Annotated in this window: 106 protein-coding genes (2 of these 106 cut by a window edge); 85 read left to right on the top strand and 21 right to left on the bottom strand. The window is 39.7% G+C overall.

What is annotated here, in order from left to right:
- The 8 genes from I585_RS14540 to I585_RS14505 all read left to right on the top strand — a co-directional run.
- A protein-coding gene (locus I585_RS14540; RefSeq protein ID WP_010741418.1) for an ammonium transporter crosses the window boundary here: on the top strand, positions 1-283 show its 3' portion. The gene continues 926 nt to the left of window position 1, outside the view; only the last 283 of its 1,209 coding nucleotides appear in the window; the start codon falls outside the window, past its left edge; the stop codon is at positions 281-283.
- Positions 284-302: 19 nt separating this feature from the next.
- Positions 303-1,730 carry an amino acid permease gene (locus tag I585_RS14535; RefSeq protein WP_010741417.1) on the top strand — a complete coding sequence of 476 codons (1,428 nt, stop codon included), beginning with the start codon at positions 303-305 and terminating at the stop codon, positions 1,728-1,730.
- 22 nt (positions 1,731-1,752) lie between these two features.
- Positions 1,753-2,679: a glutaminase A gene (glsA, locus tag I585_RS14530; RefSeq protein ID WP_010741416.1), complete on the top strand. Its 927-nt coding sequence runs from the start codon at positions 1,753-1,755 to the stop codon at positions 2,677-2,679.
- A 98-nt stretch (positions 2,680-2,777) separates the two neighbouring features.
- A complete protein-coding gene (locus I585_RS14525; RefSeq protein WP_010741415.1) occupies positions 2,778-3,014 on the top strand; it encodes a hypothetical protein in 237 nt (78 codons plus the stop codon).
- Positions 3,015-3,338: 324 nt separating this feature from the next.
- Positions 3,339-4,172 carry a BglG family transcription antiterminator LicT gene (gene licT, locus I585_RS14520; protein ID WP_010741414.1) on the top strand — a complete coding sequence of 278 codons (834 nt, stop codon included), beginning with the start codon at positions 3,339-3,341 and terminating at the stop codon, positions 4,170-4,172.
- 443 nt (positions 4,173-4,615) lie between these two features.
- Positions 4,616-6,463: a beta-glucoside-specific PTS transporter subunit IIABC gene (locus I585_RS14515; protein ID WP_010741413.1), complete on the top strand. Its 1,848-nt coding sequence runs from the start codon at positions 4,616-4,618 to the stop codon at positions 6,461-6,463.
- A 27-nt stretch (positions 6,464-6,490) separates the two neighbouring features.
- Complete coding sequence (locus I585_RS14510) at positions 6,491-7,900, top strand: glycoside hydrolase family 1 protein (protein WP_010741412.1); 1,410 nt, start codon at positions 6,491-6,493, stop codon at positions 7,898-7,900.
- 139 nt (positions 7,901-8,039) lie between these two features.
- Positions 8,040-9,188, top strand: a complete 1,149-nt coding sequence (locus I585_RS14505; RefSeq protein WP_010741411.1) for a cation:proton antiporter — start codon at positions 8,040-8,042, stop codon at positions 9,186-9,188.
- Between the two features lie 45 nt (positions 9,189-9,233).
- Here the strand turns inward: I585_RS14505 and I585_RS14500 are convergent, their stop codons facing one another.
- Entirely contained in the window at positions 9,234-9,833 is a 600-nt protein-coding gene (locus tag I585_RS14500) for a YczE/YyaS/YitT family protein (protein ID WP_010741410.1), read from the bottom strand.
- A 92-nt stretch (positions 9,834-9,925) separates the two neighbouring features.
- Here I585_RS14500 and I585_RS14495 point away from each other — a divergent pair, with 92 nt between their 5' ends.
- The 7 genes from I585_RS14495 to I585_RS14465 all read left to right on the top strand — a co-directional run bounded on the left by I585_RS14495 (position 9,926) and on the right by I585_RS14465 (position 17,565).
- Positions 9,926-10,594 carry a cyclic nucleotide-binding domain-containing protein gene (locus I585_RS14495; protein WP_010741409.1) on the top strand — a complete coding sequence of 223 codons (669 nt, stop codon included), beginning with the start codon at positions 9,926-9,928 and terminating at the stop codon, positions 10,592-10,594.
- Between the two features lie 63 nt (positions 10,595-10,657).
- Positions 10,658-11,128 (top strand): MarR family winged helix-turn-helix transcriptional regulator, encoded by a 471-nt coding sequence (locus tag I585_RS14490; protein WP_010741408.1) that lies wholly within the window; start codon positions 10,658-10,660, stop codon positions 11,126-11,128.
- A gap of 4 nt (positions 11,129-11,132) precedes the next feature.
- Entirely contained in the window at positions 11,133-11,843 is a 711-nt protein-coding gene (locus tag I585_RS14485) for a B3/B4 domain-containing protein (protein ID WP_010741407.1), read from the top strand.
- A 172-nt stretch (positions 11,844-12,015) separates the two neighbouring features.
- Complete coding sequence (locus I585_RS14480) at positions 12,016-12,987, top strand: AraC family transcriptional regulator (RefSeq protein ID WP_010741406.1); 972 nt, start codon at positions 12,016-12,018, stop codon at positions 12,985-12,987.
- 162 nt (positions 12,988-13,149) lie between these two features.
- Positions 13,150-14,466 (top strand): MFS transporter, encoded by a 1,317-nt coding sequence (locus I585_RS14475; protein ID WP_010741405.1) that lies wholly within the window; start codon positions 13,150-13,152, stop codon positions 14,464-14,466.
- A gap of 27 nt (positions 14,467-14,493) precedes the next feature.
- Positions 14,494-16,083 carry an alpha-L-rhamnosidase-related protein gene (locus tag I585_RS14470; RefSeq protein WP_010741404.1) on the top strand — a complete coding sequence of 530 codons (1,590 nt, stop codon included), beginning with the start codon at positions 14,494-14,496 and terminating at the stop codon, positions 16,081-16,083.
- 117 nt (positions 16,084-16,200) lie between these two features.
- The gene (locus I585_RS14465; protein ID WP_010741402.1) at positions 16,201-17,565 is read left to right on the top strand and encodes an MFS transporter; all 1,365 of its coding nucleotides are present in this window, start codon (positions 16,201-16,203) and stop codon (positions 17,563-17,565) included.
- Positions 17,566-17,629: 64 nt separating this feature from the next.
- On the opposite strand, the gene I585_RS14460 is transcribed toward I585_RS14465, so the two are convergent.
- Entirely contained in the window at positions 17,630-18,463 is an 834-nt protein-coding gene (locus I585_RS14460) for a Cof-type HAD-IIB family hydrolase (protein ID WP_010741401.1), read from the bottom strand.
- A 515-nt stretch (positions 18,464-18,978) separates the two neighbouring features.
- Here I585_RS14460 and I585_RS14455 point away from each other — a divergent pair.
- From I585_RS14455 to I585_RS23860, 6 genes are all read left to right on the top strand, one after another.
- Entirely contained in the window at positions 18,979-19,878 is a 900-nt protein-coding gene (locus I585_RS14455) for an AcpB/EbpR/MafR family transcriptional regulator (RefSeq protein ID WP_010741400.1), read from the top strand.
- 98 nt (positions 19,879-19,976) lie between these two features.
- Positions 19,977-21,203, top strand: coding sequence for an IS21 family transposase (gene istA / locus I585_RS14450; protein WP_010741239.1), 1,227 nt, complete (start codon positions 19,977-19,979; stop codon positions 21,201-21,203).
- A gap of 10 nt (positions 21,204-21,213) precedes the next feature.
- On the top strand, positions 21,214-21,975 hold the full coding sequence (gene istB, locus I585_RS14445; RefSeq protein ID WP_003129321.1) for an IS21-like element helper ATPase IstB: 762 nt from the start codon (positions 21,214-21,216) through the stop codon (positions 21,973-21,975).
- Between the two features lie 3,978 nt (positions 21,976-25,953).
- Complete coding sequence (locus I585_RS23870) at positions 25,954-26,079, top strand: hypothetical protein (protein ID WP_276327155.1); 126 nt, start codon at positions 25,954-25,956, stop codon at positions 26,077-26,079.
- Positions 26,080-26,286, top strand: coding sequence for a hypothetical protein (locus I585_RS23865; RefSeq protein ID WP_034710210.1), 207 nt, complete (start codon positions 26,080-26,082; stop codon positions 26,284-26,286). It abuts the gene before it with no gap.
- Between the two features lie 482 nt (positions 26,287-26,768).
- Positions 26,769-27,044, top strand: coding sequence for a hypothetical protein (locus tag I585_RS23860; protein ID WP_174302249.1), 276 nt, complete (start codon positions 26,769-26,771; stop codon positions 27,042-27,044).
- A gap of 446 nt (positions 27,045-27,490) precedes the next feature.
- On the opposite strand, the gene I585_RS14435 is transcribed toward I585_RS23860, so the two are convergent.
- Positions 27,491-28,429 carry a hypothetical protein gene (locus I585_RS14435; RefSeq protein WP_010742524.1) on the bottom strand — a complete coding sequence of 313 codons (939 nt, stop codon included), beginning with the start codon at positions 28,427-28,429 and terminating at the stop codon, positions 27,491-27,493.
- A gap of 217 nt (positions 28,430-28,646) precedes the next feature.
- On the opposite strand from I585_RS14435, the gene glf reads away from it, so the two are divergent.
- Entirely contained in the window at positions 28,647-29,762 is a 1,116-nt protein-coding gene (glf, locus tag I585_RS14430) for a UDP-galactopyranose mutase (RefSeq protein ID WP_010742523.1), read from the top strand.
- A 119-nt stretch (positions 29,763-29,881) separates the two neighbouring features.
- On the opposite strand, the gene I585_RS14425 is transcribed toward glf, so the two are convergent.
- Positions 29,882-30,373, bottom strand: a complete 492-nt coding sequence (locus I585_RS14425) for a GNAT family N-acetyltransferase (RefSeq protein ID WP_010742522.1) — start codon at positions 30,371-30,373, stop codon at positions 29,882-29,884.
- Positions 30,374-30,794: 421 nt separating this feature from the next.
- Between I585_RS14425 and I585_RS14420 the strand changes: the two genes are divergently transcribed.
- Positions 30,795-31,373, top strand: a complete 579-nt coding sequence (locus I585_RS14420) for a lytic polysaccharide monooxygenase (RefSeq protein ID WP_010742521.1) — start codon at positions 30,795-30,797, stop codon at positions 31,371-31,373.
- Between the two features lie 40 nt (positions 31,374-31,413).
- Here the strand turns inward: I585_RS14420 and I585_RS14415 are convergent, their stop codons facing one another.
- The 4 genes from I585_RS14415 to I585_RS14395 form a co-directional block, all read right to left on the bottom strand.
- Positions 31,414-32,169, bottom strand: a complete 756-nt coding sequence (locus I585_RS14415) for a LytR/AlgR family response regulator transcription factor (protein ID WP_010742520.1) — start codon at positions 32,167-32,169, stop codon at positions 31,414-31,416.
- Positions 32,166-32,960 (bottom strand): sensor histidine kinase, encoded by a 795-nt coding sequence (locus I585_RS23700; protein ID WP_244266000.1) that lies wholly within the window; start codon positions 32,958-32,960, stop codon positions 32,166-32,168. The genes I585_RS14415 and I585_RS23700 overlap by 4 nt, the downstream gene beginning before the upstream one ends.
- 659 nt (positions 32,961-33,619) lie before the next feature.
- A complete protein-coding gene (locus tag I585_RS14400) occupies positions 33,620-34,228 on the bottom strand; it encodes an accessory gene regulator AgrB (RefSeq protein ID WP_010742517.1) in 609 nt (202 codons plus the stop codon).
- Positions 34,229-34,323: 95 nt separating this feature from the next.
- A complete protein-coding gene (locus I585_RS14395) occupies positions 34,324-34,683 on the bottom strand; it encodes a LytTR family DNA-binding domain-containing protein (RefSeq protein ID WP_010742516.1) in 360 nt (119 codons plus the stop codon).
- 392 nt (positions 34,684-35,075) lie between these two features.
- On the opposite strand from I585_RS14395, the gene I585_RS14390 reads away from it, so the two are divergent.
- The 20 genes from I585_RS14390 (at position 35,076) to I585_RS14295 (ending at position 56,605) form a co-directional block, all read left to right on the top strand.
- Complete coding sequence (locus tag I585_RS14390) at positions 35,076-36,257, top strand: NlpC/P60 family protein (protein ID WP_010742515.1); 1,182 nt, start codon at positions 35,076-35,078, stop codon at positions 36,255-36,257.
- 84 nt (positions 36,258-36,341) lie between these two features.
- Positions 36,342-36,797: a hypothetical protein gene (locus I585_RS14385; RefSeq protein WP_010742514.1), complete on the top strand. Its 456-nt coding sequence runs from the start codon at positions 36,342-36,344 to the stop codon at positions 36,795-36,797.
- Positions 36,798-37,159: 362 nt separating this feature from the next.
- Positions 37,160-38,053: an Rgg family transcriptional regulator gene (locus I585_RS14380; RefSeq protein ID WP_010742513.1), complete on the top strand. Its 894-nt coding sequence runs from the start codon at positions 37,160-37,162 to the stop codon at positions 38,051-38,053.
- 295 nt (positions 38,054-38,348) lie between these two features.
- Complete coding sequence (locus I585_RS14375; RefSeq protein ID WP_010742512.1) at positions 38,349-38,645, top strand: WXG100 family type VII secretion target; 297 nt, start codon at positions 38,349-38,351, stop codon at positions 38,643-38,645.
- 57 nt (positions 38,646-38,702) lie between these two features.
- Positions 38,703-42,083, top strand: a complete 3,381-nt coding sequence (esaA, locus tag I585_RS14370; protein WP_010742511.1) for a type VII secretion protein EsaA — start codon at positions 38,703-38,705, stop codon at positions 42,081-42,083.
- Entirely contained in the window at positions 42,076-42,558 is a 483-nt protein-coding gene (gene essA, locus I585_RS22690; protein ID WP_010742510.1) for a type VII secretion protein EssA, read from the top strand. The genes esaA and essA overlap by 8 nt, the downstream gene beginning before the upstream one ends.
- Before the next feature lie 10 nt (positions 42,559-42,568).
- Positions 42,569-42,841: an EsaB/YukD family protein gene (locus tag I585_RS14360; RefSeq protein ID WP_010742509.1), complete on the top strand. Its 273-nt coding sequence runs from the start codon at positions 42,569-42,571 to the stop codon at positions 42,839-42,841.
- Positions 42,825-43,997 (top strand): type VII secretion protein EssB, encoded by a 1,173-nt coding sequence (essB, locus tag I585_RS14355; protein ID WP_010742508.1) that lies wholly within the window; start codon positions 42,825-42,827, stop codon positions 43,995-43,997. Before I585_RS14360 ends, essB begins: the two co-directional genes overlap by 17 nt.
- The gene (gene essC / locus I585_RS14350) at positions 43,981-48,432 is read left to right on the top strand and encodes a type VII secretion protein EssC (protein ID WP_034709234.1); all 4,452 of its coding nucleotides are present in this window, start codon (positions 43,981-43,983) and stop codon (positions 48,430-48,432) included. Before essB ends, essC begins: the two co-directional genes overlap by 17 nt.
- A gap of 27 nt (positions 48,433-48,459) precedes the next feature.
- Complete coding sequence (locus I585_RS14345; RefSeq protein ID WP_244265999.1) at positions 48,460-49,584, top strand: DUF4352 domain-containing protein; 1,125 nt, start codon at positions 48,460-48,462, stop codon at positions 49,582-49,584.
- Positions 49,585-49,846: 262 nt separating this feature from the next.
- Positions 49,847-50,806 carry an IS30 family transposase gene (locus I585_RS14340; protein ID WP_002330482.1) on the top strand — a complete coding sequence of 320 codons (960 nt, stop codon included), beginning with the start codon at positions 49,847-49,849 and terminating at the stop codon, positions 50,804-50,806.
- Complete coding sequence (locus tag I585_RS23855) at positions 50,803-51,636, top strand: DUF6232 family protein (RefSeq protein WP_010742504.1); 834 nt, start codon at positions 50,803-50,805, stop codon at positions 51,634-51,636. The genes I585_RS14340 and I585_RS23855 overlap by 4 nt, the downstream gene beginning before the upstream one ends.
- A gap of 20 nt (positions 51,637-51,656) precedes the next feature.
- On the top strand, positions 51,657-52,094 hold the full coding sequence (locus I585_RS14330) for a YwqH-like family protein (protein ID WP_010742503.1): 438 nt from the start codon (positions 51,657-51,659) through the stop codon (positions 52,092-52,094).
- 10 nt (positions 52,095-52,104) lie between these two features.
- Positions 52,105-52,383: a hypothetical protein gene (locus tag I585_RS14325; protein WP_010742502.1), complete on the top strand. Its 279-nt coding sequence runs from the start codon at positions 52,105-52,107 to the stop codon at positions 52,381-52,383.
- A 7-nt stretch (positions 52,384-52,390) separates the two neighbouring features.
- Complete coding sequence (locus I585_RS14320) at positions 52,391-53,074, top strand: DUF4176 domain-containing protein (protein WP_010742501.1); 684 nt, start codon at positions 52,391-52,393, stop codon at positions 53,072-53,074.
- Positions 53,064-54,605, top strand: a complete 1,542-nt coding sequence (locus tag I585_RS22940) for a T7SS effector LXG polymorphic toxin (protein WP_010742500.1) — start codon at positions 53,064-53,066, stop codon at positions 54,603-54,605. Before I585_RS14320 ends, I585_RS22940 begins: the two co-directional genes overlap by 11 nt.
- Positions 54,602-55,303, top strand: coding sequence for a hypothetical protein (locus I585_RS14310; protein WP_010742499.1), 702 nt, complete (start codon positions 54,602-54,604; stop codon positions 55,301-55,303). Before I585_RS22940 ends, I585_RS14310 begins: the two co-directional genes overlap by 4 nt.
- On the top strand, positions 55,300-55,728 hold the full coding sequence (locus tag I585_RS14305; RefSeq protein ID WP_010742498.1) for a hypothetical protein: 429 nt from the start codon (positions 55,300-55,302) through the stop codon (positions 55,726-55,728). Before I585_RS14310 ends, I585_RS14305 begins: the two co-directional genes overlap by 4 nt.
- Before the next feature lie 9 nt (positions 55,729-55,737).
- Positions 55,738-56,202: a DUF5085 family protein gene (locus I585_RS14300; RefSeq protein WP_010742497.1), complete on the top strand. Its 465-nt coding sequence runs from the start codon at positions 55,738-55,740 to the stop codon at positions 56,200-56,202.
- Positions 56,203-56,230: 28 nt separating this feature from the next.
- Positions 56,231-56,605: a hypothetical protein gene (locus I585_RS14295; RefSeq protein WP_010742496.1), complete on the top strand. Its 375-nt coding sequence runs from the start codon at positions 56,231-56,233 to the stop codon at positions 56,603-56,605.
- Between the two features lie 361 nt (positions 56,606-56,966).
- Here the strand turns inward: I585_RS14295 and I585_RS14290 are convergent, their stop codons facing one another.
- The 6 genes from I585_RS14290 to I585_RS14265 all read right to left on the bottom strand — a co-directional run bounded on the left by I585_RS14290 (position 56,967) and on the right by I585_RS14265 (position 66,720).
- The gene (locus I585_RS14290) at positions 56,967-58,502 is read right to left on the bottom strand and encodes a glycoside hydrolase family 43 protein (RefSeq protein WP_010742495.1); all 1,536 of its coding nucleotides are present in this window, start codon (positions 58,500-58,502) and stop codon (positions 56,967-56,969) included.
- Between the two features lie 14 nt (positions 58,503-58,516).
- Positions 58,517-59,176: a beta-phosphoglucomutase gene (pgmB, locus tag I585_RS14285; protein WP_010742494.1), complete on the bottom strand. Its 660-nt coding sequence runs from the start codon at positions 59,174-59,176 to the stop codon at positions 58,517-58,519.
- Positions 59,169-61,994: an alpha-L-rhamnosidase gene (locus I585_RS14280; RefSeq protein WP_010742493.1), complete on the bottom strand. Its 2,826-nt coding sequence runs from the start codon at positions 61,992-61,994 to the stop codon at positions 59,169-59,171. The genes pgmB and I585_RS14280 overlap by 8 nt, the downstream gene beginning before the upstream one ends.
- Before the next feature lie 19 nt (positions 61,995-62,013).
- Entirely contained in the window at positions 62,014-63,699 is a 1,686-nt protein-coding gene (locus I585_RS14275) for a glycoside hydrolase family 3 protein (protein ID WP_010742492.1), read from the bottom strand.
- 312 nt (positions 63,700-64,011) lie between these two features.
- On the bottom strand, positions 64,012-65,430 hold the full coding sequence (locus tag I585_RS14270; protein ID WP_010742491.1) for a glycoside hydrolase family 1 protein: 1,419 nt from the start codon (positions 65,428-65,430) through the stop codon (positions 64,012-64,014).
- Positions 65,431-65,433: 3 nt separating this feature from the next.
- Positions 65,434-66,720 carry a PTS sugar transporter subunit IIC gene (locus I585_RS14265; RefSeq protein ID WP_010742490.1) on the bottom strand — a complete coding sequence of 429 codons (1,287 nt, stop codon included), beginning with the start codon at positions 66,718-66,720 and terminating at the stop codon, positions 65,434-65,436.
- A 141-nt stretch (positions 66,721-66,861) separates the two neighbouring features.
- On the opposite strand from I585_RS14265, the gene I585_RS14260 reads away from it, so the two are divergent.
- Together I585_RS14260 and I585_RS14255 are read left to right on the top strand one after the other, a co-directional pair.
- Positions 66,862-67,665 carry a MurR/RpiR family transcriptional regulator gene (locus I585_RS14260; protein ID WP_010742489.1) on the top strand — a complete coding sequence of 268 codons (804 nt, stop codon included), beginning with the start codon at positions 66,862-66,864 and terminating at the stop codon, positions 67,663-67,665.
- A 35-nt stretch (positions 67,666-67,700) separates the two neighbouring features.
- Positions 67,701-68,717 (top strand): AraC family transcriptional regulator, encoded by a 1,017-nt coding sequence (locus I585_RS14255; protein ID WP_010742488.1) that lies wholly within the window; start codon positions 67,701-67,703, stop codon positions 68,715-68,717.
- 22 nt (positions 68,718-68,739) lie between these two features.
- On the opposite strand, the gene I585_RS14250 is transcribed toward I585_RS14255, so the two are convergent.
- Positions 68,740-69,702 carry an AraC family transcriptional regulator gene (locus tag I585_RS14250; protein WP_010742487.1) on the bottom strand — a complete coding sequence of 321 codons (963 nt, stop codon included), beginning with the start codon at positions 69,700-69,702 and terminating at the stop codon, positions 68,740-68,742.
- A gap of 115 nt (positions 69,703-69,817) precedes the next feature.
- Between I585_RS14250 and I585_RS14245 the strand changes: the two genes are divergently transcribed.
- The 19 genes from I585_RS14245 to I585_RS14145 all read left to right on the top strand — a co-directional run bounded on the left by I585_RS14245 (position 69,818) and on the right by I585_RS14145 (position 90,632).
- Positions 69,818-72,208, top strand: a complete 2,391-nt coding sequence (locus tag I585_RS14245) for a DUF4982 domain-containing protein (protein WP_010742486.1) — start codon at positions 69,818-69,820, stop codon at positions 72,206-72,208.
- A 138-nt stretch (positions 72,209-72,346) separates the two neighbouring features.
- Positions 72,347-73,564, top strand: a complete 1,218-nt coding sequence (locus I585_RS14240) for an MFS transporter (RefSeq protein WP_010742485.1) — start codon at positions 72,347-72,349, stop codon at positions 73,562-73,564.
- A 213-nt stretch (positions 73,565-73,777) separates the two neighbouring features.
- A complete protein-coding gene (gene cysK, locus I585_RS14235) occupies positions 73,778-74,707 on the top strand; it encodes a cysteine synthase A (RefSeq protein ID WP_010742484.1) in 930 nt (309 codons plus the stop codon).
- A 208-nt stretch (positions 74,708-74,915) separates the two neighbouring features.
- Entirely contained in the window at positions 74,916-76,130 is a 1,215-nt protein-coding gene (locus I585_RS14230) for an MFS transporter (protein ID WP_010742483.1), read from the top strand.
- A 168-nt stretch (positions 76,131-76,298) separates the two neighbouring features.
- Complete coding sequence (locus I585_RS14225) at positions 76,299-77,762, top strand: DNA-3-methyladenine glycosylase 2 family protein (protein ID WP_010742482.1); 1,464 nt, start codon at positions 76,299-76,301, stop codon at positions 77,760-77,762.
- 1 nt (position 77,763) lies between these two features.
- Positions 77,764-78,303 (top strand): methylated-DNA--[protein]-cysteine S-methyltransferase, encoded by a 540-nt coding sequence (locus I585_RS14220; protein WP_010742481.1) that lies wholly within the window; start codon positions 77,764-77,766, stop codon positions 78,301-78,303.
- A 22-nt stretch (positions 78,304-78,325) separates the two neighbouring features.
- Positions 78,326-79,156, top strand: coding sequence for an isocitrate lyase/PEP mutase family protein (locus I585_RS14215; protein WP_010742480.1), 831 nt, complete (start codon positions 78,326-78,328; stop codon positions 79,154-79,156).
- 190 nt (positions 79,157-79,346) lie between these two features.
- On the top strand, positions 79,347-80,792 hold the full coding sequence (locus I585_RS14210) for a M81 family metallopeptidase (RefSeq protein ID WP_010742479.1): 1,446 nt from the start codon (positions 79,347-79,349) through the stop codon (positions 80,790-80,792).
- 201 nt (positions 80,793-80,993) lie between these two features.
- Positions 80,994-81,782 carry a MurR/RpiR family transcriptional regulator gene (locus I585_RS14205; RefSeq protein ID WP_010742478.1) on the top strand — a complete coding sequence of 263 codons (789 nt, stop codon included), beginning with the start codon at positions 80,994-80,996 and terminating at the stop codon, positions 81,780-81,782.
- A 107-nt stretch (positions 81,783-81,889) separates the two neighbouring features.
- Complete coding sequence (locus I585_RS14200; RefSeq protein ID WP_010742477.1) at positions 81,890-83,344, top strand: glycoside hydrolase family 1 protein; 1,455 nt, start codon at positions 81,890-81,892, stop codon at positions 83,342-83,344.
- A gap of 61 nt (positions 83,345-83,405) precedes the next feature.
- Positions 83,406-83,849: a PTS sugar transporter subunit IIA gene (locus tag I585_RS14195; protein ID WP_010742476.1), complete on the top strand. Its 444-nt coding sequence runs from the start codon at positions 83,406-83,408 to the stop codon at positions 83,847-83,849.
- A gap of 11 nt (positions 83,850-83,860) precedes the next feature.
- Positions 83,861-84,691 (top strand): PRD domain-containing protein, encoded by an 831-nt coding sequence (locus I585_RS14190; RefSeq protein WP_010742475.1) that lies wholly within the window; start codon positions 83,861-83,863, stop codon positions 84,689-84,691.
- Between the two features lie 156 nt (positions 84,692-84,847).
- Positions 84,848-86,275 carry a PTS transporter subunit EIIC gene (locus tag I585_RS14185; protein ID WP_010742474.1) on the top strand — a complete coding sequence of 476 codons (1,428 nt, stop codon included), beginning with the start codon at positions 84,848-84,850 and terminating at the stop codon, positions 86,273-86,275.
- A gap of 926 nt (positions 86,276-87,201) precedes the next feature.
- Positions 87,202-87,660 (top strand): hypothetical protein, encoded by a 459-nt coding sequence (locus I585_RS14170; protein ID WP_010742472.1) that lies wholly within the window; start codon positions 87,202-87,204, stop codon positions 87,658-87,660.
- 21 nt (positions 87,661-87,681) lie between these two features.
- Entirely contained in the window at positions 87,682-88,257 is a 576-nt protein-coding gene (locus tag I585_RS14165) for a 5-bromo-4-chloroindolyl phosphate hydrolysis family protein (RefSeq protein ID WP_010742471.1), read from the top strand.
- Entirely contained in the window at positions 88,250-89,059 is an 810-nt protein-coding gene (locus I585_RS14160) for a hypothetical protein (protein ID WP_010742470.1), read from the top strand. The genes I585_RS14165 and I585_RS14160 overlap by 8 nt, the downstream gene beginning before the upstream one ends.
- A gap of 15 nt (positions 89,060-89,074) precedes the next feature.
- Entirely contained in the window at positions 89,075-89,446 is a 372-nt protein-coding gene (locus I585_RS14155) for a hypothetical protein (RefSeq protein ID WP_010742469.1), read from the top strand.
- 27 nt (positions 89,447-89,473) lie between these two features.
- Positions 89,474-90,163: an enhanced serine sensitivity protein SseB C-terminal domain-containing protein gene (locus I585_RS14150; RefSeq protein ID WP_010742468.1), complete on the top strand. Its 690-nt coding sequence runs from the start codon at positions 89,474-89,476 to the stop codon at positions 90,161-90,163.
- Between the two features lie 130 nt (positions 90,164-90,293).
- A complete protein-coding gene (locus I585_RS14145; RefSeq protein WP_010742467.1) occupies positions 90,294-90,632 on the top strand; it encodes a type 2 periplasmic-binding domain-containing protein in 339 nt (112 codons plus the stop codon).
- Between the two features lie 132 nt (positions 90,633-90,764).
- On the opposite strand, the gene I585_RS14140 is transcribed toward I585_RS14145, so the two are convergent.
- Positions 90,765-91,322 carry a sugar O-acetyltransferase gene (locus I585_RS14140; protein WP_010742466.1) on the bottom strand — a complete coding sequence of 186 codons (558 nt, stop codon included), beginning with the start codon at positions 91,320-91,322 and terminating at the stop codon, positions 90,765-90,767.
- 324 nt (positions 91,323-91,646) lie between these two features.
- Here I585_RS14140 and I585_RS14135 point away from each other — a divergent pair, with 324 nt between their 5' ends.
- From I585_RS14135 to I585_RS14115, 5 genes are all read left to right on the top strand, one after another.
- Complete coding sequence (locus I585_RS14135; RefSeq protein ID WP_010742465.1) at positions 91,647-92,444, top strand: MurR/RpiR family transcriptional regulator; 798 nt, start codon at positions 91,647-91,649, stop codon at positions 92,442-92,444.
- A gap of 113 nt (positions 92,445-92,557) precedes the next feature.
- Positions 92,558-93,922 carry a glycoside hydrolase family 1 protein gene (locus I585_RS14130; RefSeq protein WP_010742464.1) on the top strand — a complete coding sequence of 455 codons (1,365 nt, stop codon included), beginning with the start codon at positions 92,558-92,560 and terminating at the stop codon, positions 93,920-93,922.
- Between the two features lie 12 nt (positions 93,923-93,934).
- Positions 93,935-94,180: a hypothetical protein gene (locus I585_RS14125; protein ID WP_034709033.1), complete on the top strand. Its 246-nt coding sequence runs from the start codon at positions 93,935-93,937 to the stop codon at positions 94,178-94,180.
- Positions 94,181-94,327: 147 nt separating this feature from the next.
- Complete coding sequence (locus I585_RS14120) at positions 94,328-95,647, top strand: IS1380 family transposase (RefSeq protein ID WP_016249953.1); 1,320 nt, start codon at positions 94,328-94,330, stop codon at positions 95,645-95,647.
- Positions 95,648-95,799: 152 nt separating this feature from the next.
- Complete coding sequence (locus I585_RS14115) at positions 95,800-96,930, top strand: PTS sugar transporter subunit IIC (RefSeq protein ID WP_081631785.1); 1,131 nt, start codon at positions 95,800-95,802, stop codon at positions 96,928-96,930.
- A gap of 302 nt (positions 96,931-97,232) precedes the next feature.
- On the opposite strand, the gene istB (I585_RS14110) is transcribed toward I585_RS14115, so the two are convergent.
- Both istB (I585_RS14110) and istA (I585_RS14105) read right to left on the bottom strand, forming a co-directional pair.
- The gene (istB, locus tag I585_RS14110) at positions 97,233-97,994 is read right to left on the bottom strand and encodes an IS21-like element helper ATPase IstB (RefSeq protein WP_003129321.1); all 762 of its coding nucleotides are present in this window, start codon (positions 97,992-97,994) and stop codon (positions 97,233-97,235) included.
- 10 nt (positions 97,995-98,004) lie between these two features.
- Positions 98,005-99,231 (bottom strand): IS21 family transposase, encoded by a 1,227-nt coding sequence (istA, locus tag I585_RS14105; protein WP_010741239.1) that lies wholly within the window; start codon positions 99,229-99,231, stop codon positions 98,005-98,007.
- 247 nt (positions 99,232-99,478) lie between these two features.
- Here istA (I585_RS14105) and I585_RS23695 point away from each other — a divergent pair, with 247 nt between their 5' ends.
- From I585_RS23695 to I585_RS14095, 3 genes are all read left to right on the top strand, one after another.
- Positions 99,479-99,793, top strand: a complete 315-nt coding sequence (locus I585_RS23695; protein WP_010742459.1) for a hypothetical protein — start codon at positions 99,479-99,481, stop codon at positions 99,791-99,793.
- A gap of 30 nt (positions 99,794-99,823) precedes the next feature.
- Positions 99,824-100,000 (top strand): hypothetical protein, encoded by a 177-nt coding sequence (locus tag I585_RS23435; protein ID WP_016249952.1) that lies wholly within the window; start codon positions 99,824-99,826, stop codon positions 99,998-100,000.
- Between the two features lie 286 nt (positions 100,001-100,286).
- Positions 100,287-100,613, top strand: coding sequence for a hypothetical protein (locus I585_RS14095; protein ID WP_010742457.1), 327 nt, complete (start codon positions 100,287-100,289; stop codon positions 100,611-100,613).
- A gap of 447 nt (positions 100,614-101,060) precedes the next feature.
- Here the strand turns inward: I585_RS14095 and I585_RS14090 are convergent, their stop codons facing one another.
- The 3 genes from I585_RS14090 to I585_RS14075 form a co-directional block, all read right to left on the bottom strand.
- Positions 101,061-101,306: a hypothetical protein gene (locus I585_RS14090; RefSeq protein ID WP_010742456.1), complete on the bottom strand. Its 246-nt coding sequence runs from the start codon at positions 101,304-101,306 to the stop codon at positions 101,061-101,063.
- A gap of 91 nt (positions 101,307-101,397) precedes the next feature.
- Positions 101,398-101,595, bottom strand: a complete 198-nt coding sequence (locus I585_RS14085) for a hypothetical protein (RefSeq protein WP_010742455.1) — start codon at positions 101,593-101,595, stop codon at positions 101,398-101,400.
- A 691-nt stretch (positions 101,596-102,286) separates the two neighbouring features.
- On the bottom strand, positions 102,287-103,225 hold the full coding sequence (locus I585_RS14075; RefSeq protein WP_010742453.1) for a Rossmann-fold NAD(P)-binding domain-containing protein: 939 nt from the start codon (positions 103,223-103,225) through the stop codon (positions 102,287-102,289).
- 456 nt (positions 103,226-103,681) lie between these two features.
- On the opposite strand from I585_RS14075, the gene I585_RS23240 reads away from it, so the two are divergent.
- From I585_RS23240 to I585_RS14015, 13 genes are all read left to right on the top strand, one after another.
- Positions 103,682-103,858 carry a hypothetical protein gene (locus tag I585_RS23240; RefSeq protein WP_010742452.1) on the top strand — a complete coding sequence of 59 codons (177 nt, stop codon included), beginning with the start codon at positions 103,682-103,684 and terminating at the stop codon, positions 103,856-103,858.
- A gap of 140 nt (positions 103,859-103,998) precedes the next feature.
- Entirely contained in the window at positions 103,999-105,351 is a 1,353-nt protein-coding gene (locus I585_RS14070) for a C39 family peptidase (protein WP_010742451.1), read from the top strand.
- Positions 105,352-105,422: 71 nt separating this feature from the next.
- Complete coding sequence (locus tag I585_RS14065) at positions 105,423-105,686, top strand: AbrB/MazE/SpoVT family DNA-binding domain-containing protein (protein WP_010742450.1); 264 nt, start codon at positions 105,423-105,425, stop codon at positions 105,684-105,686.
- A complete protein-coding gene (locus I585_RS14060; RefSeq protein ID WP_010742449.1) occupies positions 105,680-106,027 on the top strand; it encodes a type II toxin-antitoxin system PemK/MazF family toxin in 348 nt (115 codons plus the stop codon). Before I585_RS14065 ends, I585_RS14060 begins: the two co-directional genes overlap by 7 nt.
- 15 nt (positions 106,028-106,042) lie before the next feature.
- Complete coding sequence (locus I585_RS14055) at positions 106,043-106,756, top strand: hypothetical protein (RefSeq protein ID WP_010742448.1); 714 nt, start codon at positions 106,043-106,045, stop codon at positions 106,754-106,756.
- A 180-nt stretch (positions 106,757-106,936) separates the two neighbouring features.
- A complete protein-coding gene (locus I585_RS14050) occupies positions 106,937-110,203 on the top strand; it encodes a SpaA isopeptide-forming pilin-related protein (protein ID WP_010742447.1) in 3,267 nt (1,088 codons plus the stop codon).
- 60 nt (positions 110,204-110,263) lie between these two features.
- Positions 110,264-110,971 (top strand): class A sortase, encoded by a 708-nt coding sequence (locus tag I585_RS22680; RefSeq protein ID WP_010742446.1) that lies wholly within the window; start codon positions 110,264-110,266, stop codon positions 110,969-110,971.
- 22 nt (positions 110,972-110,993) lie between these two features.
- A complete protein-coding gene (locus I585_RS14040; protein ID WP_010742445.1) occupies positions 110,994-111,407 on the top strand; it encodes a hypothetical protein in 414 nt (137 codons plus the stop codon).
- Positions 111,408-111,432: 25 nt separating this feature from the next.
- On the top strand, positions 111,433-111,660 hold the full coding sequence (locus I585_RS14035; protein ID WP_010742444.1) for a hypothetical protein: 228 nt from the start codon (positions 111,433-111,435) through the stop codon (positions 111,658-111,660).
- A gap of 17 nt (positions 111,661-111,677) precedes the next feature.
- Positions 111,678-112,457: a VirB6/TrbL-like conjugal transfer protein, CD1112 family gene (locus I585_RS14030; protein WP_010742443.1), complete on the top strand. Its 780-nt coding sequence runs from the start codon at positions 111,678-111,680 to the stop codon at positions 112,455-112,457.
- Between the two features lie 3 nt (positions 112,458-112,460).
- Positions 112,461-112,832, top strand: a complete 372-nt coding sequence (locus tag I585_RS14025) for a hypothetical protein (protein ID WP_010742442.1) — start codon at positions 112,461-112,463, stop codon at positions 112,830-112,832.
- Positions 112,777-115,170, top strand: coding sequence for a VirB4-like conjugal transfer ATPase, CD1110 family (locus I585_RS14020; RefSeq protein WP_010742441.1), 2,394 nt, complete (start codon positions 112,777-112,779; stop codon positions 115,168-115,170). The genes I585_RS14025 and I585_RS14020 overlap by 56 nt, the downstream gene beginning before the upstream one ends.
- Positions 115,171-115,182: 12 nt before the next feature.
- A protein-coding gene (locus I585_RS14015; protein WP_010742440.1) for a phage tail tip lysozyme crosses the window boundary here: on the top strand, positions 115,183-115,343 show its start. It continues 2,611 nt past the right edge of the window; only the first 161 of its 2,772 coding nucleotides appear in the window; its start codon is at positions 115,183-115,185; its stop codon lies off the right edge, out of view.

The raw sequence follows: 115,343 nt of genomic DNA, 5'->3' as shown, positions 1-115,343 counted from the left end.
AAAGCAATGGGACGATGCGCTGGATGTCTGGGGCGTCCATGGAATGGGCGGCTTTACGGGGACCATTCTGATTGGAATCTTTGCTGCCAACAGCCATTTATTGACAGAATCGAAGAGCTGGTTTTTATTAGGTGTTCAAATTCTGGGCGTGATAATCGTAGCGATCTATGCTTATGTACTGACCACTTTGATTTTAAAAGGGATCATGCATTTTACCCAAATAACGACGACAAAAGAGGAACAGGAAAAAGGCCTCGATTATACCTTTTTCACAAAAAAATAAATAGAAAAGAGGAAGATTCATGCAACAGAGCAAAACGAAAATTCCTGCGAAGAAATTGACGTTCTTTGGCTTTTTAGCCATGACGATCTCGATGGTGGTTTCATTATACGAGTATCCAACATTTGCGACATCTGGTTTTAGTTTAGTATTTTTTCTATTATTAGGCGGGTTATTATGGTTCATTCCGGTAGCATTATGCGCGGCGGAAATGGCAACAGTGAAAGGCTGGGAAAAAGGCGGCGTCTACACGTGGGTGAGTCGTACGCTAGGCAAACGTTTCGGCTTTGCGGCGATCTTTTTCCAATGGTTTGAGATCACGGTCGGTTATTTGACCATGTTGTACTTTTTGACTGGCGCGTTGTCTTACGCAACTGGAATCAGTGCCATTCAAAATAATAAGTTTTTAAAATTAGCTATTTTACTGATCATTTTTTGGGCGATTTTATTGTCGCAATTAAAAGGGACAAAATACACCTCTTTGATTGCTCGGATTGGATTCGTCGCTGGGATTTTGATCCCTGCCTTAGTTTTATTCGGCCTAGGGATTCACTACGTTGCTTCGGGTGCTCCTTTGCAAACGACCTTATCCATGAAGACGTTGATTCCTGATTTTTCTAAATTGCCGACATTGGTCGTGTTTGTGTCATTTATTTTGGCCTACATGGGGGTAGAAACCTCCGCTAGTCATGCCAATGAAATGGAAAATCCGAAGAAAAATTACCCGTTGGCAATGTTTGTGCTCGTAATCTTGGCAATCATTTTAGACACGTTCGGCGGATTGACTGTGGCAACGACGGTTCCTCAACATGGATTGTCGTTGAATACAGGTGTGATTCAATCCTTGGAATTCTTATTACGAAATATCGATCCACATATTGCTTGGATCGCAAAGGTATTAGCGATATTAGTTTGTTTGGGTGTCATCGGAGAAATCTCATCTTGGGTCACTTCACCATCAAAAGCACTTCATATCGCAGCGGAGGAAGGGCTGCTTCCAGCATACTTTGCTAAGGAAAATACCCATGGTGTTCCTGCACACTTAATGATCGCTAATGGGATCGTGGCTACGATCTGGGCAACGGTCTTTACTTTGAGCGGCGGCGGAAACAACTTATCCTTCCTTGCGGCGATGTCTTTGACGGTCGTGATTTATTTGATGCTGTATTTCTTGTTTTTCGCGGGGTATTTAAAGCTGGTCTTTTCAGATACGCAGCTTGAAAGAGCGTATCAAGTGCCAGGCGGAAAAATAGTTAAAATAATCATCGCTTGTTTAGGGCTTTTGACATCACTCTTTGCTTTTTGCATTTCTTTCGTTCCGCCTGCAAGCATCGCAGCGGGGCAGCATGGTGTTTATGAAGCAATTCTAGTCGTGTCCTATTTAGTTGTTTTAGTTGTCCCATTTGCGATTTACGCTTGTCGGCACAAATTTCAGCATGGGGAAAAATAAAAGATGAAAGTTGGTTTTTCAAATGAATAAAACAGAATTAACACAATTAATCAGTAAAAATTTTGATTATTATCAAACAGGCCACGTGGCCGATTATATTCCTGCATTAGCGAAGGTCGATCCGAAACAATTGGGCATGGCGATATATGATTTGCAGGAAAATCACTTGATTGAAGCAGGCGACGCGAATGTTCGTTTTGCGGTCGAAAGCATGTCCAAGGTTCCTGTTTTATTACTTGCGATCAAGGATAACGGAATAGATCATGTCTTTCAAAAAATTAACACAGAACCAACTGGTTTTGCCTTCAACTCCATCATGAATATGGAAATCAATCATCGCAAACATCCGATGAATCCTTTTGTGAATGCTGGGGCAATTGCGACGACTTCGTTAATTAACGGAAAGAACGCGGAAGAAAAATTCGATCGTATATTGGCATTTATGAAGGAAATTTGTGATGATCCCGCAATCACACTAAACGAAGAAATCTACCAATCAGAATCACGAACAGGTGATATCAACCGATCATTGGCCTATTACATGAAAGGAAATCAAATGATCGAAGGAGATGTTCCAGCGATTTTGGATACGTACTTCAAACAATGCTCCGTGAATGTCACGGCAGTCGGTATAGCAAAATTAGCGGCCGTTTTAGCCAATAAAGGAATTGCTCCTTGGAATGGTCAACGGATCGTTTCAGAAAAAAGCGCCACGATCGTTAAATCGATCATGACCATCGCAGGATTGTATGATGAATCTGGCGAGTTTTCAGTACATGTAGGTGTCCCCGCAAAAAGCGGAGTCGGCGGCGGTTTGCTGGCAGCTGTTCCTAATCGTTACGGCATGGGTGTTTTCAGTCCAGCATTGGATTCCTTCGGCAATAGCGCGGCGGGTATTCAGTTATTGACGGATGTCATTCAAGAATTAGATGCCGATATTTTTGAATAGACCAAGGGCAGGAATGGAGAGACGATAAGCTCTTCATTTCTGTTTTTTCAAGTAGAAGTTAGACAGATTCACGGAAAAATACAGAGAAGGCGCATAGAATGAACGATACAGAGATAAAGAAACTGAACATTGGTGATACGATTACGGCTACAACAGTTGATGAGTGTGTTAAAACTGGAGTCATTACATCCTTTGGCGAGCATGTGGTCATTATTTCTTGCGGCGTGTATCACTATATGATTAGGAAAAGTGAATTACAAGAGCAGGGGTATCAGATGCCGGCATTTAAAAAGAAGGTCCAATATTCAATAAAAAATCTGGCGAAGAGGGCATAACCCTCTTTTTTGCTTTATTCAAATTAGTGGCGTTTCAGATTTCTCCGCGTAACGAGAAATCTGATGCAAATCGCAGTTAAAACGATGCCAGCTGAAATTGCGGACCAGCTTTCTATGAGAAATGGATTAAAAAATATATTGACAGAACTCAAGGAGCATGATAACCTTTCCATAAGTTCTTGATGTTATTACTTCGGGTAAGCATGCGAGGATAAAAAATGAAAATTGTTGGATGTTATCACTTTATGTGAGCAGGACCTATTTACCGCACAATCGTAGTGTATGTAAATGGGCTTTTTTTGTGGCTAGCGAGGGAATTATTTTATGATCATAAAACGAGTGTTAAATAATAATACAGTCATTTCTTCTAACAGCAAGGGTGTCGATGTGTTGTTGATGGGTAAAGGCGTTGCTTTTGGAAAGAAAAAGGGACAGCCGGTCGACATGGAACAGATCGAAAAGACTTTTTTGCTGAAGGATAAAGAGACGCAAAGTAAATTTACAGAACTGTTGATCAATGTACCAATGGAGTATATTTTGGTCTCTGAGAAGATCATCAATTTTGGAAAAATCAAACTGGGCAAGAATTTGAATGAAATCATTTACGTCAATTTGACCGACCATATCCATTCAGCGATTGAGCGGTATCAGGAAGATATTATTTTGAAGAATCCATTGCGTTGGGATATCGCCCGCTTCTATCCAGATGAATACGCGGTTGGAGAGAAAGCAATTGAGATTGTGCGAAATGATCTAGGCGTGACCTTTGAGATCGATGAAGCGGCGTTTATTGCGATTCATTTCGTGAATGCCGAGATGGATCGATCATCGGATTTCGCTTATGAAATTGCTGAGATCACTAAAAAAATTGAAACAATCATTAAAAACCATTACCGTACGGAATTTGATGAAAATTCGCTGGATTACTATCGTTTCATCACACACGTGAAGTTCTTTGCCCAGCGTTTGCTGGCGGGGGATCATTACGATGATGAAGACGAGGAATTATTGAATACATTGAAGCATAAATATGAAGGCGAATACGCCAGTGCATTGGAGATCAAAGAGTATGTGCAAAAGGACTTTGAGTATGAATTAAGCTCAACCGAATTGCTTTACTTAACGGCACATATTCGTCGTATCACGAAAAATTTGTAACTAGGATTGTTATCCCACCGGAGCATGACCTAGAGCTTGTCGAACAAGGCAGCTTTAGGTCTTTTTTTGCCAGTTCCACTCTTCGCAGTTTATTTAGTAAATTCACAAATTATGGATTTGCATGAAAATATCGATCAATAACCTTAGTGGAATGGTACGCGCAACGAAAATCAAACTCATTTTTCACGAACTTGGAAAAATGAATTCCTTAATTGAGAGATAGCTGCCAGTTCCACTCTTCGCAGTTTATTTAGTAAATTCACAAATTATGGATTTGCATGAAAATATCGATCAATAACCTTAGTGGAATGGTACGCGCAACGAAAAACAAACTCATTTTTCGCGAACTTGGAAAAATGAATTAATCAAGATGAACTAGCTGCGTTTGTCACGCAGCGATAGGTAAACAGATCCGTTACTACATTTAGAAAAGAGGAGAAAAAATGAAGTATCAACAAACTGCAAAAGAAATTTACACTGCCGTTGGCGGCAGCGAAAATATTCAAACGGCGACTCACTGTATTACGCGCTTACGTTTGACGCTAAAAAATCAGAATCAGGTGAATGATGAAGAAGTCAAAGCAATCCCTGGTGTGATGGGCGTGATGAAAAAGGCGGGGCAATATCATATTATTTTGGGAAATGACGTAGCGAATTACTATCGGGCATTTACCAAATTAGGGAATTTTAGTGCTGAACCGGTTGCGTCGACTGAGAAGAAAAATGTCTTTGAAATCTTAATAGACGTGATATCAGGCTGTATGTCCCCGTTGATTCCGGCCTTGCTTGGCGGCGGAATGGTCAAAGTTTTGTTGATTATTCTGCCTTTGATCGGAGTATTGAGTGAGACTTCTTCGACCTATGCAGTTCTGTCGTTTTTCGGAGATGCACCATTTTACTTTATGCCGGTGATGCTGGCCTTTACTGCCGCGCAAAAATTTGGCGTAACACCGATGCTGGCGGTCGCTGTGGGCGGCATCATGCTGCATCCAAACTTTGCAGCGATGGTTGCAGCAGGTGATCCAGTCAGTATCTTTGGTTTGCCGATCACTTTGGCCAGCTATGGGTCATCGGTTATTCCGATTTTGATCATGGTTTGGTTGATGAAATACATTGAGGCGTTTTTCAATCGGATCATCCCAGCAGTTATGAAGAATCTCTTGCAGCCTTTAGCTGTTCTATTGTTGTCAGGTGTCATCGCACTGGTTGTTGTTGGTCCGTTAGGCACGTTTGCGGGTCAAGGCTTATCAGCAGCAGTGATTTGGATTCAGGCGAAAGCTGGCTGGTTGGCACTTGGTTTGATGTCGGCTTTGATGCCGCTGATCGTTATGACAGGGATGCATTGGGCATTTGCACCGATTTTCTTGATTGCTTCGGCAGCGACACCAGATGTCTTGATCTTGCCGGCAATGCTGGCGGCGAATATTGCACAAGGTGCGGCAGCGCTGGCAGTTTCTATGAAAGCTAAAGATAAAAATTTAAAGCAAATCGCTTTTGGGGCAGGGATTTCTGCTCTGTTAGCAGGTGTTACTGAGCCGGCATTATACGGAGTGACATTGAAGTACAAAAAACCATTGTATGCGGCCATGATTTCTGGTGGTTTATGCGGGATCTTCATGGGGATCACAGGGGTGGAATCTTATGCCTTTGCGGTACCTTCACTTGTCGCGCTGCCACAATTTATTAACGGCAGTATCGATGGAAACTTTATTAATGCGTGTATCGTAGCTGCGGCTTCGATCGTGATCACCTTTGCGTTGACGTGGTTCTTTGGTATTGAAGAAGAGGTTACGACAGCGGATGCTGTTTTGGAGGTTGTCGAAAGCGGCAGCAGCGATCCGAAAAAAGTGTTGGCACCTGTAAAAGGAAAAGTCATTCCATTGGAGAAAGTGAATGATTCGGCTTTTTCTAGCAAGGTGATGGGACAGGGAATCGCGATCATCCCTGAAGAAAACACGATCGTCGCGCCATTTGACGGCACCGTGTCGGCACTTTTCCCAACGAAACACGCGATTGGGCTGACTAGTGAAGCTGGAATGGAGCTTTTGGTCCATGTGGGGATTGATACAGTGGAATTGAATGGCAAATATTTCGACAGTCTTGTCGCAGTTGGCGACACAGTTAAAGCAGGGCAGCCATTATTGACCGTTGATTTCGCTGGGGTAAAAGCCGCTGGTTATGATACGGTGATCCCAATCGTAGTCACTAATAGTGATACCTTTATCGATGTTGTACCAAAAGATGAGATGAAAACAGCAGATTATGAGGACGCGGTTTTATACGTTATCTAAAGTAAATGGTTGAGTGGAGGAGAAAACATGAGTAAATTTCCAAATGATTTTTTGTGGGGCGGAGCAGTCGCCGCAAATCAATGCGAGGGTGCCTATTTAGAAGATGGAAAGGGGCTGACGGTGCAGGATGTAACGCGCAAAGGCTGGCATGAAGCACCTACTGAGGAGCCGCTGGAAGATAATTTGAAGTTAGTCGGCATTGATTTTTACCATCGCTATAAAGAGGATATTCGGCTGTTCGCAGAGATGGGCTTCAAGGTTTTTCGCTTATCGATTGCTTGGGCCCGAATCTTTCCAAAAGGGGATGAACAGGAGCCTAATGAAGCCGGCTTAGCCTTTTACGATGCGGTTTTTGACGAGTGTTTAAAATATGGTATCGAACCGTTAGTCACACTGTCTCATTATGAAACGCCGCTGCACTTGACGCGGACCTATGACGGTTGGCGCAATCGTAAAATGATCGATTTCTTTGAGCATTATGTTCGAACCGTTTTTGATCGCTACAAAGGGAAAGTCAAATACTGGCTGACCTTCAACGAAATCAATTCGATCACTCATGTACCTTTTCTTAGCGGCGGGATCAACACACCAAAGGAAGAACTGACACAACAGGATATCTATCAAGCCATCCATCATGAATTAGTTGCCAGCAGTCGGGCGGTTCAAGCGTGTCATGAGTTGATTCCAGAGGCGCAAATCGGCTGTATGATTTTAGGTGTGCCGGTCTATCCGCTGACTCCGAAACCAGAGGATGTGCTGCAATCGCTAGCAACGGAGCGGGAGAACTTTTTCTTTTCGGATGTACAGGTCCGCGGTTATTATCCGAGCTATTCGAAGCGAATGTTTAAGGAAAATAAAATTGAACTGGATATTCGGCCGCAGGATTTGGAGGACTTGAAGCATACGGTCGACTTTGTTTCCTTTAGTTATTACATGAGTATTTGCGAATCGGCCGATCCAACCAAAGAAGCTGGTGAGGGCAATATTATCGGCGGAATTCCCAATCCTTATTTGAAGGCTAGTGAATGGGGGTGGCAGATAGATCCCGAAGGTTTGCGGTATTACTTGAACATCCTTTATGATCGTTATCAAAAACCCGTGTTCATCGTAGAAAACGGCCTAGGAGCCGTGGACGAGCTCGTGACTTTGGAAAATGGCGAAAAAACCGTCATTGACGACTATCGGATCGACTACATGAACGATCATTTGGTCCAAGTAGAGGAAGCGATTGAAGATGGTGTGCCGGTGATGGGCTACACTTCTTGGGGCTGTATCGATTTAGTCAGCTTTACCACGGCGGAGATCAAAAAAAGGTACGGCATGATTTATGTGGACCGCAACACTGACGGGACAGGTACGTTAGCGCGCTATAAAAAGAAAAGCTTTGCTTGGTACAAAGAAGTCATTTCCTCAAATGGCGACTCATTAGTGAAATAATTAAGCAAAATAGTCGGAGTATCAGTAATGGTACTCCGACTATTTTGCTATTCTCATTTTTCAGATAGACTCCCTTTTTGGAAACGGATACAATTGCATTAATACTAGCTTTTCAGTTTGTAATGGTGGGGGCGAAGAGATGGAATTTATTGGTGTTTTGTGTCTGATTTTAGTGAGTGTTACCGTAGCAAGTCATTTTTCACGGAGAATGGGCATACCAGCGGTGATCGGGCAGCTGCTCGTGGGAATCCTGCTGGGAAATGGCGGACTGAGGATCGTCCATCCGGATATTCTGGTGAAGGATTTCTCTGAGATCGGGGTCATTTTACTGATGTTTCTGGCAGGCATTGAAAGCAATCTGCCGCTGTTGCGAAAATACTTTCGACCGGGTGTGTATGTTGCTTTACTGGGGATTTTTTTTCCGCTCTTATTGGGAACCGGAAGCGGCAATCTCTTTCATGTTCCGCTGAATCAGTCCTTTTTCTTTGGTTTGATCCTAGCGGCAACGTCGGTCAGTATCTCGGTGGAGGTCCTAAAAGAACTGAAAGTAGTCAACACCAAGGAGGGTTCGACGATCCTCGGCGCGGCAGTCGTGGATGACATTTTGGTCGTCCTGATCGTCAGCCTATGTATGCCGCTATTAGGTGTGAAAAGCGGCAGTGACCGGTCTTTGGGATTCATGCTGATCGCGCAAGTCTTATTCTTCGTAGCGGTCTTCTTCCTGATTCGCTGGGGCGCACCCTATTTGATGGGCTTGAGCAAAAAGATATTTGCCCAGTCTTCAGTCATTATTGTCTCACTGACGCTGTGTTTGAGCATGTCCTACCTGGCTGATTTTATTGGGCTAAGTTCGGTGATCGGAGCCTTTTCTACTGGAATCGCGATTGGTCAGACGAATGTTTGGAAGGATGTACGCTACAATATCGAGGCGATCGGCTACGCTGTATTCATCCCTGTCTTCTTTATCAGCATTGGTCTGGAAGTGACCTTCGATGATCTTGGGAAGCAATTGCTGTTCATTCTCGTTTTCACGGTAATCGCGATCTTCTCAAAACTGGTCGGCGGATTCATGGGTAGCAGGTTCTCTGGGTTCGGTAAACAGAGCAGTCTAATGGTAGGCTCAGGGATGGTTTCCCGCGGAGAGATGGCTTTGATTATCGTTCAACTAGGGTTTCAGGCACATTTAGTGGTTGGAAAATATTACTCGGCGATGATTTTGGTGATCCTATTTACGACCCTGTCCTCACCATTTTTGCTGAAATACTTTACCAAAAAAGTTTATACGTAATAAAACCGCTTGTCACAAGTAATACTGTGACAAGCGGTTTTTAGTTCAGTCCTTAGACCAGGCGATTACAGGGGACAGCAATAGAAAGCTGATCAGCGTGCCTTCCCGTACCATCAAAGTTAAGTCAAAAGAAAAGGTCAAAAGTAAAGCCGTCAAGATACAAAAAAAGTCGACACCATAGCGGTAAAACTTGAAATGTCGATCGTTTCGTTCAGCTAAAAGCAGACAAAACGTTTCGATTGGAAATTTTAAGATCTGATAATTTAAAACCTTTCCAGTGCCGATTCCCGCGATGATTGTCCCAAGAATAAAGAGCAGGCATTTCATCAAATAAGAATGGAGTGTAAAAAGCGGAAAAATAAAATAAGTAAACAAATTGATCGTTGAGCCAAAAAAGAGCAGAGCAATTCCCATCGTCAGGTAGTTTTTTAGCTTACGCTGCGAATCCAAAAGCCAGCAGCCGATCATAAATAAAAGGTTCGATCCGGCGGTGATCGTGCCGATCTTCACCTGACTAAGTTCGGCCAACGTCGCATTTAATGAGTTGAAACTGCTGACGCCGATGGCAGCCTTCAACGTTAAGCTGATTCCAAAAGCACTGAGTAGATAATAAAAAAAAGAGAGCATTATTTTTTTTCGATTCATCCTGATTGTTCCTCCGATAACTAATTGATAGGATGAGTATGACGCAAGTGAAAATAACCAACTAGGAGATATAGCCTACCGAGGAGAAAATAATGATTAAAGAAAAATACAGCGATGCAAACAAACATCTGCTGAATCAGGTACAATACCCATTCTTACCAGAGAGTTGCTTAGGCCAAAGTTTTTTTATTGATTTTGAGCGTAACGAAAAAATGGTTAGTCAAACGGCAAAGTTGGAGTACTTATTGATAATTTTGAAGGGAAAAGCTCGGATCGTGCAGCAAGAACCTAATGGAAAAAATCTTATTCTGCAATTTCTTGAAGCTGGTGATTTTATCGGGGAGCTGACCCTGGTTAAGGCGGAGGCTGCACCTAAAGATGTCATCGCGATTGGCTCAGTTCGCTGTTTAGCGATTCCGCTGAAAGTGGTGGAGCAGACGCTGATGACGGGGCTCGAATTTCCGACATTGATTGCACAATATATCGGGAAAAAATTATTATTGCGGATGGAACATTTCTCAAACGCGCAAACCTTTGAGTTGAAGTACCGGTTAGCAGCTTTGTTATTGGAAGTTGCCGTAAACGACCAGTATAGTGAAAACAATACGCAGATTGCTGACTATTTGGGAACTAGTTACCGTCATTTGATGCATACGCTCAAATATCTCCGAGAAAACGGCTATCTGAAAAAGAACAAAGCCGGCTACTTAATTGATTCAGAAAAGCTACAAATGTTGGTTGAGCTCGGAAATAACGGTTGATTTTTTGTTGCATTTGCAACATATTTCATTTATGATACTTTTATACCAGATAGGAGCCGCGAGATGACAGATGTTCTTAGAGATATTGGAAAGATAGCCAGAGCCTTGGATTCCATCGCAAATATTGAATTTAAAGATTTTCAACTGTCAAAGGGACAGTATTTATACCTGATCCGTATTTCCGAAAATCCTGGGATCATTCCGGATAAACTAGCAGAAATGATTAAAGTCGATCGGACCACCGCAGCGCGAGCAATAAAAAAGCTGGAGGAAAAGGGATTTATCGAAAAAAAAGATGATTCGGAAAATAAAAAAATCCGCCGCTTATTTGTTACCGCGGAAGGAGCAGAACTCGTACCGATCATCAGATTAGAAAACGATTATTCCAATCAAATCGCTTTGCAAAATTTATCTGAACAGGAAATTACGGCCTTTGCGGAAACCTTGAAGATAGTGGTCGCTAATATTGACGAGGAATGGTTATCCGTCAAAAAGGGCAATAAGTGGCCCTATTTAGAGCGAAAAAAGGAGTAATCAAATGACAAAATTTATAGCAGATCCAACATTTTGGGAAGTATTCCCCGAAGCACAAATCCACGTATTGATCGTAAAAGGAATCAGCAACCAACAGAAGCAGGAAAATGATCCCTATTTGATTGATTTGCTAGCCAAGGGAAAGGAAGCGGCGAAAGGATTTTTGCTGGAAGAAACCTTTAGCCAAAATCCAGTGATTGCTGAATGGCGCGGAGCCTTTAGCCAGTTCAAAATAAAAAAGGGTGTCCGATCTTCAATCGAGGCGTTGTTGAAAAGAGTCAGTCAGGATCGTGAATTTCATCCGATCAATCCGCTGGTCGATATCTACAACAGCATTTCGTTAGAATTTGCAGTTCCATGCGGCGGGGAAGACTTACAGAAAATTGCCGGGGACATTCATTTAGGTCAAGCCGTTGGCGGTGAATCCTTTTTACCATTAGGAGCCGAAGCGGACGCGCCAGCCTTACCGGGAGAAATTATTTATTACGACAATGAAGGGGCGATTTGCCGCTGTCTGAATTGGCGGGAAGCACAGCGAACGATGCTGACCGAAACAACCCAAGAGGTCATCTTTTTTATGGAATCGATCAATTCCGAGCAGGCTCAAAGAGCGAATCAAGCAATGCAAGAATTAAAGAAACGAGTTGCTGAATACTTCGGTGTTGAGGGGAACGATTTCGTGGTGACCGTTGAAGAATCACAGGTGAATAGTTAACGATTAAAGGCAAGGTCTTGTAGAGATCTTGCTTTTTTTTATAAGTCAATTAGCTCTATGAGTGAAAAATCTTTCTATTTCCATCTCAGCGATGCTATTCTAGAGACGAAGGAAATTTAAAGTCAGTACATTACTCTACGTTTTTTTTTGCAGCTTGGTTGGAGGAATACAGATGAATTATGAAGAATTAAAAGAAATACTACGGCAAGAAAATGAAATCGAAAAAATTCAACGTACGAAAGGGTACAATGTCAACGATCAGAATTTGCCATTTGAAGACGTAGCGATTCCCAAAATGCCCAGCAGTAACTTTTTCAAAGAAGGCAATATCTTTATCAACAAGCATCATCGCTACTCAGCAATGCCAAATCATACACACGAATTTGTGGAATTTAATTATATGATTTCCGGCAGCTGTACTCAGTATGTCAATGAGAAAAAAGTCGTTCTGCAAGAGGGTGAGATTATTCTATTAGATAAAGATATTGTCCAGCGAATTGATCCGTTGAGTGAGGACGATTTATTGGTCAATATTTTGTTGAAGGATGAATCAATTACGACAGATATCATCATTAATATGGTCAAATCAACAGGATTGGTCAACGAGTTTTTGATGAATGCTTCAAATAAAACGGGGAAGCATGATGCGTTTATTCACTTTCATTGTGGAGGAAAGGATGAGGTCCAAAAAATAATTCAAAATCTTATTTCAGAATATCTTCAAAAGAGACGGTATTATATGCGAGCTGCCAATCTTTTACTCTCCCTTTTACTGATTGAATTGACTCGAATGATCGAAGAAGAAAGCTTGGACAATTATCAGAAAAAGGATGAAGAGATCATTTGTATCCTAAAATATATCGACATCCATTTTCGACAGCTTAGCTTGAAGGATTTGGCAAAAGAATTTGGTTATAATTCCAATTATATTGGGAATAAATTAAAAAAAGAAACGGGGCGGACATTTCAGGATTTGCTCAATTCTGCCAAGTATCAAACGGCATTGGAATTGATGAAGGAAACGGATAAAAGCATTGAAGAAATTGCCTATGAAGTTGGCTTCAATTCCTTGCCCTCGCTCTACAAGCTCTTTGCTAGATTCACTGATAAGACACCGAAACAAGTAAGAAATAAACTAACTTAAGTTGAAAAGAAAACGATCTTCCTTTTTTAAAAGGAAGATCGTTTTTCTGTAGTTTGGATAAAAAACATCTGGCTTTCGGCCATAGTTGAAATTCTGTAATGCGCTTACAATAAGTCCATAAGTTGATCAGCTGATTAGAATGATGAAATGGAGTGTGTGAGTGTGAGTAAAAAAAGTGATTCAAATAATTCGTTAGTGAAAAGGTATTCCCCACTAGCTACAGCCGCTGGAATAGGATCAATGTTAGGTTCGGGGTGTATCGTCGGACTATCTGCGACGATCCCAGTTTGGCAAAAAGGGTTGGAATTAACGACTGGGCAAGTCGGAATACTCTCGGGTGGTTTGACCTTTGCGATTGCCTTCGGTTCGATGTTCGCCGGAAATATTAGTAAAGGCTTTGGTTTGATTCGTTCCTTTAATTGGTTGAATCTATTTTATGCGATCGGCGCAGCAATTTGTCTTTTCTCGAATAGTTTTTTGATGTTGTTAACAGGTGTGATTATTATGGGAGCTTCCTCAGGGGCAGACCTGCCAATTAGTTTGACGGTTGTTTCGCATGATGCACCGGACGAAACGACCTCTGCTAAGCTGGTTTCATCAACGCAGATTTTTTGGCAAATCGGAGTATTCATTTCTTATATTTGTTCCTTCCTGCTTTCTGGGATTGAAGGTGTTCTTGGCGCTAGAATCGTTTTCGCTATCTTATTCGGTTTTGCGATAGTGACTTGGCTGTGGCGGACTTTTTCGGTCAAATTCAAGATCTTCCATGAAGAGGGCTATGCACGTCAAGCGGCGAATAAAACGATCAGCCAACCAGGACAAGAGGTTTCATTTAAAACCGTTTTGTTTGGTCAAAATAAAAACAAATATCTAGGCTTCTTTTTAGCAATCATTACATTTTATGTTTGTTGGAATCTATTAGCAAACACATGGGGACAATATGCATTGACCAACGCAGGAGCAAGTCAGACACAGGCTACGGGATTAGGGATCGTGTTAAATATTGTTTCACTCGCTACAACCATCTTTTTCGCTTCAATCTCTGGTGGAAAATATCGAAACAAAGCCTTTTTTATCGGTGCATTTGTTCAGTTTGCGGCGATGGTCGGCATGGCATTGATTGGAGGCGGAGCTGGATTTATCGCCTTAGCAATCACAATCGCTTTCTACAATTTCGGGAATCCTTTAGCAGGGGAGGCGATTTATAAAGTCTGGACACAGGAATCCTTTCCAGCGGAAACTCGTGCCTCACTACAAGGATTCATCAATGGTTTTTCAAGACTGTGTTGTGGACTCTTTGCTTTCATCACACCGTATCTAGTGATGCCGGATCGTATTCAATCATCAATGATCGGATTTGCGGGTATTGTTTTATTAGCGACAGTCGCTGGAATAATCATGATGAGATTACAGAAGAAATATGGAACATCTGAAAATCATGAAGTCGAAGCGAGTCAAGATCTAGATGTCAAAGTGTAACTAAAACAGTTAGTGAGGAGAATGAGCATGGCTTTTACCTTTCAAATTAATAATGATGTGGTTTGGGATTACGATAAAAACTTATTGGATAGAGCAGAGGCTAATATCCCAAGATTGATCGAAACGGAAATTCATCCGATTGGGATCGTGGAACGAATTTCTGAGAAACAACGGGTAAATGACTTTGAGCTGATTAAAAGTGATAAGAATAGCCTGTCTTTAAGCGACTATTCTTTAGGTCGAGGAGAATCATTGATTTTAGATTTAGGAGATCACTACGTTGGTCAATTCAGCATTGATATAGCTTCAGTGGGTTCGCCGATGGATGCCCCTTTATATTTACGATTGAAATTTGCTGAAGTACCGTCAGAATTGTACGCCGATTCAGCAGACTACGATGGCTGGCTATCACGTTCTTGGATTCAAGAGGAATACATTCATCTCGATGTTTTGCCTGCCAAGCTGCAATTGCCTAGACGATATAGTTGTCGCTACGTTGAATTAACGGTGATTGATACTTCACCAAAATGGAAGGCTAGCTTCAGCAATCCACTGTTTATTGCAAAAAGTTCTGTTTCCGTGGATCAATTACCAAAGGTGACTATTGAAGACGATGAATTGAAGGCAATCTACAATGTATCCGTAAAAACTCTTTTAGATTGTATGCAAACTGTTTTTGAAGACGGTCCAAAACGCGATCGCCGGCTATGGCTGGGAGATCTGCGTTTACAGGCTTTAGCCAATTACTATACATTTAACGATTTGTTCCTAGTTAAACGCTGTCTATATCTTTTTGCTGGTATGCATACAACGGAAGGAAAAATTCCAGCAAATGTGTTTACCGAACCTGAGTTGACTCCAGACGATACGTTCTTGTTCGACTATAGTCTTTTCTTTGTAACTTCTTTATACGATTATATTGAGCATACCAATGATTATGATGCATTGGAAAATCTGTACCCAATCGCAAAAAGAGCTGTAGACTTAGCGACTAAACAGGTAGACAACGAGGGTCGATTAGTTTTGACGGAAGAATGGCCTGTGTTTGTCGATTGGGCCAACGATTTTGAAAAATCAACGGCTGGACAAGCGATCATGATTTATACCTTAAAAAGATATCTAAAATTGGCTGAAGCCTACAATGAACCAGAAAAAGCAGTTTATCAACAGCTTTTAGACAAAATGATTGAATTTTCTAAACAGAGTTTATTTGATAAAAAGCAAAGACAGTTTATCGTCGAAGAAACTAATGAAGTAAATGTTGCCAGCCAAGTATGGATGGTTTTAGCGGAAGTTTTTGACACGAAAAAGAATCAGAAAATCATGCAGGAAACGGTGAAGCAGCATTTTCCAATAAAAGGAATCGCCACTCCATATATGTATCATCATGTTGTGGAAGCACTGTTCATCGCCGATTGCTCCGAAGAGGCAATCAAGCTGATGAAAGATTATTGGGGAAAAATGATTGAGTTAGGTGCCGATACTTTTTGGGAAGCATTTAAACCGGAGGAGTTAGATTTTTCACCTTATGGCAGTCCGATTCTAAATAGTTATTGCCATGCATGGAGCTGTACACCAGCGTATCTGATCGGCAAATATTTACTAGCGAAAGAATAGAGAACGACTAGTTTTGAAGATTCTGGATTGAGCATCCATCAATGCTCAATCCAAGATTTTCTGAAGGTGTTGAAAGCGTTTGTACTCAATGGACAGGTTATAAAAAGGAGTTTTATTATGGAAACGACACAAACAAATCAGGTAAAAAACAAGCGGACAAATAAGTGGCAGCAGCGCATCGGCTATGGCGTATCGGATTTAGCCTGCAATCTTATTTGGCAGATGATCTCACTGTATCTTTTGTATTTTTACACGGATATCATGCATTTGAGTGCAGCTTCGATTAGTTTAATGTTTGTTGTCACACGTTTTGTCGATGGTATGACAGACTTACTTGTCGGCTATTTGATTGATCATACCAATACACGCTGGGGAAAATCACGACCCTATTTTCTTTTCGGAGCGATACCGTTTGCACTATTTGCTTTTCTTTGTTTCAATGTGCCTGATTTCTCGGCCTCAGGAAAGCTGGTATACGCGTATGTCACATATTTTGGTCTATCATTAGCTTATACTTTAGTAAATGTTCCGATGGCTTCGATTTTGCCAAGTCTGACAAATGACACGGAAGAGAGAACTGCGCTGTCGACTTCACGCAAGTTCTTTGCCTTTTTAGGAGCGACCATTGTCAGTTCGACGGCCTTAACTTTAGTCGCCTTTTTCGGAAACGGAAATGAACGAATCGGATTCAAAATCGTGATGGGGATTTTTGGAATTATCGGATGTCTTCTGTTTTTCTTTACCTTCTTCAGTGTGCGAGAATTACCGATGCGCAGCTCAAAAAGTGTATCGCTGAAAACCGTTTTTACCTCTTTAAAGCAAAACAAACCTTGGCTGATCTTCGCGGTGAACATTCTTTTCATGTGGACAAGCTTTTTCATCCAATCTAGTGCCTTGGTCTATTATTTTTCAGTTGTCGTTGGCAATAAGACACTTTCGATCACAGTTGCGACTATCATGTCAGTAGTTCCAATGTTCGCAAACTTCTTCGTTCCGATGTTAGCCAAAAAAATAGGAAAAAGAAACTTATATATTTTATCTTCCAGTATTCAGTTGATTGGATTGGTTATTATTATGTTTGCGGCTAAGGCTGTAGCTGGAATATTGTTCGGTGCGTTTATTTCAGCAATCGGTTATGGAATAAAGGAAAGTATCTACTTTTCGATGCAAGCCGATCCTGTGGATTACGGGGAATGGAAGACAGGAGTCAATGTTTCGGGTTCACTTTCAGCGATTAACGGTTTTTTGGGGAAAGTCGCACAAGCAATTTCCGGTGGATTAGCTGGAGCTCTCCTTGCTTGGGGAATGTACAAACCGGGCGAAGCGGTCCAAACCGGCAAAGCAATGTTTGCGATCCAAGCGATGTATCTCTACGTTCCAATGATTTTGATTTTCTGTTCAATTATCACGATGTTATTTTACAACTTGGACAAAATCTATCCTACAATAAAAGCGGAGTTGGAAGAAAGAAGAAACGCATAATCATTTAGTGAACATTAAAAAGCAATCAGCTAAGCAAGGAGGCTTAGCTGATTGCTTTTTCTGTCTATAAATACTTCGCCAACCCAGCAGCGATCCCATCTTCATCGCAAGTCAGTGTCACGTCATCCGCGATGGCTTTCAAGTCATCCACGGCGTTGCCCATTGCAACACCGATTCCTGCGTATTCAATGATCGAACGGTCGTTATGACCATCGCCAAAGGCAATCATGTTGTACGAATGAATCCCCAAATCAGGGAAAACCGTATTTAAAGCTTTTGCTTTATCGATTCCTTTATCCGTGAATTCAAAATAAAAGGGTGCCGAGAAGGCCGCAGTGACGGTTTCGTCGAATGGCGCATGGATCGCGTCAGCATTTTCCTGCAAATAATCCGGTTGTGCCGCGATCAAGATTTTATTGATCGGGAAGGTCGCGAAGGCGGCCAAATCATCGATCTCACAAAGTTTAAAGTTTCCGCCGCGAGATTCATATTCAATAATATTGAAATCGCCGTCTGGCAAATGCAGCGTATTGTTGTAAACGTCATTTACATAAAGATAGTCTTCCTTGTCAATCATCGGCATTACGTCGAACTTCTTCAAGTGCTCTAAGATTGCCTGACCTGTTTCAACACTCATTGCCTGATTGAAAACGACTTCCTTGGTTAAGCAATCGGTCACTCGTGAACCGTTGTAAGAAACGAGATAGCCTTCATATTTCGTCATTTCTAACTGTTCCGCTAGTTCCAACATCCCCGTCGTTGGACGGCCTGAAGCTAAAATCACTTTGATTCCTTTTTCTTGAGCGGCGATCAAGGCCTGTTTGGTTTTTTCTGAAATTACTTTTCCTGTAGTTAATAACGTGCCATCGATATCCAGTACGATCGCTTTGATATCCATTCCATCACATCCTATTCGTATTACTTTAAGTCTACTATCGGCCAGAAGTGATGTAAATGGTTTCATTTGTAAATCACGTTGGAAAATAAGGAGGATTCCCATTTTAATAATAGGAAGCGTGTTGTATTTTTTAGTTCCAATAATTGTGAATAACGAACGTTTTCTTATGGTCGATTAAATAGCTTTAATAATAAAAGAAAATTGAATTCGCCCCTTTTTATTTGTGATACTATTATAGTTGGATGACAATTATGGTTTTATCTCTTATATAATAACTGTTATTAAATAAGAGTTGATTGAATAAACACACGTGGGTAGAGGTGTTAATCAATTGGCGGCTCCGCCGTGAAAATGTGAACATTTCCCGTTGAAATAGACAATGAAAACGTGCGTTGTGGCAGGAATTTATGCAGAAATAAACGAATTTAGATGTCACAAATTAAATGAACCTTATTTTTTGAGAAATTGAATTTATTAGATGCAGGATTATTCTTAGTTGATTTGGAGGAGATATAGTGGATTTTCGTGAAATATTAGGGACAAGTAATAAACGCAGATTGAGATTAATTGAGTTGATGTATTATAGTCGCGAGGGGTTGCCAAGTGAGAGAATTCTCAACGAATTGGAATGTTCGTTGCCGATTTTATTAAATGATATCAGCCTGATTAATGAGCTCCAAGACAACTTTATTGTCGAGAAGGTTAAGGGGCTGTATCGGGTTAAGCTAAAAGATGATGTAAGCATCGGAAAACTCTACTCTGAAGCATTGACCACCGCACCTGAATTCCAGATTATGGAACAACTGCTCTTTGAGAGCTGCGACAATATCAGCGAATTATCAAGTCTGCTGTTTTTGAGCACCTCAAACATCCAACGTTACTTAAAAAAGATCGAGCCCTCCTTAAATAAAGCGGGGATTCTTTTACTGTATCGCCCGTTGCGCTTAGAAGGAAAAGAAAGTGTCATCCGCCATTTCTTCTATCGCTATTTTATTGAAAAGCAATATACGCTAAAGTATTCATTGCCGGAAATGAACGACGATCAAATCCAGTCGATCGAAAAATTCATCATTGAATTTACTAAAATCAATCACCTAGCCAAAAAGCATATTTTCCATAAACGCCTTACCTACAGTGTTTTTATCAGTTTGTGGAGAATTAAAAATGGTCATCATTACGCACCTGAAGAATTGCGTACGCAGGGTTTGCTGCTGCCGGAAAAAGAACGAATCAACGATTTCAGCAGAATGATCCGCTTGGTTTTCAATCTGCGCTTAACCGATGAGATTATGCGAGATTGTTTATGGGTTTCCTTCTCTGATTCGATCGTTTTCAGCAGAGAACATCGGGAGGCCGCCTTAAGCGATAATCCCCGCTATGCTCGTTTATTCAATGCTCATTTAGAATTGATGTAAAGGGCCACGATAAAATGTAGGAAAAGGGCCATCGAAAATGTAGGTTAGATTTAAAATCTGATATTCTTTTTCATGAAACCATTCAAGGAGAGTGACTCATGCGAAAAGATGTCTTAGAAGGAGTCTTACGACACATTATGAACGATATTCAACCTAACTATGCAGCCATGGCCAAGCAATATAATTGTGATTACCGAACAGTCAAGCGTTACTATGAAGCTGGAACTAAAGGGGAAGTAGAACAGATCAAAAAGAGACAATCTTCTGCTCCTCTTTTATTAAGCGGTTTTGAAGAAATTATTAAAGATAAAATGGAGTTAAGCTGTTCCGCTTCTTCAATTTATTATTTTATTAAGAAAAAAGGATATCAAGGTGGCTATACCACCGTCAAACGATATTGTCGGAACTATCGAGAAAAGCGTGTAAAAAAGGCAACCATTCGAATTGAAACGACGCCAGGTCTTTCTGCTCAAGTCGATTGGAAAGAAAATATTAAGATGGTGAGTAAACATGGTGAAGTCTTTTACTTCAATCTTTTTCTATATATTCTAGGCTATTCTCGCATGAAATACTTAGAGGTAACCTTTGATCGAACCCAAGCGAATGTCTTCAATTGTTTGGTCAATGCGTTTGAGTACTGCGGGAATGGTGTTCCTCAAGAAATTTGGTTTGACAATATGAAAACAGTTGTTGATAGAAGTAAAAGCCAATTTGGTCAAACCGTTTTTAACGAAAAATTTCGTCAATTTGCTAAAGATGCTGGATTCAATCCGATTGCTTGTCGCCCTTTTCGTCCACAAACCAAAGGCAAAGTTGAAGCTTTAGCTCGTACTGTTAACCGCTTAATGGTCTTTAACTACGAGTTTGAAAATGAGCAGGAGCTAAAACGAATCGTCTATGAGTTTATGAATGACTTAAATAATGAACGTTCTCAAGCAGTGAATAATCATCCCTCTAAGCTTCTTATAGATGAACAATCGGTGTTGCGTCCTTTCAATCGTTTAGAATTAGTCAGATATGTTTCTAGAACCCAACACGTAATTAGAAAAGTTTCCATTGAATCCATGGTCCAATATCAAAACTCAAAGTATTCTGTTCCCGTGAAATATATTGGTAAAGAGGTAACTTTAGATGTCCGTAAGGACAGTCTATTCATTTGGTATGGCCATCAATGTATTCGCTCGCACCCATTAAGCAAAAAAACCTTAAATTATCAACGTGATGACTCTCTTGAGATTCTTCGATCTGATGTCTTCAAATACTTAGAAGACGAAGAGTTGGAGCGCTTTGTAGAAGAAAATTTAGATGCTTACGATGAATTATAAGGAGGCTCATATGTCAAATTACCATCAGTTATTAAATCAATTATCAGATTTAAATCTTACCTGTATCAAAGAAATTTTACCTGCCCATTTAGATGAAGTAGCTAAAAATGAACAATCTCTAGTTGATTCTTTATTTGAATTAACACATCAAGAAATTAGCTATCGTAGAAAGGAGACCCAAAGAAAAATTTTAAAACGGGCAATGTTTCCCTATCATAAACGCCTTCATGATTTTAACTTTGATTTTCAACCCAAAATCAAAAAAAGTGAAATTCAAGATTTAGTGACATTACGCTTTTTAGACACGTATGACAACCTTTTATTCATTGGAAATAGCGGTGTTGGAAAAACTCATTTAGCCGTTTCAATTGGTTTAGAGTGTATTGATAGAGGGCAGAGCTGTTTATTTATCACTAGTACAGAACTGGTTAATCGACTTATCCGGGCACATAAACGTGGGACAAGTGATACCATGCTCAAAAAATATGCGAGCTATTCTGTATTAATTATTGATGAAGTCGGGTATCTCCCCTTCTCAAAAGAAGGATCTAACTTACTGTTTCAACTAATTAATATGCGATACGAAAGAAAATCAACGATTATTACAACGAATATTCCTCTGTCTCAATGGTCCGAAATTTTTGGTAATAAGAAATTGACTAATGCTTTATTGGACCGATTGGTCCATCATTCTAAAATTATTCAAATTACAGGACCTTCCTATCGAATGAAAAGTTATAGTGAAACGAAAGGAAAAGAAACGAAACGATAAAGAGAAAACTACCTACAATTTCAATGGCCCAAAACCAACATTTTATTATGGCCCTTGACAGTGAAAGCATATCAGACAGTGAAAGTAAGAGTACTAGTGAATCAATTTCAGATTCATTGAGCGACAGTGAAAGTGATAGCCTGTCAGAAAGTGAAAGTACGTCAAATAGTGTTTCCGATTCTGAATCACTATCTATTTCGGTAAGTGAATCACTGTCAGAAAGTGATAGTAGCAGTGACAGCAGTTCGATTTCTGATTCACTGAGTGATAGTACGAGTATATCGGATAGTGGAAGCACCTCAGACAGCTTATCAAACTCTGAATCGTTATCTATTTCAGTAAGTGAAAGTATATCGGAGAGCGAAAGTAAGAGTAGCAGTGAATCGAGTTCAACCTCATTGAGCGCTAGCGACAGCACATCAATCAGTGATTCAAGATCCGATAGTACAAGTGTGAGTGATAGCGATAGTACGAGCGCAAGTACATCACTAAGTGATTCGAATTCAACAAGCACAAGCATTAGTAACAGTGAGAGTGCAAGTATAAGTGCCTCAATTAGCGAGTCTATCTCAACAAGTGCGAGTGAATCTGCAAGTGAGTCAACAAGTTACAGCGGCAGCACATCTGTAAGTGACAGCGACAGTACAAGTAATAGTACGTCGATCAGTGATTCAAGATCCGATAGTACAAGCGTGAGTGATAGCGATAGTACGAGCGCAAGTACATCACTAAGTGATTCGAATTCAACAAGCACAAGCATTAGTAACAGTGAGAGTGCAAGTATAAGTGCCTCAATTAGCGAGTCTATCTCAACAAGTGCGAGTGAATCTGCAAGTGAGTCAACAAGTTACAGCGGCAGCACATCCGTAAGTGGTAGTGACAGTACAAGTGAAAGCACGTCGATCAGTGATTCAAGATCCGATAGCACAAGCGTGAGTGACAGTGAAAGTACAAGTATAAGTGAATCGATCAGTGCCTCAATTAGTGAGTCTATCTCAACAAGCGTGAGTGAATCCGCAAGTGAGTCAACAAGTTACAGCGGCAGCACATCTGTAAGTGGCAGCGACAGTACAAGTGATAGCACATCAATTAGTGATTCAAGATCCGATAGTACAAGTGTGAGTGATAGTGAAAGTACAAGCGTGAGCACATCACTAAGTGATTCGAATTCAACAAGCACAAGCATTAGTAACAGTGAAAGTGCAAGTATAAGTGAATCGATCAGTGCCTCAATTAGTGAGTCCATCTCAACAAGCGTGAGTGAATCCGCGAGTGAGTCAACAAGTTACAGCGGCAGCACCTCTGTAAGTGGTAGTGAAAGTACAAGTGAAAGCACGTCGATCAGTGATTCAAGATCCGATAGCACAAGCGTGAGTGACAGTGAAAGTACAAGTCTAAGCACATCACTAAGTGATTCGAATTCAACAAGCACAAGCATTAGTAACAGTGAAAGTGCAAGTATAAGTGAATCGATTAGTGCCTCAATTAGTGAGTCTATCTCAACAAGCGTGAGTGAATCCGCGAGTGAGTCAACAAGTTACAGCGGCAGCACATCCGTAAGTGGTAGCGACAGCACTAGTGATAGTACATCAATCAGTGATTCGAATTCAACAAGTACAAGCATTAGTAACAGTGAAAGCGCAAGTATAAGTGAATCGATCAGTGCCTCAATTAGTGAATCTATCTCAACAAGCGTGAGTGAATCCGCAAGTGAGTCAACAAGTTACAGCGGCAGCACCTCTGTAAGTGGTAGCGAAAGTACAAGTGATAGCACATCGATCAGCGATTCGAGATCCGATAGCACAAGCGTGAGTGACAGTGAAAGTACAAGTCTAAGCACATCACTAAGTGATTCGAATTCAACAAGTACGAGCATTAGTAACAGTGAAAGTGCAAGTATAAGTGAATCGATCAGTGCCTCAATTAGTGAATCTATCTCAACGAGCGTGAGTGAATCCGCAAGTGAGTCAACAAGCTACAGCGGCAGCACATCCGTAAGTGACAGCGACAGTACAAGTAATAGCACGTCAATCAGTGATTCAAGATCCGATAGTACAAGTGTAAGTGATAGCGATAGTACGAGCGCAAGTACGTCGATCAGCGATTCGAGATCCGATAGTACAAGTGTGAGTGATAGCGATAGTACGAGCGCAAGTACGTCGATCAGTGATTCGAATTCAACAAGCACAAGCATCAGTAACAGTGAAAGTGCAAGTATAAGTGAATCGATCAGTGCCTCAATTAGTGAGTCTATCTCAACAAGCGTGAGTGAATCCGCAAGTGAGTCAACAAGTTACAGCGGTAGCACATCCGTAAGTGGCAGCGACAGTACAAGTGATAGCACGTCAATTAGTGATTCAAGATCAGATAGCACAAGTGTAAGTAACAGTGAAAGTACAAGCGTAAGCACATCACTAAGTGATTCGAATTCAACAAGTACGAGCATTAGTAACAGTGAAAGTGCAAGTATAAGTGAATCGATCAGTACCTCAATTAGTGAATCTATCTCAACGAGCGTGAGTGAATCCGCAAGTGAGTCAACAAGCTACAGCGGCAGCACATCCGTAAGTGACAGCGACAGTACAAGTAATAGCACGTCAATCAGTGATTCAAGATCAGACAGCACAAGTGTGAGTGATAGTGAAAGTACAAGCGTAAGCACATCACTAAGTGATTCGAATTCAACAAGCACAAGCATTAGTAACAGTGAGAGTGCAAGTATAAGTGCATCAATTAGCGAGTCTATCTCAACAAGTGCGAGTGAATCTGCAAGTGAGTCAACAAGTTACAGCGGCAGCACATCCGTAAGTGACAGCGATAGTACAAGTAATAGCACGTCAATCAGTGATTCAAGATCCGATAGTACAAGTGTGAGTGATAGCGATAGTACGAGCGCAAGTACGTCGATCAGTGATTCGAATTCAACAAGCACAAGCATCAGTAACAGTGAAAGTGCAAGTATAAGTGAATCGATCAGTGCCTCAATTAGTGAGTCTATCTCAACAAGCGTGAGTGAATCCGCAAGTGAGTCAACAAGTTACAGCGGTAGCACATCCGTAAGTGGCAGCGACAGTACAAGTGATAGCACGTCAATTAGTGATTCAAGATCAGATAGCACAAGTGTAAGTAACAGTGAAAGTACAAGCGTAAGCACATCACTAAGTGATTCGAATTCAACAAGTACAAGCATTAGTAACAGTGAAAGTGCAAGTATAAGTGAATCGATCAGTGCCTCAATTAGTGAATCTATCTCAACGAGCGTGAGTGAATCCGCAAGTGAGTCAACAAGCTACAGCGGCAGCACATCCGTAAGTGACAGCGACAGTACAAGTAATAGCACGTCAATCAGTGATTCAAGATCAGATAGTACAAGCGTAAGTGATAGCGATAGTACGAGCGCAAGTACGTCGATCAGTGATTCAAGATCAGATAGCACAAGTGTGAGTGATAGTGAAAGTACAAGCGTAAGCACATCACTAAGTGATTCGAATTCAACAAGCACAAGCATTAGTAACAGTGAGAGTGCAAGTATAAGTGCCTCAATTAGCGAGTCTATCTCAACAAGCGTGAGTGAATCTGCAAGTGAGTCAATAAGCTACAGCGGCAGCACATCCGTAAGTGGAAGTGAAAGTACAAGTGATAGCACGTCAATTAGTGATTCAAGATCAGACAGTACAAGCATTAGTAACAGTGAAAGTGCAAGTATAAGTGCCTCAATTAGCGAGTCTATCTCAACAAGTGCGAGTGAATCTGCAAGTGAGTCAACAAGTTACAGCGGCAGCACATCCGTAAGTGGCAGCGACAGTACAAGTGATAGCACGTCAATTAGTGATTCAAGATCAGATAGCACAAGTACGAGTGATAGTGAAAGCGCAAGTATAAGTGAATCGATCAGTGTCTCAATTAGTGAATCTATCTCAACAAGCGTGAGTGAATCTGCAAGTGAGTCAACAAGCTACAGCGGCAGCACATCCGTAAGTGGAAGTGAAAGTACAAGTGATAGCACGTCGATCAGTGATTCAAGATCAGACAGCACAAGTATTAGTAACAGCGATAGTTCAAGTCTATCAGCAAGCTATAGCGGCAGTACTTCAGCAAGCATAAGTGAAAGCACAAGTACTAGTACCTCAATTAGTGCAAGTGAAAGAAGTGAGTCAGCAAGTTACAGTGGCAGTACATCTGCGAGTGCGAGCGACAGTACAAGTGAAAGCACATCGATTAGTGATTCAAGATCAGACAGCACAAGTATTAGCAACAGTGATAGTTCAAGTCTATCGGCAAGCTACAGCGGCAGTACTTCAGCTAGTATAAGTGAAAGCACAAGTCTAAGTACGTCAAACAGTGATTCAAACTCAACAAGTACAAGTATTAGTAATAGCGATAGCACAAGCTTAAGTACATCAGTCAGCGATTCGAGATCAGACAGTACAAGCATTAGCAACAGTGAAAGTACGAGTTTGAGTTCTTCAATCAGTGCAAGCGAAAGAAGTGAATCACAAAGCTACAGTGGTAGCACATCCGCAAGTACGAGTGATAGTACAAGTGAAAGCACATCGATCAGTGATTCAAGATCGGACAGTGCAAGTGTAAGTAATAGCGAAAGTGCAAGCTTATCATCAAGTCACAGTGGAAGTACTTCAGCAAGTATAAGTGAAAGTACAAGCCTAAGTACGTCAAACAGTGATTTGAATTCAAACAGTACAAGCATTAGTAACAGTGAAAGTACGAGTTTGAGTTCTTCAATCAGCGCAAGCGAAAGAAGTGAATCGCAAAGCTATAGTAGTAGTACTTCCATGAGTACTAACGTGCCAACTTCTAACAGCACATCTACGAGTGGTCGAAGTATTGCTTCAGGAGGGGCTTCAAAAGCACAATCTGGTGGTTCGAGAACGGCTACTTCTGGTGGCACATCTAATGTAGCTAGCTCAGGTAAGGGCGGTTCTTCAGGGAAAGAATATCCGAAAACAGGGGAGACATTGGAGTCAAGTCTACAATTATCCTTCATCGGGTTAACTGGTGTTCTTGCAGCACTTGCCTTAATGAAGAAGAACGATCCAGAAAAAGATTAATTTAAACAAATTGGTAATAGAATGCAGTATAAAAATATTTGAATTCTATTGCTTGATTAATGGTTGATACTAGAAAAAATCCAAAGGAAATTTCCTTTGGATTTTTTTCTTTGAAAATAAATTCTTGGCTTATTTGAGCATGCTACAAAGTCTCGATCATGAAATGAAAAAGTAGGAGGAACTATTGAAAAAGATGGCAGGATTATTAGAAGAGAATGATCTCGAGCAGAATTGTATAAGTTATCTTTTAGCCCCGTATATGAGTGACTAGTTTTAGTAACAAATTTTATAAATCGGATAGTAAATGAAAATATTACTTAAGGTAAAAATATATTGCAATAATTGGGATTTTGAGCAATCCATCAAGTAAACTATCTTGCTTACAATAGTAAAAAGAGGTATCTGTTATCGTTTTTAGATAACAGATACCTCTTTAAAAACTTTGCTTATAAACTCTTTTTCTTTTCTAAATGATGAAGAAAGGCACCTGCGGAGAACACAGTAGCTAAACCAACAAGAGATAGTTGAGCACTTAATTGATTTGATTCACCAGTTTTAGGAAGTTCTTTTCCTGTATTTACTGAGGACTTCCCGTTTGCAGAGTTCGATGCTTGTTTAGATCCAAGACTGCTGCTGGAGGATTTATTTGTCCCAGTTGATGATGCTTTCTTTCCATTGGTATTATTCTTTGATGAATTAGAAGCTGTTGAAGATTTGTTTTCACTAGTAGAATTTGAAGTACTCATACTAGTGCTGTCGGAAGTAGAGGTAGAAGTACTTTCGCTCCAATACTCACTCAGAATCTCCGAATTCCGGCCACTAGAACTTTCGCTATTCACTGCAGATGTTTTTTCAGAAGAGCTTTCACTAAATGAAGTTGAGTTGCTCTCGGAAGAGCTCTCGCTCCAATAATCACTTAAAATTTCCGAGTTAACCGAACTTGTACTCTCGCTTACCGAAGTCGATGAGCTTAGGCTTGTACTAGCTGATTCCGTTGTAGAGCCACTGGTTGATTCAGTCGTTGAAGTACTAGCTGACTCAGTTGTAGAACCACTTGCAGAACTTGTTGTTGAGGTACTAGCTGATTCTGTAAGTGAAGCACTAGTTGACTCAGTAGTAGAGCTGCTAGTGGAGGAACTTGCAGGTGCCGCCATTGAATTGCTTGTAGAGGAGGCCGGAATAGTGGCTGTATTGTTATTTGCCAGTACTTTTCCAGTATCAACTTCCACTCCTGCATTGGCTTGAGGAGAGGCTTCGGCTGCTTGAACGTTGGCAGAAGTTGCATTTACCCCAATAACACCACCAACCGCTGTTAAGGTTGCATACATCCAATTTTTTCCATTCTTTTTGGTTCTTCTTTGTTCTTTTTCTAGTTGTTTTCGCATTTCTTTTCGTCCCATATTTACAATAAATCTCCCTTCAAAATAATAATAAAACTGATTTTGACGTGTTGAAATTAGTATCTCATAGTTCATTTCATGAGATTTAGAACGTCTCAATATTGGGAAAAAATATTTTTAACTAAAAGAATGAAATATCATGAAGTATAAGGAAAATATATTCTATTTTTAGCTGTGATATGAGATAAGGAGAAAAGTTCAGATGACATCTTACTTAGTGGTTGGAAGCGGCCTGTTTGGTTCGGTTTTTGCAGAACAGATGGCCAATAATGGAGATAAAGTAACAGTACTCGAAAAACGGGATCATATTGCAGGAAATATTTATACAAAGGAAGTTAGTAATATTCAAGTTCATAAATATGGTGCCCATATATTTCATACATCAAACAAAAAAGTATGGGATTACATAAACCAATTTGCGGATTTCAATAGATTTACAAATACGCCCATGGCATTTAGTAAAAGCGAATTATATAATTTACCATTCAATATGAATACGTTCTATACTTTGTGGGGAGTAAAAGACCCGTGGAAGGCAAAAGAAAAAATTGCAGAACAGTCTAAACGCTATAGGAGTAGAGAGCCGCGTAATTTGGAAGAACAAGCGCTCTCGCTAGTTGGAAGGGACATTTATGAAATCCTAATTAAAGAATATACCGAGAAGCAATGGGGAAGACCATGTGAGAAACTTCCAGCATTTATTATTCGACGGTTACCGGTTCGTTTTACCTTCGACAATAATTATTTTGATGATTTGTATCAAGGAATTCCTGTTGGTGGGTATACACAAATTATTGAAAGGATGTTGGATCATCCTAATATAGAAATAAAACTTATGACAGACTTTTTGGCAAATAAAGCTGAATGGTTGAGTAAGTATGAAAAAGTTATTTATACTGGCATGATAGATGAATTTTATGATTACTGTTTTGGCGAATTGGAGTATCGATCACTAGCATTTGAACATGAGCATTTTGCGCATAGTAATTATCAAGGGAATGCAGTAATTAATTATATTGATAAAACAATTCCATATACACGAATCATTGAGCATAAACACTTTGAATTTGGTGATCAAAAAAACACAATTATTACGAAAGAATATCCCCAAAAATGGTATAAAGGCGAAGAACCATTTTATCCGATAAATAACGAAGAAAATCAGCATATTTATCATAAGTACGAAAAACTATCTCAAGAGAACTCTCAAGTACTTTTTGGAGGTCGTCTAGGACGGTATCGTTATTACGACATGCATCAGGTGATTGATGAGGCATTGAATTTGGCTGATAAACTAATAGTTCACAAAGTTAAGTAGGTATATTCATTTTTCATAAAAATTTAAATACACAGACAGTCTTTTGATAATGGAATCTTTCGGTGTTACAAGGTGTCATCTCGTTAAAAAAAATGAAAAAGCTGACCATTTAGTCAGCTTTACAGATCTAAAACCATATTATACCAAGTTTCCCCAGCATGTTGCGAAGCGGATATGTCTTCTACTTTATACCCATTTTTTTCATAAAATGGAATAAGATTTTCTAAACAGGTCAAAGTGATTCCTGTTCGATTGGCCTGTCGAGAACGGGTTGCTAGTTCAGTCAACAAGTGACTGGCGATCCCAAATTTTTGGTAATCTGGATCGATAACCAGGCTGAGAATGGTTTGATAACCGCCGCTTTTAGGGTTCGGGACCGTTTTTTCGAAAAGTTCGTCGTATAAATATCTTTCAGGAATAACCGGCCCAACTACATAACCCATGAAGCGATCATGATCGTCGAGCGCTAAGATAAAGCTGTCTGGAATGACGGAGATTCGCTCATCCATGGCCTCTTTTGATGCTGCCTCATCCGGTGAAAAACCTGTATTTTCAATTTCAATAATTCGATTTAAATCATCTTTGATGGGTTGTCTAAATGTAATACTCACTAACAATCACCTAGTGTTCATGAATTTCCGAAAAGGATGACTATAATACTAGCATATTTTTTACGGAAAATCTAAATGAGCAGAAAGACCGAACAGCGAGCGTCGAATATGGATATGGGATTAAAACATTTGTAGTTGTTCTCATTACCCAACAATTTATTTATAACCGCGAATTTAGGATAAAAAAACAAATGATTCGATTTAAACTGGATCATTCCTTGATCTGGGAATTCAGATAACAACAGTCTAAAAATAACGCATTTTATATATTAGTGTTTCTCGTATTTCAAAGGCAGCTGTTACAATCTGCTAAGATATGACGATATTCCGTTGTTCCATTTAAGCGACAACGATAAACTTATAACTGAGCTAGCTCGATAACCATTTTTATCCGTTCATTGAAAAAGTAGGAGGATTATTTATGAAAAAATTGAGTAGTTGGCTGATCGTTAGTATTGTCGCATTTGGGCTGTTTGGTTTTGCGGTACCGGGATTTGCTCACGGATACATTACTTCGCCGGGGAGTCGAGCTTATTTAGGGACTGCTGCAGCTGGAAATCTGAATAAAAATGTTGGTCGTGCACAATGGGAGCCTCAAAGTATTGAGGCAAAGAAGAATACCTTTGTAACTGGGAAGATCGCCAGTGCTGGCGTTAGCGGGTTTGAGCCGTTGGATGCCCAATCAACATCGCGTTGGCATAAAAATGTCGTTTCTTCAGGGAACTTAAAGGTATCTTGGTATCTTACTGCGCCGCATAGAACAAGCACGTGGGATTATTACATCACAAAACCAGGCTGGAATCCAAACAAGCCATTAAAATTTGGGGATTTCGAACAAATCAAACAAATCGATGATCATGGGGCAGTCCCATCAAAAGTAGTCAATCAGACAATCTCGCTTCCGAATAATCGAAAAGGCTACAATATTATTCTAGCGGTTTGGAATATTAGTGATACCGTGAATGCTTTTTATCAAGTGATTGATGTAAATATTAAGTAAAAAAAAGAAGAGTCCGAGGAAAACCTCAGACTCTTCTTTTTTAGTTTTTTTGAAAATGCTGATTAATAGAATTCATTTTTTCAAGTGCGGTTCTGATTTTTCGTCTAGAAATCATGCAGGAGTGTGCTTTGTCAAAATAAACCAATCCTTCAGAACGATTGATTTCCGCGATGTTTTCCAAGTTGACGACAAACGAGCGATGGATTTTAAAGAAACGAGCATCCATTTTTTCGACCTCATCAAGAGTCGCGTAAAAGTTGACTAAGCGCGATTTGCAGATGAGCCGCAGTTTATGGGAGATTTCTGTTGTCTCAAAATAGAGAATGTCAGAGAACGGTACTTGGAAGCTGGTGTGCTGATTGCTGAAGATGAATAATTCTTCTTTTTTTCCGTTCAATTGTGTACTCAAAAGATTTTCAAAACAATCGACTACATGCTGCTTGATCTCATCAACAGGACTATCTTTAGCGATAAAATCAAAGGCCGAAACTTTGTAAGCATAAGTAATCGGCGCGAATTCTGAATGGGTGGTAATAAAAGCGATGACACCACGTTGGTCGAGCTGTCGAATCTGGTGAGCAACTTCTAAGCCTTTTTTCTTTTCTCCGTTAAGTTCGATATCCAAAAAATAAATATTTTGATCAACGGTTTCTTGTACTTTTTCCAAAAGGTGATCGGGTCTTGCGGTAGTAACGATAGAATTTGCTGACCAGCGATTTTCGACTAAGATTTCTCGAATAATTAATTCTAAACGCTGTTGATGGATAATGTCATCTTCTAGTAAGAAAATATTCATCGCGAAATCTCCTCCTTAATCATCAGAACTTGTCGAAACACACCCAGTTGATATTCCGTTTGCAAGGACAGATTTGTGTAGTTCTGTAAAATAGATTGAACCGTGGCTAATCCAAGCCCACGATTTTCTCCCTTTGTTGAATAGTCCTTTTTAAAAACTTTAGCAATATCGATTGGTTCATTTGGACAAGAATTTTCAATAATCAGCTGAAGTTCTTTGTCCGCTTGATTCTTCAAAAAAACGATGTTTAAAAAAGGATTTTCAGATTTTTCGGCCGCTTCAATCGCATTGTCCAAAAGAATGGAAGTAATGCGGACATAGTCCAAAATCTCAATAGGCTCATCCTGAATGGTGTCATCGATTTCTATGTGTACCGGAATATTTTTCTGCCACGCTTGGATAATGTGGGCCGAAAAAACTCCTTTGATCGGCAATGTCTTCAGGCCGTCTAATCGTGCTAATGAATAGTGCTCATCATCCAATGTAAGCCCCTCGCTATTTAGCACCTGATTATAGGTGTTTTCAATGACGGCAAGATCCTTGCTCTTAATACTTTCATTCAAGCTGATTAAAACATTATGATAGTCATGCCGAAAACTTCGAAGCTCTCCATACATCGTTTCGATTTGCTGAACGTATGAGGTGAGATCGGCCAACTGGTTGTCCTTTAGCTCTTGAATACGTTGTTTATCAAGTTGTCGTGTTTTAATGTTCAAATAGACAATCAGTAGAACGATTACTAATATGAATATTACGATTAGATATTTCCGAATAGGATTTCCATCTGTCAACCAATATTGCTCTATCCAATAATTGCCGAACTGTATGATATAGCAAAGGGTCAATAAAACGTTTATGAATAATAGAAAAATTTGATTTAAATTATCCTGATGCTTCTTTAAAAAATCAATACTAGGTCTGATTAATCGCAACAAGAGTATGTTACATATAATTGAAAAAAGAGGAGACATCGTCATATTAATCAGATACATATATTGATCGAATGTATTTTCTCCAATCAAGAAAAGAATTGTTGAATTCATGAAATAAGCAAATACAGTATACGAGAATACTGTATAGATACTGTAAAACCATAACAGATTATTGTTACAATCCTTATTAAGCCTTTTTCCGATCACTAAGAAGTAAAAAATAATTACCACAAAAATTAGATAATTAAAGGAAAGATAAACAGCAATCAAAATTAATGGAAGAGAGATTGCTGTTCGTATAGGAATTCTTTTATTAATTAACTTAGAATAGATAAATAGTTGTGAGAAATTTTCTATAGAAGTTAATAGAAATAAAGCAAAGATTTCCATTCTATTCTTTAATATTCAATTTTTTTAGTTTTGGATTCTCAGGTTCATAACCCCAAAGAAGACAAGGACGGCTTAACAATACCACTGAGGTTGCGACAAGGATTTTTGAAATGTTTCTAAGCAAAAAATTACGGTTGATTTTGATAGTTTTCATAGTTTTTATATCTCCTTTTTATTAATTTATAAAATAATGGGTGGATCAAAAGTGTTTCAATTAACAAACCGGTCACCAGCAAAGTTGCTATTTGCGGTCCCGCAAAAAATAGCGAGAAGGCGCTGATTACTAGGACACTTAAAAGAGAAAGGATTTTCTTTCTTTTTCGTTCACTCACGCTAACCAAAGGATTTTTTTCTGTATCAGCCGGCGCATAAAGCGCAACAAAGGCTAATATTATTCCTGACAAAAGCAATAGCCAATAAAAGTTCAAAGCAAATTCAAACTTTTGGAAAATGAGTGGTATCCCCACAAAAACGACCAAACCAAAAAGAGAACAGTTGATGGAGGATTTTGCGTGCCAACCTCCGGCGTGTATCCTTAGGAGGGCATAGGCCAAGTTCATAATAAACGTTTCGAATAGGACACCTAAAATAAGTGCGACTGAGTAGATTTGAATACTTTTGAAAATGTTTATCAGCAGAATCTCCAAAGAATAGACAACATTCTCGTATTCACTTTCAGACATATAATTTTGCGCGCTGACTTTGTTCAATAGGAATAATGTAAAGTTATGTGTCATTTATTGATACTCCTTGTGATGTCTTTCGCATTCTTGTTCGATTGTAATGCATTTAGAACAACACTACAATGAAAAACTTTCGGGACAAGTGATTATTAGGCTTGCTGTTCGGTTAATAAAAAGTCTTTTAAAGACTCCTTTAACGGGACATATTTTCTTCTTGAAAAGGGACAATTATTCTCAGACTGATCATCTAAGAAATAGACACGACGTTCGTATTTATTGATTTCTTTGATAGTTAATAAGTTTACAATGAAGGAACGATGACAACGAAACAGCCAATTTCTATTTGTATCATCGAAGTCATTTAAATCTCCGGTACAATAGTGCTTTTCTTGTTTTGTTACAAAGCATAAAGAATGATCTTTAGTAGTATCCACTGTGATATAAAGTAATTCTGCTGCTTGGATGATGACGGTGCCTTTTTTTGATTCTAAAAAAATCGATGTTCTCATACAACGAAACCTCCTTACCTACAATTGTACGAGGTTTTTTCAATTTTATAAGTGTTTTGTCGTGAACGGTCTAAAATCAGTCGTTAATGGTTATCAAATAAACTTGAATGCATTCAAGGTGAAAAAGTGACCATTGAGGATATTTTCATTTTTTTCAAAAGGATTTCCAATTATAGTTAGCTATAGAAAAAGTTGAGTTTCGGGGTTAAAAAATGAGTAAAGTGAGGGGATGAAATCCTAACGTATTTAATGTACAATTGTTTTTGGAAAATAGTTATTTTATAGAACGTGAATCGGCGGGGAAATCCGAATTTTATTATGTGCAAATAAAAGCTTTTTTCGCATATTGTTGTTCTGTAAATTAAAAATATTACAAAAACAGGAGTTATTTTATGAAAAAGCATCTAAGACGGCGTTTATTTAGTACTTCTTTAGCGTTATTAGGTTTAGTCACTTTTGCAAATACAGGAATTATGGCTGTCGCCGCTAATGATTCTACATTAGATACGGAGGCAAGCGGTCCAGCTCCAAGTTCCGAAAATAGTTCGAGGACAATGAAGAACAAATCGACTAGTTCTACCGACACATCTGATGAAATCACCAAACAGGATGAGGAAGCGTCAGCTTTATATGAGTCGGAAGAAGCTAAAGCTGTACAAGCTGGATTTAGTGAGCAGCAATTCGAACAAATCATGAGCATTCCGACACTTGAGGCCGCAAGTTTACCGCCAATGAGTCGTGCGACTGGGGAACAAAATTCGGTTGTTTCAATGGCAAGAGCTCAAATTGGGAAGCCGTATGCTTGGGGAGCGTTTGGACCGGACACATTTGACTGCGGAGGATTAGTTAAGTATGTCTATAAGCAGGCTGTAAATGTTGATCTGCCAATGGGAACCACGAATCAAGAGAAATATGGGACAGAAGTTAATCTGAAGGATTTACAACCGGGGGATTTACTTTTTTACGGCAGCAGGGGTGCTACCTACCATGTTGGAATGTACATTGGAAATAATCAAATGATTCATGCTCCTCAACCAGGACAAAATGTGACGGCAGTTGATATTACCTATTTTTATCCAAATTTTGCTAGAAGAATTCTAAAATCAGCGGGAACAGACCCCAACGTTTATCCTTCAACAGACGGTCAAGCGTCGAACGAACGCTTCATTTTTAGAATGTACAATAAAAATGACGGACAGCATCACTACGCACAATTGACAAGTGAGGCGATCAATCTAATTAATGTCGGTTGGAACTATGAAGGTGTTGGCTGGATAGCTCCATCTACTGGGTCTTCGGTTTATCGAATGTACAATCCAAACAATGGCAGACATCATTACACGCCCCACGTATATGAAAAAAACGAGTTAGTTAAGGCTGGCTGGAAGTACGAAGGCGTTTCATGGTTTTCAGGAGGAAGTGTTCCGGTTTATCGTCTATACAACCCGAGTGCTGCACCAAGAGAAGACAGCCATCATTATACTCCTTTGGCTTCAGAACGAGACAATTTGGTTAAAGTCGGATGGAAATCGGAAGGCATCGCCTGGTATGCTGCAAGAATTCTAAATAAGTAAAAAGAGCTCTTTAGTTTTTTAGTCAGATTCTTCAAACGGCTCTTTCTATCACTTATTCATATCAAGTGAAAAAGGAGGGATTGTTTGGAAAAAGACAAAGGCACGCTCAGCCATTATTTACAACGACTGGACACGGGATTATACCAATTTTTTTATCGGTTAAAAAAATTATCGAAAACACAAAGGCGCCTATTTATGGGGCTAATAATTCTATGTTCAGTTTTTTTATTATTTTTTATCAATACTCACACTGAGAATAACGCGGCGTGGTTAGAAGGAACATGGTCCAATCAATCTGAAAAATTTACGATTAAAACCAAAAAAAGAAAATTTGAATACTGGGACATCAATCGTAATGGACATAACATGATGAAAAATGCACAAATTGGTGTGAACTCTTCTAAAAGAAAGATAGTGCTAACCAAAAGTGGAAGCAAGACAGAATATCATGCAACGAGACTGAAAAAAAGCCAATTAGAGCTGCAAATTTTTAATAATGGCAAGGAAATAAAAAAGCTGAAGTTGAACAGAACAAAGTGATTTTTTTATACTGGGCAACTAACACCTGCGACTTTATTGTTTCAGGTGTATTCGTTAGTAGGAAGAAACGTTTATTTTTTTTCGCAATTTCTTAATTAGAGGAAACTCTAATTAAGAATACCTCTAGATAATTTTTTTATGTTATTATCAGTTTATAAGAAAAAAACATATATTTTATAATGGAATAGTGGAAATTTACTAAAAATCGATTAATATCAACCACCACATGATCGATTCCTCCTTTTATAAGTTATTTACTTAGATGATAATACTAAAAGGCAGGTATTTTTCATTATTCAGCTTATACGGAAAATTTTAGTCGTTTACGGGAAAAACTTATTCAAAAAGAAAAGGAAGTAAACATGGAAGTTTGGGAAATTGTTGAACGAGTGAGAAAGCAAAAGGGGATTACTATTTCTGAGATTTGCGGGGAGGAGGTAAGCCGATCTGTTTATGATCGATTCGTAAAAAATGAGGCCGATACTACAGTTAGCAAGTTGACTTATTTTTTGGATCGTATCAATCTTGATTATGACGAACTGAAAATTTTTAATTATCCGGATAATGTGAATGCAGTGAGTCATATGATGAAAGAGATACAGACCGCCTTTCTCAGTAAAGATACAGAGGAGTTGCAGCGGATCGCAGAATTCTGCAGGGTAAAGCAAAGTAATCCGTCAAAACGGGAAGAAAATCTGATGAACTTGTGTGATTTGTTAACTGCACGTTTAAGAGGAGACGCGATAGATGTAGAAGAGTCAAATGTTTATCAATATCTGATCAATACACATACGTGGACACACTATGAGCTGATTCTTTTTAATAATTGTATGTTTGTCTTTACGCCTGAGTTTGTAGAATTGATTCTTGAAAGAGCCATGATGAGCCTATCTATCTACAAGGATAGTCTAAAGGGTCGAAGTGAGAGTTTTCGGATGCTTGCAAACGCGATTGTCTATTTTATTCAAAATGATCAGCGAAGTTATGCTTGGAAGTACCTTGAGAGACTGGATGAATTTCATTTGGAAGAAGACATGTATTTTGAGATGAACCTGCGGCTGCTGCTTCAAGGTATTTGGGAGGTACTCAGAGGCAATGAACAGGGTAAGGAAAAAGTTCATCAGTCATTGAAAGTTTGTGAGTATTTATCATCTAAGCAGTATCAAAGTATGAATTACGATTTATTGAAATATATAGAACAGCTATTTGAAGTTGATTTTGAATTAACAGGAATAACAACAGCGATACTTTCTTAAAAGAGAGTATCGTTTTTTTTGTGGAAGAAAAGATAGTCGATTTTGCCTAGAAGTTTAGAAGACAAAGAAGAGAAAAATCATAAATATCAATTTAAAAAGTGTTGAAAACGGATCGGCAATCAAATGTTAAAAATAAAATTTGTGGAAAATTTCATTAATTTTGTTCTATTAACGAGACTTTTAAGAGATTTATTCATCGTATCCGCAATTTTTTTCCGTATCTGACGAACTTTGATCCACGACAACTAAAATAGGGTATCTTATAGACAACTTATATTTAGGAGGAATTAATAAAATGGCAGGAGCAATTACAGTCACACCCGAACAGCTGAAATCACAGGCGAAGGTTTATCAACAGGCATCGGCACAAATCGAAGATGCGATTCGCAAGGTCAATTCTATGAACCAAACAATCTCTCAACAATGGCAGGGAGAAGCGTTTCGCGCATACTTGGAGCAATACAACCAATTAGAAGGCAACGTGAAACAAATGGAAGAGCTGCTAGAAAGTATCCATGGGCAGTTGAACAAATATGCGGACACTGTTGCTGAACGTGACCGTCAAGATGCTGGTTCATTCGGGTTAAACTAAACAATAGCGAAGGACGTCAGCACAATCTGTGTGCTGACGTTTTTTGGGGAGAAGAATATGCAAAAGAAAAAACAAAGTAAGTTTTCATTGCTAGGATTAACGGCAGGCGGCATTTTGCTGGTTACGGTGCTGCTTTTTTTCGCGCTAAAAGATGACAACCTCAGAAAAGCCGCAGAGGATCAAACTTCGCAGGTAACTTATGCATTAGTAAATGAGGATAAAGGGGCGAAGTTCGAGAATCGACAATACATATTGGGCAGAGACTTTGTCACTTTAATTAATAATGATTTGGACCACAATTGGCAGACCACCACAAGGAGTGTCGCAGAGGCTGGAATTATTGACGGACAGTTTGATGCGGTCATTTATATTCCGCAGAATTTCTCGGAACGCCTGCTAGATTTGCAGAGTATTGCACCGGATCAGGCAGTGGTGGATTACCAAGTGAGTGAAGGTCAAAATGAACTCACTAACCAGGCGGTTCAAATAAAAGTAGATAGTATTTTAAAGGAATTTAATCAACGAATCGTGCAGATGTATTTCTCTAGCATCGTAGGGAATATTTCAGAAGCACAACGGAATGTAAACACGATCGTTCGAGGAGATAAAGAGACCCACACATCGTTAGCAAATAATATCCAGAGCCCGTTCAAGGAGTTACCAGGTAATTTTTCTTCAGTATTAGATGTATCGAGTATTTTGGATGCGGACAACAAACGATTTATCGCTGAACAAAAGAGTTTTGTAGATTCATTTCAGCAATTGCTGGATACGAATAATGAAGGATTGAACAGTTCCAGTGAATCTTTGGAGAAGAATAAAGAAACGGTTGATCAATTTACAGAAGATGTGAATAAAAAAATCGAAGAATCTATCCAACAATTCAATGATCAGGTGGAGCTCCAGAAGAAACAATTAGCCGCGCAATGGGACAATGATTTGACCAATTATCAAGCACAATTTGATGGATTGAATCACTCGTTAATCCAGCAGATGAATAATTTTTACCAAAGCGATTCAACAACGAAAAAAAATACAGGCGTACTGGCAGATTTTTACGGACAAGCAGCGTACTTCCAAGAAAATCAAACCGCGCGCATGGATGAAATAAAAAATGAAATCGATCAATTGAAACAGCAAGTGGAATCTCTGAAAGAATTACGAACAAAAATCGCAGAGACTTACTATGCTGATGGAAACAAAACACCGGATGATTCAACGCTGGAAGACACGAAGCAAGCGATCTTAAACCTAACAGATCTAACTTCAAGTCAAAATTCATCCAACTTGAAAGACCAATATTTACAAGTATTGAATGGAAAAATTAATACCATCAATAATAATGAACTACGAACATGGCTTGATTTATTAGTCAGCAATGGAAAATTGAGTGATTCAGAAGCAAACCGTTATAAACAAGAATTAAGTGTGATTGAAGAATACGCTGAAGATTACGGAGTATCGTTTAGTACAGGGACTAACTTCAAGTATTTAACTACTGCGGGTGAAGTGCCACATGCAAATCCAGTTGAAGTAGAACAAGCCTGTATAGTTGCGATCAATCCTAGAACAATAAAATCGCTTGATTTAGTTTCAGTTTCTAACGTAGAAATCAAGGATTTAGGAGCTTTAGCTGCGACGGTTAAAAGTATTTTGGATAACGAACTAAGCCAATACGACTATGAAACAACCGTAACGGCGGGACCGCCAAACAGCTTATCCATTAGTGTGGCTTCGAAACCAGGCGGAACGACACCAATCAGTGATTTGCCGAAACAGATCGGTGTAAACATTAGTCCGACTATTCAATGGACCCTGTCAGATACCGAATTAAAAGAGGCTTTTGTGGAGCTTGAATATTCTTGGCGAGTGAACGGTGCAGAACAAAACAAAGGATATTATGCCAGCTTTGCAGATAAGAACCAACCGCTGGTTGAAGACTTGCCGTCAATCTTTGCTCAGTTTGAAACACTTGGAGGAAGTGCACAGCAGATCATGACGCTTTTCGCTGATCCAAATCAACAAGGTGACCTGCCCGGATTTTTAGCGCTGATTCAAGATCCAGCGAATATCGGTAGACCACTAGAAGAGCTTGCCACCAGCGAATCAATCTATAATTCGTACGACAATATTACTGATGAAGCGAAGAAGAAGTTGATTCAGGATTCATTGGTTAAGGAGTATAGAGCAGGGGGCGACAAACTTTATAAGCAGGTGGACCAACAAATTAAGGAATTGCGACAAACTATTGGAACAGAAAAAAATGCAGAAAATGAAACGAATACATTGTATAGTACGCTGCACTTCATGATGCTGCCAGAAATGCTGAACAATGAAGCGAATAAACTCAATCAATGGTTTAATTCCGCAAATGAACAGATTGCAGCAACATATGGCAGTTGGAAAGAAGCGGAAAAAATCCAAACAGAATCGATTATCAACGAGGAGAATCCGCATCCAGAATCTGGCGATACGAAACCAATTGCAGACGCGACTGCCTCAGTTTCAGATACGATGAAGGCGCTAGTAGAAACAGCGAAAAATTCTGCGGAGTCGACCAATAAATCGGCTGCTGAAGTGGAAGATGTTGGATCGAAAATTGAAGATATTACGAAAACTACGAAGGATGTTCAAGGAAATGCGGATAAGGTTTTAAATAATTTGGACAAGGTAGTAGCAGACGCGAACAAAAAGGATAGCACTAACGACATCTACAGTAAAAATTTTGATAAAGTGCTCACCAACACACGTCAAGGGGGAGCGGATAATCAAAAAGTCTTTAATTTCTTGGCGAGTCCTATGAATACGATCGGTGAATTTGGTGAAAACCGAACGATTTCGGCGGTTCCTTATTACTTAACATTTATCGGTACGATCGTGGCTCTCTTTGTTGGCTATGGACTTTCTTCTAGCCTATTCGAACGCAAATTGCGCGACCATGATTTCTTTGTTACGCAAAGCCGACTTTGGAAAAATACACCAAACGCTTTGCGAACGTTAATCATCAGTATGATTATTGCCATTTTTGTGAGTGGGATCACAGCGTGGATCGTAACAGTGAACTCAACCTTAGGCTGGTTCAGTTACACTTTCTTGGTATTCTTGATCAGTTTATTGCTTACTACGGCATTGGCACGACAATTTGGACGGGTTGGCTTATTCATCGTCGGGTTACTATTCGGCTTCTATCTTATGATGACACCATTATTAGGGATGACGACCACTCCGGGGAGTGTGATTCATTTTATCTTCAGGATATCGCCGATGCAAAATATCGAAAATGGCTATACCGCGCTGCTTAATGGATTGTCGATTGGATGGGGAACGTATCTCTTCCTAATTGTATTGACATTGGTCAGTTTGGGATTGAACTTCTTCGTAAGTGTCTCAAAAGATACGCTAGGCGAGCCATTAGGACAGGTGATTGATCATGAATAAGCGCAGGGTCCTGATTGCTTTTTTTGGTTTATTCGCGGTCGGATTTTTTGGCGGCAGAGTTTATGCAGATAATGGCAAGCTGACCATCAATAATCAAGTCATCTATGAAAAACACCAAGAAAAAGAAGATTCGATCGAGTATTTGATTGCCCCTGATTTGTTTTTAAAGGGAAAAACCGATACCAATCAGCAAAAATTAGCTGAACGCGAACAGATCGCTCAACAGGCCAAAGAAAAAGTATTTGTCACACGGCAATTACCGGAAACTGGTAGAGATAAGAAAGCTTATGAAAAGATCTTATTTTTACAGGATTACCAAGATAATGTGGTGCATTCAAATCCCACGAACAAGACTAATCATTCGATACCTCAAGTTCTAATCTACTTTATGGCAGGTATCCTAATTGTTGGGATGTTAATTCTAGGGATATTACTTGGACGAAGATTTTCAACAATTTTTGTTCGGAAAAGTTAGGGGGATAATTTTGGAAAAACAGACAGCAATCAATATTGGTTTGCATTATGAAGAAAACGTGATTGACCTGCGGATTCCCAATCGTGTAACACTTGAGCGTTTGGTGCCATTGCTGCAAGAAGCTTTGTCGATCATGAATTTCTCATTACCAGAAAAATTTTCTTTGGAGTTAATCAATAAGCCAATCAAAATCAACCAGCAATTACCGCTAACTAATTATCCAATTAGTGATGGTGATCAATTATATGTAAGAACGGAGAAAGAAAATGACGGAACTAAATGATGGCGTTATAACAATCAATCAGACTTGGCAACAAGAAACGCTGACCACACAACTGACTGCCAATCAATTTAAGTGGGCAATGATTGAGCAGTATCAAAAAATTCTTACACAGACTACTGAGTGTCTAGAAGGTAGTATTCGTCAACATAATGAAGAAGAAATGATTATTGATTATACAATCCCGAAGTTTGGTGAAACAGTCGAAAAATTTGCGGCACGCTCAAATGAATTGGAACGGTTGGAGTTGGCTCAGAAGATGCATTTCCTTTTAGAGTTGCAGAAGCAATTAATTAATCCATTTATTCATCCGCAAAATCTATTGGTTGTCGGTCATACGATTCGCTTAGGACATCGAGGTCTGGCAGAAATCGTCACACCATTTCAACCGACTGACGAACAGTTCTTTAAACAATACAAAGCGCTGATTTGCTTTATTCTGCAGCCGCAATTAGATTTTGCTGGATTAGTGGATGGTCTTGGGGCTGTCAAGAATGCTTTGGTGGAGAAAATTTATCTGGCTACATCACCAGAAGAAATTGATCGTCATCTTTCAGAAGCGAGTACTTTCTTGCGGGAGAGAAATCGACGAGAAAAGAAATTAGTTAAGAAACAGCATTATCGCATTTTCAAGTGGGGGAGTTTGATTCTGCTGGTAACCGCTATTGGTTTAGGAATTGGTTTATCTGTTTACGCAGGTCGGGTAGTCCCATTGCAAGAACGTGTGATTGAAGCAGAGTCGAAATTTATCTTTAATGATTATTCTGGTGCAACAGCCGAGCTAAAAAAAGATAATGCGGAGGAACTGCCTACCTCAGCACAGTACATCTTAGCGTCGAGTTATATCCAATTGGATAGCTTAACGAATGAGCAAAAGGAAGCCGTTCTCAATACGCTCTCTCAGAAATCTAGTGAAAATACCTTGCTCTTCTGGATTTATTTAGGGCGCGGAGATTTTGATAAGGCGTTGAGTTTAGCCAAAAATATCGGCGATAATCAATATGTTTTGCATGCTTACACCAAATTGTATGATGCGACAAAAGTCAATACCCGAATGGACGGCGAAAAGAAACAAGAGCTGCTGAAAGAGTACGAAGAACAGATCAATAATTATGTGAAGCTGCTAGGAGGACAAGCCAATGATGAACAAGCAGACTAATCAACCTTGTCCTTCAATCGATGATCAAATTATCGAGAAAGATGCAATTCTTTATGATGTTTTTCTTTTTGATACAGTTTTTGATCATGTCGAGTTAACCGAAGGCCAGACCGTTCTTTTCCATGAGTTTGTTATCAGCTGTGTAAATGGGGAAGTGTTCTGTGACAACTCCTTAGAATCAAAAAAAGAATTACTGATTCTTCCGCATCGTGATGTAGCTGTTTTTACCACCACACTACCGAAAGAACAATGGACTATTTCCAAAGCCTCTGGTTCAGAGATCTGTTTGGCAAGCGAAGCCTATGGAATTCTTTCTATAGAAGATCCGCAAAGCTATTTTTTATCTGTAGAAGCCAACGGCGAAAAAGTTTATTGGAATAGGAAGCAGGTTAGCCGATTAGCAACGGATTTTTGTGTTGGTGATCAAGTTATTATCCGTGACGTAATCATCGAGCGAAGAGAAAAACAATTCAAGATTACTTGTTTAAAAGAAAATGTACGATTAGATTTTCGCAAGATTATGCCGGAAGTCTTGAAAAATGAATTCCCGCTTACGTTTCCGGATTTTCGCCGCAGTCCGCGGATTCACTTAAGACCGCCCAAAAAAGAGCAGACAGTCACGCCGCCTAGCGCAAAAACGGCCGAGGGAAAGAGTGAGATTTTACGTTCGATCGTTCCGCCGTTAGGAATGGTTGTTTTAAGTGGGGCATCCAGTGTTTTAAGCGGAGGAAATCCCATCATGATGCTGAGCATGGGGGGAGCGAGTTTGTTAACGGCTGGTTTTTCTGTGTCCAGCTATTTTACCAACAAAAAAGAAACCAAGCGAAAGAATGAACTGCGAAGCGAGACTTATCAGCGCTACATGATCCAACAGAAAAAAGAATTAGAGCAGTTATCCGCTGAACAGCGCAAAGCATTGGAGTATCACAATCCCGCGATGGAGACCTTGGCGCAGATGACAAAAGAATACCATCCGCGTATTTATGAACGAACCGCGGTAAACGCTGATTTTTTACAGTTTCGTTTAGGGACTGGTGAAATTCCAGCCAGCTTTAAGGTGGAGTTTCGAAAAAGTGAAAATGAAGCTGACCCGTTAGCAGAGTTTGCGGAGGACAAAGTTGTGCGCCCGCATCAAATGTTAAAAGAGGCGCCAATCACGACGACTTTATTGAACCAAACCATTGGATTAGCGGGCACGCCAGAAAATCTGCGTACAGCGGTTCAAAGTATTCTGTTTCAGATTTCTGTCTTTCACTCTTATCGAGATGTTCAATTTATCGCTTTATTGTCAGAAGAAGATTACACGAAAAAATGGCATGATTGGCGCTGGCTGCCGCATTTTCAATTGCAGCAGTTGAATCTGCGCGGAATGATTCATAATGCACAAAGCCGCGATATGGGACTGAATTCCTTTTATCAGTTGATTACTAAGCGTCGTCAACAGTTAAAAGAGTCCGAAAAGAATGAAAAAATTCAGTTTTCTCCGCATTATGTACTAACGATTTTAGATGAAAGCTGGTTATCCGGTCATGGCTTAAATGAATATTTGGCCGAAGATATGAGCCAATATGGAGTTACGGTCATTTGGGGAAAAGAAAGCGCGAATATGCTGCCGGAAACCACCACTACAATGATCGAATATCAAAGTAGCGAAGCGGCGACTTTGGTCAATGAAAATCATGTGTACGTGAACCAATTTTTCCGTCCCGTCCATTTACCGAAAACATTTACTGTAGCTGAATCAATTCAACGATTAGCGAATTTGAATCATGTTGAAGTCGAGAAAAATGCGATTCCTGAAGCGATTGATTTTCTGGGAATGTATGAAGTGAAAAAGACGGAAGAATTACAAATAGCACAACGTTGGCAAAAAGCGAATACTTCAAAATCTCTGGCGGTACCATTAGGTTTACGCGGGAAAGATGATCTAGTCTCGCTGAATTTGCATGAGCGGGCTCACGGACCGCATGGTTTGGTTGCGGGAACGACTGGTTCAGGGAAATCAGAGATCGTTCAAAGCTATATCTTATCTCTAGCGGTCAACTTCGCACCTGAAGATGTTGGATTCTTACCGATCGACTTTAAGGGTGGGGGAATGGCTAATCTATTTGCGAAGCTTCCTCATTTATTAGGTTCGATCACGAACTTGGACGGTGCCAGTTCTGCCCGTGCTCTGCAAAGTATTCGAGCGGAATTACAAAAGCGCCAACGGAAGTTTGGAGAATTCGGTGTGAATCACATCAACGGCTATACCAAGCTTTATAAGCAAGGAAAAGAAATCACTGATCCCGTTGAAAAGAGGAAATATCCAAGCGATCCTTTGCCGCATTTATTCCTGATCAGCGATGAGTTTGCTGAGTTAAAGGCAAATGAGCCGGATTTCATGGCGGAGTTGGTTTCCACTGCTCGAATCGGTCGGTCATTAGGAGTTCATCTAATTTTAGCAACGCAAAAACCAAGCGGAGTCGTGGACGATCAAATCTGGTCTAACTCACGTTTCAAATTAGCATTAAAGGTGGCCGATCCGGCTGATTCAAATGAGATTATCAAAACACCTGATGCAGCGAGTATCACACAACCTGGTCGGGCCTATCTGCAGGTCGGAAATAATGAAATCTATGAGTTGTTCCAGTCTGCTTGGAGTGGTGCCACCTATGATCCTGACGCAAATCATGAGGAAAAGGTCGATGAGCGTATTTGGTGGATCAATAATCTTGGCCAGTACGAATTGCTAACGCTGGATCTTTCAGAAGACGAAGTTGCAGTCGTCAAAACAGAAGAGGAACAGACACAATTGGATGCAGTAGTTGAAGCGATCGCCGAATATGCAGATGAATCAAGCGCGGTATTACCAGATAAACCGTGGCTGCCGCCATTGGAAGAAATCATTGATACGCCAGTTATCGATCTCGCTGAATGGAAAAATGAACGTCGCTTAGCAGTTCCGCTAGGATTGATGGATATCCCTACTCGTCAGGAGCAAGTCAATTTTGATTTTGACTTAGAAGCTTTGAGCCACACCGCTATCTATGGATCGCCAGGCTTTGGGAAGTCTACTTTATTGCAAACCTTATTAATGAATTTTGCACGCCAAAATAATCCTGAACAGGTTCAATTCAATCTTTTTGATTTTGGCACCAATGGGTTGTTGCCTTTGAAAGATTTACCGCATGTTGTTGATCATGTCCGTTTAGAGGAAGAAGAAAAATTGTTGAAATTCTTGAAGCGGATTCGGGTAGAGATTCAACAGAGAAAAGAAGCGTTCACTGATTATGGTGTTGCGAGTCTTTCACAATACGAGAAGAAAGCGGGCGTTTCTTTACCAGTAATCATCACAGTCGTCGACGGTTTCGATGCGATTAAAGAAAGTCCGTTGGAAGAACAGATTGAATCCGTCTTGAATCAACTTTTACGTGAAGGCGCTAGTCTAGGTCTTTATGCTGTAATGGCCGTTTTACGAACCAACAGTTTCCGAATGAGTATGGCGAGTAATATTCCTTCCCATATCGGGTTGTTCTTAGTTGAAGAAGGGGCGATTCGAGATGTTGTCGGTCGCGATGCATTGATTCCGCAAGAAATTATTGGTCGGGCTCAAATCAAATTGGACATGCCGCAAGAGATTCAGATCTATTTACCAACTGTTGGTGAAAACGACATTGATCGCTTGAATCAGTTAGAAGCAGAAATAGCTTCATTGGATCAAGCTTGGCAAGGAGAACGTCCAACGAAGATTCCGATGCTGTCGAATGTGATCAGTCTGGAAGAATTTTTTACCAATCAAACGACGCAGCAATTATTGACACAAGGACAATTGCCAATCGCGCTTGATAAAGAAACCACAATCGCCGTTGGGTTCAATCCGCAAGAACATGGCTATTTTGTAATCGGTGATGATACGCCGCAGCAAACCGAAGCCATCGAACGAGTAATTATGGAGAACTTCAAGCGTTTAGCAGGGCAAGTTCAACGGGTCATTTTTAATAGCGGTGATCGTTTTGAGTCCTATTCAGGAAGTTCTGACCTGTTGATTTCTGAAGGCGAGTACAGCACCTTTACCAATGATTTGATCAGTGAAATCAATGAACGTGAGATCAGCGGGATTCATGAACCGATGTTTGTTTACATCCCAGATGTTCAAGTCTTTGGTGAAAAATCCTTTATCACTAGTGAAAACTTCAATCGCTATTTGAAAAAAGGACCAAAAGTGGGCATGTACTTCATCCTGCAAGGCAATCAAAAACAAATTGAGAACAGTTTCGACGATGTCAATAAGGCGTTACGAGCAAATATTCCAGCTGGAATGACAGGAACTCGCTTGATCGATCAAAGCTTCGTCAATGTGAAAAGCAGTTATAACGAACCAACCGTTGAGTTGGATGAAAGTCACTTCTTTGTGGGCAGAAATGCTTGTCGGGTGAAGTTGGTTAGTGAATAAAAAATAGAAAAAAGGATGTTTATGAAAATGAAAAAGTTAATGAAAGTGTTGTTAGTTTGTAGCCTATTATTGTCAGTCAGTGCTTGTTCGACGAAAGAAAAAACAGCGTCAGCAAAAAAAGAGAACACCGAAAAGAAAGCAGAGTCCGCAAAATCTTCATTAGTTGAACTCAGTGTTGAAGACGGAAATTATATCGTTCCATTAGATAAAAAAGCAGATGGCGATGTGAAATACTTGAGCCTAAATGTCAAAGTGACCAATAAATCTGATAAAAAGCTGGAAATTTCTCCCGATGATTTTGCCTTATACGATGAAGACGGTAAAAAGACTTCTAATGAAGATGTCTATGGATCAGAGGATCGTTTCAAAACAATGAGTTATGAATCACTATCTGAAGACAAAAGTCTAACTGAGCCAATCGTGTTTAAAGTAAGCAAGGATAAAAAATACGAGCTGCATTATAAACCAACGATTTTTGACCTTGATGATGCCGAAGATGAAAGCAAAGAAGCGGGCGTGGAATTGAAGATTGACCAAGATAAATATACAGATGGGACAAAGGAAGTCGAGAGTTTAGCGAATTATTATGTTCAATCAGTTTTCTTTGGGTCTGAAGATCAAAAAGACGAAAAATTAGTTCTTGCGAATGATTTAGCGCAAGAAAAACAAGCATTTAAAGAGGCAAGTATCAACTGTCTAAAAGGTGAGTTTGAGTACTATCAACCTTCAACACCAGAATTAGACAAAGTAATTACTGAATTACAAAACACGAATAGGAATAAAGGAAAGGTAACATATACCTTCAACGAATTTTACCCGGATTACGCTTCGGTATACGTCAGACCAGAAGTCGTTTTGTTTGATAACGTCGATTCTGAATCAATCGGAGAACAATTTGTAAATGATAATGCAGGCAAGTATGAAGAATACGACGATGCGGCCGAAAGAGATATGGAAAAATATCTTTTACAAGAATTACCAAGCAAAATCTCCACTTCTCCAATCAATACCGAAAAAGATATGAACGGGGAAGGCTACAGAATCAATATGGAGAAAAAAGATGGGAAATGGCAAGTACTGTCAGAAAAAGCAAGTGGAAATTATGACTTTGAAAGCTTGACACAAACGTTTAGAGGCGGGTTGTACGAATAAAATATGAAGTTGGTATTTGGTGTGAATGAGCCCTCTGGACTCATTCACAAGTATTAATAAGTTGAAAATAGGTGATTTGACACCAACATAAGGAGAATAATTATGGGTAAAGATTTGACAAGTATTTTTGATTCAAATGAGGAAGAGATTGTTACCGATCTTTTTTTTACGCCGATTGTAAAATTAAGCTAGACAACTAAAAAAGCCATTTGTGCTACACTCAAAATAGTTCTGACCAAAGAATTATAAGGAGTGAGTACAAATGACCTATACCCATCTTACAACGGATGAACTTGTAATGATAGAGTCTTATTTCAAAATAAATCAATCTGTTGCGAAAACTGCGCATTGCTTGAATCGTTCAAGACAAACGATCCATAAAGTATACCTATTCTTCAAGCAAGGAAAATCAGCCTTAGAATACTATCAACAGTATAAGAAAAACAAATCAAACTGTGGTAGACGCCCGCTTGTTTTACCCGAGGAACAATCAGAATATATTCAAAGAAAGGTTGTTCAAGGATGGACACCCGATGTGATTGTTGGTCGTGCAGCGTTTCCTATTCGTTGTTCTGCTCGTACCATTTATCGTATGTTCAAAAAGGGGCTATTTAATCCTTCTGACTTACCGATGAAAGGCAAGCGTAAACCGAATGGACATCAAGAAAGGCGTGGAAAACAAGCTTTCCGCCGCTCTATTCATGAACGTGAAAAAGATTATAGCCAATTCTCAAATGAGTTTGGTCACCTTGAAGGTGACACTATCGTAGGTCTGAAACATAAAAGTGCTGTAATTACCTTAGTTGAACGATTATCAAAAGTTATCATCACATTGAAACCGTGTGGTAGACAAGCGATTGATATTGAAAAAAAATTAAATCATTGGTTTGAATCTGTACCGAAAAATCTATTCAAATCCATCACTTTTGATTGTGGAAAGGAATTTTCAAATTGGAAACAAATCAGTAATGCCAATGATATTGCCATTTATTTCGCTGATCCAGGAACGCCGTCTCAAAGAGGCCTAAACGAGAATTCTAACGGATTGTTACGTAGAGATGGTTTATTGAAATCTATGGATTTCAATTCAGTAGATGAATCTTTTATTCAATCTGTCACATCTAAACGAAATAATATTCCTAGAAAATCACTGGATTATCGAACACCTTTGGAAGTATTTTTGAGTTACGTAAGTATTGATGATTTGTCTAACTTAATTTGACAATTAAGATTATCAAAAATAATGTTTTGCATTTCGATCAAATTTCAATTCAAATAAGTAATATTTCAAGAGTCTACACAGGGAGCAGAAAGCTTAAACTTCCAATCTCAATTATTATTGTATTCATTGTTTCATTGATGCTGCTAGGACTGCAACCACTAATCGGATTAATCGGAGCCGTGCTTTCAGGTGCTTATCTTTTTAGTATTTATAAGCATTACAGCAACAGCAAACAATACCTGGTAATCAATTTGAATTCGGGACAGTATTATTCCATCAACTTTAAGGATAAAGATTTTATGGAGCAAGTCAGAAGTGCTCTAGAAAAAGCCTTTAGTAAGAATACTTCTGCAACAGTGAACATCGCTGAACAAAAGATTATAAATGGCGATCACACTCATAATGTTTCTCATGGAGACAATGCCAATTTCAATTCAGGTATTCAAAAGATGAATGATATTAATTCGAATAACTCTAATAGCTTTAATACAAATGATAATCATAGTTCAACCACTATAGGTGACATAAATGACAGTACGATCAGTTCCTCAACTTTTGGAAATCAGAACCAGCCGCAATTTAAGGGTGAAAATGAAATAGATTGGGCACTTACTAGAAGAGAACTACAATCATTCATTGCTCAAATAAAGATCGATTCACCGGTAAAAGAAGTAAGTGAAGAGGCTTTGACTGCCGCAAGGAAAGAAGACAAAGCAGCTTTTGACAATGTGATAAAAGAAAACAAAACAATCTTCCGTTCAGAACTATTCATGAACACCGCTAGCGGCGTATTAGCTCAAATTATTTCAAGGATACTCGGGATAGCTTAAGAATTTCAGGAGGGAAAAAGATGAGTGATGAAGAGGCAAAACAACGAAAAAGAATACAAGCGTCACAGAAGCGAACGCAAGCAAGACAGTTAGAAAGCCAACGAACTGTCGCTCAAGGAAAAAAAGATGAGCTAGATGAAAAAATCGAAAAGCTGGAAAAGGCAAAGCAACAAGTGACTACAGCACTTTCTAGTCTCGACAGTTTTTCATCTGGAATCTCCTCATTAAAGGGCCCAGGATCGTTTCGAGGTGATCGTAAAGACAAATACATTAAAAAAATTGGGGATACTGAGAAAAAATTAAAAAGGTTCAGTAAGACTCATACTGAGAACAAAAAGAAAATCGAAGAGAAGCTAAAGCAATTAAAAGAGGACCAGCAGAAAGTAAGCATGACTATCGGTAGTTTAAGTACCCGAATTGGTTCTTTATATTCGGCAGCAGCGCAGCTAGATTGCTAGGAGGGTAAAAATGGGAGCAGTAGGTGTAGATGATACCTGGAAAGAAACAGTCACTGGTGCAGGAACAGCGATAAGCGGAATTGGAAAAATGGAAACTATTCAATTTTCGAAAACAGATTTGGCACCATTTAAACATTTTGAGACGATTATTCCTCAAATAAATAGTTCATTAAGCAGTTTCAAAAGCTTTAGTACACAAGATACGAAAAAAATGATCAGTGTTGGTGATAACAAAAAATCTGACGATCTGGCTGGTTCGAAAAACCTGATGATTGCTAGAAGGGTATGATGACTTTATGAAGGATTTATGGGATGCCACATTAACGAAACAATATTTTGGCGAACCAGAGGTAGATAATCTGGCCTTTTTGAAACTATTAGGAGCTACCCTAGGAAATCAGCCGATTCTTTTGAAAAATTTGTATCTGTCTTATATAAGAAAAGAAAAAAGCTTTGCGCACAAACCAATGATTGGATCGGCGCTTAGTTTTGAGTTTGATTACGCCAAACAGAAAGTCTGTATAAGCAGATCAACAGAATCCGCGATGCTGCGTTTTCCTCAATTTCAAAAATACATTGGACTGATTGATTTACTGTTTAGTGAAGTTTATCCAATCGGGACGGTCGTTGAGTTGGACGAAACGCTCCTACCTCAAGAGGTGCAAGGATTATATTCACAGGCCGAGGATGGTTTTTTAGTAACGATCCACGGACGTAGAGTGGTGACTGAGCAAGAAAATGAGTTTATTGATTACATCGCATCTATTTGGCCTTTTGGTATATTGGATGAGGTTGAACCTATATACCTGAATCCTTTACTGATAAAACGCGTGGTCTCAATGGGTTTAACAAATGATACTGAGAAACAATTTGTCAGTGAGGTACTGAGAAGACAATTATTAAATAAAGGGATTCAGTCCTATTTATATAATAATCCTAAAATGATATTCAATCAGGAGGGGGAAGCGGATGAAAATTGATTTAGCCGAAGTAAACAGAGCGAAAGTCTCAATATCTTCATCCAAAAATACTTTGCAAGGACAAATCAATGATGCAAAATCTTCTATGAAAAGTATTGTGTTCAGTGGTGCTTTGTCTGGTAAAGTGAAGGGGGCGATTGATGCTAAGGTTTCTAATCATCAAATCCCATTATTGACCAGCTATTACGATACACTTACCATGCTAAATAGCGAATTTGATAAGTTGATTCAAAATTTTAAGAGTACAGTTAAGGAATCGAATGATCATGCCTTAATTGATTCAGATGAACTGACACAATTAGAGGCAAAATTTTCTCCAAAGCTAACGGAATTTACTCAAATCGAAACAGACTTTAAAAATGCCTATACGGATATTTCCGGTATCGTTGCGATCGAAAAGGCGAGCGGTAGTGAGTTTAAAGAAGAGATGGAAAAAACAAAGAAAGTTTTGACCAATACAAAAACCTGGATGGCCAGCTTTAAAGGAAGCAGTAATTCAATTGCGGAAAGTATTTCACGACAATCCGCTCAAATGGGGAAATTATCCAGCACAAGCGGCGTTAGTTATACTTCACCTGAAGCGTTAACGATTTTCCAAGACAAGGCGTTTAAGAAACAAGTGAGCAAAGATCATAAGAAAGCGAAAGAGCTTGAGAAAAATAAATTCAAGAGAGATCATCCAGTACTGGCTGCGATGAATGGGAATATGACTAAAGCAGATCTTGATAAGATTGACAAAATGATTAATAGTTCCTCTTTAACTTTTGTCAAAAATGGGAATAAGTATGTTAAATACGGTAAGAGGATATATATTGGAAGAAGGCTATCTAAATTATCTGATGGAACATTAATTGTAAAAGGCTCTAATAAATTCACAAAAAAATTAGATAAATTAACAGGAATTGATGATTGGGTAAAAGATGGAAAAAGTTTTTCAAGACTTTCATCCAGTGGGGGTCTTAAAAAATTAACTAAATCTGGAAAGGCAGCTTTAAAAGAAATTCAACTCTTTGATGAAGCATCAATTTTTAAGTCAGCAAGTGGTAGAATTAAAGAAATTACAAAATCCAATTTAAAAGCAGCTGGAAAGGCTACTGTAAAAACTGCTATTAAAAAAGCGTCATTTGGTGTTACAGGTATTTTAGATGACATTAAAGGGTTAAAAAATGCAAAAGGCATTGGAAAAGCAATGCCTGGGCTGAACTTGGTAGCGGGCGCCATAGAAGTTGGTCAAGGAGTTAGCAAAAGCGAAAAACAAGCAAGAAAAGAGGGACTAAAAAGGAACCAAATTACTGCAAGTAAAGTGGGTGGTGTAGCGGTTGATGCTCTGAAAGTAGGTGCGACTACAGCGGTTGTAGGAGCAGTGACCTCGGTGGCAGTAGCAGCTAGTTTACCAGTTGTTGGAATTGCAGCGGCCGGAGTAGCTGCGTCTGTAGTAGCGGATTGGGCGATAAAGAAAACCGGAGTAGATAAAAAACTAAAAAGTGGTGTCAATTCGTTAATAAAAGGCGCCTCAAGGTGGTTCAAATGAAAAAAATACTAGAAAATTTTGTAACAAATAGATACAAACGAGTTTCACGAAAACCTTATTCTGCTATTTCTTTTAGTACAGGAATCTTAGGCTATTTAGCCTTGTTTTCTTTTGTTTGGCTAAGTATCTGGGGAGGTGGAGCAGGTGAAATAAGTAATAATTTTTTGGGATTACTAAGATATCCACTAGTATTCATGATTATACTAAATATTTTTGGATATTTTATATTTAGAATAGCGAAGTTAAAAAAGTATGCTGCTATAATTTCTTATTCTAGCGGAGTGCTATTCTTATTGTTCATGTGGTTTTTTATAACATGTTTATCTGATAATCCGATTAAATATAGTCTTTATGGAAGTTTCTTGATTTCTATTGGGTGGATGATTGGAATAATCATTCATGTCATGTTAGTAAGTACGTCTTTAAAAAAAGATTCAATGAAAATTCGAGATAAGTATGGGGATTATTATGTGAATGCTATTTCAATAATTTCTCTACTTTGTATATTCTATTTTTCAATCTCGGATAGAGAAATGTTTCTTTTAGTCGGTGTTGCATTGATAATTGTGGCATTATTAGTAAGTCTAACCTTCAGTTTTCCAAGAATCCTCCCCTACTGGAGAAAAGAAGAACCGAAGAAAGATGCGTCTGTATATGGCAATACAACTAAAATGATGAAAAGGGGAAAATCAAAATGATGGATGTCGTCTCATTAGAAATGAACAATCTTGTGTACACAGAGGTCAAAACAGTTCCAGATAATTTTTTAACTTTAGTTTCTCAATCTGAAGAATTGTTATTCGAAGATGGATATTACAAAAATGGTCCAACGTTAATTGAAGTGAAACCGACTGAATTCGAACAAGAAGAGCAAACGTACAAATTCTATATCCCTGTAAATGAACCTGTAGAAAATGGTAGTTCACAGCTGATAGAGGAACTAAAGTTTGAGCAGATGGTCCGACAACGTGTTCCATTCGATGATGGAATTGATGTAGCTTTAGAGTCAATGAAGTCAGCACTTCAGGAGAATGAAGTGAAGTATGAAGATAAGTTGATCATGGTTATGACTCCGGTTTATGGTGAATACTGGGTTGATTTAATGATTCCTGTGACAGAGTAGGTGAAGAAAATGAAAAGAACGATAGGATATAACCAAACACTTCAATTTGAACATGTTATCAGTCGATATTATATAACAAATTCAGAGGAAACAGGTCAATGCTTCGAAGATGCGATGAAAACTATTTTTGATGCAGGTTATTCGTTAGCGGAAAACTTTTTCTATTCAACCAATTCGGATATTAGAGACGAGGAGGAGTTATTGATTCAAGTTTTTCTCCCTGTGAATGAACAAAATCAAGACAATTTGCCAGAGGATTATCGGTTTCAAACCTATTTTCAAGTGAATAATCTGCTTGCTACAAGAGTGAAGGGTGATAGCTCAAATGGGTTTTCGGAAGCTTTGGGAGATTTACTCGGCTATGTAGTGGAGACTGAGCTTGAAGTAACATCGCCAATTTTTTATTGCCCAGAGGTTGTTAATGAAGTCGTTTATACAGATTTAATGATTGGCGTTAAGCCAACGTCAGAATAGTAATTTTTTTGGTAGAAGGAGAAATACAATGGGATTTATTCTGCAACATGAAGAATTGAAAAACTATTTAAAAGAAAGAAATCTGTTATTTGGAAGCGATAAAATTGTTTATGCTCAGTTACCTGCAGAAAATTATGCTTGGTTAAGTATTACTACAAAAAGTATTGTTATTTTACAAGTAGATATGTTTGGGCGGTTGGTTAAAGAGGGAGAGCTTGTCCTGAACGCTGAACAAACCGCATTTCGTTTCATGGAAAATACGTTTGCTTCATACAACTTTATTGCTAAGGAAAACGAAAAAAATGAAGAATTTTTCATCTTTAAAATTAGTAAACGTATTTTAGGAAATAAGCAGCATAAGAGAGATCTAGAGGATTTAAAACAACTTTATATAAAAAAATGAATATAGTTGTAAAAGAAATTGATGTAAGATACAAATTGGCAAATTTATATATATTACGAAGGAGAATAAAAAAGATAAATAAATCTAAATTTTAAAAAGAAGAGGACAAATATTTGGTGCTTCCATTTACAATTTCAAAGATGTAAAAACAGCATTCGATTATGCCTATGAATCAAGCTTTTATCGAGTAGTTGTGAAGTACAAAAAAAGAAAGTTAGTTGAGGACAGTCTGCTGTACTCAACTAACTTTTTTTTAATTTCAACAGGATTTTTTGGGGAAATGAGGTAAAGTAACTAGCCTGCTCCATAGAAGAGTTCATTCTACGAAGCAGGCTAACTGTTATCCATTAGTTGAACTCTTTCATAAGCACTTTCTTTGTACTTTATTAATAACGAACTCAGCGTCGTCCAATGCATAAATTCCTTGAATATCGCCTGTATTCAAGGCGGCGATGGCCTCGTTAGAAAAATGCAGGGCACTTGTTTCAAAGTACAAGCTTTTTTTGCCATCGGTGACAGTGAAGGTCTTTGTTGCTGGCTGATTGATTAATTCAAATTGGACAGGAAGTGAGTCAAGTGTGCCCAAGGGCTCTTCTATGACTAGATCTTCAACTTTTTGATAACGGTGGACAACAAATTGTTCGTCCTGCTTCGTTACTAAAATCGCCGCAAAATGGTTGTCGTTGATCATACTGAGTATCCCAATTTTCCCAGTGTTGACCGCAGTGGTATCCGCAACAGTGACGGTGAAGGATTCAGCTTTTTCTGTTTGTCGAATCCCAAGAAAGGCGGGAGTGCCTTCTTGTTCGATCGTTGTGTGGCGGCCTTTTAATGTTAATGTAGCGTCTTGTAAAAAGGCGTCTTTGCCAAGTGAGTCGCGTAAACTGATCCATTCAGGGTTTAAAACGGGTCCATCGAATGAATCATAAAAAACGGAGAGCTTTTGCGGCTTTGTTAAGGTCTTTTGATGCGTTGGAAAAGCGGTCATATCGACGATTTCGCTTGGAATCCCATGATTGATTTCCGGCCATTCGTGTGTCCAGTCAACGGGATAGAGCAGAGTTTCACGTCCCATATTTGTAATTTGCTTAAAACCGATTGTGGACGGGCGAGTACCTAAACACGTGAGCCACCAATTTCCTTGAACATCCTGAAAGAGGTCGGCGTGCCCAATATTTTGCAAGGTCTCATTTGCGCGATCGCGATTGGTGAAAATCGGATTAATAGAAACATTGTCTTCAAAGGGTCCCCAAAGATTGTCTGACTTGAACATCGTGATCATGTGCCCAACACCCGTTCCGCCTTCAGCGGCCAGCAGGTAATAGGCATCATTTCTTTTGATGATGTGGGGGCCTTCGACATCTCTGCCGCCGGTGCCCAGACTGATTACTTCTGGTCCACGGATTATTTTCCCGCTGGAAAGATCAATTTCAACCTGTTGAATGGCTTTTGTTCCTTTGTCGTCAATGTACCCAGTGAAGGGAATATAAGTATGCCCATTTTCATGGTACAAATCAGGATCGATCCCCATAATATCGATTTCGATCCGCTGTTTGTCCCAAATGATTTCGCCCTCAGCATTTAGCTTTCCTTTAATAATAAAGTTCTTGAATTCAGCAAAGTTCGTTGTGATTACGTAAAAGTGGTCATTGATATAACGAATACAAACAGCGAAGATGCCTTCATTGGATTTAGCCTCTGATAGATCGGCTTGTTCTTTTGCGTCGATTATTCCAGCAACCTTTGTCCAGTTTAAGAGATCCGTACTTTTACTTAAGGCGATTCCGGGATAGTACTCAAAGGTGCTGTTTACCATGTAATAAGTGTCTTCCACTAAAACGATACTTGGATCAGGATACATCCCGCGTAAAATCGGGTTTTGATAGCTTTCGACCATATAAAACACTCCTTTTAGTTGTGTGGATAGGCTTGACGAATCGTGTCTAAATTCAGTTCAGCGGTTGAAGCAAGGAGCATATTTGCCGCCTTTAACTCTGGATGTGTCCCGACTGCGACTGAATAGGCGCCGCTGTGGTTAATCGCGGTGATTCCGGCGCTGGAATCTTCAATCCCGACACAATCTCTTGGATTGAGTTCGAGTGCTTTTGCCGCGGCGATAAAAATATCAGGTGCAGGTTTTCCGTAAGGCACTTTGCTTGGATCTGCAATAGCCTCAAAGGCGTCCCGCAATTCTAGTTTATCCAAAATGGCGGGGCCGTTTAAACTAGCGGAGGCCAGAGCAAGCTTTATTTCGTGCTGTTTTAATTCGGTAATGAACTCTGTGATACCGGGCAATCGATCTTTAATGGATAAATTTTCCAGCGAGGCTAGATAGGTTTGGTTCTTTTCCACTAGCAGTCGTTGAAACATTGTATCCGAAACTGAAACATCAAGATAATTTAAGATAACCTTCAGCGAATCGCCGCGGCTGACTCCTTTGGTTTTTTCCTCCAAGGAATCAGGCAGTTTAGCGGAAAAATAGTTGTTTACTAGTTTTTTCCAAGCATCGAAATGCAGAGTAGAGGTGTCGGCGATAACCCCATCTAAATCAAACAATACACCCTTAAACAAGAGAGACTTCCTCCCGTTCACTTAAAATCGGTGTTGCGGCTAGCAGGTCATTGATTTGCTCTAGGTTCTCAGAAGAAATCTGGATAAACGGTAATAATGTGTTCAGCTTCGTCAATGACATAGAACCTAAGCCGCCTTGGATCGCTCCCGGATCTGCTTTAAAGAAGTTCAGTACCGGATCAATGGCGTCGATTTTTTGGACCAAGAGGTCGTCAGCCATGATTTCGGCCGCGGGTGTTTCACTCGAATAGTGCTCTACATAGTTTTCAGTCGGAACGTAGCTGATTGCATAGGTTCCGCAGGTAAGCGTGAAGCAACCGTCTGATTTCAGCTCGTTGTTTACCGCAACAGTCACATTTTCGGCTTGCGGAAGTTTCACATTGACGGTAGTCCCAAATGGAATAGTCAAGTTGAGCTTGATCGTGTGTTCTTCGTCAGCTTCGATTTGATAGTCTACAGCGAGTTTTCCATAAGGTGTATCGAAATGTCCGTTGACGCGTTTTAGACGGTAATCAAAAGGCGGCGCGAAGCGAACTTCTTGATAGCCTGGCTTCGTTTGTTGGATACCCAGCAGGTAGGTATAAGCCCATTCCATAATGGCTCCAAAGCTGTAATGGTTTAAGGAGTTCATGCCTTCAGGGTTCATTGAACCATCAGGCTGTACAGAATTCCAGCGTTCCCAGACAGTAGTCGCGCCCAGATTCACGGCATAAAGCCAGCTCGGAAAATCCTCTAAAAGAAAAATCTTTGCTGCTAATTTGTGATAACCATAGCGAGACAAGACCTGGCAGATAAAAGGTGTACCAACAAACCCTGTTTTAAGATGATCGTTGTCTTTTTTCAATCGTGTTACTAAATCATTAACGACACGCAGTCGCTGTGATTCAGGAACCAATTCGAAATAAAGGGCAATAGCATAAGCGGTTTGAGTATCTATCGCTAAACGTCCGTTTGCGGTGATGTATTCCTTGACGATTGCCGCTTTGATTTTCTGCGCGTGCTCCTGATAATAGGCGGCATCGGCAGGCTGCGCCAAAATCTCCGCGGTTTTGGCTATAATGCTGCTTGAATAGTAATAATAGACGGACGCAATAAAGTCCTCTTCGGTTTTCCCAGTAGGCAAGGCCGGATTTTCTCCATCCAAAGCAAGCCAATCTCCAAATTGGAAGGTACCGGTCCATAAATCTTCGCTTTTGCTGTTTTTACGAATCCATTCTACCCAGTCCTTCATGGCTGGATAGTTTTGCCGCAAAATCGCCGGGTCGCCGTAGCATTGATACATATTCCAAGGAATGATTGTAGCTGCATCGCCCCAAACCGCAGCTCCACCGTCAAAGTTGCCCATGGCCGGAGCGTACATAGGAACCATTCCATCGTGCATTTTTTGTTCAACCGCAACATCTTTTGCATACTTTTTGAAGAAGGGGAAGACGTTCATATTTAATGCGGCGGTTTTAGAGAACACGGCCGCGTCGCCGGTCCAGCCCAAGCGTTCATCCCGCTGCGGACAATCGGTCGGGATATCTAAGAAGTTGCTCTTTTGCCCCCACAAAATATTTTTGAAAAGTCGATTGACCTTCGGATGGATGGTTTTGATGCTACCAGTCGTAGACATTTCGGAATATAATACTGCAGCCTGATAATCTTCAGTCTTCAAAGGTCGAGTATTTCCTTCGACTTTTACATAGCGATAGCCGTAAAAGGTGAAATGAGGACGGACCCATTTTTCTTCCCCATCAGAGATATAGACGAAGGCCGCGCGCGCTTCACGTAAGTTTTCGCGATAAAAATTGTTCTCCTGTAAAATTTCGCCCATTTGAAAGACCAGCTTGGTTCCTTTAGGTTCGCGGTTGTAAAATTCCATCCAACCTGTATGATTCTGACCAAAATCGAGTACCTGTTCACCCGCAGGCGTTTCGAGAAGTTCTAGAACGGGTAGGCGTTCCATTATTTTTATCGGTAAGCTCAATCGGTCTTGAAGTAGTGCCTTTTCTTGATCGAGGACAGAAACCGATTGCCAACCGCTAGGAGTTATCGTATCATCCAGATCTTCACCATAGTAAATTTCAGATTTTGTCACTCTTCCGCTAGTGGTCAGCCATGAGGCGTCTGTCGGAATAATTTCGCTACTTCCGTCTTCATAGACCACATGGAATTCCGCGATAACACAATGTTGATCTCCGTAAATCTGATTTTTTCCGCCATCGAATCCTAAGGTTCCTTTGTACCAGCCGTCTCCAGTAGTAAAAAGCAGCTCAGGCTGATCAGCGTTTTGGAAAGCCTCAGTTATGTCATAGGTTTGAACCTGCACCCATTGGTCATAGGCTGTCACACCAGGAGTGAGGTATTCGTCGCCAACTTTTTCCCCGTCAATATACGCTTCATAAATTCCTAAGCCAGTGGCGTATAAGCGGGCGGAGGCTACATTAGATTTAAGATGAATGTCTTTTTTGAAGAGGGTGTTTTGGAGCATTTTATCTGAATGGGCGATCCAATTCGCTTGAAAAGGCTCGTTCATTTTTCCAGTTTCAAAAAAACTTTCTTTCGTTAGCCGATTATTTTCAGAATCGAAAAGGGAAATCGCTACATGATAACGAGTGCGCGGCTCTAAAGCTAAGGGAATATCAAAATAATTGTTGTCAAAGGGCAGTTTCTCACTTTGATAAACGGGAGAAGCTGGCTCACTCGTCCAAATGGTTACTTGTTTGGTCAATTCAGTGTAATGTTCAGCTTCTACAATAAACTCAATGCGCAAATCATCAAGCTGAAAGCCGACAGGTTCGGTCATATGATTGATTAAAATAGTTGAGATATTCATTTTTCACACTCCTAATTCGTTATAATTTAGCGGTAAAATCTCCGCAAAATGGGTCTACAGGATTGATTCCTTCAAAGACTTCAGTGCCCGTCATTTTTCTGATTACGGCCTCGATACTTTCTTTATTGCCAGTGTACGTATTGATATACGTGGAGACAGTCGGAATATCGAATAGGTGATAAGGGTTCGCGGTGGAGACAAAAACTGTCGGAATTGATTTCATAAACCAAGGGGCATCGGCAGCCATCAAGTGAATCCAATCTAGACGAGTCGTGGTTTGGTTGCTGGCCGTCTCGATATTCGCGATATAGAGAGCTAAGTCGAATTTTTCATTCATTTCAGCAACGCCTTCTTCAAAAATCTCATGGAAGTCTAGGCGCTGACGATCATACAAAGACACGTCAAAGCCAAGAGCCTCTAATTGTTTCTGGAAAAGGTCAGAAACTTTTCCGCCTTCCTTGAAGCCGCCGTCATCGGAATCACCTAAAACCACCATTCGAATTCTCGGATACCGTTCTACTGTTAACGGCAAAAGCTGGTCACGATCCTTGACTAAGGTGACTGACTTTTTAGCAGCCGCTTCGGCTTTTTCTGCATGGGCTGCTTGCTTCAGCTCCAAGGTTTCAGGGGTAATCGCCTCAAATAGACCATGGGTAAGTTTCGTCGCAAGTATTCGTAGAACCGCTTCTTCAACACGTTCGATTGACAATGTGCCATTTTCGATCGCTTTTTTAATAAAGGCGTAGTCCTCATTAATGTTCTTATTGAATAAAATCATGTCGATTCCGGCATTAATCGTCGCCGGCAGCAGCTCTTCTCGAGGGAGAATAGCATTGTAGCCGATCATTGGTGTAGCATCGGTGATTGCAAGTCCATTAAAACCTAGCTTGTCACGCAAAAGACCATCGATCAAGTGTTTCGAAGCCGAGGCGGGTCTTAGGTCTGCGTCAGTTATTTCAGGGGAAATTTTTCTTTCCCAAGCCGGCAGCATAATATGACCGATCATGATGCTTGATACTTCTTGCTCGATAAATGTCTGATAAATTTTCCCATAAGAAGCCATCCATTCATCCGCTGGTAAAGAGTTGACGGTGCTTAGTAAGTGCTGATCTCGTTCATCTACGCCGTCGCCGGGGAAATGCTTGATGACAGGAAGAATCCCGTTTTCTTGCAGACCGTTGATTTGAGCAGCCGCCATTTGGATCACACGCTCTTGGTCACTGCCAAACGTTCGCGTATTCGTGATCGGATTACGGAAATTTTTGTCGATATCGACTATCGGTGAAAACGACATATTGCAGCCTACCTGAGCGGCCTCATAGCCCGCGACATTTCCTAGTTCATAGGCCTGTTTCGGATCATCTGTGGCTGCGATTTGCAGCGGCATCCCAAACCAAGTTCCTTCAGTGATAATTCCGTTGCCGCCGGATTCCAAGTTTGCCGAAAAGAATAAGGGCACATCGCTGGCATCTTGCGCAGCAGTTAATTGACGTTTGATTTTTTCTGCTGGGGCAGGGCGATACATCATACCGCCGGGACGATAGGTTTGGATAAATTCCTTGATATCTACTTGCTCCTCGTCCTGTCCAATGACAAAGAAAAGCTGGCCGATTTTGTCATCTAAAGACATGCTTTGGACTTGCTCGTGCAGTTGTTGAATTTGTTCTTTGGTTAAGTTATACGGCTTTTTCGTTAGATCTAACATGAATGATGAACCTCCAATGATTTAAATATACTTGTTCACGTTTTCATTTTAGCTTGGAAATTTGATGAGAACCATTGCGAAAAAACATCTGCAGTGTGTTCATTTCACGGCTTCAAGTGTGCCTCCTTCGTTGCTAAGAATAGTTTACGTGAGGGATTTCCTTTACATAATAAAAAAAAGCGACTTTAAGAGAAGAGAACCTATGAAATTTCAACTTTTTACGAAAAATACCTCAATTAAAACAGCTCTTCCTATTAAACTTAGACGACATATCTAGGATTAATACGAGGAGCTGCTTGAATACTATGAAAATCAGTTGCCGGTTCGTTCTTTTTCAATGTTGCGGCCATTGTGCTGGATGACCGATTGATAAAAATAGAAACTGTCTTTTTTATATCGTTTCAATTCTTTTTCTGAGAAATTATCTCGGTCAACGTAGACCAGACCATATCGTTTATCGATGCCATCATTCACACTTAACAGGTCGATAAAAGACCACGGATTAAAGGAAATGACATTTACACCATCCCGAATCGCTTCTCTGATTTGGTAAATATGGTCATTTAGAAAACGTACGCGCGTAGAATCATGAATTCTTCCGTCTTCTAATTGTTCTTTTTCCGACCAGCCGCATTCTGTGATCATTAAGGGCAGGTGCGGAAAGCGGTCATGGACACGTTGCAGCGCATACCGCATGCCAAGTGGATCAAATGAAAATCCCCATTCCGTATGCTGTAATGCTGGATCTTCATAGCGTTCAATTTGATCGACGACACCTGCGAGCATTTTAGAGGACGCTTGCTTATTGTGTCGAAAAATACTCGTGCAGTACCAGTTAAGACCTAGAAAATCTGCACGACCAGTTTCAAAATCTTTTTCATCTTCTGGTTGAATTGGCAAAGAGATTCCGTCTTCGACTAGTTTTCTCGTGTAGTAGGTAGGAAATTCTCCTCTAACAGCAACATCCATTGTAATAAAGCTGACCATATCTTCTAACGATTTGCCTAATAAGGCATCTGAGGATTTATGATCATAGGATAAGTTCGTCATGTACGAGACAGCAGGGCCGATCATGGCAGCCGGCAGCAGCTCATGGCAAAGATTAAAAACTTTTGCCTGTGCTAGAAACATATGGTAATTTGCATGCTCTGCCAGTTCTCGTAATTTTTTTGGATCATCATCCTTTAAACCGATCATACTCGGCACATTGACAAGCAACGAATGTTCGTTGATCGTCAGCCAATAATTGACCACATTGCCAAATTCGTCAAAAAGGAACTTGGCGTAGCGAACATAATCGTCAACACAGCGACGATCAGCCCAGCCATTGTATTGCTCCACTAAAGCCTGCGGCAGATCAAAATGAAAAATCGTGACAATTGGTTCGATCCCGCTCTTTTTCAAAAGAGTGATCAGGCGATGATAAAAAGCTAAACCTTTCGCATTAGGCTGCTGATCGTTGCCGTTGGGAAAAATCCTTGTCCAGCTAATAGAAAAGCGATAGGATTTTAATCCTAGTTCCTTCATCAACGCCACATCTTCTTCGACATGATGGTAGTGATCAACACTGACAGATGTGTCAAGAAATTCGCTGTCCATCGAGCGGATATCCGCGACAGAAAGACCTTTGCCATCCTCAGCAGAAGCGCCTTCGACTTGAAATGCTGAGGTACTTGCACCCCACAAAAAATTATCCGGAAAATCTTCGTTCAAACGGTTCAACACACTCATACTTTATTGCTCCTCTTCTTTTAACGCTTGATTGTCTAGAACTTTGAAAAATGGATAATACAAAAGCGCCAGTAAAATGAAGTTTATGATCCAAATAATCGGTCCTTGCCAGCCAACAGTAAATACACTGGCGATGACTTTTGGAAGAGTCCAAGGCATTCCCAACCCGATCATAGGGTTATAATTTGTGATAAAGCCGATTTTGACTGCGAATAGGGCAACACCGCCGCTTACTAAACTGGAAAGGGTGAAGGGAATGAATAGGATCGGATTAAAAACGATCGGCATTCCGAAAATGACGGGTTCGTTGATATTAAACAAATTAGGGACCAACGAAATTTTGAAAAATTCTTTGTACCGTTTAGATTTACCGATAAATAATCCCATAATCAATAAACTCAATGTTCCGCCTGCAGAATCATTGTTTACAAAAGCAAAGACAGCCAGGTTTTCTAAATGTGGAATTTGTTCGCCTGCTTGGAAGGCCGCGGAACTGCCTACCATCATTGAAATAATGATCGGCATAATCGCCGCCTGCACCGCTGCTGGATGAATCCCGAACAAAAACAAAATATTTGATAAAACAAAAATCAATAAAATCGCCGGAACAGAACCGCCAATATTCATCAACGGCTTAGCAATTAGTTGATTGATAAATTCAAAAAACGTCCCATAACTGGTGAAGTCAAAGGCCAACCTAAACAGGAAGACGAATAGAAATATGATGATTCCGATGACCAGCGGCTCCAAGGATTGACTGACCATTGAAGGGACGGAGTCTGGCATGCGGATGACCAATTTCTTAACACGACTGAGCTTCACATAAGAAGCAGCGACAAGTATAGCAACTAAAATAGCGACAATAATTCCTTCACTGCCAAGATAGTTCATAGAAAAGGCAGCAACCGCTTTTTCCCCTTCACCAATCGACTGCGGAGCCAGCATAAAAAAGCTAGCCAAACTTAGCAAACCAGCAACGATTCCATTTGCATGCGATCTTTTCCCATAGGAATAAGCGATTGCAAAAACAATAAAAACCGCTAGAATGTTAGTTGAGCCATTGACGATGGCGTTCATAGAGGCGGCGATGCCTGTACTCTGAAACCATTCGTTGACGAATTTTATTGGAAAATTCGCTAAAATGGAGAATACCGATGCGCCAATCGTAACAGGCAGCGTCATAATCATTCCCTCTGAGATACTTTGCATTACTTTGTTTTGGCCTAACTTGTTAGAAAAGGGGACGAGTGTTTTTTCTAACAGTTGTTGAAAGCGATCCATAAATTTCATTTTTCAACATCCTTTCTTTTTATGGGTTTATTTTATCAACCCCAGAAGCAGCTTTGTTTTTTGATCCATAGGTGTATTTTCTTATAGGATCAAAATTTCCAATTGTGTTGAAATTATCTACAATTTATAAAGGAGAAATTGATGAAGCAAACACTTGTACTTTTAGATTATTTGAATGAGCATGCGCTATCGGATACATTTTCGAGAATCATCATTTACATTTTTAAGTTTAAAACGCGCATTCCCGAGATGACCATTACAGAAATGGCGGAGGCTATTTTTGTCACTCCCTCTACGATCACCCGATTTTGCAAGCATTTTGGGTTTCGTTCTTTTTCGGAGCTGAAGGATCTAATCGAAACAGAAAATCGGACAGATCCTACTCGGTTGTTCCGTCTGAGCAGAGAAGAGTTTCAAACAATCTCAGCAGAACCTTTTCTTTCTTTTGAAGCATACGGGCAATCGATTATTCAGTCAATTCAAGATACAATAAACACGGTGGATATCGCTATGTTGGAGGAATTGATTCAGCTGATCAAGAAGCACGAGACGATCGTGATTTTTGGCTATAGCACATCCATTCAAACGGCACGTTCATTACAAGAGGGGTTGCTTCTATCGAATAAACTGGCTTATGTAGGCAGCAGTTATCAAGGGCAAAAAGAGCTGGCGCGAACATTAACGAAGGATTCTTTGGCTATCATTATTTCCTCCTACGGCAATTTCTTTTCGAATAATTCAAAGGTATTTGATCAGATACTTCGTTCCAATTGTTCTACCGCTTTACTGACGCAGCAGCAGAACAATTTTTTCAGCTCGTCAATCGATCATGTATTTAACATAAACTCAGAAAGCTTCCATAAAGTCGGCAGCTTTTCGATGAAATTTTTTATTGATTTTCTTTGTCGCAAATATTTTGATGACACACACAATAAGCAAGTTTAGGCATAACGTACGAAACACTGAAAGGGGAGAGTTCCATGGAGGAGAAAATTCTGGCAATTTTACAAGAAAAAAACCAGCCGCGTAACTGGGATGAGTTGGGACCGGAAATGAAGCCTAAACGTGCTGGAATAATGAAAAATGAACCCGTGTTTGAATTTTTTCATACCTTGGATGATTCATTAGAAGTCAACCCGCAATCGATTGCTATCTCTGTCCAGCCTGTACAATCTTTTATTCCGTACCATGTACATGACTATGTTGAAATAATCGTTCCGATCGCTGGCGAATGTACAGTCATCACTAAAAACGATGAGTTGAGATTGAAGCAAAATGATTTGATTATTATTGGAAATCATACGATTCATCGTGTGGAGCCGATCGAGGCGGAGAGCATCGTAATTAATCTGACGCTAAAGGATACTGCATTTAATTTGAACGACTATCATTTTATGTACGAGGATCGCGTGACGAAAAAGGTCTCCTCGCTGCTTTTTTCACTTCTTTCCAACGAGACGCAGGGAGAAAATATTTATCGGTTGTTTCGAACCAATCAGGACACAAAGATCCATTTGTTAGTGGAGGACATTATTCAAGAGTACTATTATCCAGATACTCAGTCGAACCAGATTATCCATTTGGAGCTGCTGACGTTGTTTGGGCGGCTGATTCGTTCGGCGGCGAATGAACAAGCAGTGGTTGCAGGAGAAGATGACGCCTCCGTTAATTTATTGTCGCTGCTGCTGTATATCGAAAAGAATTATGCACAAATTACTTTAGAAGAAATGGCGCAGCATTTTGGGTTTAATCCAAATTATTTATCTTCCTATTTAAAAAAACACACTGGTCTTTCATTTATCAAGCTGGTACATCTTCAGCGGGTAAATGTAGCGGCGGAATATCTGACCTATACAAACGCACCGATTGAGCAGATTGCAGTAAAAGTAGGATACGAAAATCCTTCTTACTTTTATAAAATGTTCCGTAAAAATCTAAAGATCTTACCAACAGAATATCGCGATAAATACTCTTTTAAAGCGAAAAAAACCGATTGAAGTGAATGCTTCAATCGGTTTTTTAGAGCTTAAATTTTTGGCGGTACTGATTAGGGGAGAAGCCTGTCTGTTTTTTGAAGTAATGGTAAAAGTAAGCTTCACTAGAAAAACCTAATCGTTCAGCGATCAGCTGGATAGTCAGATCGGTTGTATTTAATAACTGCTGCGCCTTCTGGGTTCGTATCATCTGGGCATAGGTGGCGATGGTCATTTTTGTTTGACGCTTCAGCAGGCGGTTCAGGTATTCAGGATTATAGTGCAGCGCGGCTTCGATTTCTTTTCGCGAAATGTTGCCGAAACGACTTTCGATCAGGTGGATCACCCGATTGACCAGATAATCCTCTTTGGACAGATCTAGATCAATTTGCTGAAGTGTGAACTGATTGGCATTTTCTAAAGCATCCAATAAGCGTAAAATCAGGCCTCGTTGGAAGTAGGAGCGGCCGATTTTAGACGTGGCTACCTCCAGCTGCAGCGAATCGATGATGACATGAAAGCCTTCGCTTTGATAGGGCAGACACGGAGAAAATTCGATGTAGCTGCGTTTCCACTGCGCGTCTGATTGCAGATTTTGCTGCAGAAATTGAAAAATCGGTCCGTCGCCTGAATCATTGGCGAATAAATCCCGCAGCAGGGCCGGAGATAAATTTAGAAACACAACGTTGCAGCCATCTGAAAGGATCTCTCGGTGCAAAATCTGTGTATTCAGCAGACAGCCTTCGCCTGCATGAAAAAGATACTCCTTATCCTCAATAAAATTCGTTAATTCTCCATGCAAAACATACATCAATTCGAAATTTTGATTTTTGTGCAATGCGTGATATTCCTCATCCTCAAAGGCCGAGATCTCACCGTCCTGGACTTTAGTATAGAGGATTTTCTCGCCGATTTTTTGTTTATAAAAAATGGCGATTGGCGAATGGGTACGAATTTGAGGAATCTCGGTATTCGCAGAATGGAGCTCAGAAAAGGGATCGTTGGTCATCATACACCTCCAAAAGGTCGGAAAAATACAGTAAACGTTTTCTTGAAGTCGGTATTTTTCATTATATCACAGAGCGGGACCGACTAGAATGAAGGATATCAGAGGAGGAACACAGATGCGAGAAAAGAAAAAACTAAATCAGCAATGGCTATTTCATTATGGCGAAATCGGCCTACCGAAAAAAACAGCCAAAAAAGCCCATGCTTTGGGTGGTTTTACGGCTCCCTTAGCGGAGGAAACCGGTGAGCCAGTCGAATATGGAGCAGGTGGGGAACACTTTTTAAAACTGATTGCTCAGGGGGATGCTGTTCAAGGATTGAAGAATTTAGCGGGAACGGATTTTGATTCAAAGCTCGATAGTCAATGGCAGCCAGTAACGATTCCACATGACTGGAAAATCAGCCACCCTCATAAGCGTTCGCCCGAATCACTAATGTCAGGTTCCAAGGAAGAAGGGATCGGGTATTATCGCAGGACATTTACTCTAGCCGACCGTCTTCTGAATAACTTTCGAGTTGTTTTGCACTTTGAAGGTGTCATGCGTGCGGCCGATGTTTGGTTGAATGGGGCTTATTTAGGTCGTAATGATAGCGGATACACCAGTTTTTCTTTTGATATCACTGAAATGTCCAGATACGAAGATGAGGGGGACAATGTTTTACTCGTCCGCGCAGACACGACGACTGGCGCGGAAGGCTGGTGGTACGAAGGGGCTGGAATCTATAGAGAGGTATGGTTAGAATTTTTACCCTTAGTATCATTTGATAAGAACGAAGCTTACATTTATACCAAAGAAATCCAAGACGATCAGGCGGTGATGGGCGCGGAGATTTGTATTGAGAATTTCTCAATGGAGACGGTAGAGGCGGCGCCTGTAATTAAGATCGGCGAACAGCTGATTCAGTTTGGCGTACAGACATTCGAACCGTTTGAAAAAAGAACGCTAAAGAAAACCTTCGTTTTACCTGAGCCAAAACTTTGGTCACCAGAAGAACCAGTATTGTATGAAGCACTTTTTCAACTGGAGACCGATGAATGCCGGAAAAATTTTGGTGTTCGTACATTTTTTTATGATACGCAGGGCTTTTATTTGAATGGCGAATCTTATGAATTGCGGGGTGTTTGTGAGCATCAGGATTTTGCTGGTGTGGGCGTAGCGTTGAATCAGGATCTAGTCGATTATAAAGTAAAAACAATGAAGGAAATGGGCGTCAATGCATGGCGCAGCGCGCATCATTTTGCATCTGAAGCGCTTCTAGATGCCTGTGACCGTTTCGGAATTCTTTTAATGAATGAAAATCGTTTACTGGAAAGTACGCCGTGGCGTGTGGCGGATTTAGAAAAAATGGTCAGAAGGAGCCGAATGCATGCGTCAATGGCCTTTTGGTCAGCAGCTAATGAGGAGGTTATTGGAAATACCGATCTGGGTAGCCGGATCGCGTCAAGACTGGTCGCCTGCATCAAGCAAAATAATTACGAGAGTTTGGTTGTTTCGGCGGAGCTGTTGAATCCGGCAGGTGTGGTGAATGAAAATTATCTGGCAAATTATGATGTTTTGGGAGTGAATTATCCAGAGGCAGACGCGATGGGACCGGGTGCCATCAAGATCAAGGAACAGTACCCGAAACTGCCGATCATGAGTACGGAAAGCGCCTCTTACTTTTCTACGCGGGGAATCTATCGGGACGATGAAGAACGATGCCAGTGTTCAAATTTTGGTTCACTGTTTTCGATGATTCTGCCAGGAAAACGGCAACCAGATGATCCAGGTGCAGGAGGAACCGCCAGACCAGAAAAAGTGATGACTTATTTAGCGGAACATTCGTATATGGGCGGGGTCTTTTTATGGACGGCCTTTGATTATTACGGAGAACCTTCCCCATTTGGCTGGCCCGCTATTTCTTCTCAATTTGGGATCGCTGATTTGTGCGGATTTCCCAAAGATTATTACTACTATTATCAAGCGTTTTGGAGTAAAGAGCCGGTTCTTCACATCATGCCTCATTGGAATGAAGAGGGGTTGGAGATCGATGATCAAGGAATGGTCGCGGTACGTGTATTCAGCAACGCAAGTGATGTTGAACTGTTCGTCAATGGAAAAAGCTGCGGTAAAAAAGGCATCGCTGGTTGTATCGCTAATTGGAAAGTTCCTTATGATGCAGGAAAAATTTCGGCAGTAGCTTACGAAGAAAATGAATCCATCGCTGAAGCGGGTGTTGAAACGAGTTCGACGATTCATTCAGTTAAAAGCGAAAAAATTTACGAAGGAAAAGAATATTGTCTATGTAAATTAGAAGGGGTGGATGACCAGCAGCGACTGGTTCCGACCGCAGACAATAAACTATCTCTTTGTGTTCAAAACGGAGAGATCATCGGTGTGGCGAATGGCGACCCAATCAATCATGATCCTTACAGCTTGGAGTGCGTCCGACTATTCCAAGGAAAGGCACTGGTAATCGTTCGGATAGACAAGGAAGTTCAATTGGAAGCAGATATTCAAGAGTAAAAGGATAGGGCTGGAAAGACAATCTATGAAAAGACCACAAAGCGCATGAATTTTGCATATGGTGAGGATTTTTTTTCTAGCCTATACTTTATTTATCGATTGAAAGCGGAAACAAAACTATGAAGGAGCGCAATTATTATGAATAAGAAAAAATTATCTCTAGCTTTAGGTATTTTAAGTATGAATCTTTTGTTGATGTCTGGATCGGTTGTTGGTGCGGCGATCGCAGCGATCTCCAAATCCTTCCCGCAGGAGCCGATCTCAAAGGTGCAAATGCTCAGTTCGATCCCGCAGTTGGGACAATTAGCCGCGACTTTACTTTTTACATGGCTAACTTACAAGATGACACGAAAGAACATTGGTGTGATCTCTGTAGCAATCGTAGCGATCAGCGGTCTGCTGCCGGTCTTCTACAATAGCAGCTTGAACATCATTTTAGCGTGTATGATCGCTTTAGGATTTGGACTTGGCCTAATCAGCAATGTGGGTCCTGTTCTTTTGCAGGAACATTTTGATGGCGAGGAACGCGCATCTGTTATGGGATGGGCTGTAGGATTTAACAATTTAGGCATGATGGGCTTCACTGCTATCGGCGGAATGCTGGGAAGTAGCAACTGGCAAAATTTATTTTGGGTCTATGGGGCAGCGATCATTATTCTTTTAGTTGTTTTGGTGTTGGTACCGAAGGATCGAAAATTATCAGAAGAAGAGGTCTCTAACCAACGTTCGATTAGTTTTGGAAAGACGTTAAAAAGTTTAAATGGGTACGTTTATGTGATGTTGATTGTAACCTTTGTTACCTCTCTTTGCTTAATGATTTTTATGGCGAATCAATCGATTTTATTAGCTTCAAAAGGCAACGGGACAGGCTATACCGCAATGGTCACAGCGCTAGGAAACGTTGGCGGGATTTGTACCGCATTTGGATTGAAGTATATTCGCAAACTTACTAAGACTGACACGATGGCCTGGGGATTTGTCGCATTCGCATTGTCTTATGTCTGCATCGTCTTTTTCAATAATCCAGTCCTGCATATCGCTGGAAACATGTTTTCCGGCATGGGCATCGTTATGGTAAATGCAACGATTCCATTCGAATTATCTATTTTAGCGAATCACCAGCAATTTCCTGTGGCGATCGCCATGAATACACTGATTTCATCCATCGCAGGATTCGCGGCACCGATCATACTTGCGGCAACCAAAATCTCAGCCGGTGCGAATTCGTATCTTGCAGGTATCGCGATCAGCGGTTTGATGGCTCTTATATTATTAGTTACACGTTTGGGCACTCGTATTGAAAAAAAGTCGGAACAAGCAACGATCAGTCGTAATGAAGGCGTGCAGGAGGCCTAAATAAAAACAAGCGCTCAATCATCTTCCCAGATGGTTGAGTTTTTTTTGAGAAAACAACAAAGTACGAGATTCAAGCTGATGGCGGGCACCGTTGAAGTGTACCCATAACTAAAATCAATGGACAGTCATAAAAAAGCACAATTAGCTAAAGCAGCTGAGTAGCAGGTATAGTTTAGGTAATCGAATCAGAAGAAATTGACTGGAGGAATCAGAATGGGAAAAATTTATCCATCCATTTTATCATTAATCGGTGAGACACCGATTGTGAAATTGAACTCAGTAGTACCGGAAACGAGCGCAGAGGTTTATGTGAAATTGGAATTTTTTAATCCAGGCGGCAGTGTGAAGGATCGAATCGCACGCAGCATGATCGAAGCGGCAGAAAAAGAGGGGCGATTGAAAGCAGGAGACACGATTGTAGAACCGACTAGCGGCAACACAGGTGTTGGTCTAGCTATGGTAGGTGCGGCTAAAGGGTATCCAGTGATCATTGTGATGCCGGATACGATGAGTGTCGAGCGGCGAAAATTGATTCAGGCCTATGGTGCAACGTTGATATTAACCCCAGGATCGGAAGGGATGAAGGGGGCGATTGCGAAAGCGAGCGAGTTAGCGAGTCAAGAACACTTCTTTATGCCGCTGCAGTTTGACAATCCCGCCAATACAGCAGCGCATCGAGAAACTACGGCAAAGGAAATTCAAGAAGCGTTTGGTCCAACGGGACTTTACGCATTCGTTGCGGGAATCGGTACAGGCGGAACGATCACAGGTGTTGGACAAGAGCTGAGACGAACCAGCCCAAGAATAAAGATTTATGCGGTAGAGCCTGAAGAGTCTCCAGTTTTAAAAGGTGGAAAGCATTCACCACACAAAATTCAAGGCATTGGTGCAGGATTTGTGCCTGAAATTTTAGATACGACGATTTATGATCACGTACTTTCGGTTTCTAGTGAAACGGCTTTGCAAACAGCCAGAGAAGTCGCCGCAAAGGAAGGAATTTTAGTAGGAATCTCGGCAGGTGCGGCAATACATTCAGCTATTCAAGTGGCTGGTGAATTAGGGCCGGATAAAAAGGTGCTGGCGGTCGTCCCAGATAATGGAGAACGGTATCTCTCTACGGCATTGTATCAAATAGAAGAGTAAAGCATGCACAAAACAAAAGCAGTTATCTATTCAAAGGATAACTGCTTTTTTCTCATGCATGAAAAAAATGAAGGGATAGCTAACAATAACGTTCGACTGGCTAACTAGAATTTGAAAAAAAGAGGAAGTAAGTAAATAACCCTCCACTAAGACACCACTCTGCTTTTTTCCAGTAGACTTTTCTGGTGACAAGAAAGCGGGGGATCTTATGTTGACAAAAGAAATACACGAGCGGCCGCAAATGTGGCGGCGAAATACGGTGCTGTTTATCATTAGCCAAGCGATCACGCTTTTCGGTTCATCGATTGTTCAGATGGCGATCATCTGGCAGGTAGCGCTGGAGACATCGTCCGGATTATGGATGACCATCCTTACATTAAGTGCCACGGTTCCGCAAACGATTATTTCCTTTTTTGGTGGGGTGTGGGCGGATCGCTATCCAAGAAAACGGCTCATTTTATTAGCTGATATGGGAATCGCAGTAGTGACTCTTTTTCTAGCGTTGGTATTTCTGTTTGGGGAAACGGAAACCATCCTCCCATGGTTGATTTTAGTTTCGGCTCTGCGCTCGATTGGAACGGGGATTCAAACCCCCGCAGTGAGCGCCGTGATTCCGCAAATCGTCCCGGAGAAACACCTGATTCGATACAACGGGATCAACGGCAGTATGATGACCATCGTGCAATTTGCTTCGCCAGCAGTCGCAGGGGCGGTTTTATCCATAGGTTCATTTCATTGGACATTGCTGCTGGATGTTGCCACTGCAATAGTCGGTATCTCGATCTTATGTTTAGTGTCTATCACGCAGCAGCGAACCTCAGAACAGGAATCCTCCAAGTCATTTTTTACTGACATGAAGGCCGGCATTTCCTATGCCGCAAGTGAAAAAAAGGTAAAAAGACTGCTGCTCAATTATGGCGCGTTCATCTTTCTGAGTGTTCCGTCTAGCTTTCTAACGGTTCTGATGATCGAAAGAACCTTTGGCGACAGCTATACGTTTCTTACAGTAAATGAGATGGCTGTTTTTGCCGGAATGGTCTTGGGTGGTATCCTGCTTGGCATTTGGGGTGGATTTAAGGACAGAATGAGGACACTCGCATTCGGGTTGCTAGGTTTTGGCGCGATCTCGTTGGCACTTGGTTTTACCTACAGGTTCTGGTTATTTGCGGTTCTCATGTTTTTGATGAGCTTTTTTATCCCAGTCGTTCAATCTTCAACTACCACGATGCTGCAAGAGCATGTTCCTGAAGAGAAACAAGGGCGTATCTTCGGTCTTTTAGGTGCGATGTACAGCGGATTTATGCCGCTCGGTACCGCGATTTTTGGACCACTGGCGGATACGATTAAAATCCAGTGGATGGTAATCGGCTGCGGTGTACTTATCGTGTGTCTTGGGATGCAGCAGATTTTTCGAAAAGACTAAGCGCAGCTAGAATATAAAAATGTAGAAACGTATGGTTTAAGCAAATCTGCTTGCCGTACGTTTTTTTGCTATATACAATGAATCGGTATTATCGATTAAAAAGCTATGTCCGAAAATGACCAGAAATGACTGAATGTTATTGGTACAATAAGACTGGAGGTGTAAGTGATGGAACAAATTTCAGAAGACTACCTTTATCGTGCATTTATGGCAAAAGATAGTCGTTTTGACGGTCGATTCTTTGTTGGAATAACCTCGACGCACATTTATTGTCGTCCTGTATGCAAAGCAAAAAGAGCAAAACAAAAGAATTGCCGCTTTTTTACAACTGCGGCGGAGGCAGAAGTTGCTGGATTTCGGCCGTGCCTGCTTTGCCGTCCTGAACTAGCACCCGAAGCGGCGTTGATGAATCCGAATGACCACTTGCTTGCTAAAGCAGTAAATATGATAGAAGAGCATTGCGGGAATATCAGCAGTTTGAAAGAAATTGCTGAAAAGCTTGGGTATAGCGATCGGCATCTGCGACGAGTATTTAATGAAGAATACCATGTTTCTCCGATCCAATATTTGCAGACCTGCCGCTTGCTGCTTGCCAAAAATTTACTGACGGATACCAATCTGCCTGTATTAGACGTAGCCATGACCGCTGGATTTGGCAGCTTGCGGCGCTTTAATTCCTTATTCAAAAAACAATACAATCTGACGCCGACAGATCTAAGAAAAAGAAATGGCACTGGGAACAAGGAAGAGGGCCAGATTACGCTTGGGCTGGGGTATCGTCCTCCTTATCGCTGGCAGGAGATACTTGATTTTTTTGAAATGCGTGCGATCAAAGGGATTGAGGTTATTCAGGAGGGACACTATCTGAGAACAGTTCATGTAAAAAGTATTCAAGGAGCCGACTATTACGGTTGGATAAAGGTACGGCCGGATGAAGAAAAAAGTGTGCTGAAGGTGACGGTCAGTGAGTCCCTTCTGCCCGTTTTATCCCAAGTATTGAAGAAAGTACGGCAGCTGTTTGACTTGTATTGCGATCCCGAGATTGTGTATGAAACAATGAAGAATATGGACAATTTTTTAATCGGATCTAGAATTCCCGGTTGTTTTGACCCGTTTGAAATGTCTGTCAGAGCCATTCTTGGCCAACAAATTACGGTTCAAGGAGCGGGTACCTTAGCTGCACGGGTGGTAGAAAAATATGGGAAACCAATCGAAACACCGATAGATGGGTTGACGCATGTCTTCCCCACACCGGCGGATATTATAGATTTAGCGGATACGCTTGAAGAACAGTTTGGCAAATTAGGTGTCATTAGAACAAGAACGAAAACGATTTTGGCGTTGGCCGAGGCGCTTGAAAACAATGAACTTACGCTTGAGTTTCCGGCTGATCCAGAGGAAGAAATGAAGCAGCTGGTGAAAATTTCTGGAATTGGCAAATGGACGGCGCAGTATATAGCGATGCGGGCACTCAATTGGACTGACGCCTTTCTTGAAACTGATGTCGGTATAAAAAAAGCGCTCGCTCCGATGAATCAGAAAGAAATGCTTGATTGGGCAAATCAATGGCGGCCTTGGCGCAGCTACGCCATCGTTGCTTTATGGAATTCTTTAAAGAAAAAGGAGGATTAAAATGTACTATCACAGTAATTATTCTTCACCAATTGGTCAGATCACGTTGGCAGGTACAGATGACAAACTGATCGGCTTATGGATGAAGGATCAAAAATATTTCGGAGATACGTTGCCAGAGAACAGCGTTGAAAATAATCACTTAGCCTTGTTTGATAAAACCAAAAAATGGCTGGATAAATACTTTGCGGGAAATAATCCTGAGATTTCGGAACTGCCGCTACATCCAATTGGCAATGAATTTCGTCAAACCGTTTGGTCCGTTTTAAGACAAATCCCCTATGGTGAGACGATAACCTATAAACAAATTGCTCAAAAAACAGCGGAAATTTTAGAAAAAGACTCGATGTCTTGCCAAGCGGTCGGCGGCGCTGTCGGGCACAATCCGATTTCTGTTATTATTCCTTGCCATCGAGTCGTCGGGACCAATGGCAGCCTGACAGGTTTTTCCGGCGGGATAAATAAGAAAATAAAACTATTGGAACTAGAAGGAGTAGACACCGCGCAGTTTAAAGTTCCAATCAAAGGAACGGCACTCTAACCAATTGAAAGAAGGCGAAGTAATGATTTCGAATGAACAAAAGGAAAGAGCCAAAAGGTTTTATGCGATGCATCAATCAGAAAAAATGTTTGTCTTACCAAATGTTTGGAATGTTGGCAGTGCTTATGTTTTTGAAAAACAAGGATTTAAAGCAGTTGCAACCTCCAGCGCAGGGATTGCCTATGACTTGGGCCATCCTGATGGCGAAGATATTTCCTTTGAAGATTTACTGGAGGTTGTAAAGCGAATTACTGCGCGGATCTCGATTCCGCTCTCTGTTGATTTTGAACGAGGCTACGGAGAATCTGTTCAAGAGGTCAAAGAGAATGCCAAAAGACTGATTCTGGCGGGAGCGATTGGGTGCAATATAGAAGATGGCCTGCCGAATGGCGATTTACTTCCTGTTGATTTACAGGTTGAAAAAATTCAGGCTCTTGTAGAATTGAAACAGGAATTAGGGATCGATTTTGTTATCAACGCCCGCACATGCACTTACTGGTTGAATGTGGGAGATGACGATGAAAAGATGACTGTTGCAAGTGCTCGTGGGAATGCTTACGCGAAAGCAGGAGCGGATTGTATCTTTATCCCGGGAGCGATGGATGAGCAAGTAATCGCTAAACTTAAAGCAAATATCCCAGCACCGATCAATATTATTCTGAATGGTGAATGTAATGATTTCGATAAATTAGAAGAAATAGGTGTACGCCGATTGAGTGTAGGCTCGGCACCCGTGAGATATATTTATAATGAAACAATAAAAATGGCGAGTGATTTAGCGAATAACGAAGTAAAACCACTAATTGATAATACTTTTACATATGGGAAGGCAAATGAGTACTTTCGAACTTAATGTTTATTTTTTTATTGGAGAAGGTTCTAATCATTATCTATAACCTGATATTTCCTATTACTAGAAATAACACAAAATGACTTTGTTCTTTAAGGTTATCAATGGTTCAAATAATGGATCATTTACTTTTTACAGACATTGTATAGTTAGGATAGTTAACGCTATCAAAAAGAGTAAGGGGAAGATTACTTTGAAAATATTCGTATCAAAGTTTGTGTTAGAAGCAAACGAAAACATTCCGATGAAGACGGACTTAGAAAATATGGATATCTGTTATGGAGATGATTGTATTGAAAGGATGCAGATTAAGAATGATGGATTAGCGGAGAAGATAGAACTAATTCCGGGAATCTACGCTGACGGGGCTTCTAATGGAGTTATGAAGAGAACAGCATTTGAATATATTGAAGAGAAATTACTTTCTACTATGAAAGAAAACCTTAAGGAAATTGATGGTATTTATCTACATTTGCATGGCGCGAGTAAAGTAGAAGAAATAGGCTCTGGTGATCACCATATTCTGAGAGAAATACGGAAGATAGTCGGACCTTATTTACCCATCGCAATTACTTGTGATCCTCACGGGAACTTGAACAAGGATTACGTTGAGAACGCGACAATTATTCGCAGTTATCGAGAATCACCACATACTGATATCAATCAAACGATAGAATTTGTTTTTCAAAATCTCATTTCTATTTTGAAATGTCGAAAAACGGTGACGCCTATTTATCGAAAATTACCGCTAATATTAGGCGGTGAACAGAGTGTTTCAAGCGATGAACCGGTTGTTAGCATCAATAAGTATTTAGCTGAAATTGAAATGGACTCCAGGATTATGAGCGCGTCTTGGCATGTTGGATATATTAGACATGATACTCCAGATGCTGGATGCGGAATTGTTGTCATACCAAACGACAATGAACATTATGATTATGCAGAAACAGTGGCGGATAATCTAGAAAATTATATTTGGGAAAGACGCCATACGTTCCATTATACGGGGCTGACCAAATCTCCAGAAGAAGCGTTGAAAATGGCAATTGAGTACAACGATAAACCAGTGTTCATTACGGATTCGGGTGATAATGTCACGTCAGGAGCGATGGGAGCAAATACGTTTCTATTAAATCAGATTTTGGAATTATCGGAGGCGAAAGGAAAGAAATTTCTTTTTGCTGCTATTCACGATAAGAAAACCTATAGCAAACTTGATAAGTTAAAAGTAGATGACGAAACAGATATTTTGCTTGGCATGAAACTGGATGAACTGTCTTCTGAGGTAGAATTAAGAGTGAAGGTCAAAGCAAAAGGAAGACAAAGAGAAACCAAAATTTTCGGTGAAGATGGTGACTTTGGTGGCGTAATAACAGTTTCTGTAGTCGATCGAGCCATTGATATTCTGATCACAGATACGAACCATCCATTTGTAGAGCACCCTCAATTCCAAGCAGCAAGTGTTGATTGGAATAGCTACGATATTGTAGTGGTCAAGATTGGCTATGCCTTCCCAGAGCTAAAAGAACATGGAAAATTGTGTGTGATGTCTTTAACCAAAGGAGCGACTTTGCAAGATACGGCCTCGTTGCCCTTTAAGTTGATCATGCGTCCTATGTTTCCCATAGATGATATATAAAAGAAAAATTCAAAAAAATTATAATGTGAGCTTTCAACAGATAACCAGCTAAACAACGAATCGTTTAGCTGGTTATTCACTTGTGATAACGTAAATTTTATAGTATCGAGGCTATTCAATTTAATAATTTAGAGATGAATATTTTTCGGACTATTCCTAAAATTTTTCTATTGATATAATTGTAGTGGAAGGGGTGTTGAGATGAATATAAATAATTTAGGACTATTGAATTCATTAAGTTCTATTCTAAATGAAGGGATTATGGATAGCGACTATGCGATCACTGTCTATTTGGTGGAGAATTTGGATCGAATTTCCGAAATGTCTGTGAATGAAATCATCGATGAAACATTCACCAGCAGGTCTGCGATTAGAAGATTTTGCAATCGTTTAGGATACAGTAATTTTAGTGATCTGAAGGATTCTGTTACCAAACTGATCTTTCCCAGCAATCTACAATATCGTTCACAGGATGATTTATTGAATCATCGAACGCAATTGAACAAGCTTATCTTTACTATGATCCAAGATATTGATCGTGTTTTTACTATCGCAATAGTGGATGAACTTAGTGATCTTATACATGAACACAAAGACGTTGTACTGCTATGTGCGAATAATACTAGCGGTGATCTTATCCGCTTTCAACAAGAATTGATTTATGGAAATAAAGAAATTAAAATTGTTTCGAATGCCTATACCAATAATGAAAATATAAAGTCACTTACAGCGGAATCCCTAATCATCACAGTATCTGCATCAGGTAAGTTCGCAGAAATCGCTAATGAATGGGTGTCTGAAATAAAGGGAAGAAAGATACTGATTACGGCCTCTAGAAGCGAAGAGTTTCAAACAATTTATAACAAAATATTTTATATCAGCAAACATAGTTTTTCGAATGACTATTTAGGAATTTATGGAAAATACGGAATAGCATACATATTTGATTTGATTTCCTCAAGCTATATTTCAAAATATAAGAGAAGATAAACGTAAGATGGAGTGGTTCAAAATGTGAACCACTCCATTTTTTGTTTGCTTATATAATAAAGATAGTTAGAGATGAAAGCACGATTAATTGGGAGGAGACGATTAATATGAGAAAATATGAGGATATTTTTAGCAAAAAACAATTTCTTTGGGGTTCAGCAACTGCGGCATATCAATGTGAAGGTGCTTGGGATGAGGAGGATAAAGGGATCAGCGAATGGGATTACTTCAATCATCATAGCCCTCTGAATATCAATCAAGAAGATGGGGATAGCGCAAGTGATTTTTATCATCATTACAAGAAAGACATAGATATGATGGCAGAGGGAAAGCAAAATACGTATCGATTTTCTATCGCTTGGAGTCGAATTTTGCCTAAGGGTTATGGAGAAATATCACAAGCTGGAATCGATTTTTATAATAGAGTGATTGATTACTGCTTAGAAAAGGATATTGAACCCAATGTTACGCTGTTCCACTATGATTTACCTTTAGAACTAGCTAAAGAAGGCGGCTGGTTGAATAGTAAGATCACGGATTATTTCAATGAATATGCCAAGATTTGCTTTGAAAACTTTGGTGATCGCGTGAAATTATGGGCAACAATCAATGAGCCACGCTATTACGCTTACTGCACAAACATAGTGGGAAACTATCCGCCGAATCGCAAGTTAGATTTCCAATCATATTTTCAATCGCAATATAACTTAATGCTGGCAAGTGCAAAAGCTATCCACACATTCAAAGAGATGAAGATTGACGGAGTTATCGGAATTGTCCATGATAATGGCAGCGTCGAAATAGATCCGGCGACAAAAGAATCAGAAAATATTTTTGAAATTGCAGATTTCTTTTATAATCGTTTAATTCTATGTCCAGCACTTTTAGGTGAACTTCCACCTGAGTTGGAAAAAATGATCGGAATTTTTGGATTTACGCTATTGCGTGCTGAAAATGAAACAGAGCTTTTTCGTTTAGGTAAGGGAGATTATTTAGGATTAAATCTTTATAACCGTCAATATGTAACCGATTGGCAAGAAGGAAAAACGGAAGTGTTTCATAATAATAAGGGTTCTGGCAGCAATAATAAAGAAGGAATTCGAGTGGAGAACATTTTTGAGTCTTCATTTGATGAGACTGTTCGCCGAAATAAATGGGGACGTGAAGTAAATCCACGTGTTATGTATACTGCCTTGAAAGAAATTAAAAATAGATATGAAAACCCAATGATCATGATTACTGAAAATGGTCATGGATGCTATGAAGAACCAGACGAAACGGGTTATGTTGTGGATGATGAACGAATTGAAATTTTTGAACAATTCTTATTCTATATGCGAAAGGCCATGGACGAAGGGGTCAATGTTAAGGGGTATTATCATTGGTCTACCATGGATATTTACAGTTGGATTAATGGATATAGAAAACGGTATGGTCTTGTTCGCGTTGATTTTGAAAATGATTTTACTCGTACTCCTAAAAAGAGTTATTTCTGGTACCGTGATTATATTATCAATTATTTCGCGGAAGCAAATGAAGCTGTTCTAACTGAAACAAAATAGATGGATAGGCTGTTGGTCCGCGCTAATTTTCAGCGGACCAACAGTCAAAGGAGAAAAACAAATGACGGAATTAGTTAGCATTGCGACAGGGGAGTTAATTGAATTAAGGGACGTTCAAGATGAGGTCTTTTCTGAGAAAATGTTAGGAGATGGATTCGGTATTATCACAAAAGAGACATCTCTGTACAGTCCAGTTTCTGGTACCGTTAGTATGGTTTATGATACTGGGCATGCAATTGGTATTCAGGCGGAAGATGGCTCAGAAATTTTAATACATATTGGTATTGATACGGTTGAGTTGGCCGGAGAAGCGTTTGATTCACAGGTTCGGCAAGGGGATAGGGTAGATCGCCAAACCGTAATTTCCAAAGTCGATTGGGAAGTAGTTCATGATCGAGGGTTCGATGAGACTGTACTTGTAATTAGCCTGAATAAACAAATGCATCATCTCTTAAGAAGAGGTATGGTTGTTCGAGGATCAGTTGTCGCTGAAGTACATCCATAATGGAGAAGCTTATGATAATAAAAAAAATCTATAATAATAATGCGATAATGGTAGAAGATCAGAACAATAATGAAGTAATTTTAGTCGGCAAGGGGTTAGCATTCAACATGCAAAAGGAGGATCAGATCAATCCAAAGCTGGCAGAAAAGAAATTTGAACTAACCAAAGAAATCAATCATCGTTTTGAAGAACTCGTCACCTCGATTCCTTTGGATTACATTTTATTAAGTGAGAGAGTCATTGCTCATATCAAAGAAAAAAGTACGAAGAAGATTAGCGATTCCATTTATGTAACCTTGACAGACCATATAGTGATGATGATTGAACGGATAAAAAAGGGTGTCGATTTTGATTCGCTTTTGCTGTTAAATGTTAAGTCGCTTTATAAAGAAGAATACAATATTGCTCTAACAGCTATTGAATTGATTAATCATTATCTAAGTATGACGATCAGTCGGGAGGAAGCGAATTTCATTACGTTGCATATTGTTAATGCTGAATCAGACTTTAATATGATGCAAAATTATACGATTATCGAGATAATTACATTGATCCAGGAAATCGTGGATCGGCATTTTTCAATAGAGCAAGAAGATAATCGAGCTTATGATCGCTTTCTTACTCATTGCCGCTTCTTTGTACAACAAATCGTAAATAGCAATTATGTTAGAAGTGAGGCTCATTCCAATCGGGATATGTTGAATACTATGAAAGAAGCCTACAGTGAACAATATCAATGTGTTAAAGAGATCAGCTTATTGCTAAAACAAAAATATGGATATTTAGCTAATCATGAGGAAGAATTCTATCTATTGATCCATATTATACGACTATCAACCTAATAAATGTATGCGTATACATTCGATCATTCCAATAAATGAAAGGAGTTGAGTGCTGAAAAATGCTGGTATGTATTAATAGTACCTCTATATTGGATGGTGACAGAGACTGCTGGCCAAACCTCTTAATATGATAATCATTTAAAGGAGGGTATTGACATGAAATTTAAAAAAATGTCAGAACAAATTCTAAATAACATGGGTGGGGTGAGTAATATCACTCACGTGGAACATTGTGCTACGAGATTAAGAATTCACTACAAAAGCAAGCAGGAAGTCCACGAAGAAGAAATCAAAAAGATTGAAAATGTTGTAGGAATTGTGAGTAAAACCGGCCAATTACAAGTAATTATTGGTCCAAGTGTACATGAGGCCTACAAGGATTTTATGGAAGTTTCGCAATTTGATGCTAAGGACAGCGATAAACATTCCGAAGAAAAGCCCATTGAGGAAACGGACGAAAAGAAGAACTTTTTATACTATGTAAATAAATTTGGTAATTTTAGTGCAGCAATTTTTATGCCGGTTGTTCCAGCCTTGATTGTTGGCGGATTAATTTTAGCCATTAAAAATTTGTTAGTGAATTATTTTAATGTACCTATGGAGAGCGGAACTGCCCTGTTAATGACTGCCATTTTTAGTGCCGGTTTTTCTTTCTTACCCGTTTATTTAGGTTATACGACCGCCAAACGATTGAAAATCGAACCAGTGATGGGTGCATTTTTGGGATGTTTATTAGTCAGTCAAAATATTAGTGGAGCAACAAAACTAGATTTTATTGGAATATCTATTCCCAACATTGATTATAACGGAAGCATCCTGCCAGTCATTATGGGCGTTTTTGTAATGTATTATATAGATAGATTACTTGAAAAAGTTATTCCTGAAGCGATCAAGTACTTTTTAAAACCGCTGTTGACTATGGTTTTGGTTGTTCCTATCGTATTGATTATTCTTGGACCACTAGGAACAAATTTAAGTGTTTATGCGGGAAATGCAGTGATGTTTCTAATGGATACTGTTGGTGGAATTGCTTTGCCATTTCTTTCAGCACTTTATCCTTATATGGTTATGCTTGGTTTTGATAAAGCTTTATCTCCTATTGGATTCGCGGCTGTAGAATCATTAGGATATGATCCGGTATATGTCGTGATGGGCTTTATTTCTAATTTGTGCATTGGCGGAACTGCACTTGCTGTAGCAACCAGCATGAAAGACAAAGGCAAGAAGGGGATGACGTACTCTTTCGCTTTTACGGCTCTTTGTGGAGTTACTGAACCAGCATTCTATGGCGCCTTAATTTCTAGACCAAAAGTTTTGATTGGTACAGCTGCAGGCGCCGTGTCAGCAGGATTAGTAGCAGGGGTATTTGGTCTTAAGAGTTATGTAATGGGCTTTTGTCCAGGATTGTTAACCGCATTATTCTTTGTTGAACCTGATGGTAAGATGGGGAATATGATCTTGGCCGCTATAGTGGTTCTTGTGGCGGTAACCGTTTCGTTTGTAGTAACGAAAATCATTGTAGCGAAAACGGAAAGTTCTGAAACGATTGAAACTAAGGAAAAAGTACCAATGGAGAACATTTAAGCAGCAAGATAAAATAGAAAACGGCCAGCTGCTATCGTCTTCGTTAGTAGAGCTGGCCGTTTAGTGATTGATTTATCTTTTTATCTGGAAGAATGCTGTAACGAATATCAGTATCGAAGCCATCAAATAGACTTTATGAGGAATGTGAATAATTAGGATAAGAACAAGGCAGAATAAAATATTTAGGGAATTTATTTTGGTGTTGTTTCGCATAGTTATCAAAGTCGCTCCTTTTACATAGGATAGCCACTGTTATTAGGCTGACACTTTTTTATTTTTATAGGTTTTCCAAGAAGCCTCCGCGATCCATAACACACTTACGGTCATAATTTTGAGAAGAATGTGACCGATTCCGGTATTGGGCGGTAATAGGACAAGAGTGATTAAAAGAATATACCTCCAAAGCGACAATGTCAAAAATGTGAAGAACCTATAAGCAGGATGTTTCCAGTAAGGACTATTATTCCTATCGTTATTCATAATTTCCTCCAATAAAAGTGATCCAAGGAATAGACTAACTAGAACGTATCACAGAAATTTCTTTTGGATGGAGAAATATCCTAAAAGGTCAGAATTCATTCCTAAACTAACTGTGCTATTTGGTGTGATCATACAAGATTACATGGAGAACGATGAAGGACATTTTGAACGTTGTACTAAAATAGAAGAAACAAGGGCATCTGCGAATAAAAATGGCAGGTGCTTTTTCTTTAGAAGAGTCAAATTTGCTGGAAAAACGAACAGTGTAAAGCAAAATTCTCCGCTAACAAAATTAATTCCTGAAAGCAGCAAATATATGCAGAATAGTGGACTTTAGTATTCTCGCGAGAACAAGTATTATTATGACAACTTCATCCTTTTTTAGAACCTCTACAATCTGGAGGCTCAGCAAAAGGTATGGAAGAGCGAGCTTTGGGGGAGTTATTTTGCGGGTGACGATTAATCGGGAAAGTGTGGTCATGAGTCAGGACGTTTTTAGTCATGAAATAACCATCGATACACCAGCCAAAATTAATTTGCAACAGCTTTTTGATGACTTGATAGCGTCAAATTATTTTCCGAAAACCACCGGCAACAATGTGGTTTGGGTTTTAAGATATAGCGGAAAAGAGTGGCTTGTCTGGAAAACAAAGGAGAATGTTTTCTATACCCACTTTTTAGATTCCGCAAAATTAACAGTGGATTTAACCAGTGAAGAGGAGAATAAACGGATCTTTTTTATGTATTATTCTTCGGTGACCAAAAGGGCCTTGAGTTTATTCAAAGAGCATAAAGGCAGCAAGAAAGCGATGATTTTAAGCGGCGTTATGCCAGAATATCGTTCCTATCAAGTGTCGGAAGTACTAGAAAGAACCTGGTCCGAGCAACTAAGATTGGCCAAATAATGTTGGAAGTGGGAATACACAATGAATGCAATAACCATCATCATCCTATTAGGACCGATTGTCCTCATTGTTTTTTTCGTCTTGTTTCTGATTCGCCTTATTCAAATGGTTCTGTTTAATCTAAGACAGAATACGTTGTATAGACAGCGGATCAAAAATTATCAGGAAGAAAAACAATTGTCGAATGTGGATCTAGAGATTTTTCATGAAGCGATGGAGGAGCTTAGACAGCAAATTCTTCGTTATGAAGCAGCAACGAAGAAGAATAAACGTTTACGGGCGATTGAAAAAGAACATGGCGGCTTGAAGTCTTCTAAAGAAATTTTCCAAGAGCTGATGGCTCATCCAGATGAGTTAACGAAATTCAGTGATTTTTTGTATCATGCGATCCCGAGTGCTGCGGATGCCTCAGAAAAAGTCGATGCGATTACCGAAGTGGATCTGCCAACGCCTGAAATCGAAAAATCGTTAGAAAATATCCTAACGACCATGACAGTAATCTCTTCAAGCATAACAAGCGATTATGAAGCGATCATTCGCGAAGATTCTGAAGAAATCGAATTAACCAAAAAGATATTGGAGAAAAACCGTGGCTAAAAAGAAAAACTTTGATGATGAATACAATCAGTTGTTTAGCAAACCAGCTAGACGAAAACTATTTAATGGAAACACATTTTTAGGCAGAATCATCAATCGTCAGCCGGGCGATCGAAGAATCAAGACCAGTTGGGTGATTATTGTATTTCTATTCGCGATCATTCTTTATTTTGGACGTTTCTATTTTTATGGCTGGATGCAGGGCAGTAACGATAAAAGTCAGGATGTCCTCCCGCTAAAAGTGGCAGACGTACGACAAAATGGGGCGATAGATCTAAGCAAACCACTAGTCGCGACTTTGGACAATCATGTGTTTAAGTTTAATCGCGGGTATCAGCTGGCGATTTTAGGTGATTCTGAGATTGAACTCAATTCTAAGGAACTCTCTGTTCTGCCGACGAAAGATGAGTTCGTGTATGATAAAAATGCGGCAAACATTACCTTTAATAAGAATGAGGTAGGTGAAGTGGATGGGGAGCTTTCTATCTCAGGAAACCTAATAAAAAGTGAATCGGACTATGTCGACAACAGTAAGACAGATTTTAGCAAAGCCTATCCGCAAAAAGACATTGATGGGATCAAACAAGGGTATATAATTAATTATAGTGATGATAAGGGCAGTATTTTTACTACGATCAAGCAGTATTATATTTTCTCTGACGGCACTGGAATCACGATTATTATTGATTCGAATGATGAAAAAGAAATCAGCGACCAGACAAGCTTGAAAGATATCAAAGACAAATATTCGAAGGATTTTAATTTTTTAGCCAAGCATTTTAAATTGGAAAAACAGACATAAAGCAGGAGTATCTTGATGAAGATAGAAAAAACAGTGAAGCAAATTGATTCTGCAGCAGAACTGAAAAAGATCGTTGAGGAGTCAAAAAAATTATGGGGATTTGGTTGGGGCAAGTACCGGTTGAATCTAGCCGATTTTCATCAAAATGATTATTACTGGGTCTCTTGGCATGAAGGGTCGGCTTGGGCCAGCTACATTTTAGAGATGCATGGTCAAATGATCGAAGGTGCGTTTACTTTGTCGCTTCAAGGGTTACTTGAACAAGAGGGAGCCTACCGACAGGCAGAGCAGCGGACCGTGGAGCAAGTCCTAGTGCCATTTTTCAATGAGCATTATCCAGAACATACAGGCATATTAACCCTAGTTTATGGTTCCTATGAAGTGTAGGCTAAGAATTTTTAGGAGGTAAGTGAGATGAGTTTATTTCGGCGCAATCCCAAAGAGAAAAAAGAGAACGAAAAAATTCCGAACTTCTTTAATTTTCCAAGAGATGAACAAGGCTTCAAGAAAGTCTCTCGCTGGTTAAGAGCAGCAGATGAATTGATCGCAGAATTGGAAAGCGATGGCAGTCTGCAAGTATTGAGATCACCTGAAGGAGAGCTGGTCCTGCCAATCTATACGGATGTACAAGCTCGCAGACCGGCATTTAAAAAAGGCGATCATTTCGCCGTCATGAGTTTCGAAGACTTGAAGAAGATTATCGAAGCCAACCCAAAACTCTCTCTCGTCTGGTTAAATCTTCAATCGGACAGTGTTCAATTTGAGCGCAGCTTCTTTACCAAACAATACGTAATTCCGAAAGAAACAACGGTAAAGATCGGCCTGCCAGCAACCAGGCCGGAAAAACTAAATGATTTTCTCGCTCAGTACGGTCAGGATCACCCAACGATCAAAAAAATCTCCTTGGCTTTGATGCAGAATGGGGAAGAATTCAGCTACTTAGTGAATGTCCAGCACACTGAGCAAGAAGATATCATTCCAATGATTGGGAGAGAAGTAGAGCAAATCTCTCGAGCCGAAAACTATCCCTATCCCGTCGATTTTACAGGGGATGAGAGCATGTTCGGGAATGATTCAAGGTATGTTGTTTATCAAGAGAAATAGCGGAATATTCTGCTCCTAGACTGGATGTTTTGATGAGAATTATATAAGTTTAAAAGAATACGAACCCCTGCGAAAAAAATCTCAGGGATTCGTATTTTTTTACAATGATCCTTCAATTCGAGTTAAAAAGGTGAAAGAAGAGCACATCTTTTGGCTGAAAGCTAAAAACAATATAAGCCCATTTGAAAAGAATGAAATACTGATCAATCGAGATTCAGAATGCCCCTACAGACGAGTAAGACTTCACTATCTGGAGCAGATAAGGGTCACGGATGCAACGCTTATCAAAGTGGATACTTTGGATGTTTTAATGGATATGTTGGAAAGTGAGAATACAGTGGCGGTGATCCCAGAAGTCATCTTATCCTCCAACACGATTCTTCGAAAATTGGAAGGTGACGGTAAAATCATTGGTTGGATTTGTTGCTGTAGCTTTGAAACGCTTGATAAAATCCTACGACGCCAGTGATATACAGATACGGCTTATGTGAAATATGTTAGTAATGTCTCAAAAGTAAAAAAAGACTTATGCCGTAAAGCTTCTGTTTTTTCGACAGAAGTCTTCTTCTAGTTAAGTATACAGAGTTTTAGTCTTTCACGACTAATCAACGAGATCCTTAATTTTCTTTGCTGGCACACCGCCGACCAAGGTATTGTCAGGGATATCCTTTGTTACGACTGCACCAGAAGCGATCACTACGTTGTTTCCAATGGTTACTCCAGGCATGACCGTGACTTTTCCTCCAATCCAGACATCATTCCCGATGTTAACTGGAGATGCTTGTGCCAAATATTCTCTACGGCCTTCTTTCGTCAGGGGATGGTTGACGGTGTAAATATCAACATTAGGGCCGATCATGACATTATCACCAAAAGTCACAGGTGCGATATCTAAGATGGTCAAATTGTAGTTTGATAGAAAATCATTTCCGACATGAGTATTTTTTCCGTTATCGCAATTGAACCCCTGTTGAACGGAAATGTTTTTACCAGCAGAGCCAATAATCTCTCGTATTTTTTGTTCCTGTTTTTCTGGTTCTGTAGCTGAAATAGCGTTGAACTCTTGGCATAATAGGGCAGCGTTCGCTTTTCTAGAGGCGACTTCCTCATCTAAAAAATAATACTCCAGACCAGCTTCAAGTTTTTCAATTTCCCGCATTGATATCCTCCATTTTTATTGATATCCTCCATTTTTATTGATACATTAAATTTTACTCTATTAAATAAAAGAAAACGAATCATTCGATTATTTAGTAGAACGTAGCTTTTCATAAATTGAGCCTACAAAGAATAACAAAAAAAATTACGCACAGAAAAGAAGCATGGAAGATCCTCTGATTTCTAGCTCAAAACCTGCAGCTGTAAAATGGGTGCAGGTCTCTTTGTTTCCACCCGTCATCCACCAAGTGATCATCTTCCTAACATTGAACGGATTTCCGTTTCATTATATACTTTAAAGAAAAATAGGAATGGAGTGAGGAAGATGGAGCTGGGTAATTCTGTGAGAAGTATCTTACTTCGATATATCAATAATCAGAAAAAGCAGGATAACAATTACTTTATCGCGCAGATTATTTTAGATTCGTTTAATACGATTCCTCAACTGACTATTTACGAGCTTAGTGAAAAATGTTTTGTCTCCACTGCAGCAATTTCACGTTTTATACGTTTGCTGGGGTTTGCGACGTATACAGAATTTAAAGCAGCATGCGAAGCTGAGATTGGAATCGTTCATGATTACGACAAGAAATATACAATGAAAGCGAACGAGCCATCGAGTGATTTTATGGAGGAGTTCACCGAGAATCTTTATAGTAATTTGGCGTATTGTCAGCAGCATCTTTCCGAAAGTAAGCTGCAGGAAGTTGTTCAAATGATAGCGGAAACCCCTGATGTCGTTGTTTTCGGCTTAGAATTTGCGGCTTTTATGAGTCAGCATTTCCAGAGTCGACTGGCGATGATGGATAAACGGATTCATACAGGGTTTACTGTGGCTGATCAGCTAGAAACGATCGAAAAAATCCAACCAAACAGTTTGGCGTTGATCTTTTCGATGGAAGGCGGCTTTTTCTATTTTAATGAAAAGGTTGTCGCCGCATTGAAAAAGACGAACGCGCGTATTATTGTTTTCACCTTTAAAAATTCTCCGATGATTGAACGAAGTGCTGATGAGGTGATCATTTGCGGAGAGCGTAATGAAAACACTGAAGGACGATTATCTGTCCTGTATGTGATGGAGCTGTTGATTTTTTACTACATGCGAACGATTTATTTACCGTGAGTTTCATATTTTGAAACAAAGCCGCTAGTTTTGAAACTGGCGGCTTTGTTTTGTCGTCGAGGATGGAATCGCTTACGTGCTATTGTTTGAGTATAAGAAGGAGCGATGCACGTATGGAGAAAAAAACATTTTACTGGGGAGCCTCGACCTCGGCATTTCAAGTGGAAGGAGGGTACGGTGAAGGAGGCAAAGGCTTGGCCACGACAGATGTACGGAAGGTACCGGCAGGCGTGACAGATTCAAAGGTGGCCTCGGATCAGTATCATCATTTAGAAGAGGATATTCTCTTGATGAAGGAGTTAGGAATCAGCCTTTATCGCTTCTCGTTTAATTGGACGCGTATCATGGGAGAGGGATATGAAGAAAATCCAGCAGGAATCGATTTTTATAATCGGTTGATTGATCTTTGTTTAGAGAATGGGATCACCCCATTCCCGACGCTCTATCATTTTGAAATGCCTCAGAAATATGTCGAGGACTTTGGCGGATGGCAGTCAAGAAAATGTGTCGAGTTATTCGTGAAGTATGCGGAGATCTGTTTTCGGCATTTCGGTGATCGGGTGAAAGCGTGGGGAACCATTAATGAGCAGCTGATTGCCAGTGCGGCAACGGATTTAAATGGAAATCATGAAGCGAATCAGGACGAAAAAATGAAGAACATGTATCAAATGAGCTATCACATGTCACTTGCTGAGAAAAAGACCTTCGCGATTTTTCGCGAAATCGTTAAGGATGGAAAGATTGGTCCAATTTGTTCCATGCAAGTAATCTATCCAGAAACACCCTCGCCAAACGATATTTTAGCGGCGAGAAATGCTCAAGATTTTTTACAGAATTGCTTCTTGGATATGTCCGTCTTTGGACGCTACCCAATCGGCTACAGCAATTATTTAAAGACCAAAGGATGGTATCCTGAAACGAAGGCAGAGGACGCTGAAGTATTGACGAATAATCGCCCCGATTTCATTGGGATCAATTACTATTGCAGCACCTGTGTCCGAACATTGGCTGAAGGTGAAGACAATAGTCAGCTGCCGCCATTTTACCGAAATGAATTATTTATACTCGGGAATAATCCCTATTTGAAGAAGACAGAGTGGATGGAGTTTGGGATTGATCCAGAAGGTTTATACGTTGGAATGCGTGATATCTATGAACGGTACCAGCTGCCGATGATCGTGACTGAAAATGGATTGGCCTTTTCGGATATACTGGAAGGAGAGAAGGTCTCAGATCATTATCGAATTGAGTATTTAGAGCAGCACATCAATCAATGTGAGCGCCTAGTGGAGGAAGGGTATCCTGTCATGGGGTATTGCCCATGGTCGCTGCTTGACTTGGTTAGTTCGCATCAAGGGTTTAAAAAGCGGTACGGATTGATTTATGTTGATCGAACCGATGACGATGTAAAAGAATGCCGTCGAATCCCTAAGGAAAGCTATTTCTGGTATAAAGACAGAATTCAGTCGAATAAATAAGGAGCGAGAATGATGAATACTTTTATCGATTTCATGGAAAAACGATTTATCCCTGTAGCAAACAAAATCTCTGAAAATCGTTACTTAAAGAGTGTTAGTACAGGGTCTATGGCGCTGCTCGGTGTCATTATGGTAGGTTCGATCTTTACGGTTATCGCCAGCTTTAGCTGGGAGCCGTATCAGAACTTTTTGACTAGTACGCAGCTAGGGACACTGCTGAATTATGTGCCTGATTTTACGATTGATTTATTAGCCTGAATAATTCATAGAATTTCTGAAACTCTATTAAAAGCTTATTAACGCACGGTTCTTCTTTTCTTTTACCGCACCCTTTGGGTGTACAAAAAGAACCCCAATCTGCTATGGTTAAAGTGTCTAAACTAAACCAAGAAAGGGGTTCTCTCAATGGCTACATTACAGGAAAAACACGTAAAATTCAACTCTAAAATGGTGGTGTCAAACACCGGTGGTAATCTTTCGTCAGATGCCGGTCTCATCTTGGTGAAGGAATTCATGAATTCGCTTGGATTTTATTCGTTCGCGAAGCAATTCATCCACTTCAATGAGGACCGTATTTATTGGACTCATGACAACATCTCCCTGCTCGAACAGCTGCTCTTCCAGTTGATTGCCGGATATTCCGCAGATTCATCCGCCAATCTCTTGAAGGAAGATCCCATTTTTCGGTTGGTTTTGGATAAGGAAGCCATCGCCTCCCAGGCCTCGCTATCCCGCTTCTGGGACCGGATCAGCGAGGAGAACATTGCACAGTTCCAGGAACTGAACCAAGCCATGCTGGACAAGGTCCGCATGGAACGGAACAATACCCAAATGATCATCGATTTAGATTCCACACATTCGGATACGTTCGGGAATCAAGAAAAGACTGAGCACAATGCCCATTACGGCACACAGGGCTATCATCCGTTGGTAGCCTTCGATGGCCTTACGGGAGACTTTCTGAAAGCAGAACTTCGTTCTGGAAATGTGTATACGTCAAAAGGTGTAAAAGATTTTCTGGCACCGATGCTCACACATTACCGTCAAGTCCTTCCCTGCACTGATATTTTGGTCCGGGGAGACAGCGGCTTTGCGACGCCCGAGGTCTATGATACGTGTGAATCCAACGAAAGTTTCTATGTCATCCGCCTGAAATCAAATAAAGTCGTGGAAAAACTAGCGGAAACCTTTGTCCTGGTTGGGGACGACCATCCCTGGGAGGAAAGGGAAGTCCACTACTATTCCGCGTTCTATCAAGCCAATAGCTGGTCCCAAAAACGTCGAATCTGTATCAAATCGACTCGGGAATCGAATCAGCTGGTGTTCAGTCACGAGTACGTGGTCACTAATTTTCACGAGGAACTATCCGCGAAAACCATCTTCCAGATTTACCATAAACGCGGCACCATGGAGAACTTCATCAAGGAAGCAAAAAATGGGTTCTATTTCGACAAGACGGATAGCTCAAGCTTCTTGGAAAATCATGCACGGATGATGGTAAGCCTGTTGGCTTACAACCTGGTCAACTTCATGAAGACCATATGTCTACCTGAAAAGGAAGCGACATTCCAAGTCGACACATTGCGGCTCCGCCTGTTCAAGGTCGCGGGTAAATTAGTCCGCAGTGGCCGTAGATTGCTTTTACGGATGAGCTCCTCCCATGTCTATCAAGACTTGTTTTATCAGTTACTGGACAAAATCCAGCAACTCAGTTGGCAAGTGTAAAATAGCAATCAGCTTTTAAAAAGACATGGAATCACTAAGGGATTCGTGCGCCCAAAAACAGCTCCAGATTCCCTATCTTCGTTAAAAAAACAAAAGGAAATCTGTTTTCGCAAGTACAAACCGGTTGAAAAAAGAAAATTCAACTCAAATCGATGTATAAACGTTATTTTCCCAAAAAAATTAGATCTATGAATTATTCAGGATTAGGAATGTATATGGCTTTTAGTATCGCTTATTGCGGCTCGGATATTTTCAAGATAAAGGAGCACGCTTTAGGAACTGGATTGATTTCTCTTGTCAGCTTTTTGATGCTTAGTCCGCTTACGGATGTTCCAGAAGAGCGGTTGGCGTATCTGAACACAAGCTACTTAGGTGCAAAAGGAGTCTTTGTTGCGATTTTCGTCTCATTATTGACTATTCAGGTCATGCGGTTTTTTGTTAAGAAGAATTTTACGATCCGCATGCCGCAAGGAGTTCCAGAAATGGTCACGAAGTCGTTTACTTCTCTCGTTCCAGCGGTCGCAATCGTCTTATTATTTGGGGTGATCAAGCTTTTGTTCAGCTTGACCAGTTTTGAAACGGCGACTGATTTCATCTATACCTTGCTTCAACAGCCTTTGCAATCTTTGACAGCAACATTACCAGCATTTTTAATATTGATTTTGATCTCCAATTTATTATGGTTCTTTGGTATTCATGGTTCAATGACCGTACTGCCAATTTTGATGCCGATTTTCTTAGGCTATCTTGCAGTAAACACCGAGGCCGTCTCCGCTGGCGAGGTGATTCCCCATGCGATCAATTTTGGTCTTTATGATTTGGCCTGTTTAGGTGGAAGCGGGGCAACGATTGGCTTGGTTGCAAATATGTTCTTCTTTTCAAAGAGCAAACGCTACCGCGCATTTTCAAAAATCGTGTTTCCGAGCGGGCTATTCGGGGTGAATGAACCAGTAATTTTCGGGATGCCATTAATGCTGAATGTGATGCTTCTAATTCCATTTTTGTTAACGCCATTAGTAATTGTTTCGCTAGGCTATCTATTGATATCGTTCGGAATTATTACTGCACCCATGGGAATTCTAGGCGCTGGCTCATTGCCGCCGCTTGTTCATGGAATTGTCCAAGGCAGTCTGTCATTTGGGATTTATGAGATTGCTGCTACATTGCTTTCTATGGGAATTTACTTTCCATTTTTCAAAGCCCTAGACAATCAAGCGGTTCAGGAAGAAGTTGTTGCGAGTGAATTAGAACAAGAAGAAGCCGCTGTGAATGAAATTTCATAGGAAGAACGAAAAATTTATTTGGAACGAATTTCCTTCTCTTAAGATGGGGAGAGCAATCGTTTTGGAATGTTCTTCTAAGTTTTCTAAAAGTATATCAAGCAAAAATCCCCCTGCGATCGAAAATAGAACGCAGGGGGATTTGCTATTCAGTTAGTTGGTATTGCCAAATAGATTTTTAGTCATTTTGTTAGTACGAGCTATTTGCTAAATAGCACCAATCAAGCCTTTTTCTATACAATAATTGTCAAGGGCCATAATAAAATGTTGGTTTTGGGCCATTGAAATTGTAGGTAGTTTTCTCTTTATCGTTTCGTTTCTTTTCCTTTCGTTTCACTATAACTTTTCATTCGATAGGAAGGTCCTGTAATTTGAATAATTTTAGAATGATGGACCAATCGGTCCAATAAAGCATTAGTCAATTTCTTATTACCAAAAATTTCGGACCATTGAGACAGAGGAATATTCGTTGTAATAATCGTTGATTTTCTTTCGTATCGCATATTAATTAGTTGAAACAGTAAGTTAGATCCTTCTTTTGAGAAGGGGAGATACCCGACTTCATCAATAATTAATACAGAATAGCTCGCATATTTTTTGAGCATGGTATCACTTGTCCCACGTTTATGTGCCCGGATAAGTCGATTAACCAGTTCTGTACTAGTGATAAATAAACAGCTCTGCCCTCTATCAATACACTCTAAACCAATTGAAACGGCTAAATGGGTTTTTCCAACACCGCTATTTCCAATGAATAAAAGGTTGTCATACGTGTCTAAAAAGCGTAATGTCACTAAATCTTGAATTTCACTTTTTTTGATTTTGGGTTGAAAATCAAAGTTAAAATCATGAAGGCGTTTATGATAGGGAAACATTGCCCGTTTTAAAATTTTTCTTTGGGTCTCCTTTCTACGATAGCTAATTTCTTGATGTGTTAATTCAAATAAAGAATCAACTAGAGATTGTTCATTTTTAGCTACTTCATCTAAATGGGCAGGTAAAATTTCTTTGATACAGGTAAGATTTAAATCTGATAATTGATTTAATAACTGATGGTAATTTGACATATGAGCCTCCTTATAATTCATCGTAAGCATCTAAATTTTCTTCTACAAAGCGCTCCAACTCTTCGTCTTCTAAGTATTTGAAGACATCAGATCGAAGAATCTCAAGAGAGTCATCACGTTGATAATTTAAGGTTTTTTTGCTTAATGGGTGCGAGCGAATACATTGATGGCCATACCAAATGAATAGACTGTCCTTACGGACATCTAAAGTTACCTCTTTACCAATATATTTCACGGGAACAGAATACTTTGAGTTTTGATATTGGACCATGGATTCAATGGAAACTTTTCTAATTACGTGTTGGGTTCTAGAAACATATCTGACTAATTCTAAACGATTGAAAGGACGCAACACCGATTGTTCATCTATAAGAAGCTTAGAGGGATGATTATTCACTGCTTGAGAACGTTCATTATTTAAGTCATTCATAAACTCATAGACGATTCGTTTTAGCTCCTGCTCATTTTCAAACTCGTAGTTAAAGACCATTAAGCGGTTAACAGTACGAGCTAAAGCTTCAACTTTGCCTTTGGTTTGTGGACGAAAAGGGCGACAAGCAATCGGATTGAATCCAGCATCTTTAGCAAATTGACGAAATTTTTCGTTAAAAACGGTTTGACCAAATTGGCTTTTACTTCTATCAACAACTGTTTTCATATTGTCAAACCAAATTTCTTGAGGAACACCATTCCCGCAGTACTCAAACGCATTGACCAAACAATTGAAGACATTCGCTTGGGTTCGATCAAAGGTTACCTCTAAGTATTTCATGCGAGAATAGCCTAGAATATATAGAAAAAGATTGAAGTAAAAGACTTCACCATGTTTACTCACCATCTTAATATTTTCTTTCCAATCGACTTGAGCAGAAAGACCTGGCGTCGTTTCAATTCGAATGGTTGCCTTTTTTACACGCTTTTCTCGATAGTTCCGACAATATCGTTTGACGGTGGTATAGCCACCTTGATATCCTTTTTTCTTAATAAAATAATAAATTGAAGAAGCGGAACAGCTTAACTCCATTTTATCTTTAATAATTTCTTCAAAACCGCTTAATAAAAGAGGAGCAGAAGATTGTCTCTTTTTGATCTGTTCTACTTCCCCTTTAGTTCCAGCTTCATAGTAACGCTTGACTGTTCGGTAATCACAATTATATTGCTTGGCCATGGCTGCATAGTTAGGTTGAATATCGTTCATAATGTGTCGTAAGACTCCTTCTAAGACATCTTTTCGCATGAGTCACTCTCCTTGAATGGTTTCATGAAAAAGAATATCAGATTTTAAATCTAACCTACATTTTCGATGGCCCTTTTCCTACATTTTATCGTGGCCCTTTACAATATCCGGCCTCAATAGGAGTTAGATTTCTCCGGTTGTAAAAATCTGCGAAAGCTTTTTGTTCTACGAATACACAATTATTTAGTAAACAATAAACGTTTAACTAGACACTATGTATCCAGGATACTAAGAAGGGAGCATACCAATGCGAGAAAGAAAAACGATCACACTTCCAATCGGAAAAACAGTCGATCCGATTTGGGATAAAAAGAATATCATGGTAGCAATCAAAGTCATGCCAAACATGAGCTTGTCACTATTTGAAAATGAGGTACTAGACGGTCAATCCATTTATAACTTAGAGAGGATTGTTTTAGTTACAAAGTACAAAAAGCAAACAGAAATCCCTATTAAGCAGGTTGTTTTAGCAGTTGACGGCAGCTATCGCTGCTACGTCACTGATGACGTGAATATCAATCGTGGCGAATTAGTGTTACCTCGTATGAAGAAGAAAAAGTAGGGGCCACCCTATAGTGAAGGAGGACCCACCTTGCCTACTAAGAATCCGCGAAGGAAATTTGTCTTCAAAAAAGGAACGAGCGAAAAGCTTGATTGGTTAGTAGATCAACAGAATAAGAATTCAAAGAAAAAAGTTTATCCATATGAAGTTGTAGAGGAGTTGATAGAAAATGCATACATCATACAAAAAGCCTTCGGAAAGACATGAACTCGTTCAAATGATCAATCGTGTTTCTATGAGGGAGTTAAGAAAAGATTTGAGAAACGCAAAGTTTTTATCAGTATTTAGCGCTGTTTTAACTATTGGTTTGTATTTTGTCGGCACGGGTTATATAGTTTCTGCTTTTTGTACGATCCTGTCCTATATTTTCGCAAAGATTATCGAAAGTGCTCTTATGAGATCACAAATAAATTGACAAGATTTATGTTCAGCTGAAGTTTGAGAAACATTTACAATTAGAAATTACGGATTTTTATTTGAGGGAGAAAATCGAATGATGCAGCAGGCGTTAACGAAGAGTGAACAACTTAAGTCAGGAGACATTATCAGAATTGTTTTCTATGAACAGAATTGCGGTATAGATGAAACAGTTTTTACAGCGATTGTTGTTGAGCTCAAAGAATGTTTCATAGCTATTCCACAAGATTTCCAAGGGCACATCTTTAACGCAGCGAAAAAAGGAGCAGTTTGGAAAATAGAAATTGATTGGCTTTTAGAAAACGATACGGAAGCGTATCTGATTGAACGATTTGACGATTTAGTGTCAAAGCTTTGGAAAGTTGTCCCGCCAATAGTAATGATTATGAGTGAAATCTTTTGAAGTAAAGTTAAATTTTTGAAGTCACGATAAAAAGCATAAATCATTAGTAGAATACCTAAACTAGTCAAGAAGCTGAAAAAAACATAAAAAAAATTCACATTGACACCTTCACTAACATGATATCAGAAATTAAATGGAAAGTATGCTAACGGAGAATAGGAGAATATCACTTCTTTTTAAACTGCAAAAGTAAAAATACAAAGATAAAGAAAAATAGAGATTCCCACAGAGTTGTCGTCCAACTGAAAGTTTTGCTAACTCCGAAGAACAAATTGCCAAGGTTGGAGACAAAAAGATAGATGAATGTTACCCAAATTGATGTTAGTACTCTTTTTAACACGGAATCACTCCCTTTTAAATAAGGTTATACAAATTAGGATAAAAAGTCTAGTAACGACGGGAATCAAGGCAGAAGTTGCATAAATAAAAAAGACTCTGCTTTAGAGTCTAATTAAAGGACACACTTTGTTCTTTTAATTGTTTGATTATCTCAGTGACATAAGCGTCTTGAAAATCTTTACGGAAGGACTTTAGAAATTCCTCAGAAAAGAAATCAAAATTTTTTTCTGAATATGCTAGCAATTCTTCAGGAGTTTTAAATTCTGCAATAACAGAAGCGCTGTCGAAAGAATCAGCTACGCGCAATGAAACTGATTTCATTAAAGAAATAACATCAATTTGTGTTCTTAACATAAAAATCACCTCTTCTGTTGAGTGTAACATAATTGAATAGAACTATCTGGAACTATCCGGTAACCCAAGTCAATAAAGAAGAAGCATTAAACTAATCTAGTGCTTGTTTAACCTTCATTAGTCCAATGTAAAAGGATTTAGAAATAGATTTACCACATTTTTTACAAGCGTAATCTCCAGTGGGAATATCGTTAAAAACCTCTTTTTCATACTCATGATTACACTCTTGATCTTCTTTTTCTAAGTGCATCTTTCTTAATTCAAGAGAACGTTCTAATTCAATGGACACAGATACTCACCTTCTGCGAATTATTTTTACCACAAGCAATTTTTTTAAAGGGGTAAAAAGATAGTTTTAATAAACCAACTAACTCAGTTTATTGAAGAAAAAACACTGAGCAGTTAACTCAGTGTAAAAGACAGGACCTATTTATTCATAATTTTTTTACAATTATTCACAGCGCTTTTCATTGTATCAAAACTATTGATATCAATGTCGTAGATAAACAGATTCATTTTCATTGATTTGATTTCCTTCAAATTTAAAACGGCAAATATACTTGTAATATTTTTGGATTTAGAATTATTGAAGTGGGCCTTTTCTAGGGAAGAGTACATTCGGTAATTAGAAACATAAACGTGTACAGGATAAAAGTTAATCATTGTTTTCACATCCTCGTGGTATTCAATAACCATAACATTAAAAAGCCCTTTAATGTGAATACGAGGAACAACGTAAGTAAAACGTAATAAGGACCATGAAGGATGAATAAAACCAGCTGTTTCCGCAACTGGCTTAGAGCTAAAATGATGTACTTCGACTGTTTCTTTAGCTCTGCATTAGTATAACACGTATATTTTTGAGAAGTTTATAAATGTTCTAACGAACATCAGATGAGTCGGCTACTCAACCTAGCAATAATATCTGAAATAAGATTTGAAAAATATTGCCAGTGGAGTTGAACTATTGTTCAACATTACTATTTGTCTTCAATTTCATCAATGAAGACTGAAATATCATTTTTGAAAATGTACTTACTAAATTGTTCACTTAGGATTTGGCTGACATTTCGGTAAGCGAAGGTAGGCGTGTTAGGTAAAGTATAGTAATAAATACCATTTTTTTGATAGATCGGATCAGGTACGGTCGTTGTCTGATTTCCTTCAATTGCATTTCCAGCGTCCGCTGCTATATCAATAATAAAGGCCCCCGTTTTTAACTGCCCTTGCTCTGCAATAGTCATAATGGGCTTACCCGAATCGCCCACTTCAATGCCGTTAATGATAATCGAGTATTTAGAAAGTTGTTGTTTGAATTGCGGAAGTGTTTTTCGATAAAAAAGTCGGACAGAAGAAGAAATTTTTGAGATCGCATGGAAAGCACCTTGAGCTGCATTTCCGGACCCTAAAATAGCAATCTCACAATTACTATTTGGTAATAAGCCAAAATTCAAGAGAGCATGTAATACTCCGGCATAACCAGCATAGAAGCTGTTTTGATAAACGAAGTTTCTAGGAATCAACTGTGTAGGATAAGCATTTTCCTGATAGTACATCATGGGTCTTTGATTATCGATATCAAGAATATAGAGATTTTTAGGAATTGCTTGAGTCTCCATAAATTCTTTACCTGATCCCAGTGGATGAGTCCAACCAATAATCATCTGATTTTGACGAATCAAGTCGTAATCAGATGGTTGGAGGAGTTTGAGAGAGAAGATTCCCTCACAAGAGGCAAAAATTTCAGAACGGGTTAAAATAGTGCAACCTGCTTTTCGATAATTATCATCAGGGATACTTAGCGAGTCACCAAAACCATTCTCGATATAAATTGAATTGGCGAATTGCTTGATATGTTCAGGTAACAAAGGGACGCGACGCTCATTTGGAAAATTTGACTTTATAAAACCTAATTTCATAATTCCAACTCCATTTCAATTTTAGTTTTTGTATAGATTTGTTCTCAGAGAAATGTTTCATGAGGCTGTTTTCGTACATCTTAAGTCTAACACAGTTTTGAGGTGGAATTTTAACGTTCAGAGAGGATACGTCCGCTAACGGAGGAAAGGAGATTTAGCAATGAAAAGTCTAGTTGGATCCACGTAGGGTCATCCATTACTCTATTTACGAGGTTACTACCGATTGTATCAGCAAACTAGAGATGAAATTAAGAGACAAGAGATTATAGAGAAAATGAGCGGAATTATCGACAAAAATCGTAAACAGTTTTTGATGCCCGAAGGCTGAGATAGGGAGTTTGTAGAGATAGTTCAGTTACTTGGATATAAAATTGATTTAGTAGAGGAAAAAATATTGAAAAACTTAGATGAATTATCAACTTAGCTAGCAAGCGTAAAACTTCAAGGAGGGAAAGAATGAAACAAGAAAGTATTGTCCAATCGAATAATGAATTACTAAATGATAAAAGGGTATTAATGGTTAATCCCAAAGACGAGGTATCTGTTAAAACAATCAAAACAGATAGCAGAGTGGTGTTAGTATCAAATCTTAGACAACTTTTCAGACAGGTGAATGCTTCAGAGAGTCTTTGATGTGTACTTTCTTAGGAGTGATAGCTTCTAGCGTGATCGGTAGTTTCTACTTCAAAGCTAAAAGAAAGTAACAAATTGAATAAAAAGATTTTTTTGAAATAACGATCAGTAAGGTCATGGTATTAGGAAAGAGGGAGAATATGAAAAAGAAGTGTTGGAAGTTATTAGTTATTGGTTTGTTAACGGTTCCCTTAGGGCTGGGAGGAATTGTTCAGGCGGAAAATGTCCTTGAACAATCGTCTCAAACAGTCCAATCAGAAACCAGTACGACTGAAACAAGCGAAACTCGAAAAAATAGAACCGAAGAAAGTCAAACGCAATCAAGCCAGTCAGAAAGCGACCAGCCGAAAGCTGAACAACCCGAAACTCCAGATGTGACCAATCTCAATCCTGCTGTAAGGGCGGTACCTGAACAAGAGGTTATGGCTCCCAATCCAGAAACTGGTGAGATTGCCGAAGAAGATGCACGCAGCGCGTCACTTCCTGTCGAAGCGTATGCAGCAGCAAGTCTAAAACCTGTTTACCGCGTGTACAATCCGAATTCAGGAGAACACTTACACACGTTAAACGGTGGCGAAAAAGACAATCTAATGTCATTAGGATGGGTCTATGAAGGCATTAGTATGCAAATTGATGGCAGCGGTAGTAATCTGTACCGTGCCTATAACCCGAACTCAGGCGAGCATTTTTATACCAAAGATTCGAAGGAAATCGACAAAATCAAACGTGCCGGCTGGCGCTATGAAGGTGTCGCTTGGAAAGTACCAAACGGCGGCCAAAAAGTTTATCGCGTGTTCAATCCAAATGCACGAGACGCTGGCAGCCATCATTATACGTTGTTAGAATCTGAAAAAAGTGATTTGGTCAGACGTGGGTGGCGGTACGAAGGCGTTTCTTGGTCTGTCACTGGTGGCGCGGTTCCTGCTAAATCAACGAACATCATCAATAGTGTTCCTTATGTTAGCCAATACACACCTGTGAAGGCGCCTTGGGGATGTGCGTCTGCTTCGTTAGCAATGATCCTTGGATCAAAGAATATCCGACCAAACCTAAGAACGATGCAAGACCGCTTGCCAATGTATCCAAGTAATCCGAATGGCCAAAAAGGAAATGTGTATACTGGCGCTGGCTTCGATTGGGTGATCAAACCGAATGCGTTAGCAGCATATGGTAAAACCTATGGCGGAAATACAGTAGATATTTCAGGATCAAATACCGTACAAATTATTAATCGTGTGTTGAATGGTCAACCCGTTCTATATTATGGCTTTTCTTCGTACCAGAAGAATTCCGATAAGAATAGAAATCATGCAAAAGTGATCGCTGGGTACAATAACGGGAAATTCTTAGTCTATGATCCATTGTATTATTCAGCAAATGCAGGCGCAGGCAGTGGTGGTAAAAATATGTTATACGATCGAGGCGCAAGAGCCTGGGTTACGATGGGGCAATTCAATGCCGAACGCGACGGGCGTGCGGTAACAATTCAATAAAGTATAATTATGGCTATACAATCTTTTTTGTTTATGATACACTGTAAGTATCAACAAAGGAGGACACGTGTATGGAAGTTCTAAAAATTCTCAAGTGGGGAAACAGTAGTGGAATGAGAATTCCGAAAAGCATTATGAAAACAATGAATCTCCACGAAAACGATCAGGTTCAGATGGAAATTGAAGTGGTTGACGGTAGAAGACGTTTAGTGATTCAATCTGAAAACGAAGCGAAAGACCCAACTATTGAAGAACTCTTTGAAAACTATCACGGTGGAAGACAAAAAGTTGATTTACAAGATCTTGGAGAAGCCGTAGGTAATGAGAAATGGTAAATGTACCTAAACAGGGAGACATATTGTTGTTGAACGCAGCGCCGAGAGCTGGACATGAGCAGACAGGAAAAAGACCGTATATTGTTCTAAGTCACAATATTGTTGCAGCAAATAGTAATGTAGTCATCGTTGCGCCAATAACTACAACAAAGCGGGTATATCCACTTTACGTGGCTATTCCCAAAGAGCTAGGGATGAAAACAACAGGTAAGGTAATGCTGGATCAATTAACAACGATTGATTATGAAGCAAGAGAGTGTTTGTTCTTGGAAAAGGCAAATGACGTGCTTGTGATCGAACTTTTAAAAAAAGTAAGAGCCGTGTTTCAAAAAAATAGTTAAGAAGGAGATTTCAAAATGAAAATGAGTCGTTTAGGTAAGTGGATTGTTGGTTTAGTAGTGGCATTAGGATTTACAGGGGTTGCTTTGGCAAGTACCACAGACGTTGAGGCATCAACGTTGTATCGTGCGTATAACCCAAACACAGGAGAACACTTGTATACCCAAAATGGCAACGAGATCCCATTCGTGGTTCGCGCAGGGTGGCGCAACGAAGGCACAGCATGGGAAGCACCTAGTCAAGGAGCAAGAGTTTATCGGATGTTTAACCCGAATAACGGGGGAGATCATCATTACACTTTGAACATGAACGAAGTAAATATGTTAAAAGGAAAAGGCTGGCGCTATGAAGGGGAATCGTGGAAATCTGGTGGTTCGACACCGGTTTATCGTTTATATAACCCAAATGCGAAATCAGGTACCCATCATTTCACCATATTAGCAAGTGAGAAAAACAACTTGGTTAGGGCTGGCTGGAGATATGAAGGTGTGGCTTTCTACTCAGGGAAAGATACTCCTAACACTGGCGGTAACAATGGAGGAAACGGTGGCGGATCACAACAATTAACCTGGACCGTCTGGTACAACGTTCCTGCTGATGAAGATCAATCCTATGCCCTGAAACCAGGACAAAAGAAATTTGCAACTGAAGGTGAAGCAAAAGCGTTTATTGATAAATACGCAAGAGAGACACCAACCGGATCAACAGGCTTTGGTTATAGACAAATCTAATTACAAACGATAATTCAGACCTTGTAGAAATTATTCTACAAGGTCTTTTTTATATAAATATTTTATAGGGAGGAATAATGATGGACAATAAAATTTATTTTGATAGCTCATAAAGGATATTTATGACTGACACTAAGCTAACTCAAAAGAGGTGGCTTTTTTTTATTTGGAGGGAAAGAGATGAAAAATAAGAGATTCAAATTAGCAGGATTACTTAGTTTAATTTTAATTGGAATAAGCAGCTTTTTATTCCAAGGAACTGCCCAAGCAAAAGAAGATAAGAACGTTCAAATTAAAACAACAAGTCAATCGCTGCCAGGGAGAGTGTTTTACGACACGGATAATTTGTACACTATGAGGGGTACAAAGAATGGTGCTGCATGGACGGATACGACTGCTTCTCTTGCAGTTCATTATCCTGACGGCCGCAATGAAATGGTCTTCTGTATTCAACCAGGGGTACCTTTAGTTGGTGGTAAATGGACAGATGGGTACGAGGGGATTGAATCAACTGAGGTTGATGGGGACGCACTTATTGCGTCATGTATTTGGCAAACAGTTTTTCCAAACAAAACACAACATGAAGAAATGGCATCAAGAGCTGTAACTTGGCAATATATCAAAAAATACAACCTGGATATCACCTCGATTGATGGGATTCCCGAGTATCCTCAACTAGAAAAAAAATTAATGGATGCAGTAGATAACTACAAGAAACTACCCGATTTTCACAATAAAACGGTTAAACTAAAATATGGTGAAACGAAAAAATTAGATAGTGGTGGAGTAGATCTACGTGCGTTTGACAGTATTATTTCAAATGATGCGAATGTAAAGTTTGAAATTGCTTCAGATGGTATGTCAGCAAATGCAACCCCTACAGATCCGACGAAAGCAACAGGAACCTATACAGCAATTAAAAACTATGCATATGGAACGCCTATCGTCTGGACGAAAGAAAATTCGCAAACAGTTGTGTCGCCAAAAATTGCCGATCCAACAAAATATTTTGTTAAATGGGATATTGATTTATATGGAGAGATTGAGATTGGTAAGGTAGATAAAGATAGTGGGGAATATTTACCAAACACAAGCTTTGACGCTTTATTTGAAGGGACTAATGCCCCAGCAAAGAAAACGGTGAAGACTGGTAGTAATGGTAAAGTTACAATCAAAGATATTCCAAGTGGGGTGAAATATAAGATCACTGAAACAGCTGTACCTAGCCCCTATGTACTCGCTTCAGCGATTGGCGAAAGCGACACCTATGAAGGTGTTGTAAAAGCTGGTGAAACAGCGGCAGTAACAGCTAAAAACGTCAAAGCTACTGGACAGATCGTCATTGAGAAATCCGGCGTTGAGAGTGGAAAGGAACCGTGGAATAGTAACTATTCTCGTGCTGGAAACGTGTTTGAGATTCGTGAAAAAGATAAAGACGGGAAGGTAGTAGAAACAATCACCTCGAACGATCAAGGGATTGCTACTTCTAGCAACAAGCTGCCTTTAGGAACGTATTATGTATCAGAAAAAACGGCCGCAAATGGATTTGCGAACACCTTTAAACCAGTGACCGTAAAGATCGAATACAAAGATCAAAAAACACCGGTTGTTGTAGTGAACGACAAGGGAACAAACCAGGAAGTGACGGGATCTTCTGTTTTGACGAAAGAAGATGCAGAAACGAAGAAAGACACACAAGGGCGAGCTTCATTTGAAGGCGCTGAATACGGACTGTTCTATAAAGACGGCAACCCAGTGAAATGGACAGACTGCGTAAAACCTGAGTTGACGAACGGAACTCAAGTGAAGACAGAAGATGATTCTGTTGTTATTCGTATCGACGATAAAGATCAAACGGCTGGGGTGAAACACTTAGCATTGAACGGCTACTATTGGTTAGAAACAAAAGCCCCCGAAGGGTACCAAATTGATTCAACAAAACGTGAATTTGAACTGAAGTACAAGGATCAAGACACAAAAGTGGTTGCCTCTGATGTGACATCACAAGAAAAAGTGATCAAACTAACGATCGATGGCTTCAAATACTTGCAGTCTAAATCAGGAAACGTGAATTCTGGCTACAATGGGATCAAGTTCTCGCTGACGCCTATTGATCCTACAAAGGGTGACGTTGTAGAAGTTGAAACACAAACAGATGCGAACGGCTATGATGGCTATTGGGGCTTTAAAGAGTTCCCTTATGGCGATTACCGAATCTCTGAAGTAGCAGCGCCTGACGGCTACAAAAAGATGAAGGATCTGATTCTTAAATCCACTTTTGATGCTGAAAAGCGTACGTACAACATGACAGTGACTGAAGGAGGTCAAAAAGAACCAATCAAAACTCTGACCGTTGAAGAAAGCAAGATCAACGAAGGTTCGAATCAAATTTCTTTAGGGAAACTCATGATCACGAATAATTTAGTCAAAGCACCTGAAATCTCTACACAAGCGACAGTCAACGGTAAGGATACATTCACACCAGGGAAAGATACGCCAATGAAAGATGTGGCAAAACTGACCGGTCTTGAGGTAGGACAGAAGTATCGCCTTAAAGAGATTACACTTTGGAGAATCCAAAATGGTGATATTAAGAATGCTACACCAGTTTATCAAGCAGACGAAGATTTTGTTGCTAAATCAGAGACAATGGAAAAAGTCATTGAAACGCTTGTAGACACATCGAAAGACGATAAAAATACGTCTTATGTGTGGACTGAAAAACTGGCTGAACTAGATGAATCAGATAAAGAAAAAGAAGCAGCTGAGCACGTGGATTTAACCAACAAAGAGCAAACTGTAACACCTGAAATTCCTGAAACACCAAAAGAAGAACCGAAAATCGAAACCTTGTTCGCCAACGTCGATGGCAAGCAAGAGATTGATGCGACGAAAGATCAAAAACTTGTAGATAAAGTGAATCAAGAATTTCCTGAATCACAAGTCGGTCAAACGAAGCATTGGGTTCATAAGCTGCATAAAGTTTCGGAATCAACCAAAACAGTACCAACAAGCAGCACATCAAGCACGACAAAAACAACATCGACGACGACAAGTACCACAACTTCTAACAGTACAACAAGTCCTGAAAGTTCTACCAAAAAAGAAGGCAACTCTGAAGTGTTGGAAACGATCAATGATTCTCGAAAAGTGACAAAAGGCAACGAAGAGTTCAACGTGGACTTCCAATATTACGCGAAGAAATACAATCTGAAGGAAGGCGAGAAGTTGGTTGTGACTCATGAAGTCTTTAACGATGAAAAACATACCGATAAGTATGCGGATCATTTCGACTTGAACAATGAGAAGCAAACGATTCGACCTTTGAAAGTAACACCGAAAAAAGAAACGCCTGCAACAAAAGAGACACCGAAATCTGAAAAGTCGATTCCGCAAACAGGAAGTTACAACGCGTTTGAAGAATTCTTTTCAGCGATTTTTAACTAGATAGTCACTCAAAGAAGGAGTTAATTCTCCTTCTTTTTTTATTTATGAGGAGGTGCAGCAGTGAGGACTATTCGGAAAAAATTCCGACTTTTGAAGCGATTTTTTGCAAACTCTCCAATCGCACGACGTGTATTGATTGTTTGCTGCTTATTAGGCGTTGCGGCATTTGTTACTTTTTCAATGCTATTTTTCAAACAGCGAGACTTTGAAAAAGATGTTTATGCCGCACAAAAACAAGCGACAGAACACGTTTTAAAGAAAACTAAGGAGAATCCTAGTAAGGATGTAGCAGCAGATTATTCAGCTGCTGACGTACACACCTTAAATCCAAGAGATTTAAAAAAAGTTGATCCGATCAAGCAAGTAAATGATTACGGAATGGGTCTATTAGAAATACCAGCTATTTCTATGGCATTGCCTATTTTAGAAGGGCCAACGCAAGCAAATTTAAGTGTTGGTGCCGGTACAGCGAAAGAAGGACAGATCCCTGGGAAAAAGAACTTCGTTCTATTAGGGCATTACATGACAAATAGAGGGTTGCTATTTGGAGGGATTCAATATTTAAGAAAAGGCAACGGCATTAAAGTGACCTACCAGGGGAAACAAGCTGACTATGAAGTCACTGAAATAAAAGTTGTATCCAAAAGTGAGACACACTACATGGAAGACACGAAAAATCAAAAGGGTGTGTTGACATTGATCACTTGCGATAGCAGCAATCAAAACACGCCGAATCGCTTGATCGTTCGTGCAAAGGTTACACAATAAACGGTAATGGAGGAATTCAGAAATGAGGTATAAAAAGCCCGAAAGAAATCGAGAAGAAAAGATCCCCTTTACTCCTGGGATTCATGAAGCAGTGATTGAGAAAGTTGTCATGCAGCGATCCAAAAAAGGGGCCGATATGTTCATGATTTTTGTTGCCGGATCGAATGAAGAGAGTAGCCTTTCTTTTTTAACATTCGGCAATGATTTTACGGAAGAGAGTTTGGGCTACATTCTATCAAGTATTGAAGATAATGGCTGCGAGATCCCCGATATTGATTTCGATTACAACGAACAGACAGCCAACTTTATGACAGGCAAAGAAGTGTATATAAAGATCAAGGAAGGCGAGTATAACGGTGAAATTCAATACAGCGTGGAAAGCTTTTTAAGCCAGGAAGAATACGACACGATCCTAGATCAAGAGGACGTAGAATAAATCTAAGAAAGCGTAGGTAAAGTAAATGGATATTGTAATTAAAATGATTGGGGTTATCGGAGGAATCATGACGGTAATCGGATTATTTGGTGTTTTGACAGGTGCGTTAAACTTTTTCTCAGGTAGAAAAAATGAAAATCCTCAAAAGATGGATAGTGGGATCGAATCAATGATCATGGGCGGAGCAATGGCAGCTATATCCGGAGGGATCACAGCCGCAATTATCGCCGCAGTTGGGGCAATTAGGTTTTAAGAGAGAGGAAGTAGCTTATGAAGATAGACGGCTCAACGCTAACTCAGCTGCTATCCAGTCTTGATGAATACAATCCAGCCGTGAATCAATTAGTAGAAAAAATCTCAAAAGGAATCATTCCAGTGGCAATGGTCATTCTTGGAGTATTCATGTACATCGAATTGAATAATACGACTCGAAGAATGCAAGTAGAACAGAATCGTCTAGGTTTAGAATTGTTTATTTCCGTTACTTGGAAATATTTTGTAGGATTCTGTCTGATCATGTTTACAGATGAAATCTTTGATTCAATCGTTTGGATAGTGAATGCTGCTGGCAATATCATTAGTCATATTTCTACTAAAAAATCGGATTTAGACTTTTCAGTTCCAGAAATAAAAGGAAAGTTAAAAGGCGTTCAAAAAATGATTGTTAGTAGTATGGGCGCTTTGGCACAATTTGTCAGCTGGTTTGCGGAGATTGTCACCAAAATACTTGTGTTCTTCAGAGCAATCGAATTGTATATCTTTAAGGCTGCTGCACCTTTGTTAGTGGCCTTTTTCGTTAATGACGAATGGCGGCCAATTACAATGAAGTTCATCAAAATGTTCACTGCGGTAGCACTTCAAGGGATATTGATCATCATAATCCTATCCATTTATCCGGCAGTCGCAACAAATGACATGCTAGATTTGGTCGTTAAAGGGGATTGGCTAGAGAACTTGTCTGCAATGTTCTTGACGATATGCAAAGGCGTGATCTTTATCATGGTGTTGGTTGGATCACAAAGAAAAGCAAAAGAATGGATGGGGGGATAACTTGTGGCAATTCAATCGAAATTCCATATGGATCTATCAAAGTATGAACCTGTTGGTAAATCTGGCCTAAATAAGCGGCAAAAGAAAATGATCTTACAAATAATTCCAGGATTATCAATCATTATGCTTTTTGTAGCATTTTTAGATTTGAACGATTTTACTTTTTGGATCTTGTCATTCGTGACAGGGTTCTTTTTAATTGTTCCGCCGGTATTAAAAGGTTTAGGTGTATGGGAAGAGTACAAAAACAAGCTGGATTTTTTTATGAAGAAACAAGACCGGTACTATGAGACCGGCCAGATACGGAGGTATGCAGCGCATGAGTTTGTTCAAAAGAAAAATGTCTCGGAGGCAGACAAAATCGGAAAAAAGTAAGAAGAAACGGTTGATTCAGAATGCCGCAACAACACAAAACACATTAAAATATACCAGTAACTTTGAGTCAGGTTTGATGCACATTGTAGATAATGAGTATTCGAAGATGTTCAAGCTGGGAAATTTAGATTATGAAGTCGCTAGTGAAGACGATAAATTAGATGTTGTGATCAATTATGCGGAAGCGTTAAATTCATTGGATAAGCAATCGAAATACCAGCTTTTAGTCTTAAATAAGCGTGTTAAATCAAGCTTATTAGAAAATATCTTATTAGAGCCACAAGGTGATCCGTACGACATTTACAGAGCAGAGATCAACAATATTATTAGCAGCCGGTTCTTGCACGATCAAAAGAGTTTCGAAACGCAACGATATGCGATTTTTACCACTAAGTCGAAAACAGCGAAACAAGCGGATCGACAACTAAATACACTTGGTAAAAACTATGAAAAACGATTCAATGATTCAGATAATAATTTAGATTTCACTCAATGCAGTGGTGAGGAACGTATGCGGGTCATGAGCAGTATTTTAAGACCAGGCAAACACTTCTCAACAACCTATCGTGATATTGCCTTATCAGGATTATCGAGTAAAGCCTTCGTTGCACCAGGCCGCTTGAAGTTTTTTGATGATGATTTTCAGATCGATGATAAATTTGGAAAAGTCATGTATGTTCGGGATTATCCCGAAAACCTAGAAGACCGACTGATCAACGAAATTTGTGAGAGTGGCCATGAATTAGCGATTTCTATTCATGCCAGCCCTTACGACATTGTTCAGGCGAAGAAAGACCTCACTTCGAAACAATTGCAAAATAAATCAGATATTGTAAACCAACAGAAGAAAAACTTTAAAGAAGGTCTTTCAGAAGACATGGTTTCCGGCTTGGCCAATGAAGTAGACAAGACAACCAAAGAATTGGCTGCTGAAATGAAAGAGAACGGGCAGCGGATGTTTTCAGGTGTCTTTACGGTCATGTTGGTTGAAGAGAGCAGAGACAAATTGAGACAGGCTGTCCGAGACGTAAAAGATCAAGCCCAGGCTCTAGGTGTTGAATTCGATGATATTTATCAAATGCAAGAAGAAGCATTGAATACGATTTTACCAATTGGTAAGCCTTATTTGGATGTTCAGAAGAAGTATATGCGTGATATGACAACCAGTAATATAGCAACACAAATCCCCTTTACGAATGTGGAGCTTCAATCTGAAACGGGTAAGTATTACGGCCAGAACCAACTAAGTAATAATATCATTACGATCGATCGTAAGAACGATCTGAACACGCCTAGCGGATTGATTTTGGGTACATCCGGTTCAGGAAAAGGTATGACCGTCAAGTGGGGGCTTATTTATGATTTGCTTACTACGATCATGAGAAAGACGAAAGATGGTCGTAAGAAAGAACACTGCATTATCGTTGATCCGGAGGATGAATATTCCCCCATTGGGAAAGCATTTGGAGCAGAGATATTGGATATTTCTTCAGGAACGAATCACCATTTAAACATCTTAGATATGGCCGATTCTTCCATGCTTGATGGTGAGGATAAAAAAGTGGATCTAGTAAAAGAGAAGGCCAACTTATTAGTAAGTTTGTTTGAGTCCATTTTGAAAAGTTTTTCGGATGAAGAGGCCAGCATGGTTGACCGAGTAACACGATTAACTTACCAACGGTTTGAAACAATCGATCGCCAACCTACGTTAGTAGATTGGTATGGCATTTTGAAAGAACAACCGGAAGATTTCGCCCAACAACTGGTCATTAAGGTAGAACCTTATACAATTGGTTCGCAAGATATTTTTGCTCACGAAACGAATGTTGACCTTACAGCACCATTTATTATTTTTAATATCAAGCACTTAGACGATCGTTTGAAATCATTTGCTATGAAAGTGATCTTGGATCAAGTCTGGAAACAAGTCGTTTCTTATCAAAATAAATTGACGATCCATCTATACTTTGATGAATTGCAGCTGAATTTTGATACTGAAGAAAATGCTTCATGGTTCTTCAAATTATGGTCACGGATTCGGAAGTATGGAGCTGTTACAACAGGAATAACTCAAAACGTTGGCACGCTTTTAGAAAAATCAGCTGGACAGAAAATGATTTCAAATAGTGAATTTATTGTGTTGTTGCGCCAAAAATTAGTCGATATGGAACACTTGAAACGAGTGGTTAAGATTCCACCATCGTTACAAAAATACGCCGGTGAGAAGGTGCCAAAAGGTACAGGTTTGATTTATGCCGGTGGGAATATCGTTCCTTTTGAGAACATCATTCCCAAAAATACGAAGCTGTTTGAGCTGATGAATACTGATGCGGCGTAAGGGCATGAGCCTATGAAAAATAAGAATGTTCAGCAAAAAGTAAAAGTTGATTCCGTTTCAAAGAAAAACAGGTATCAAGAAGACACTGAATCGACCCAAAAGAAAGAGCCGAAAACGTTGATCGGTTCTACCATAACGGCACAAAAGCAACGTAAAGTCATCGTAAACCAAAA

It is taken from the genome of Enterococcus malodoratus ATCC 43197 (assembly GCF_000407185.1).
In the GTDB taxonomy this organism is placed as follows: Bacteria; Bacillota; Bacilli; order Lactobacillales; family Enterococcaceae; genus Enterococcus_A; species Enterococcus_A malodoratus.
Note: the sequence above shows the minus strand (reverse complement) of the source record. Positions and strands in the feature narration are given on the sequence as shown.

What these genes read in the sequence shown, in the direction of transcription:
- licT (WP_010741414.1), top strand. Translation starts at nt 3,339, where the DNA reads ATGATCATAAAACGAGTGTTAAATAATAATACAGTCATTTCTTCTAAC.
- I585_RS14035 (WP_010742444.1), top strand. Translation starts at nt 111,433, where the DNA reads ATGGATATTGTAATTAAAATGATTGGGGTTATCGGAGGAATCATGACG.
- I585_RS14415 (WP_010742520.1), bottom strand. Translation starts at nt 32,169, where the DNA reads ATGAATATTTTCTTACTAGAAGATGACATTATCCATCAACAGCGTTTA.
- I585_RS14325 (WP_010742502.1), top strand. Translation starts at nt 52,105, where the DNA reads ATGGGAGCAGTAGGTGTAGATGATACCTGGAAAGAAACAGTCACTGGT.
- I585_RS14060 (WP_010742449.1), top strand. Translation starts at nt 105,680, where the DNA reads ATGGTAAATGTACCTAAACAGGGAGACATATTGTTGTTGAACGCAGCG.
- I585_RS14490 (WP_010741408.1), top strand. Translation starts at nt 10,658, where the DNA reads ATGACAGATGTTCTTAGAGATATTGGAAAGATAGCCAGAGCCTTGGAT.
- essC (WP_034709234.1), top strand. Translation starts at nt 43,981, where the DNA reads ATGAACAAGCAGACTAATCAACCTTGTCCTTCAATCGATGATCAAATT.
- I585_RS14075 (WP_010742453.1), bottom strand. Translation starts at nt 103,225, where the DNA reads ATGAAATTAGGTTTTATAAAGTCAAATTTTCCAAATGAGCGTCGCGTC.
- I585_RS14130 (WP_010742464.1), top strand. Translation starts at nt 92,558, where the DNA reads ATGGAGAAAAAAACATTTTACTGGGGAGCCTCGACCTCGGCATTTCAA.
- I585_RS14295 (WP_010742496.1), top strand. Translation starts at nt 56,231, where the DNA reads ATGGGATTTATTCTGCAACATGAAGAATTGAAAAACTATTTAAAAGAA.
- I585_RS14250 (WP_010742487.1), bottom strand. Translation starts at nt 69,702, where the DNA reads ATGACCAACGATCCCTTTTCTGAGCTCCATTCTGCGAATACCGAGATT.
- glf (WP_010742523.1), top strand. Translation starts at nt 28,647, where the DNA reads ATGACATCTTACTTAGTGGTTGGAAGCGGCCTGTTTGGTTCGGTTTTT.
- glsA (WP_010741416.1), top strand. Translation starts at nt 1,753, where the DNA reads ATGAATAAAACAGAATTAACACAATTAATCAGTAAAAATTTTGATTAT.
- I585_RS14290 (WP_010742495.1), bottom strand. Translation starts at nt 58,502, where the DNA reads ATGGTCGAAAGCTATCAAAACCCGATTTTACGCGGGATGTATCCTGAT.
- I585_RS14270 (WP_010742491.1), bottom strand. Translation starts at nt 65,430, where the DNA reads ATGAGTGTGTTGAACCGTTTGAACGAAGATTTTCCGGATAATTTTTTG.
- I585_RS14500 (WP_010741410.1), bottom strand. Translation starts at nt 9,833, where the DNA reads ATGAATCGAAAAAAAATAATGCTCTCTTTTTTTTATTATCTACTCAGT.
- I585_RS23695 (WP_010742459.1), top strand. Translation starts at nt 99,479, where the DNA reads ATGCGAGAAAGAAAAACGATCACACTTCCAATCGGAAAAACAGTCGAT.
- I585_RS14420 (WP_010742521.1), top strand. Translation starts at nt 30,795, where the DNA reads ATGAAAAAATTGAGTAGTTGGCTGATCGTTAGTATTGTCGCATTTGGG.
- I585_RS14135 (WP_010742465.1), top strand. Translation starts at nt 91,647, where the DNA reads ATGGAGCTGGGTAATTCTGTGAGAAGTATCTTACTTCGATATATCAAT.
- I585_RS14505 (WP_010741411.1), top strand. Translation starts at nt 8,040, where the DNA reads ATGGAATTTATTGGTGTTTTGTGTCTGATTTTAGTGAGTGTTACCGTA.
- I585_RS14245 (WP_010742486.1), top strand. Translation starts at nt 69,818, where the DNA reads ATGCGAGAAAAGAAAAAACTAAATCAGCAATGGCTATTTCATTATGGC.
- I585_RS14030 (WP_010742443.1), top strand. Translation starts at nt 111,678, where the DNA reads ATGAAGATAGACGGCTCAACGCTAACTCAGCTGCTATCCAGTCTTGAT.
- I585_RS14095 (WP_010742457.1), top strand. Translation starts at nt 100,287, where the DNA reads ATGATGCAGCAGGCGTTAACGAAGAGTGAACAACTTAAGTCAGGAGAC.
- I585_RS14310 (WP_010742499.1), top strand. Translation starts at nt 54,602, where the DNA reads ATGAAAAAAATACTAGAAAATTTTGTAACAAATAGATACAAACGAGTT.
- I585_RS14185 (WP_010742474.1), top strand. Translation starts at nt 84,848, where the DNA reads ATGAAATTTAAAAAAATGTCAGAACAAATTCTAAATAACATGGGTGGG.
- I585_RS14225 (WP_010742482.1), top strand. Translation starts at nt 76,299, where the DNA reads ATGGAACAAATTTCAGAAGACTACCTTTATCGTGCATTTATGGCAAAA.
- I585_RS14260 (WP_010742489.1), top strand. Translation starts at nt 66,862, where the DNA reads ATGAAGCAAACACTTGTACTTTTAGATTATTTGAATGAGCATGCGCTA.
- I585_RS14205 (WP_010742478.1), top strand. Translation starts at nt 80,994, where the DNA reads ATGAATATAAATAATTTAGGACTATTGAATTCATTAAGTTCTATTCTA.
- I585_RS14380 (WP_010742513.1), top strand. Translation starts at nt 37,160, where the DNA reads ATGGAAGTTTGGGAAATTGTTGAACGAGTGAGAAAGCAAAAGGGGATT.
- I585_RS14125 (WP_034709033.1), top strand. Translation starts at nt 93,935, where the DNA reads ATGAATACTTTTATCGATTTCATGGAAAAACGATTTATCCCTGTAGCA.
- I585_RS14510 (WP_010741412.1), top strand. Translation starts at nt 6,491, where the DNA reads ATGAGTAAATTTCCAAATGATTTTTTGTGGGGCGGAGCAGTCGCCGCA.
- I585_RS23860 (WP_174302249.1), top strand. Translation starts at nt 26,769, where the DNA reads ATGAGTACTAACGTGCCAACTTCTAACAGCACATCTACGAGTGGTCGA.
- I585_RS14255 (WP_010742488.1), top strand. Translation starts at nt 67,701, where the DNA reads ATGGAGGAGAAAATTCTGGCAATTTTACAAGAAAAAAACCAGCCGCGT.
- I585_RS14495 (WP_010741409.1), top strand. Translation starts at nt 9,926, where the DNA reads ATGATTAAAGAAAAATACAGCGATGCAAACAAACATCTGCTGAATCAG.
- I585_RS14150 (WP_010742468.1), top strand. Translation starts at nt 89,474, where the DNA reads ATGAGTTTATTTCGGCGCAATCCCAAAGAGAAAAAAGAGAACGAAAAA.
- I585_RS23240 (WP_010742452.1), top strand. Translation starts at nt 103,682, where the DNA reads ATGAAACAAGAAAGTATTGTCCAATCGAATAATGAATTACTAAATGAT.
- I585_RS14230 (WP_010742483.1), top strand. Translation starts at nt 74,916, where the DNA reads ATGTTGACAAAAGAAATACACGAGCGGCCGCAAATGTGGCGGCGAAAT.
- I585_RS14050 (WP_010742447.1), top strand. Translation starts at nt 106,937, where the DNA reads ATGAAAAATAAGAGATTCAAATTAGCAGGATTACTTAGTTTAATTTTA.
- I585_RS14240 (WP_010742485.1), top strand. Translation starts at nt 72,347, where the DNA reads ATGAATAAGAAAAAATTATCTCTAGCTTTAGGTATTTTAAGTATGAAT.
- I585_RS14040 (WP_010742445.1), top strand. Translation starts at nt 110,994, where the DNA reads ATGAGGTATAAAAAGCCCGAAAGAAATCGAGAAGAAAAGATCCCCTTT.
- I585_RS14480 (WP_010741406.1), top strand. Translation starts at nt 12,016, where the DNA reads ATGAATTATGAAGAATTAAAAGAAATACTACGGCAAGAAAATGAAATC.
- I585_RS14275 (WP_010742492.1), bottom strand. Translation starts at nt 63,699, where the DNA reads ATGTTAGATCTAACGAAAAAGCCGTATAACTTAACCAAAGAACAAATT.
- I585_RS14120 (WP_016249953.1), top strand. Translation starts at nt 94,328, where the DNA reads ATGGCTACATTACAGGAAAAACACGTAAAATTCAACTCTAAAATGGTG.
- istB (WP_003129321.1), top strand. Translation starts at nt 21,214, where the DNA reads ATGTCAAATTACCATCAGTTATTAAATCAATTATCAGATTTAAATCTT.
- I585_RS14280 (WP_010742493.1), bottom strand. Translation starts at nt 61,994, where the DNA reads ATGAATATCTCAACTATTTTAATCAATCATATGACCGAACCTGTCGGC.
- istA (WP_010741239.1), top strand. Translation starts at nt 19,977, where the DNA reads ATGCGAAAAGATGTCTTAGAAGGAGTCTTACGACACATTATGAACGAT.
- I585_RS14535 (WP_010741417.1), top strand. Translation starts at nt 303, where the DNA reads ATGCAACAGAGCAAAACGAAAATTCCTGCGAAGAAATTGACGTTCTTT.
- I585_RS14070 (WP_010742451.1), top strand. Translation starts at nt 103,999, where the DNA reads ATGAAAAAGAAGTGTTGGAAGTTATTAGTTATTGGTTTGTTAACGGTT.
- istB (WP_003129321.1), bottom strand. Translation starts at nt 97,994, where the DNA reads ATGTCAAATTACCATCAGTTATTAAATCAATTATCAGATTTAAATCTT.
- I585_RS14330 (WP_010742503.1), top strand. Translation starts at nt 51,657, where the DNA reads ATGAGTGATGAAGAGGCAAAACAACGAAAAAGAATACAAGCGTCACAG.
- I585_RS14400 (WP_010742517.1), bottom strand. Translation starts at nt 34,228, where the DNA reads ATGACACATAACTTTACATTATTCCTATTGAACAAAGTCAGCGCGCAA.
- I585_RS14065 (WP_010742450.1), top strand. Translation starts at nt 105,423, where the DNA reads ATGGAAGTTCTAAAAATTCTCAAGTGGGGAAACAGTAGTGGAATGAGA.
- I585_RS14020 (WP_010742441.1), top strand. Translation starts at nt 112,777, where the DNA reads ATGAGTTTGTTCAAAAGAAAAATGTCTCGGAGGCAGACAAAATCGGAA.
- I585_RS14055 (WP_010742448.1), top strand. Translation starts at nt 106,043, where the DNA reads ATGAAAATGAGTCGTTTAGGTAAGTGGATTGTTGGTTTAGTAGTGGCA.
- I585_RS14435 (WP_010742524.1), bottom strand. Translation starts at nt 28,429, where the DNA reads ATGCGAAAACAACTAGAAAAAGAACAAAGAAGAACCAAAAAGAATGGA.
- I585_RS14190 (WP_010742475.1), top strand. Translation starts at nt 83,861, where the DNA reads ATGATAATAAAAAAAATCTATAATAATAATGCGATAATGGTAGAAGAT.
- I585_RS14345 (WP_244265999.1), top strand. Translation starts at nt 48,460, where the DNA reads ATGAAAAAGTTAATGAAAGTGTTGTTAGTTTGTAGCCTATTATTGTCA.
- I585_RS14305 (WP_010742498.1), top strand. Translation starts at nt 55,300, where the DNA reads ATGATGGATGTCGTCTCATTAGAAATGAACAATCTTGTGTACACAGAG.
- I585_RS14515 (WP_010741413.1), top strand. Translation starts at nt 4,616, where the DNA reads ATGAAGTATCAACAAACTGCAAAAGAAATTTACACTGCCGTTGGCGGC.
- I585_RS14265 (WP_010742490.1), bottom strand. Translation starts at nt 66,720, where the DNA reads ATGAAATTTATGGATCGCTTTCAACAACTGTTAGAAAAAACACTCGTC.
- I585_RS14390 (WP_010742515.1), top strand. Translation starts at nt 35,076, where the DNA reads ATGAAAAAGCATCTAAGACGGCGTTTATTTAGTACTTCTTTAGCGTTA.
- I585_RS14140 (WP_010742466.1), bottom strand. Translation starts at nt 91,322, where the DNA reads ATGCGGGAAATTGAAAAACTTGAAGCTGGTCTGGAGTATTATTTTTTA.
- I585_RS14465 (WP_010741402.1), top strand. Translation starts at nt 16,201, where the DNA reads ATGGAAACGACACAAACAAATCAGGTAAAAAACAAGCGGACAAATAAG.
- I585_RS14155 (WP_010742469.1), top strand. Translation starts at nt 89,075, where the DNA reads ATGAAGATAGAAAAAACAGTGAAGCAAATTGATTCTGCAGCAGAACTG.
- I585_RS14220 (WP_010742481.1), top strand. Translation starts at nt 77,764, where the DNA reads ATGTACTATCACAGTAATTATTCTTCACCAATTGGTCAGATCACGTTG.
- I585_RS14395 (WP_010742516.1), bottom strand. Translation starts at nt 34,683, where the DNA reads ATGAGAACATCGATTTTTTTAGAATCAAAAAAAGGCACCGTCATCATC.
- I585_RS14375 (WP_010742512.1), top strand. Translation starts at nt 38,349, where the DNA reads ATGGCAGGAGCAATTACAGTCACACCCGAACAGCTGAAATCACAGGCG.
- essB (WP_010742508.1), top strand. Translation starts at nt 42,825, where the DNA reads ATGACGGAACTAAATGATGGCGTTATAACAATCAATCAGACTTGGCAA.
- essA (WP_010742510.1), top strand. Translation starts at nt 42,076, where the DNA reads ATGAATAAGCGCAGGGTCCTGATTGCTTTTTTTGGTTTATTCGCGGTC.
- I585_RS14460 (WP_010741401.1), bottom strand. Translation starts at nt 18,463, where the DNA reads ATGGATATCAAAGCGATCGTACTGGATATCGATGGCACGTTATTAACT.
- I585_RS14115 (WP_081631785.1), top strand. Translation starts at nt 95,800, where the DNA reads ATGTATAAACGTTATTTTCCCAAAAAAATTAGATCTATGAATTATTCA.
- I585_RS14470 (WP_010741404.1), top strand. Translation starts at nt 14,494, where the DNA reads ATGGCTTTTACCTTTCAAATTAATAATGATGTGGTTTGGGATTACGAT.
- esaA (WP_010742511.1), top strand. Translation starts at nt 38,703, where the DNA reads ATGCAAAAGAAAAAACAAAGTAAGTTTTCATTGCTAGGATTAACGGCA.
- I585_RS14320 (WP_010742501.1), top strand. Translation starts at nt 52,391, where the DNA reads ATGAAGGATTTATGGGATGCCACATTAACGAAACAATATTTTGGCGAA.
- I585_RS14215 (WP_010742480.1), top strand. Translation starts at nt 78,326, where the DNA reads ATGATTTCGAATGAACAAAAGGAAAGAGCCAAAAGGTTTTATGCGATG.
- I585_RS14485 (WP_010741407.1), top strand. Translation starts at nt 11,133, where the DNA reads ATGACAAAATTTATAGCAGATCCAACATTTTGGGAAGTATTCCCCGAA.
- I585_RS14300 (WP_010742497.1), top strand. Translation starts at nt 55,738, where the DNA reads ATGAAAAGAACGATAGGATATAACCAAACACTTCAATTTGAACATGTT.
- cysK (WP_010742484.1), top strand. Translation starts at nt 73,778, where the DNA reads ATGGGAAAAATTTATCCATCCATTTTATCATTAATCGGTGAGACACCG.
- I585_RS14200 (WP_010742477.1), top strand. Translation starts at nt 81,890, where the DNA reads ATGAGAAAATATGAGGATATTTTTAGCAAAAAACAATTTCTTTGGGGT.
- I585_RS14340 (WP_002330482.1), top strand. Translation starts at nt 49,847, where the DNA reads ATGACCTATACCCATCTTACAACGGATGAACTTGTAATGATAGAGTCT.
- I585_RS14165 (WP_010742471.1), top strand. Translation starts at nt 87,682, where the DNA reads ATGAATGCAATAACCATCATCATCCTATTAGGACCGATTGTCCTCATT.
- I585_RS22940 (WP_010742500.1), top strand. Translation starts at nt 53,064, where the DNA reads ATGAAAATTGATTTAGCCGAAGTAAACAGAGCGAAAGTCTCAATATCT.
- I585_RS14090 (WP_010742456.1), bottom strand. Translation starts at nt 101,306, where the DNA reads ATGTTAAGAACACAAATTGATGTTATTTCTTTAATGAAATCAGTTTCA.
- I585_RS14525 (WP_010741415.1), top strand. Translation starts at nt 2,778, where the DNA reads ATGAACGATACAGAGATAAAGAAACTGAACATTGGTGATACGATTACG.
- I585_RS14195 (WP_010742476.1), top strand. Translation starts at nt 83,406, where the DNA reads ATGACGGAATTAGTTAGCATTGCGACAGGGGAGTTAATTGAATTAAGG.
- istA (WP_010741239.1), bottom strand. Translation starts at nt 99,231, where the DNA reads ATGCGAAAAGATGTCTTAGAAGGAGTCTTACGACACATTATGAACGAT.